Here is a 115,010-nt window from a genome sequence, read left to right as displayed (position 1 = left end):
CGTCGTCGTTTCGGGCGACAGGCATCTGGAACTGACGGACACCGGCCGCAAACGCGCCACCGAGGTGATGCGCAAGCACAGGCTGGCCGAACGCCTGCTTGCCGACGTCATTGGGCTGGACTGGGCCTATGTCCACGACGAGGCCTGCCGCTGGGAGCATGTGATGAGTGAGCGGGTGGAGCGGCGGATCTACGAGATGCTGGACCACCCAACCCAGTCCCCGTACGGCAACCCCATCCCCGGCCTTGCCGCCTTGGGCGGCCAGTCGGGCCCCGGCTTCGCTGACGGGGCCATCAGCCTGGTAGAGGCGATGAAGAGCTACGGGCCTGCCTCCGGTGTGACCATCAGCCGCCTTGCGGAACCCATCCAGGTGGAACCGGAACTGCTGGCACAGTTGGACGAAGGCGGTATCCGGCCCGGCGCTGCCGTGGCGCTGGAACGGGTGGGGGACTACATCTCCGTCCGCGTGGCCGGAATTGAAGGAGCGCTGGAGCTTCCACCCGAGGTGGCCGCCCACGTTTTTGTGGCCGTCGAACAAGGCTGATCCGCAGCCCCACTACCCGGGGCTGGCCCTTTCACGCAAAGATAACGGAATTGTTACCTAGGGTCTTAAGGCCCTATAGTGGAACCAGGCGTTGAAACTTAAGCGTTACCTGATCCGGAGCCGAGCTCTGCCAGCGGGTCAGGTGCACGAGTCGTTACTGGCAGAGGTGGGGGAACCACAACCGGCAGCGGGGGCTGCCTTGGGGTGAAGTCCGTCAGCAGCAAGCCTCTCCAGTGAAGGATTCTTCCGGGAATACCCCTGTGCGGAAGCTTGCCCACGGCGGACCGGGTCTTTGATCTCTCTGACCCGAATCCGACAGCTAACTCCGCAGGCTTTTCCAGAGAGGAACCCTTCTTGACCATGCAGACCCCCCGGGGACGCCGCCGTGCCGCCGGCCCCCCTTCGGCACCGCGGGCTGTTGATGCTGCCGCCGTGGAGCGTCCCCGCGATTTCCATCGCGACGCCCGCCGCCGCCGGGGTCCGTTCCGGCAAATGACGGAGTTTGCCGCTGCCAGCGGCATCGGCCAGAAGGCAGGAATAGCACTGGCCGCCACCGGCCTGGTCCTGACCGTTACCGTGCCTGCCACGAGTCCCGTCATGGCCACGGACGCCGCGGGTAATGCCCCGGTCGCAGCCTCCGCCGTCAGCCCCCAACCGCAGATTTCCGCCGATATCGGTGCCCATGTCGACTTCAGCCGGTCAGCGGTGGTAACCCAGGCCGACCCTGACGGGAAGCTGAAGCAGCTGCTGAGTGCCCAGTCGGCCGGCTCGGTGACGCGTGCCGCATCAGCCGGGACGCTGGCGGCGCCGCTCGCGTCCCTGGCCACCGCTTCCCCCTTCGGTTACCGGGTCAGCCCCATCACCGGAGGCTCAGGCGACTTCCACCGCGGCCAGGATTTCGTGGCGCAGTGCGGGACCTCTGTCCTGGCCGCTGCGACCGGGACGGTGACCTTCGCCGGCTGGCACCAGTTCGGTGGCGGAAACCGGGTGGTCATCGACCACGGAAACGGGCTGGAAACCACGTACAACCACCTGTCGTCCTTCAACGTCAAGGTGGGCCAGACCGTCTCCCGCGGGGACGTTGTGGCACTAAGCGGCACCACTGGCGCGTCCACGGGTTGCCACCTGCACTTCGAGGTCCAGGTCAACGGCGAAGTCGTCGATCCCATGGGCTGGCTGTAACCGAATGATTGTCTACTCTCAGATCGCTGTGACCCGCCGTGACCTGAATGTGACATTGGAACAAAACTGCTGTACCGTCTAAGTCGCGTCAACTTTTCCGAAGTTGACGCTCTTGAGTGGATTGCCTAACTCTGCCACCGCTCAAGGTCCGTTCGCATTTCATCGTCTGGCAGGGGCGGGGGAACCAATTTCGGTCTTCATTCCAAGAAGACCTTGGGGTTAAGTCACAAGCTTCCCAGGAAGCAGCGTGGCCGGGTGACTCCCATCCGAATCCGACAGCTCACCTCGCAGGCATTGGGAGAGGCTACCTTCGTGTCTTCACGCCATCATTCTGCGCGCCACCGTGCGCAAACGGTCCGCACCAACGCCTTGGATGCCGTTTCCAAGGCCGTGAGTGCAAATGCCGGGACCGTAGGCCGCCAGGCTGCCGTTGTGGCAGCCGCATCCGGCCTCATCCTGAGCATGGGCCTGCCGGCCACTGCTGCCGACACCACTGCCGGTGTCTCAGCTTCCACCGAATCCGGTTCGGCCCAGACGGCCCTCGCCGTCACCGCTGCCCCCACCGCCACGGTGTCCTTCGAGCGTCCGGTCGTCAAGACCACTGCTGCTCCAAAGGTGGAGCCGGTACGTCCCCAGTCCACCGAGCCGGCCACCCGCACCGCCGCTGCTGCAGCGGGCCAGGACGCCTCCCCGGTCACCAAGACCGCTGAGACCGTACCCTCCGCGGCGACCTCGGGCATCGCAGCTATCGCCTACACCGGCATCGGCCACTCCTACGTCTGGGGCGGCACCAGCCCCGTCACCGGCTGGGACTGCTCCGGGTTCGTGCAGTGGGTTTACGCCCAGGCCGGCATCAGCATCCCCCGCACCAACGCGTGGAGCATCATGAGCCCCACCTCCGCTCCGCAGCCGGGTGACCTGGTTGTCCAGAACGGTGGCGCGCACGTTGGCATCTACGTCGGCAACGGCATGATGATCAGCGCACTCAACCCCTCCCAGGGGACGCTGCTCCACTCGCCTGCAGCCACCGGTAGCTCCTCGTACTACCACCTCAACAAATAGTTCTTGGGCCTCGCGCTCCAAGGGCTATTTCTTTGCCCAAAGCTTTTTCGCTAGAAACCACATCCCCGTTCGGGATGCGCCGGCGTACCCCCAAGATGCCGGCGCGTCCGACACCCTTTGCCTGCCTACACGCGGTTCGAAGGAAAACGAAAGAGAGAACTGATGACGACTCGTGCTACCGCACGGCACCGCGCCGAGGTCACCAAAACCAACTCGATCGCTGTCATTGCCAAGGCTGTCAGCAACAACGCCGGCGGCATGGGCCGCCAGGCTGCGGTCATTGCCGCCGCTTCCGGCCTGGTCCTGACCAGTGGAATTGCAGCCAACGCGGCCGATGCCAACGTCAAGCGTGACTCCGCTCCGGCATCCACTCTGGAAGTTGAATCCGCCGTCGAGGCGCCGATTTCCGCGGCTTCCACCATTGCCATCAGCTTCGAGAAGCCGGCCGTGACCACCACGCCGGCCCCCGTTGTTGAACCCGAACCCCAGGTTGAGGTGCAGGAAGCTGCCCCGGCTCCGGCCGCTGAGCCCGTTGCCGCTCCCAAGGTCACCGCCAAGGTTGCCACCGCAGCTGCTCCGGCCGCTCCTGCAGCCCCGGCTTCCGCCAGCGGCAAGGGTGCTGCAATCCTCTCCGCCGCCTACGCGCAGCTCGGCGTCATGCAGGACTGCACCATGCTGGTCACCAACTCCCTGGCCGCCGTCGGCATCAACTTCCACGACTGGCCTGCAGGCTACCTGTCCCTGGGCCGCACGGTGAGCGCATCCGAAGCCCAGCCTGGCGACCTCATTTACTACGCTGACGGCGGCGCAGGCATGGCGCACATTGCTGTGTACGCCGGCAACGGCATGGCCGTCCACGGCGGCTACAACGGCAACCAGACCGTGGTCTTCAGCGCGAACGTTGGATCCGGCCCGGTCTTTATCCGCGTCAACTAGGCATCCCAGTGCCGGCCTGATCAACGGCTGGCAGCCACGGCCGAAGGCCCCCGCTTTTGAGGCGGGGGCCTTCGACGTTTAAGCAGTCTTCGCCGGTCGCGATGCTTTGCCTGGTGCCGTCTGCGCCGGGAGGCCTTCCGGGTGGCGATTACCTGATTTTGCACTTCTCTGTTTACTCTTGTGATGTCGATCCATAGCCCGGACATGCCGAGGGCAGCCGGCCCTCGTGCCCCTGACGGGTGCGGCCGTGAAGAGGTAAGTGCATGCGCACTCTCGTTCTGAATGCTGGATATGAACCGCTGGCGGTCATTACTTTCCGCCGGGCGCTGGTGCTTGTGCTCACGGGCAAGGCGAGCGTTGTGGCTGAAGGGGACGACCCCGTGGTGGGGCCCACCGACGTCCTTGGCCGTCCGTCCGTGATTCTCCTCAACAGGTACATCAGGCCCCGATACAACCCCTCTACGGCCGTCAGCCGCAGGGGTGTACTCAGGCGCGACGGCCATAAATGCGCATACTGCGGCAAGGCGGCGCACACCATCGACCATGTTCATCCCAAGTCCCGGGGCGGAGCTGACTCGTGGGAGAACCTGGTGGCCGCCTGCCTGCGCTGCAACAACGTCAAGGGTGACCACACTCCGGCCGAGATGGGTTGGACCCTTCGTTTCGTGCCTGAGCCCCCGCGCGGCACCATTTGGCAGATCAAGGAACTGGAGAAGCCCACCCCCGCATGGGATCCGTTCCTGCTTCCCGAACGTGCTGCCTGACCTTCTGCGCAATCCCAGGGCCGGCTGCTCGGTACCCTGACTGTGGCTAGGCTGGGGGAGTGCAAGAGAACAGCCTGGTTTTTGATGCCCTGATCCTGGCCGGCGGCCGGTCATCGCGGCTGGGCGGCGTACCCAAGCAGTCGCTGGTCTTCGCTGGCCAGACGCTGTTGGAGCGGTCCATTGCTGCCGCAGCCGGTGCCCGCCGAACCGTCATTGTCGGCGACAGTGGTGGTCTCCAGTACTCCGGAGCTGTGCTGTCCGCAGAAACCGGTCACCCCGGCGTCCTGACGTGCCGGGAGGAGCCGCCATTCGCAGGGCCCGCTGCTGCGATAGCGGCCGGCCTGGACACCCTGGAGGCCCATGGCGGAGGGGCACCGTACACCCTGGTGCTCGCCTGCGACATGCCGCTGGCCGCCAAGGCTGTGGCTGTGCTCCGGAATGCACTTTCGCGGTCCGCCCCCAGCCTCCGGGCGGGCGCCGGAGGCGGCGTGATGGCCCGGGCCGAGGACGGAAGGGCACAACCGCTGGCAGCCTTTTACGGCACGGGCGAGTTAAAAAAAGCGTGCGCGGAGCTGGCTGCCCGCGACGCGTTGGTGAACGGCTCCGTCCGGGCTCTCCTTGCTAGTCTGGACGTGCAGCTTGTCACAGTCCCCGCCGGGTCCACCTCCGATGTGGACACCTGGGACGATGCTGCCGCGCTGGGGATTGCCGCCGGGAGCCAGCGTGGAAGCAAGGATCCGAACGCGGGCGGAGCTAACGTGGGAGGCATTTCGTGAAAAGCCAGGACGAAACGCTGGAGGAATGGTGCAGGGCCCTTCTCCAGGCGTACAAGCTTGAAGACGTACAGATAGACGTCAATGCCGTGCTGGCGCTGGCCGGCGTCGCCGCCCATGCCGTTGTCCGGCCGGCTGCTCCGCTGACCACCTTTATTGCCGGTTTCGCCGCGGGCCTCGCTGCCGCTCCGGGCAGGGAGATGGACGCGGCCTCCATGGATGCAGCGCTGGCCGTTGCGCGTTCCCTTGCAGCCGACTACGACGCTGAAGCCGCCGGGACTCCCGGCGAATGACTGCAGAGCCGCAGAGCGAACCGGAGGCACCGCCGGGTGCCGGCCCGGAGGATGCCGGCCCGGCTGAAGATCCCGGAGAGATCGGCCCTCCTGAAGTCGACCCGGGAGAAACCGGCCCTGCTGAAGCTGAATCCGGCACTTCGGAGCCTGGCGACGCCGAACCCGCGCACCCTCCCCACCACCTGGCCCACACATGGGAGGAAGCCCGGCAGGCGGCCTACGATGCTGCCACTCCGATTCCTTCCGGCCCTGTTGCGCTGCGCATCGCCTTGGGCCGAAGACTTGACCAGGACATCGTGGCCCTGCAGGACATGCCGCACTATGCTTCCTCAGCCATGGATGGCTGGGCTGTGAACGGAAGCGGCCCGTGGATTCCGGTGGAGCCGGGCACCCGGTTGGCGCCGCACCAGGCCAGCCCCATTGCCACGGGCGGCCTGGTCCCGGCGGGCGGCAAGGCCGTCCTTCGTACTGAGAGTGCAGTCCTCGGCCGGGACGACGAAGGCCTTCCCGTGGTGATGGTGGGCGGCAAGGCCCGGCCCGGTGAACCCCGGGCCGGCGAGCACATCAGGAAAGCCGGGGAGGAAGCCCTTGAAGGGGACATCCTGGTTAAGGCAGGCGTGGAACTCAACCCGGCACACCTTGCCGTGGCAGCACTGGCCGGCTACGACGAAGTGCAGGTCCAGGGCAAGCCGGTGGTGCGGCTGGTGCTGACCGGCTCCGAGGTGCTGGAACAGGGCACCCCCGCCCCCGGCCAAGTGCGCGACACGTTCGGCCCCCAGCTGCCCGCCGTCGTCGCCATGCTCGGGGGCATCCCCGCGGGGCAGCAGCGGATCGGCGACTCCTACGCCGAATGGCTCGCCGCGCTCGAAGACGTGCTGCCGGAGGTGCCGGACGCGCCCGACCTGCCGGCCGACGTCGTTATTACCACCGGCGGCACTGGGCGCTCGGGCACGGACCACCTCCGACGGGCCGTGGCCGAACTCGGCGGCCGCCTCGTCATCGACGGCATCGCCATGCGGCCCGGCCACCCTGCTGTGCTCGCCGAACTGCCGGACGGCCGCTTTGTCCTGGGCCTTCCCGGCAACCCGCTCGCGGCCATGATGGCCCTTTCCACGGTCGGCGCCCCGTTGCTCGCCGCCCTGGCGCACCGCGACATGCCTGCGGTGCAGGAAGTGCCGTGCGGGACGACGATCGAACCTGACCCGGGGCGGACCCGCCTGATGCCGTTCCGGCTGCTGTACGGGATGGGGTCCCCGGCGCAGCACACGGGCCCTGGAATGATGCGCGGACTGGCCACCGCGGACGGTGTGCTGGTGGTGCCGCCGCACGGAGTGCAGCTGGGTGAGCCGGTGCCGGCTTTCGCGCTGCCATGGGGGCTGCCCATACCGCCGTCCCAGGACGGGGCGGCCAAAGCCAAACCGAGAAGCACCACACGGACCGGCCAAAAGGGCAAAGCGGCACCCAGCGGGCCGGTGGACTGGAGCGCGCTCCTGGGCTGAACTCCGGAGGCACGTCCCGATGGTGCCATGATGGAGTAATGAACAGGCAGGGTGGAACATGGGACGCGTAACCCAGCGCCGCAAGGTGCACAAGTATGTCCTGGACGGGTCGCCGGCTGCCCTGGAGTACCCGGTCCGCCACCGCGAAGACGTCCTGGCCGTGGAGGAACCGCTCGAAATCCGGCTGGGCACGCTTTCCTACTCGGTCACCATGCGCACCCCCGGGGGACGACTTCGACCTCGTGGCCGGGTTCCTGGTGTCCGAGGGCGTCATCTGGGCGCCCGAACAGCTGGTATCGCTGCGGTTCTGCGCCGGCGAGGACGAGAACGGCGTCCAGACTTTCAATGTGGTGGAGGCCCAGCTGCGGCCGGACGTTCCCCTTCCCGATACCGGCCGCAAGGTCTACACGTCCAGCTCCTGCGGCATCTGCGGCACGGATTCCATAGAGGCAGTGCGCAAATCTTCACACTTCAGCCCCAAGGCGGACCCATTGACGGTGGACGCAAAAGTCCTGGCGTCCCTGCCCTCGCTGCTGCGGAAGTCCCAGCGCGTCTTTGACGACACCGGCGGCGTGCACGCGGCGGGCCTTTTCCAGATTGAGGACGACGGCGAGCCACGGCTCCTGTGCCTGCGCGAGGACGTGGGCCGGCACAACGCCGTGGACAAGGTAGTGGGGTGGGCGCTGCGTGAGGGCCTCCTGCCGCTGGGCGGGACGGTCCTCCAGGTGTCCGGCAGGGCATCCTTTGAACTGGTGCAGAAAGCCGCACTTGCAGGGATTCCCGTCCTATCAGCCGTCAGCGCCCCTTCGAGCCTTGCCGTGGAACTGGCCGAGGCCAACGGGCTGACCGTCGCCGGTTTCAGCCGGGGCACCAGCTTCAACGTCTACGCCGGGGACTCCCGGATCCTGCGTCCCGAACCGGCAGTGCCCAGTGCATAGGCTCCCCCGGCGGCCCGGGTCGTCGGGCGGCGGATAACTGTGCCAAGGGGTTGGTTGCCGTGCTGCCAGCGGGTAGATTTGTCCATCGAATGGACTCCATGATCCAGTCTCCAGCCTAAAGAGGACATATATTGCATGACGACCGCACAATCACGGAAGTCCGCCTGGCGCGGTTTGTGCGCGAGCGCATTGCCCCTGCCGTCTACAGCAGGTCGGTCCCGCTTGCCCTGAGCAGCTGGGAAGTCCCCGGCGAGCCCGTCCCGGCGCTTGAGGCGATGCGGCAGGAGTTCCAGCCGCAGGAGCACGGCGCCGCCTGGGGCCGGCCGTGGGGGACCACCTGGCTGCGGCTGCAAGGGGAGGTGCCTGAGTCATGGGGCGGCAGTCCGGATACCTCCCTTGAGGTGGTGGTGGACCTTGGGTTCACCACCGAAGCCCCCGGCTTCCAGTGCGAGGGCATAGCGTGGCGGGCCGACGGCACCATCATCAAGGCCATCTCACCCCGCAACCAGTACATCCCCTTGAAGCTGCTGGGCAGCGGCATGGCGGTGGACTTTTACGTGGAGGCGGCCGCGAACCCGGATATGGCACAGGGCTGGACCTTCGCCGCCACGCCGCTGGGTGACAAAGCGACCGCCGGGGGAGCGCCGCAATACCGGCTGGGAAGCATCGCCATCGCTGAACTCAACCAGTGCGTGTGGGAACTCCAACAGGACGTGTGGACGCTGTCCGGCCTCATGGAACAACTCCCGCTGGAGCTTCCCCGCCGCCACGAGATCCTCCGGGCTTTCGAACGCATGATGGATGTGATGGATCCCGACGATGTTGCCGGGACCGCTGCGGCAGGACGCCAGGCGCTCGCCGAGGTCCTCGCCAGGCCGGCCTACGCGTCAGCGCACCAGCTGGTTGCCACCGGGCATGCGCACATCGATTCTGCCTGGCTGTGGCCGGTCCGGGAGACCGTCCGCAAATGTGCCAGGACCTTTTCCAATGTGGTGGCCCTGATGGACGAAGACCCGAGCTTTGTCTTTTCCTGTTCGTCTGCGCAGCAGCTGGCGTGGATCAAGGAACTGTACCCGGAGCTGTTCAGCAGGATCCGGGAAAAGGTGCGGGCCGGACAGTTTGTCCCGGTGGGCGGCATGTGGGTGGAGTCGGACACCAACATGCCGGGCGGCGAAGCCATGGCCCGGCAGTTCGTCGAGGGCAAGGGCTTCTTCCTGGCCGAGTTTGGCATTGAGTGCCGGGAGGCCTGGCTGCCGGACTCGTTCGGCTACAGCGCGGCCCTGCCCCAGATCGTCAAGGCGGCGGGCAGCACATGGTTCCTGACCCAGAAGATCTCCTGGAACCAGACCAACAGGATGCCGCACCACACGTTCAACTGGGAGGGGATCGACGGCACCCGGCTGTTCACCCACTTCCCGCCAGTGGACACCTACAACTCGGACCTCAGCGGCCGGGACCTGGCGCACGCCGAGCGCAACTACCGGGACCATGGCCACGGCTCCGTGTCGTTGGTGCCGTTTGGCTTTGGCGACGGCGGCGGCGGCCCCACCCGGGAAATGCTCGCGGCTGCTGCCCGCACCGAGGATCTGGAGGGATCGCCCAGGGTCCGGATCGGCTCAGCCGAGAGTTTCTTCCGGCAGGCCGAGGAAGAGTACCAGGCCCTGCCCGTCTGGGTGGGGGAGATGTACCTCGAACTCCACCGCGGCACGTACACCAGCCAGGCCCGCACCAAGAAGGGCAACCGGCGCAGTGAGCACCTGCTGCGAGAGGCGGAGCTGTGGTGTGCCACGGCCGCTGTGCGGAGGCCGGGTGCCTTCGACTACCCGGCCGTCGAACTCCAGCGCCTCTGGCAGTTGGTCCTGCTCCAGCAGTTCCACGACATCCTTCCCGGCAGCTCCATTGCCTGGGTCCACCAGGACGCGGAGCGGAACTACCAGGCCATTGAAACTGCCCTCGAAGGGCTGATCAACCAGGCTGCTGCCGCCATGCTGGGGTCCGGTGACCGGCACTTCCTGCTCAACGCGGCTCCACACGCCAGGGACGGCGTCCCTGCACTGGGAGTGGGGGAGCCCGTGGCGCGCCCGAAACCCGTGCAGGCCACAGAGCACGACGGCGGCTACGTCCTGGACAACGGGATCATCCGTGCCGTGGTTGACGCAGACGGCCTTCTCGCCTCCTTGCGCGACCACGCGAGTGGCCGGGAAGCCATCGCCCCAGGTCAGCGGGGAAACCTGCTGGAGCTGCACCGGGACACCCCCAACGAGTGGGATGCCTGGGATATCGACGAGTTCTACCGGCGCAACGTCACGCCTCTGGTGCGGGCAGAATCGGTCCGCCTTGCCAGGGAAGGCGGCAGCGCCGTCGTGGAAGTGAAGCGGCTGGCGGGCACCTCGCCGCTGACCCAGCGCATGACGCTGGCCCCTGGCAGTCCGTCACTGGAAATCACCACGTCGGTGGACTGGCAGGAGCACGAAAAGCTGCTGAAACTCGGCTTCGCCCTCGATGTCCGGGCAGACCGGTCGGCTGCCGAAACGCAGTTCGGCCACGTCTTCCGGCCCACCCATACCAACACGTCCTGGGAAGCGGCCAAGTTCGAGATCTGTGCCCACCGGTGGATCCATGTGGGCGAACCCGGCTACGGCGTGGCGGTGTCCAACTCATCGACGTACGGCCATGACGTGGCCAGGAGCATCAGGGAATCCGACGGCGGAACCACCACCACGGTGCGTCTCTCCCTGCTCCGGGCGCCGAAGTTCCCCGACCCGGGGGCCGACCGCGGCCGCCATGAGCTCACGGTGGCTGTTCGTCCGGGCGCTGATATCGCGGACGCAGTCCAAGAGGGGTACCGGACCAATCTGGCACCGCGGCTGGTCCGGGGCGCCTCCCCGGTGGAGCCGCTCTTCTCCGTCAGCAATCCGGCGCTGGTCATCGAAGCAGTCAAGCTGGCCCAGGACGGTTCGGGAGACGTGGTGGTCCGCCTTTACGAGTCTTTGGGGCAGCGCTCCGCCGGAACGATCACCGCCAACTTCCCGGTGCGGGACACTGTGCCAACGGATCTCCTGGAACGCGGCACTGAAGCTCCCGGAGTTATGCCGGGCGGGCGCGGCGCAGAGCTCACGCTTCGGCCGTTCCAGCTGGTGACGCTGAGGTTCGCCCGGACGGGAGCCTAAGAGAGCCGGGGAACTCCCGGCCTGCGGAAACAGCCCTTAAAAGGCTGAGTGGGGGCGGTCCCCAACGATCCGCCACCACTCATCCCCCCAATGTGCGCGAAAGCCCCCGGGACGGCCTGCGTTTCAGAATTTATCCCCGTTCGAAAACGCTCAGCGGCCCCGCCTTCACACATTCATGATTGTTTCACATTCTAATGAATTTGTGAAAGCGACCGGTGGTTACGTTTCGGTAGATGTCTTTTGGGGGGCTCTCCGGCGCCCGCTGACCACCCGGGCCAGCCAGATCAGGGCCAGCCCAATAACGAAACAGAGGATCGCCGTGTAATTGATGATGAATTCAATTTGGCCAAGCGAGGGTGGGATCACCGGGAAGAGCAGCGTGAGGGCCACCGCCACTCCACCCAACGCCAGTAAACCGGCGCCGGTGCGCACCAGGACCGGGAGCCGGTCCCTGGCCGCGCGCACCATGGCCGGAACCAGTGCCAAGGCAACGTAGGCGGGATAGGCCCGGCCAGCCGCACCATAGTACTCAACGAGTGCGAAATGACGCGCGTCCTTCGCGGAGACGGCGCTGAGTCCCGCCGAGGAACCGGCGGTGTCCATGGAGAAGAACAAAGCCACCATGACCGCAGACACAAACAAAAGGACCAGCATTCCGGTCCTTCCGGTGATATGCCGGTGGGCGCTGTCGGCGCTGAAGCCCCTGGAAATCCGGATCCCCATGAAGAAGATGACGCCGAAGATCACAAACCGCAGCAGCAGGTTGGCCAGGTTGATCCCGCCCAGCGCCCGGTCTATCACGAGGTAGGGTCCCTGGATGCTCAGCAGGATGGCCAGCGTCATCGAAGCAAAGATGCCGAACAGTGAGCGGTTTTCGCCACGAAGGGTGCTGGGAATGCGGGCCGCCGCAACAAAGGCGCAAATCGCCAGCGTGGTCCACTGAAGCACTTCGATCATCCCAGGTTCTCCCAAATCTTTTCTGCCTGCGCTTGGTCCTGCTCCTGCCGGCGCAGCACTTTCCCCAATGCCTGAAGCCGCTCCCCGGCCAGCGCGGTGAGCTCCCCGTCGGTGAGGCTGTCCAGGGCTGCCTGCCGGCCGCCGGGTGGCCAGCCCGCCTCCTCCTCGGTGATGACCCCGGTGGCGACCAGCCCGCCGGCCGGTCCAACCCCGGCCGCCAGCGCCGTCGCCACGGCGAGCTCGGGGGACAGGCGGTTTGCCGTCAACTGGGCGGAATAGTTTTGCGGAGCCACTCCGGTGGAGGCCGAAACGCGGTGCCGGACCTCGCCGTCGTCTATTGCATCCACCCAGTTCTTCACCGAGGTGGCGTGCGGGGCGGGGCTCAAGGCGGGAGCGGATGCTCCCCTGGCCGCGTCCATGGCCGGCCGCGCCAAAAGCGCACGCAGGAGGTCCGCGGTGGATATCTGGCTGACCAGCTCGCTGCGGGTGGGCGGGCGCGGTGGGCCGGACAGGACGCTGTATGCATCGAAACCAGCCAGCGCGGCAACAGGATTGATGTTGTAGGCGCGGCTGATGCTGACCACAGTGCTCACGGAAACCTTGCCCCGGACCAATTGCTGGGCAAGTGTGGTCCGCTTGATCCCCGAGACCCGGCAGACGTCTGCGGTGCTGGCATCGGGTGCGATGCCTTGCAGCCAGCGCTGGAACGCCTTGGCGGAAAGGGTCATGGAGGACTCTCTGCAGAATGGGTGGTCTGAACGATTTTACCGTGCCGCCGAGGGCAGGGATCATGCGTACCGCGCCGGTGCTGTACAGCCGATTTTGTCCAGGCTGCATCTTCGTCTATAGTTGATCGTCGAGCCCGCTGGTCCGTACACCCCCCAAGTCCGGACCAGCGGGCTCTTCTATGTCCTGCAGCCCCAGCGGCGCCGCGGCCCTGTTTTCGCCGCCTTTGCCGGCCGTCTACGGCTGTCCGGGAAGCGTCGAAAGGACGTATCGATGACTGCAACCCTTGTTGCCAAGGACGTTTCGGGTGGCCATGGCCACCGCACGCTTTTTTCCAGCCTTTCGCTGACGGTGGCCCCCGGTGACGTGGTGGGCGTTGTGGGCGCGAACGGTGCTGGAAAATCCACGCTGCTGCGCCTCCTCGCCGGAGTCGACCAGCCACAGCAGGGCTCGGTAAGCCTTGCTCCCTCCGATGCCTTTGTTGGTTGGCTGCCGCAGGAACATGAGCGGATCGCCGGCGAAACGGTGGCCGCCTACATTGCGCGCCGGACCGGCTGCGCCGAGGCAACGGGTGAGATGGAATCCACCGCCGAGGCTTTGGGCTCGGGGGCTCCGGGAGCGGATGACGCCTACTCCCGTGCCTTCGACCGCTGGATGGCCTCCGGCGCCGCGGACCTGGATGACCGAATCCCCGCCGTGCTTGCAGACCTGGGCCTGGACGCGGGCCCCGACGCGCTGATGACGGGGCTTTCCGGCGGGCAGGCAGCCCGGGTGGCCTTGGCCGCCCTCCTGCTGAGCCGCTTCGACGTGGTGCTGCTCGACGAGCCCACCAATGACCTTGACCTGGCGGGCCTGGCCACCCTCGAAAACTTCGTGACGGGGCTGCGCGGGGGCGTGGTGCTGGTCAGCCATGACCGGGAGTTCCTGGCCCGCTGCGTCACCCGGGTGGTGGAGCTGGACCTGGCGCAGAACAGTGTGGCCGTTTACGACGGCGGCTATGACGCCTTCCTCGAAGAACGCGCGGTGGCGCGGCGGCACGCACGCGAGAAATACGACGAGTTTGCCGCGACCAAGGCGGACCTGGTGTCCCGTGCACGGACGCAGCGTGAGTGGAGCTCGCAGGGTGTCCGGAACGCGATGAAGAAAAGCCCGGACAACGACAAGATCCGGCGTGCGGCCAGCACCGAGTCTTCCGAAAAGCAGGCGCAAAAGGTACGGCAGATGGAATCCCGCATCGCCCGCCTGGACGCGGTGGAGGAGCCCCGGAAGGAATGGCAGCTGCAGTTCAGCATCGGCCAGGCCCCGCGCTCCAGCGCCGTCGTCGCCACCCTCCGCAACGCAGTGGCACGCCAGGGGGAGTTCACGCTGGGGCCGGTGAACCTCCAGCTCAACGGCGGGGAGCGGGTGGGCATCACCGGGCCAAACGGCGCTGGCAAGTCCACCCTCCTGCGCCTGCTGCTGGGAACCCAGGCACCGGACGACGGCGACGCCTCCATGGGTGCCACCGTCGCCGTCGGCGAAATAGACCAGGCTCGGGGACTGCTGGACGGTGCCCAGCCACTGGGCGACGCCGTCGAGGCCGTGCTGGCCGACTGGAACAGCGCGGACGTCCGCACCCTTTTGGCGAAGTTCGGCCTCAAGGCGGACCACACGTCGCGGACCGTGGATTCGCTGTCGCCGGGGGAGCGGACGCGGGCAGCCCTGGCGCTGCTCCAGGCGCGCGGCGTGAACCTGCTGGTGCTGGACGAACCCACCAACCACCTCGACCTGCCGGCCATTGAGCAGCTCGAAGAGGCCCTGGAAAGCTACGACGGAGCGCTGCTGCTGGTCACCCACGACCGCCGGCTGCTCGAAAATGTCCGACTCGACTACCGGTGGCACCTGGAAAACGGCACGGTCCAGGAGCTCCACCACACTGCAAGCCAGGAGAAATAACCATGAGCATGGACCGCGTTGCGTGGAGCTCGCTCTACAACATCAGCACCGCCAAGAGCGGCTCCAAGCCGTTCTCCAAGGAAACCCTGAAGCGGGTGCTGGCCTTCGCTGCTCCCCACAAGGGCAAGCTCATCGCCTTTGTGCTCTCCTCCATCGCAGCGGCCTTCCTGGCCGTCGCCACCCCGGTGCTCGCCGGGCAGGTGGTTGACGCCATCATCGACAAGGCTGCCGCCAGCACGGTGATCTGGCTGGCCGTGCTGATCGCCATCGTGGCCGTGGGCGAAGCGGGAGTGGGGCTGCTGACCCGCTGGCTGTCCTCGACCATCGGCGAAGGCGTCATCGTGGACCTGCGCACCCGGGTGTTCGACCACGTGCAGCGCATGCCCATTGCCTTCTTCACCCGCACCCGGACGGGAGCCTTGGTCAGCCGACTCAACAACGACGTCATTGGAGCGCAGTCCGCCTTCTCCGGCACGCTCTCCGGCGTGGTGAGCAACTCCGTGGCGCTGGCCCTGACCCTAATCGTGATGCTCAACAAGTCCTGGCTGGTCACCGTGCTCGCCATGGTCCTTCTGCCGATCTTCCTGATCCCGGCCCGGCGCATGGGCTCCAAGTTGGCAGACCTGCGCCGCGAAGCTGCCGCACACAACGCCGCCATGGGCACCCAGATGACCGAGCGGTTCTCCGCGCCCGGCGCCACTCTGGTGAAGCTGTTCGGCCGCCCGGATGAGGAATCCCGCGAGTTCGCTGCCCGCGCGGGCCGGGTCCGCGACATCGGCGTCCGCATGGCCATGCTTCAGTTCACGTTCGTCACGGCACTGACCCTGGTCTCCGCGCTCGCACTGGCGCTGGTCTACGGCCTGGGCGGCTGGCTTGCCCTGGTCGGCCAGCTGGCACCCGGCGATGTGGTGGTCCTGGCGCTGCTCCTGACCCGCCTTTACGCCCCACTCACGGCGCTGTCCAACGCCCGGGTGGAAGTCATGAGCGCGCTGGTCAGCTTTGAACGGGTGTTTGAAATCCTGGACCTCAAGCCGCTCATCCAGCAAAAACCGGATGCAGTGGCGGTCCCGGCAGGTCCGGTGTCCGTGGAGTTCGACAATGTCCGCTTTGCCTACCCCTCGGCGGACAAGGTCTCCCTGGCCTCGCTGGAGGAGGTCTCCACCCTGGACACCCGTGGCGGCGAGGAAGTGCTGCACGGCGTCAGCTTCCGGGTGGAGCCGGGACAGACGGTGGCCCTGGTGGGCTCTTCCGGGGCCGGCAAGTCAACCATCGCCCAGCTGCTCTCGCGGCTGTACGACGTCGACTCCGGTGCCGTGCGGCTCGGAGGCACGAGTCCGGGTACAGGCTTGGACGTCCGGGACGCCACCTTCGATTCCCTGCGGGACACCCTGGGAATGGTGACCCAGGACGGCCACCTGTTCCACGAAACCATCGCTTCCAACCTCCGGCTCGCCCGGCCCGACGCCACGGATCATGACATGTGGGACGTCCTGCGGCAGGCACGCCTGGAGACCATGATCAGGTCCTTGCCGGATGGACTGGACACGGTGGTGGGGGAGCGCGGCTACCGGCTTTCCGGCGGCGAACGCCAGCGGCTGACCATCGCCCGGCTCCTGATCGCCCAGCCCCGGGTTGTCATCCTCGATGAGGCCACTGCCGCGCTCGACTCCACGAACGAAGCCGCCGTGCAGGCAGCCCTGGGTGCCGCACTCGAGGGACGTACCGCCGTCGTGATTGCGCACCGGCTCTCCACCGTCCGTGCGGCCGACGCCATCCTGGTGGTGGAAGGCGGCCAAATCGTGGAACGCGGAACCCACACCGAACTGCTGGCGGCGGACGGCCGCTACGCCGAGCTGTACCGGACGCAGTTTGCCGAAGCCACCGCAGTGGCCCACGAGGCTGTCCCCGAGTTCTAGGGCTTCCGGGGTCCGGCGCTGTTTCTCAGACTGCCCGTGCCGCCAGGAGCGGAAGGATGTGGTCCGTCAGCAGCGGGGCAAGGTTCTGGGGGAGGGGCGCGCCCGCCGGCCCGCTGATATCCAGCCAGCGGACCTCGGCGATTTCCGCCGCGGGCGTGGCCTGCCAGGTGCCCGGGGCGAGGAACACGGTGGCTTCGATGTCGGTGGCGGCCTCGTTCGCGGCGTCGGCGATCCAGATGCCCATGAGTTCAAGCTCCTGCGGGCGCACAACGATTCCCACTTCTTCGGCAAGCTCGCGGGCGGCCGCCTGGACGGCGGTTTCGCCCGGCTCGGGCTTCCCTCCCGGGTGCATGAACATCCCGGTTCCGCGTTTCCGCACGGTCAGGAGCCGTCCGGCGTCGTCGAAGACACAGACGGCGGACACCACGATCCGGTCCTTCACTCGGGGATCCTTTCCAGGTGTGAGACCAGCAGCAGGTCCTTGCGCGGGCCGGTGACGTCCCAGCTGTAACTGAAGGCCTCCGGGCCCTGGCGGGAGTAGGAGACGCGGTAGGTGTCGGGGTCGCACCAGTGGGTGTCCAGGCTGGCGTCCGGGGTAAAGCCCATGCGGTGGAACGGCCGGCCGTCGGGGAAGAACACGTCCAGCGCGTCGGGCCGCCCCGCAGGCTTCAGGACGTACTCGCGCGAGGCGGGGCCGGTAAAAGCAGGCCAGCGCATGGTGCCTTCCTCGCGCAGGGCCAGGCCGCCGTCGTCCACTGAAGTGAAAATGACGACGCCGGAAAAGGTTCCCTGGGTGCCATCCGACCTGTCCAGCAGGTCCCGCTCCACCCGCCAGCGGCCTGACTGCCGGGGCGGTGCCGGCTGGCCGGCTGCGTTGCCGGCGGGGCTGCCGAGGAGGTAATCGCGGAGGCTGGGCTCCGGGGAGCTGGAGTTCAAGTGCCCTCGATTGGAATCGAACCAACGACACCGGCTTTAGGAGAGCCGTGCTCTATCCACTGAGCTACGAGGGCGTCGCGTCCGGGAGGTTCGGCGGGGCCGGTCCGTCCGGACACGGTTACAAGCATACAAGGTGCCGGCCCGTACTACGCTCAAGGCATGAGTCCAGCCCCCACTGCCGCTCCCGCCGTCGCTTTCATCCCGAACGTTGCGTCCACCCGGCAGTACATCGGCGCCTGGGCGGTGCTGAGCGTGCTGCAGTACTTCGCAGCTGAGGCAGCCGTGGCAATGGCGTGGGCCGGACCCCGTCCCTACGACCTGCGGACCGGTTACATCAGTGACCTGGGTGCCCTGAGCTGCGGAGTGTTCGACGGACGGGATATCTGCTCACCGTTGAACTGGCTGATGAATGCCTCGTTCGTGGTCCAGGGCCTGGGGCTCCTGCTGGGTGCGGTGCTGCTGACCTCGGGGCTGCTGCGTGTTGCCGCCCGTCCGGGCACACGGGTGGACTGGGGCCGCAGGCAGCCGTGGGTCGCGGCAACCGCGGTCCGGCTGCTCACCGGCGCCGCCGGGGCCGGGACGGTGGTTGTGGGCCTGGTCCCGGAGGACGTCGGCTCGCCATGGCACTATTCAGGCGCCGTCCTGTACTTCGTCACCGGGGGTGCGGCACTGCTGGTGCTCGGCCTGCTCTGGCTGCGGAAGACCGGGCTGGCGTGGTTCCTCCTGGTGTGCGGAAGCGTGTCGCTGGCGGCCACAGCTACCGGCGGGCTCACCCGGATGAGCGTGCCCGAGCCGGGGACGCTGGAGCGGTTGATGGGTTACCCCGTCACGGTGGGGATGGCGGCGGCGGGATTGGTCATTGCGCAGCGGGTGCACCGGCACCGGAAGGAACGGCGGGCGGCGGCGGCCGTCACGACCGTTGGTTAGTGCTCTTTCCGGGTGCGGCTGTTGAGGAATACAGCTGCGGCGCCTGCCAGGAGGCTCAACACCAAAAGCACCCAGCCCGCGATGGTGAGGCCCGAGGCCAAGGCGACCTGGCCGGCGTCGGGACCTGGTGTGCCCATCATGGCGTCGATGGCAACGTTGCCCCACAGCCGGACCACCACGAACAGCATGGGCAGGGCCCACAGCGCCCAGCGCAGCGCCTTCCGGGCCACATTGGTGCCAATGAGCAGCAGCCAGGTGAAGCCGAAGATCAGGGGGAAGAGCGTCCCGGCAGTCTTGTGGACGTAGCTCAGCTGGCCCAGGGCGTCGCCGTTCATGACTCCCTGCAGTCGGCCAACGTAGCCGGCATCGAAGCCGCCCACCAGCGAATCCGGCATGGCCATGTCCTGGGACAGCTGCGTCATTTGGGTCAGGGTCAGCAGGTGCAGGTACCAGAAGAGGAACAGGCTGGCCACCACCCCGGCGATGACAATGAGGTTGCTGTTGCCCTGCGCTTTCTCCGGTGTGCGCGCCGTGGTGGGGTTGACCACCGGTGGCAGGTGATGCTGCGGCACGGACGCGTTGGCGCCGTGCTTCTTGATCCGCTGGGCAGGGGTTTTGGCCATGGCTCCATTATCCCGCCCCATAGACTGAACCCATGACCACCGGCCGACACAGCGCAGCTGTTCTTGACCCCTCCCTGGATGACTACGAACTGGCGGCGGCGCTGGTCCGCGAAGCCGGACAGCTGGCGCTCCTCATGCGCATGGCCGGACTCGAGGCGGAACAAAAAACCTCCGTGTCGGACGTGGTGACAGCGGCGGACCACGCCGCCGAGGCCTACGTGCTGGAGCAGTTGCGGCGCTGCCGGCCCGAAGATGGCATCCTGGGCGAGGAAGGCGCCTCTGTCCAGGGGACCAGCGGCCGTACCTGGGTGATCGACCCCGTGGACGGCACGTACAACTTCCTGCACGGCTCCACCTACTGGTGTTCAGCCATCGCGCTCAAGGACCGCCGCGATGTGCTGTTGGGCGCCGTCTTCCAACCGGAGGAGGACAAGCTGTGGCTCGGCGGCCACGACCGGCCTGCCACCCTGAACGGCGAAGCGCTGACCTCCTTTTCCGATGATGACGGCAAACGCAAGACGACGAGCGTGGCCGAAATCGGTGCAGCCACCTACATCCACCCCACCTGGCTGATGGATCCCATGTGCGCCATGCCGTGGCACGCTGCGGCCACCTCCGCCGCGTCCCTCCGCATGCTTGGATCCGGTTCCTGCGACCTGGGCCGCGTGGCGGACGGGCAGCTGGGGTGCTGGTTCCAGCACAGCTGCCCGGAATGGGACTGGCTGCCGGGCAAGGCGATCGTCCTCGCGGCCGGCGGCGCCGTGGACACTGTCCGCGTCAACGGGCTGGAGTGGTTCGTGGCAGGGGGAACAACGGCAGTCCGCGAGTTGCGTGCGGCCCTTGAGTCAGGCTCGGTGGCTTGAGTACCCTGCACAGACCTGACATCGCCACCCGCCCAAATCCCTATGTGGATAAAAGGCCTGTGATCCACAGGCTGGAAGGCGTTGTCGGTCCCAACGCCTAGACTTGTAGGCACCATGGATATGTTGTTTGACCCGTACTCTGACGGACCGTTCAAGGCCGCTCCTGCCGCCACCGCCCGCACCAGGACGGGACCGGAGGCCGTTGCCACCGCTGCCGGGCCGGGCGGAATGCCGGGCCACGACATGGAGAGCCAGCACCAGTCCGGCGGCTGGCAGCAGTCCGGCCAGGGTGGTGGGAACCGGCACGACGGCGGCCACCATGGCAGCCGCCGTCCCGACGCTGCGCAGCTGCTGGAGGGACTGAACCCGCAGCAGGAAGAGGCGGTCAAGCATGGCGGTTCTGCCCTGCTGATCGTCGCAGGGGCCGGGTCGGGCAAGACGCGCGTGCTCAGTAACAGGATCGCCTACCTGATCGCCACCGGCCGCGCCCACCACGGCGAGATTCTGGCCATCACGTTCACCAACAAGGCCGCGGCGGAGATGCGCGAACGCATCGAGGCGCTGGTGGGCGGCCGCGCCAAGATCATGTGGATCTCCACGTTCCACTCGTCCTGCGTGCGGATCCTCCGGCAGGAAGCGGCGAACGTGGGGTTGAAGTCCAACTTCTCCATCTACGACTCCGCCGACTCCCTGCGGCTGGTCACCCAGGTGTCCAAGGCGCTGGACCTGGACCCCAAGAAATTTGCGCCCAAGGCCATCCAGCACAAGATCTCGGCGTTGAAGAACGAGCTGATCGACGCCGATTCCTTTGCCTCGGAAGCCAATTACAACGACCCCTTCGAACATGCGGTGGCGGACGTCTACAAGGGCTACACCCAGCGCCTGCGGCAGGCCAACGCCATGGACTTCGATGACCTGATCGCCGAGACCGTCTACATGTTCCGGGCCTTCCCGGCGCTGGCTGAGTCCTACCGGCGCCGCTTCCGGCACGTCCTGGTGGACGAGTACCAGGACACCAACCATGCCCAGTACGCGCTGGTGCGCGAGATCGTGGGGGAGGGACCGGGAGCCTCGGAACTTACCGTGGTGGGTGACTCGGACCAGTCCATCTACGCGTTCCGCGGGGCGGACATCCGGAACATCGTGGAATTCGAAAAGGACTACCCGGAAGCGCGCACCATCAAGCTGGAGCAGAACTACCGCTCCACCCAGAACATCCTGAGCGCGGCCAACTCGGTGATCTCGCGCAACCCCAACCGGCCGGAAAAGCGCTTGTGGACTGCCGAGGGTGAGGGCCACAAGATCATCGGCTACGTCGGCGAAAACGAGCACGACGAAGCGCAGTTCATCGCCAAGGAAATCGACCGGCTCCAGGACGAAGAAAACCTGCGCCCGGGCGACGTCGCCATCTTCTACCGGACCAACGCCCAGTCCCGTTCCATTGAAGACGTCCTGGTGCGCGTGGGACTCCCGTACAAGGTGGTGGGCGGCACCCGCTTCTACGAGCGCAAGGAAATCAAGGACGCGCTGGCTTACCTGCGTGTCCTGGTGAACCCGGACGACGACGTCAACCTCCGCCGGGTGCTGAACGAGCCAAAGCGGGGCATCGGAGACCGCGCCGAGGGTGCGGTGGCAGCCTTGGCCGAGCGGGAGCGGACCTCCTTCATGGCCGCGGCCCGCCGTGCAGACCAGGCTCCCGGCATGGCCACCCGTTCAGTCAATGCCGTGCTGGGTTTCGTGAAGATGCTGGACGACCTCGCCGAGGTAGCCGCCGGTTCGGGCGCTGCCGCTGCCCTGGAAGCCGTCCTGGAACAGACCGGCTACCTTGCCGCGCTGCGCTCCAGCACCGATCCGCAGGACGAATCCCGCGTGGAGAACCTGGCCGAGTTGGTGGCTGTGGTGCGCGAGTACGAGCAGGAAAACCCGGAAGGATCCCTGGCCGCGTTCCTGGAGCAGGTGTCCCTGGTGGCGGACGCCGACCAGATCCCGGATGCCCCGGGCGCGGACATCGACGAAGCCGTGGCCGAGGCCAAGCGGCTCGGCGTGGTGACCCTCATGACCCTGCACACTGCCAAGGGCCTGGAATTTCCGGTGGTCTTCCTCACCGGCATGGAGCACGGGCTCTTCCCCCACCAGCGCTCCGCCACTGATCCCAAAGAGCTGGCGGAGGAACGCAGGCTTGCCTACGTGGGCCTCACCCGTGCACGCAAGCGGCTGTACGTCACCCGGTCGGAGGTGCGCAGCATGTGGGGCCAGAGCCAGTACAACCCTGCCAGTCAGTTCCTGGAGGAGATCCCTGCCGAACTCCTGGAATGGAAACGGGAGGGAACCAGCAGGCAGGCCGGTGGCTGGGGCGGCGGCTCCATCGGGTCCGGCCGCTACAGCGGGTCCTTCTGGGGAGCCGGCACGGCCCGCGGCGCTGCGGCGGACTCCTCCGCCGGCTTCAACGCCGACGTTCCAGCGTTCATCGCCAAGAACCGGGTGCAGCCGCAGAAGGAAATCATCACCGTCAGCGTGGGGGACAAGGTCAACCACACCAGCTTCGGCAATGGGACGGTCCTCGCCCTTGAAGGCGCGGGGGACAAGACGGTGGCCAAGGTCAAGTTCGACGTCGGCGAAAAGAGGCTGCTGCTGCGGTACGCGCCGTTGACCAAGCTGGACGCCTGACCCATTCCACCTGGTCCGCCGCTGCCCGGAGGCAGCGGCGGGGCATAATGGAGGCCATGCGACGGACTGTATGGGGAATTCTCGCCGCCCTTTTCCTGATCACTGCCACGGGGTGCAGCGTGACCACAAAGGACCCCTCCTACGTCCCGCCGGCACCGCCCACACCCATGGAACAGCTGGCAAAGGCGCCGCTGGTTGACCCGAAGACGTTCTCCAGCGGCACCGACGTCCTCTCTTTCATCACCTCGGACCGGACCATCGCCTGTTCGCTGACGTCCGCACGGGGGGAGCACGTGAACCTTCCCTATGAGCAGAACCGCTACACCGACTCTGCCAACAACAAGCTGCCTCTTGTCCCCGTGGCGCACTGCGAGCTGGCCACCTACCCGGCGCCCCAGCCAGGCGACATCAAGGATGACTGCGCGGGAACCCACCTTGGCTACCTGGGCGGCGTGGCCCTGCTGTCGCCGGACACCGCCCGCTATGGGGAATGCCGCTCCGGGGTCACAGCCATGGAGGCCGCCTACGGGCCGAAGGGAAGCAAGGCCGGCCCGCTGGCCCAGTTGCCTGTGCTCTCGGACGGGCAGAACCTCGAACGCAACGGCCTTCGCTGCTCCGCCTATAACGGCGGCGTGGCGTGCGGAAACGTCTCCGCCGGCGTCGGTTTCTTCGTTTCCGCCGAACGTTACGAACTGGTCGCGGGACCAGCGAAAGGCAGCGCAACCCCGCAGCCGCAAGACTCAAAATCCCCGTAAATCCGCGGTTTTTCTACGCTCAATAGAATAGTGTGCTTTCTCACATAAGAGGTAGTCTGGGACGGCCTGGTCCCTCCAAAGGACTAGAGTTCCCCATGGAGCATCACGCCGCGTGGCTCGTTTCCAGACAGGCCGCCGGTGCGTGCAATCCGCAGCCCGGTCATCGTCTTTTGATGGTGTCCGACTGTACCGAAACTACTTCGACGTAGAAGGACACTAAACCGTGGACCTGTTTGAATACCAGGCGCGCGATATGTTCGAGGCGCACGGTGTACCCGTGCTTGCCGGCATCGTGGCGTACACCCCAGAAGAAGCAAAGGCAGCTGCTGAGAAGATCGGCGGCGTAACCGTTGTCAAGGCGCAGGTCAAAGCAGGCGGCCGCGGCAAGGCCGGCGGCGTCAAGGTCGCAAAGTCCGCCGACGAGGCGTTTGAACACGCCTCCAACATCCTGGGCATGGACATCAAGGGCCACACCGTCAAAAAGGTGATGATTGCCCAGGGTGCCGACATCGCCGAGGAGTACTACTTCTCCGTCCTGCTGGACCGGGCCAACCGCAACTACCTGGCCATGTGCTCGGTTGAAGGCGGCATGGAAATCGAGCAGCTCGCCGTCGAACGCCCCGAAGCGCTGGCCAAGATCGCCATCGACCCCGCCGTGGGCATCGACCAGGCCAAGGCCGACGAAATCGTCGCAGCCGCCGGCTTCGCCGAGGAACTGCGCGGCAAGGTCGCCGCCGTGATCCTCAAGCTCTGGGATGTCTTCAAGAAGGAAGACGCCACCCTGGTGGAGGTCAACCCGCTGGTCAAGACCGGTGCCGGCGACATCGTGGCACTGGACGGCAAGGTCTCCCTGGACGAGAATGCCGACTTCCGCCACGCCAAGCACGCGCAGCTCGAGGACAAGGACGCTGCCGACCCGCTTGAGGCCAAGGCAAAGGCGCAGGACCTCAACTACGTCAAGCTCGACGGCGAAGTGGGCATCATCGGCAATGGCGCCGGCCTGGTCATGTCCACCCTCGACGTCGTTGCCTACGCCGGCGAGAACCACGGCAACGTCAAGCCCGCCAACTTCCTGGACATCGGCGGCGGAGCCTCGGCCGAGGTCATGGCCGCCGGCCTGGACGTCATCCTGGGTGACGAGCAGGTCAAGTCCGTGTTCGTCAACGTCTTCGGCGGCATCACCGCCTGCGACGCCGTCGCCAAGGGCATCGTCGGTGCACTCGCCGAGCTGGGCAGCGCCGCCAACAAGCCGCTGGTCGTCCGCCTTGACGGCAACAACGTCGAGGAAGGCCGCCGCATCCTCACCGAGGCCAACCACAAGCTGGTTACCCTGGCCGCCACCATGGACGAGGGCGCCGATAAGGCCGCCGAGCTCGCCAACGCAGCTAAGTAAAGGGACGCACCATGTCTATCTATCTGAACAAGGACTCCAAGGTCATCGTCCAGGGCATCACCGGCGGCGAAGGCACCAAGCACACCGCCCTGATGCTCAAGGCCGGCACCAACATCGTTGGCGGCGTGAACGCCCGCAAGGCCGGCACCACGGTCCTGCACGGTGAGAAGGAAATCAACGTCTACGGCACCGTCAAGGAAGCCATGGCAGAAACCGGCGCCGACGTCTCCATCGTGTTCGTGCCGCCTGCATTCACCAAGAACGCCGTCGTTGAGGCCATCGAGGCCGGTATCGGCCTTGTCGTGGTCATCACCGAAGGCGTGCCCGTCCAGGACTCCGCCGAATTCTGGGCCCTCGCCCAGTCCAGGGTGGACGCCGACGGCAACCAGGTCACCCGCATCATCGGCCCGAACTGCCCCGGCATCATCACCCCGGGCGAAGCACTGGTTGGCATCACCCCCGCCAACATCACCGGCAAGGGCCCCATCGGCCTGGTCTCCAAGTCCGGCACGCTGACCTACCAGATGATGTACGAACTGCGCGACCTTGGCTTCTCCACCGCCATCGGCATCGGCGGGGACCCCGTCATCGGCACCACGCACATTGACGCCCTGGCCGCGTTCGAAGCTGACCCCGAGACCAAGGCCATCGTCATGATCGGCGAAATCGGCGGCGACGCTGAAGAGCGTGCAGCGGACTTCATCAAGGCAAACGTCACAAAGCCGGTTGTCGGCTACGTGGCCGGCTTCACCGCCCCCGAAGGTAAGACCATGGGCCACGCAGGCGCCATCGTCTCCGGTTCCGCGGGCACCGCCCAGGCCAAGAAGGAAGCCCTCGAAGCTGCCGGCGTAAAGGTTGGCAAGACGCCTTCCGAAACCGCCAAGCTGCTTCGCGAGGTCTACTCCGCCCTCTAGCAGTACACGACGCGGGGCCACCCAGGCCCGGCCCTTCACAGGGACCGGCACCGGGAGGCCCCGCGTTTGCTGTTTAACGCACACAAGCTGACAAACGGCGACGGCGGGCGGCGGACCGCCGGGTGCGTCGAGTAATGTTGGGAAAGGAAAATCACGGCGCCGTGGGCGCGCAGGCAGGGGAATGACGATGGCAGCAAAGCGACCCACCCTGGTCGACGCCGTCGTGGACAAGGTCCTGGAGCACATCCTCAGCGGAGAGATCAAGGCCGACGACGCCCTGCCGCCCGAGTCGGATATCGCCAAGGAATCCGGGGTCAGCAGGCTGACGGCCCGCGAAGCAATGAACGTCCTCAAGGCGCAGAACGTGGTCTACGTAAAACGCGGGCTCGGTACGTTCGTTAATCCTCCGGAACGCTGGACCGGCCTTGATGCCATTATGCAGGCCGCCTCCAGGGGAGTGGCTTCGGACCAGGTAGCTCTGCGGTTGCTGGAAGTCCGCCGCATGGTGGAGACCGGGGCCGCTGAGCTCGCCGCCTCCCGCCACAGGCCAGCGGACCTCGCCGCGCTCCAGGAAAGCGTGGAGCAGATGGAAGCCGCGCACAGGGCAGGCGACGTGGATGCGCTCACCGTGGCCGACATCGCTTTCCACGACACGGTGCTCCGTGCCTCCGGCAACCCATTCGTACCGGCCCTGCTGGGCCAGTTGTCCACCCTGTTGTATGCCATGCGGCGGGAGACGTCCGCGTTCCCGGATGTACAGCGCCACGCCATCCACCACCACAAGATGGTCCTTGCAGCGATTGCCGCCGGCGATCCCGCCACCGCACGCTCCACCATGGACGCACACATCACCCAGACCTTCGAGGACTACGAGCAGTTCCTTGCCCTCTCCAGCCGCTTCGGGGCCACCGCCGGCTAAAAGCCCCGGCTCCCCCGGCTTCTGTGTTGACGGTCGCATTCTTCTGTGACTACAATCTCAGTCAGACATCAGACATCTGATATCAAGTTCCCCCACACAATGCCGCCAGCCAAAGGAGTCTTTATGCGCGCGCATTCCCTTTTCAAGGGTCCCCAGGCGAAAGTTGGAGGTCTGCGATGACCTCCCGCGCCGCCGCCCCCGCACTCAGCGCCCTGGGCGAGACTACCCTCCGCAAGGTCCGCCGGAGGCTCATGCCCCTGATCGTTCTCCTGTACTTCATCGCCTACCTCGACCGGAACAACGTCGGTTTCGCGAAGCTCGGCATGCAGGGGGACATCGGCCTGACCGAGGCCGCTTACGGCCTGGGCGCCGGCATCTTCTTCCTGGGCTACGCCCTGCTGGAGATCCCGTCCAACGGCGGCATGTACCGCTTCGGCGCCCGCAAGTGGATCGCACGCATCCTGATCAGCTGGGGCATCTTCGCCACGGCCATGTTCCTGGTGAACGGCGAAGCCACCTTCTACGTCATCCGCTTCCTCCTCGGGGCGGCCGAGGCAGGCTTCTTTCCCGCCATCCTCTTCTACCTGACCCTCTGGTTCCCGGCTGCGCAGCGCGTGACCGTGCTGGGTATCTTCATCCTGGCGCAGCCCATCTCCAACGCCCTCGGCGCTCCCGTGTCCGGCATGCTCCTGAACCTGGAAGGCGTAGCGGGCCTGCACGGCTGGCAGTGGCTCTACATCCTCGAGGGCATTCCTGCCATCATCCTGGGCATCATCACGCCCTTCGTCATGACGGACCGGCCAGAGCACGCCAAGTGGCTCAAGCCCGAAGAGCGTGAATGGCTCTCCACCACCATGAGCGCGGAGCTGGCGGACAAGCAGAAGACCGGCAAGCACAACTTCCTCGCCGGCCTGAAGGATCCCCGCACCATCGCCTACTCCGCGTTGTACTTCGGACTGGTCTGCGGCATTTACGGCCTCGGCCTCTGGCTGCCCACCATCGTCAAGGCGCTGGGATCGTTCGACTCGACGCAGGTTGGATTCATCGTCTTCATCCCGTACGCCATCGCGGCCGTCTTCGTCTACTTCTGGAGCAAGCGCTCGGACCGTACCGGCAACCGCGTGTGGCATGCCAGCATGAGCATGGTGCTCGCCGCCGTCGGCCTCCTGGGGGCAGGGTTCCTGCTGCCGGTCAACGCGGTACTCGCCATGGTGTTCCTGACCCTCGCGGCCATGGGCATCTACTCGGCGATCGCGCCGTTCCTGGCCATGCCCTCCGCGGCCCTTACCGGTGCAGCGGCTGCGGCCGGACTGGCAATGGTCAACTCGCTCGGCAACCTGGGCGGATTCGTGGCGCCCTACATCGTGGGCATCCTGAAAGACGCCACCGGGAACAGCCAGACCGGCTTGGTCTTCCTGGCGGCCTGCCTCGCAGTGACCGCCGCCGCCACCTACCTCTACGCACGCAAGCGGCCCGAAGGTGTCTCCGCCCCCGGTGCCACCGTTCCTGCCGCCGAAACCCACTAGGAAACAGCAATGACAACTCAGCACACTTTCCCCGCAGAGCGCACCGCGGTCCTCACCGGCGCGGCATCAGCCCGCGGCATCGGCCGTGCAACCGCCGACCGCCTGGCCAGCGAGGGCTGGTCCATCGCCATCCTTGACATCAATGCCCAGGACGCCCAGGCTGCCGCAGCAGAGATCGGCTCCAGCCGTGCCGTCAAGGCTATCGGCGTGGGCGCGGACGTCTCGGACGAGGCTTCCGTGGACCGCGCCATTACAGAGATCGAGCAGGCGCTTCCGCCCATCGTCGGACTGGTGAACCTTGCAGGAATCAGCTCACCCACCCCGTTCATGGAGACCACCGTGGCGGAATGGGACAAGGTTTTCGCCATCAACATGCGCGGCACGTTCGTGGTGTCGCAGCGGGTACTCAAGGGCATGATCGAACGGGAACTGGGCCGGATCGTCAGCATCTCCTCCATCTCCGCCCAGCGCGGCGGCGGCACCTACTCCAAGGTGGCCTACAGCGCCTCCAAGGCCGGCATTCTCGGATTCACCCGCGCCCTGGCCCGCGAGATGGGCGAGCACAACATCACGGTGAACGCCATCGCCCCGGGCCCGATCGACACCGACATCATGGGCGGGACGCTTAGCGATGAGCGCAAGGCGCAGATGTCGGAGGGGATCATGATGGGCCGGGTGGGAACCCGCGAGGAAGTCGCCGCCCTGATCGCGTTCCTGCTCGGCGAGGACGCCGGCTACATCACCGCCGCCACCTACGACATCAACGGCGGCCTGCAGGTTTCCTGACCCGGCCTTCCTGCAGGATGCATGCTCCCGAAGGTGCCGTGGGGCCCACCGGTCCCACGGCACCTTCGGGGCGCTGCGCCCTTCATCTTCGCGTTCGCGCGCTCTCTTTCGGCTATAGGATTTCTACATGGCAACAAAGAACCAGGCCTCCGGCGGCGTCAGCAGGCAGGTCCTCGCCGACCACGTCTATGAGGCGCTTCTGGTTGCCCTGATGGATGGCAGGCTGGAGGCAGGCACCCCCGTCAGCATCGACGGGATGGCCAGGGAACTGGACGTTTCCCCCACTCCGGTCCGTGAAGCCCTGGCCCGCCTGGAAGCCACGGGGATGGTCCGCAGGATGGCGCTGCGCGGTTACCGCGTGGCTCCGCTGTTCTCCCCGGAGGAGCTGGCAGACCTGATGGACGCGCGGTTGGTGATCGAACCGGCCAACGCCTTCATGGCCTGCAAGCACGGTGACCCGCAGCTGACCAAGCAGTTGGAGCAGGCCATCGAGGACCTTAAGGCAGCCCCGCGGGGCCCGTCCTTCGCCGAGTTCCGGGCCTACTGGGAAGCGGACGAACGTTTCCACCGCCTGATTGCCGAATTCGCCAACAACCAGTTCCTGCTGTCCGCCTACAATGCGCTGGGCGGCCAGGTGCAGCGTTTCCGCTTCTTCGGCGGCCTGGGCGTGACCGACGCCGACTACGCCATCGCCGAGCACACCGAGATCCTCAAAGCGTTTGAGGTCGGCGACGCCGAGCGCGCCCGGCAAACAATGATTGACCACATCGAGGGCGTCAAGCAGCGCTCGCAGCACGACAGCGAAGTGCGCAGCTAGGGTTACCGCGGCCGGGAGCCAGTTGCCCTGACCCGACGTTTTCCCACACCTGCCTGCGTTTGAGCAGGCACAACGAAGAGGCCCTTGACAGAGCCCACAAGCAGCGTAGATCCTATAGGAAATGCGATTCTAAATCTGGAGTGACAATGCCGTACACAGCCGAAAACTGGCCCATCGCCGCAGCCCTGCTGCAGTTCCCGGGAACCAAAGCCGATGGAACCTCCGTGCAGGACGCCCCCGCCGGCGACTGGCAGCGGGTCTTCGAGGAAGTGGCCGACGCCGGCTTCACCAACGCCGACCTTACCGACAGCTGGGTCCGCCCCGGTGATCTTTCCAGCGCCCGCCTGGATGAGCTGAAGTCCGCCGCCACCGCCGCCGGCCTGGGCCTTCCGTCCATCTCCGCCATCCGCCGCAGCGTGATCGAGGAAGGCAACTGGGAAAACAACCTGGCCTACACGCACCGCACGCTGGAGGCCGCAGCACAGCTTGGCTGCGAGGTAGTCTCGATCGGCCTCCACCAGGCCATCACGCCGGAGCAGCAGAAGCAGCTGTGGTTCTGGACCGTTGAAGGCCACAAGGACCCTGTGGGGGACAAGGAAACCTGGAACAACGCCGTCAGCCGCATCCGCGAGGTAGGCAAGCACGCGGCTGAACTTGGGCTCCTGGTGTCCCTCGAGATGTACGAGGACACCTACCTCGGCACCGCGGACTCCTCCGTGCAGTTGGTTCAGGACATCGACCTGCCCAACGTCGGAATCAACCCGGACCTGGGCAACCTGATCCGCCTGCACCGGCCCATCGAGGACTGGCGCGAAGTGATCCATAAGACCCTTCCGTACTCCAACTACTGGCACGTCAAGAACTACATCCGCGATGAGGACCAGGCCCGGGACCACTACGTCGCCATGCCGGCCCCCATGGAATCCGGCCTCATCAGCTACCGCGAGGCCTTCCAGTTCGCCCTTTCCGTCGGCTTCCAGGGCATCATCTGCACGGAGCACTACGGCGGCGACGGCCTGAGCGTAACCGCCGCCAACCAGGACTACCTGCGCCGCCAGGTCCTGCCCAAGCGCGAAGGCTACGCCCTGGGCACCAGCCAGGTGGCGCAGGGCCGGCAGGCTCCGGCAGCCGTTCCGGCACGCTAACTCCCGCACACAACCCAAGCGGTTCAACGAGGAATCATGACAAAGATATTTGACGATCCAGCGCAGTTCGCAGACGACGCCCTCGATGGCTTCGTCGCCGCCAACCGCCAGTACGTGGCACGCGTGGACGGCGGTGTTGTCCGCTCCACCGAATCACCGGAGGGCCAGGTGGCACTGGTGATCGGTGGCGGCTCCGGCCACTACCCGGCCTTCGCCGGCCTGGTGGGTGCCGGGCTTGCTGCCGGCAGCGCCTGTGGAAACATGTTCGCTTCCCCCTCCGCGGGGCAGGTCTACCGGGTGGCCAAGGCATCCCAGTCCGGCGGCGGCGTCCTGCTCAGCTACGGCAACTACGCCGGCGACGTCCTCCACTTTGGCCAGGCACAGGACAAGCTGAACGCCGAGGGCATCGAGACCCGGACCGTGCTGGTCACCGATGACATCGCCAGCGCTCCACTCGAAGAGATCGGCAAGCGCCGCGGCATTGCCGGCGACCTTACGGTCTTCAAGGTGGCCGGGGCGGCAGCAGAAGCAGGCCTGGACCTGGACGAGGTGGAGCGCCTCGCCATCAAGGCCAACCACCACACCCGCTCGCTCGGCGTGGCCTTCGCCGGCTGCACCCTGCCCGGGGCAGCCGAGCCCCTGTTCACCGTGCCGGAAGGCATGATGTCCGTCGGGCTCGGCATCCACGGTGAGCCGGGCATTTCCGAGCAGCCGCTGCCCACCGCCAGCGAACTAGCACAGCTGTTGGTGGATGGACTCCTGAAGGACAAGCCGGACGCGGCCGGCACCAGGGTGGTACCCATCCTCAACGGCCTCGGGACGGTCAAGTACGACGAACTGTTCCTGCTGTTCGGCAGGATTGAGGCACTGCTGGCCGGTGCCGGACTGGAGATTGTGGAGCCTGAATGCGGCGAGCTGGTCACCAGCCTGGATATGTCCGGCCTGTCCCTGACGCTGTTCTGGCTGGACGAGGAACTCGAAAAGTTCTGGGCCGCGCCTGCTGACACCCCGGCCTTCCGCAAAGGGAACCTGGCTCCGCGCCGGGCCCGTTCCGTCGAGTCGCTGGCGGAGGCCGAAACCACTCCGGCGCTGGCGGCCACTCCCGCCTCGACTGCCCTGGCCGCCACGGCGGTGGACGCGCTGAAGGAGGTGCGCGCCGTCGTCGTCGAACACGAAGAGGCACTCGGGAAACTGGACGCCATCGCCGGGGACGGGGACCACGGCATCGGCATGCGCCGCGGCGTGGACGCCGCCGTCGCCGCCGCCGAGAAGTCACATGCTGCCGGCGCCGGCCTTGAGGAACTCCTCGCCGCGGCCGGGGAGCAGTGGGCCGAGCGCGCGGGCGGCACCTCCGGGGCCCTCTGGGGCGCGGCCGTCGCCGCCGTCGGCAGGACCCTGGGCAGCAAGGACTCCTATTCCGCGGCAGACGCAGCGGCGGCCGTGAACGCCCTCCGCGACGCCATCGTCGACCTGGGCAAGGCGGAAGCGGGGGACAAGACCATGGTGGACGCGCTGCTTCCGTTCGCTGACACCTTCAGCAAGGCAATTGACGACGGCGGCAGCCTGGCCGGAAGCCTTCGTGCGGCAGCGGACGCGGCGGCAAAGGCCGCTGACGCGACTGCCGACCTTAGCCCGAAGAAAGGCCGGGCCCGCCCGTTGGCGGAAAAGAGCCTTGGCCACCCGGACCCCGGGGCAGTGTCCTTCGGCCTCATCGCCAGCAGGGTGGCCGACTATGCCGCCACCATCGAAAGCTCCTAAGGAGAACATCATGACTGAGAACACCCAGCCAGGCTGGCGCATCGTCGTCGGCAACGACGAAGCCGGCGTTGAATACAAGAACGCCCTGCGCGAACTGCTGGAGGCGGACCCCCGCGTTGCCTCCGTGGAGGACGTGGGCGTCGGCGCCGACGATGCCACCGCGTACCCGCACCTGGCCGTCGCCGCCGCCCGCAAGGTGGCCGCCGGGGAAGCGGACCGCGCCCTGCTGATCTGCGGAACCGGCCTGGGCGTCGCCATCTCGGCCAACAAGGTACCGGGCATCCGGGCCGTCACTGCCCACGACAGCTACTCCGTGGAACGCTCCGTGCTTTCCAACAACGCCCAGGTGCTGACCATGGGCCAGCGCGTCATCGGCCTTGAACTCGCCAAGAAGCTGGTGGGCGAGTGGCTCAACTACCGCTTCGATGAAAACTCCGCATCCGCGGCAAAAGTAGACGCCATCTCCTCCTACGAGGACGCGTCGGAAGGACTTGAGGACAAATGAGCACTCGCAACATCGCCGTCGTCGGCTCAGGCTACATGGGCGGCGGCATCGCCCAGGTCCTGGCACTCGCCGGAGCCCGCGTCGCGCTCGCTGACGTCTCCGCCGAGATCGCCCAGGGCAACTACGAGCGGCTGCTGAAGGAATCCGACGAATTCGTCGCAGCAGGCCTCTTCCCGGCCAACGCCACGGATCTGCTCAAGGAAAACCTCTGGGCAGCCAAGGACATCGAAGAAGCAGTGGCCGGCGCCGAGTACATCGAGGAGGCCGTGCCGGAAGTCCTGGAGATCAAGCACGCCACCCTGGCCCGGATCAGCGCCGCCGCCCGCCCCGACGCCATCATCGGCTCCAACACTTCCACCATCTCCATCGCCAAACTGGCAGAGGTCGTGGAGAATCCGGAGCGGTTCCTGGGCGTCCACTTCTCCAACCCGGCACCGTTCATCCCCGGCGTGGAAGTCATCCCGCATGAGGGAACCTCCGAAGCCACTGTGCAGGCGGCGCGCACCATCGTGGGCGAGACCGGCAAGGAAACCGCCACGGTCAAGGACGTCACCGGTTTCGTGCTGAACCGGCTCCAGTACGCCCTCTTCCACGAGGCCGCGCAGGTGGTGGAGGAAGGCATTGCCACCGCCGAGGACGTGGACACCCTGGTGCGCACCACCTTCGGTTTCCGCCTTCCGTTCTTCGGCCCCTTTGCCATCGCGGACATGGCAGGCCTGGACGTCTACGCCTTCTGCTACAAGTCGCTGCAGACCGGCTTCCCGGAGCGGTTCGCCACCCCGAAGATCCTCCAGGAAAAGGTCGACGCCGGCCAGCTTGGCACCAAGACCGGCTCCGGCTTCCTTGACGTCCCCGCCGACCGCACGGCAGCCCTGGTTGCCTACCGGAACAAGGCATACGTCGCCATGCAAAAGCTCATCGAGGACCTGGGCCCCGCCCCGCTGTCCTAGCCAGACCACTGCACGGTAAAGGCGCCGCCCCAAGCGGCGCCTTTACCGCGACCGAAACCTGCCTCACCGGAAGGAACAATCCATGACAGCATTTCCCGCAGACCGCACGGTGATCGTCACCGGGGCAGTCTCAGAGCGCGGCATCGGCCGGGCCACCGCAGACTACCTTGCCGAACGTGGCTGGAACATCGGCGTGATCGACCTCGATGACGCTGCCTGCAAGGCAGTCGCCAAGGAGTTGGCGGAAAAGCACGGCGTCAAAGCCCACGGGGCCGGCGCCAATATCGGCGACGAGGCTTCGGTACGGGCCGCCATCGACGAGATCGAGGCAGAACTGCCCCAGCTCGTGGCCCTTGCCAACATCGCCGGCGTCAGCTCTCCGGTTCCCTACCTTGAACTCGACGGCGCCGAGTGGGACCGCGTGGTCAACATCAACATGAACGGTGTCCACTACGCCACCCGCCGGGCAGCTGAATCCATGGTGAAGAACCGGCTGGGGCGGATCGTGAACATCTCCTCGGTCTCCGCCCAGCGCGGCGGCGGAACCTTCAGCAAGACCCCGTACTCCGTGGCCAAGGCCGGCGTGATCGGCCTGACCCGCGCCACCGCCCGCGAACTGGGCGAGTACGACATCACCGTCAACGCCATCTCACCCGGTCCCATCGACACCGACATCATGGGCGGTACCCTCAGCGAGGAACGCAAGGATGAGCTCGTCAAGGATCTGGTGGTGAACCGGGTGGGCACCACTCGAGACGTCGCCGCAGCCATCTCATTCCTGATCGGCGAGGATGCCGGCTATATCTCCGGCCAGACGCTAAACGTCGACGGCGGCCTGTACATGCACTGACGGCACCCCTACCAAGGTGCCACCGCAAGACCCGCGGGCCGCCGGCCCGCGGACAACACCAACCCACCACTCGAAGGAGAGTGTTGTGTCCGAAACCACCGCAACATCCAAGGAACTTCTGGCCCGCCCGGTCCTGAAGTCCGCGATCTTCAAGGCGGCCCGCCGGCTCATGCCGATGCTGGTCATCCTGTATGTCGTTTCGTTCCTGGACCGCACCAACGTCGGCTTCGCAGAGGCCGCGCTGGGAGCGGACAAGGGGGTGTCCGCCGCGGCCTTCGCCCTGGGCGCAGGCATCTTCTTCATCGGCTACGCGATCTTCGAGATCCCCAGCAACCTGCTGCTCAAGAAGGTCGGCGCCAAGATCTGGCTGGCACGCATCGCCATCACGTGGGGCATCGTTTCGGCATGCTTCGCTTTTGTGCAGGGCGAGACGTCGTTCGTGATCCTGCGTTTCCTCCTCGGCGTGACCGAAGCAGGGCTGTTCCCCGGCGTGATCATGTACCTCGCCGAGTGGTTCCCCAACAAGGTGCGCGTTCAGATGTTCGCCATCTTTTACCTGGCACAGCCGTTCTCCCAGATGATCGGCAACCCGCTGTCCGGCTGGCTGATCAACATCGGCGACCAGGTGCCCGGCCTGCGCGGCTGGCAGGTCATGTTCTTCGTCGAAGGCCTCCTGGCCGTCCTTGCCGGCATCGCGGCGTTCTTCTTCCTGATCAACGGTCCGGAGAAGGCCAAGTTCCTCAACAAGGAAGAGAAGTACGCGCTGAAGGAAGTCATGGCGCTTGAAGACACCATCAAGGACGAAACCGGGCCCCGCGGCATCCTGGCCGCCATGCGCAACGGCCGCGTCTGGTACTTCACCGCCATCTACTTCTGCCTGCAGATCGCCGTCTACGGCGTGACGTTCTTCCTGCCGCAGCAGGTGTCCTCCCTGACCGGGCAGAAGGTTGGACTGGCCGTCGGCCTGCTGATCGCGGTCCCGTGGTTCTTCGGCATCTTCTCCTGCTACTTCATCGGAAAAGCCGCAGATACCGTGGCCAAGCGCCGCAAGTTCGGCACCATCCTGTTCATCTCAACAGGCCTGTGCATCTTCGGGTCGGCCTGGGCAGGCACCAACCACCAGCCGGTCATCGGCATGATCTTCATTACCCTGGCGGTGTGCAGCTTCCTGGCCGTTGGCCCGGTGGTCTGGTCCTATCCGACCGCGTTCCTCGCCGGATCGGCCGCCGCAGCCGGCATCGGCCTGATCAACTCCCTTGGCAACCTGGGCGGCTTCGTGGCCCCGATCCTGCGGACCGCGGTCAACGAGGCCACGCAATCGCCCACCGGATCCATGGGCGTCTACGCCCTGGGCGTCCTGCCCTTCGTGGCCGCTGCGATGATGTTCGCCACCAAGCGGTTCAAGAACAAGGCCGACGACCTGCTCGACTGAGCACGTCACCCTCTCGACAAAGGAAAGCCATGAGCACCTCCGGCAGCAGCACAGGCAACGGCACCCTCTACATCGGTGTCAGCACCAAAATGTACCTGGGCTACCAGGCAAGCCTGCGCTGGCTGTCGGAGGTCCGCTCTGTTGTCGACGACAGGCCCGGACTGGGCACGAATTCCGCCAAGGATTTCGCGGTCCGGGTCTTCGTCATCCCATCCTTTCCGGTCCTGGAGCCTGCCGCGCGGATCCTGGCCGGCTCGCCCGTGCTGCTGGGAGCGCAGAACTGCGCCTGGGGCGACGGGCCCCTGACCGGGGAAGTCAGTCCCGGAATGCTGGCCGAACTGGGCGTTTCGCTCGTCGAAATCGGCCACGCGGAACGTCGCAAACTCTTTGCCGAGGATGATGCCGTGGTGGCACGCAAGGTGCGCGCCGCCGTCGGCCATTCCCTCACCCCGCTGCTCTGCATCGGCGAGGCGGACAAGCTCGACGCCGGCGCTGCCGCCGCCTTCTGCGTGCAGCAGGTCCGCGCCGCCACGGACGGCGACCCCGCCCTGCTCAGCAGCCTGCTCCTGGCGTACGAGCCGGTCTGGGCCATCGGTGCGCAGGAACCCGCCCCGCCGGAGCACGTCAACGCCGTCCTGGCCCACATCCGTGCCGAGCTGGGCCGGGACTGCCCCCTTATATACGGCGGCAGCGCCGGCCCGGGCCTGCTTCCACTGTTGCCCGCGGCGGATGGACTCTTCCTGGGCCGCTTCGCGCACGACGCCGCCAACCTGGGCCGCGTACTGGACGAAGCCCTCGCTCTTGCCCAGACCCGCGGCTCAGACGCGCGCGCCTGCCAGTAATTCCTCAAGCCGCTCGTAGCCTTCAGACATTCCGCCCTCCATGCCCGACTGCGCCATGCCGTCGCGCGCCTCCTGGCTGGGGTACACCGAGTGCCCCCGCAGCCGGGTCCGTCCATTGCCCAGGTCTTCAAACGTCATGAACTCCAGGCTGACGATGTCCGGGTAACCGCCGAACTCAAACGTCTGCAGGGCGAACTCGTTCTCGCGCACCGTATGGAAGATGCCACGGAACTCGTACGGCACCCCGTCAGGCCCGGTGTGGATGTACCGGTAACTCCCGCCGGTGCGGAAATCGTAGTGGTCGATATCCATCTTCATGCCCCGGGGACCCAGCCACTGGACGATCAGGTCCGGCTCTTTGTGGGCGCGGAACACGTCCGCCACCGGGAAATCGAACTCGCGCTCGTATTCGATGAAGGGGACGCCCTCAGGAACGCTGAGTTTCAGGGAATTGCTCATCATGACTCCTTGGAGGATTGGCTGCCGCTGCCTGCGGCATGTGTTCTCAGCACGGCGTCGAGGTTGCGGAACTGCCCTTCGCGGACCAACCGGTATTGATCGATCCACGCAGTCAGCGCCTCAAGCCGTGCGGGGTTCAGGTGTACGGGACGGCGCTGGGCATCCCTGCTCCGGGTCACCAGTTGTGCCTGCTCGAGTACCTGGATGTGCTTCGAGACTGCCTGCTTGGAAATCTCGAACGGTTCCGCCAATTCGTTGACCGTAGCGGGACCCCTGCTCAGCCGGGCGATGATGCTGCGGCGGACGGGGTCGGCCAGGGCAAGGAAAGCCACGTCCAGAGCCACGTCGTCGGAGATCATGCCGGCCTCTCGAATCATATTCAACCTCTTTGTTTATCAACCTTCCGGTTGATTAAAGAATAAGCCTGCCACGAAAGTTGTGCAAGGGGTGATCTTGTTTGAGCCGCTGCAACTTTGTTAGTATGTCAGTACAAATAATAAAGGGAGGGCTTCATGCCACTGGTACGCATCGACGTCAATGAAGGGCGGACCGCCGAGGACCTGCAGCGGCTGAGTCGTGGTATCCACGACGCGATCCTCGCCGAGTACGGCATTCCGGAACGGGATTACTTCCATATCCTCACTGAGCATCCCCAGGGGCAGATCTTCGCCCAGGATGCGGGACTGGGCTTTGAGCGGACCGGGGGAGTTGTGATGATCCAGATCTTCACCCAGGGGGGCCGCTCACAGGAGGCCAAACAGCGCTTGTTCTCTGCCGTGGCCGAGAAGCTTGCCGCGGCAGGGGTTGCAGGCGAAGACGTCTTCATTGGCTACGTGGAAAACACTGCCGGCGACTGGTCCTTCGGCTTCGGCCGGGCGCAGTACGTGACCGGCGAATTGGCCGTTCCCAAGAAGTAGCCCCCGCGCCCATCTGTTGGGAGATGGGCGGCTCCAACTTCGGTTGTAAGTATGTCATTACAAACCTTTGACAGGACATTCAATCTAGGGCAAAGTAGTGCCTGTGGCCCACACCACGGCCTGCCAGTCCCGGAACTCCTGCCCCTCAAAGGATTCGAGTTCCACACCAGAAAGGTCCACGATTCACGTGACCCACGAGCTTCTTACGATCGGGCGCATCAGCGTTGATATCTACCCGAACGACATCGGGGTTGGCCTGGAGGACGTTAATTCCTTCGGCAAATACCTTGGCGGTTCACCGTCGAACGTCGCTGTTGCCGCTGCCCGCCATGGCCGCCGGACCGGCGTCATCACCCGCACCGGGGACGACCCGTTTGGCGAGTACCTGCACCGTGAACTGCGTAAGTTCAACGTGGACGACACCTTCGTTACGCCCATAGAGGACTGGCCGACTGCGGTGACCTTCTGCGCGATCAAGCCGGCAACGGACGAGTTCCCGCTGTACTTCTACGGACGGTTCCCCACCGCGCCGGATCTGCAGATCAGGACCGAAGAGCTGGACCTGGACGCCATCCGCAACGCCGGAATTTTCTGGTCCACTGTCACCGGGCTGTGCCAGGAGCCTTCCCGCTCCGCGCATCTTGCCGCTCATGAGGCCCGTCCCCGTACGGGCCTGGCCGAGGGGCAGTTCACCGTCCTGGACCTGGACTACCGGCCGATGTTCTGGGCCTCCGAGGAAGAGGCCCGTGCCGAGGTGGCAAAGATCCTGCCGCACGTCACTGTGGCCATCGGCAATGACAAGGAATGCGCGGTCGCCGTGGGCGAGGGAACCCCTGATGAGCAGGCGGACCGGCTGCTGGCCGCCGGCGTGGAGATCGCCGTCGTCAAACTCGGCCCCGAAGGCGTGATGGCCAAGACCAGCACCGAGCGCGTGGTTTCCGCCCCCGTCCCCGTCGAGACGCTGAACGGCCTGGGCGCCGGCGACTCGTTCGGCGGCGCCTTCTGCCACGGGCTGTTGGCCGGCTGGCCGCTGGCGCAGGTCCTGGACTACGCCAACGCTGCCGGCGCGATCGTCGCCTCCCGCCTGTCCTGCGCCGATGCGATGCCGACGCCGGACGAGGTCACCTCGCTGCTGGCCGAACGCGGCCGCCCGGTTCCCGGCACCACTGCCGCACAGCTCGCCACCGAAGGAGCAGCACTGTGACCCTCACTCCTGTCACCCCTGACACTGCCGTGGACGATGATCCGCGGCGCTACGAACACCTGAGCACCATCCGCCTGGAAGACCCCCAGGCCGTGTCCCGCGCCGCGAAGGCCCGGCGCCGGCACCCCGGCCTGAAAGCCGGGCGGCAGAACTTCATCGTCGCCGCCGACCACCCGGCACGCGGCGCCCTGGCCGTCGGCAGCGATCCGGTTGCCATGGCCGACCGCCGCCAGCTGCTGGACCGTTTGCAGATCGCACTGGCCAACCCGGCCGTTGATGGCGTCCTGGCCTCCCCGGACATCATGGACGACCTGCTGCTGCTCGGCGCCCTGGACGGCAAACTCGTGTTCGGCTCCATGAACCGCGGCGGCCTGTCCGGGCTGGTCAACGAATTCGATGACCGCTTCACCGGCCACACCGCCGCCGCCCTGCAGGAACTCGGCGCTGACGGCGGCAAGATGCTCACCCGCATCTGCCTGGGCGACCCCGACACCGTGGCCACCCTCGAAGCGACCGCCAGGGCCATCGACTCGCTGGCGGAGCGGAAGCTGATCGCCATGGTGGAGCCCTTCCTGTCGGTCCGCGAGAACGGCCGGGTCCGCAACGACCTGTCTCCCAACGCCGTGATCAAGTCGATCGCCATCGCCGAAGGCCTGGGCTCCACCAGCGCCTACACCTGGATGAAGCTTCCCGTGGTGGCGGAGATGGAACGCGTCATGGCGGCCACCACTATGCCCACCGTGCTGCTGGGCGGTGACCCCGACGGGTCCCAGGACGAGGTCTTCGCCACCTGGGGTGCCGCGCTGGCACTGCCCGGCGTCCGGGGACTCACCGTGGGCCGGACCCTGCTCTACCCTGCCGACGGCGACGTCGCGGGCGCCGTCGCGGCGGCCGCCTCGCTCCTGCACCACACCACAGAACTCCCGGAGAACTAGCAATGGGCACAACAACAGGAACGTGCAGAATGACGGTGGCGCAGGCCGTCGTCGAATACCTTTCGAAGCAGTACACCGTGGACTCGGTGGGCGGCGTGGAGTACCGTGAGCGGCTCATTCCGGGCACGTTCGGGATCTTCGGGCACGGCAACGTGGCCGGTGTGGGCCAGGCGCTGAAGCAGTACCAGCAGCAGGATCCCGCCCTGATGCCGTACTACCAGGGCCGGAACGAGCAGGCACAGGTCCACCAGGCCGTCGGGTACGCCCGGCACACCCGTCGCCGCCAGACCTACGCCATCAGCACCTCCATCGGACCGGGTTCGTCAAACCTGCTGACCGGTGCCGCGCTGGCCACCACCAACCGGTTGCCGGTCCTCCTGCTGCCGAGCGACACGTTCGCCACCCGCGCCGCTGACCCCGTGCTGCAGCAGCTGGAACAGCCGTACGCCTACGACCTCACCGTCAACGACGCGTTCCGGCCGCTGTCCAAGTTCTTCGACCGCGTGAACCGGCCGGAGCAGCTGTTTTCCGCGTTCCACCATGGCCTGCGCGTGCTTACCGACCCGGCCGAGACCGGCGCGGTGACGATTTCGCTGCCGCAGGACGTCCAGGCTGAGGCCTTCGACGTCCCCGCGGAGTTCCTCGCCGAACGCGAGTGGCGGATCCGCCGCCCCGACGCCGACGACGAGGACATCGCCCGTGCCGCGGCAGCCATCCGCGCCGCGAAGCGTCCGCTGATCATCGCCGGCGGCGGCGTCCTCTACGCCTACGCCAACGACGAACTCGCCAAACTGGCCGAGCTGACCGGGATCCCGGTGGGGAACACGCAGGCCGGCGTCGGCGTCCTGCCGTGGGACCACAAGTTTTCCTTGGGTGCCATCGGCTCCACCGGCACGACGGCGGCCAACGCCATCGCTGCCGAGGCGGACCTGATCATCGGCATCGGCACCCGGTACGAGGACTTCACCACCGCGTCCCGGACCGCGTTCCAGAACCCGGATGTGCGCTTCGTGAACATCAACGTCGCCCCCATCGACGCGTACAAGCACGGCACACACCTGCCGATTGTTGCCGACGCCCGGAAGGCCCTGGTCAAGCTCAACGCCGCCCTGGGCGGCTACCGGGTCGGCGCGGACCTGGAGCAGAAGATCGCGTCGGAGAAGAAGCGCTGGAACGCCACCGTGGACGAGGCCTTCGACACGAGGTTTACCCCGCTGCCGGCCCAGAACGAGATCATCGGCGCCACCAACCGGGCCATGGACGCACGCGACGTGGTCATCTGCGCCGCTGGGTCCCTGCCCGGGGACCTGCACAAGATGTGGCGGGTCCGGGACCCGTTCGGCTACCACGTGGAATACGCCTACTCCTGCATGGGCTACGAAATCCCCGGCGGCCTGGGCGTCAAGCGCGCAGTGATCGCCGAGGCGGCAAGTACGACGGCGGCAGGCGCCTCAGGCGATCAGGTGCGGGACGTCGTCGTGATGGTGGGGGACGGCTCCTACCTGATGATGCACACCGAACTGGTCACCGCCGTCGCCGAGCGCATCAAGCTGATCGTGGTCCTGATCCAGAACCACGGCTACGCCTCCATCGGCTCGCTTTCTGAATCCCTCGGCTCCCAGCGGTTCGGCACCCAGTACCGGGCCCTGGACGAGGAACAGCACAGCTTCGATGAGGGCGAGACCCTCCCCGTTGACCTGGCCCTGAACGCCGAGTCCCTGGGCGTGAAGGTCATTAGGATCGAACCGGGGGAGAAGGTCATCGCCGAGCTCGAGCAGGCCATCCGGGACGCCAAGGCCGCCCCCGAAAACAGTGGGCCGATCCTGATCCACGTCGAATCCGACCCCCTCCTCGACGCACCCTCCTCCGAGTCCTGGTGGGATGTCCCCGTCTCCCAGGTCTCCGAACTGGACTCCACCAAGCAGGCGTTCCAGACCTACGTCGACCACAAGTCACGCCAGCGCAAGCTGCTCGGCTGACCCCGCACTTCCATCCCCTTCGAACTACTCAAGGAAGAGTCCCATGACTGCCACCACCACTGAGACCATCACCATCAACCACTTCATCAACGGCGCCGAGACCGCCGGCGAGGGCGACCGCACCACGAATGTGTACAACCCGGCCACCGGGGCCGTGACCGGCGAGCTGCGCCTGGCCAACCGGGCCGACCTGGACACCGCCGTCGCTGCCGCCCGCAAGGCCGCCGATACCTGGGGCGACATCTCCCTGGCCAAGCGCACCGCCGTGCTGTTCAAGTTCCGCGAACTCGTAGCCGCCCACGTGGACGACCTCGCCCAGCTGGTCACGGCCGAGCACGGCAAGGTCCTCTCAGACGCCAAGGGCGAGATCGGCCGCGGCCTGGAGGTCGTGGAGTTCGCCTGTGGCGTCCCCACCCTGCTCAAGGGCGACTACTCGGACCAGGTCTCCACCGGCATCGACGTCTTCTCCTTCCGCGAACCGCTGGGCGTCGTCGCGGGGATCACGCCGTTCAACTTCCCCGTCATGGTGCCGCTGTGGATGGCACCCATGGCCATTGCCACCGGTAACGCGTTCATCCTCAAGCCCTCCGAACGCGACCCTTCCGCTTCCCTGCTGCTCGCCAAGCTCTGGAAGGAAGCTGGCCTGCCCGACGGCGTGTTCCAGGTCCTGCACGGCGACAAGGAAACCGTCGACGGGCTGCTCACCCACCCGGACGTGGACGGCATCTCCTTCGTTGGTTCCACCCCGATCGCCCAGTACGTCCACGAAACCGCCACCAAGCACGGCAAGCGGGTCCAGGCCCTGGGCGGGGCGAAGAACCACGCCATTATCCTGCCCGACGCCGACCTGGACAACGCCGCCGACCACCTCGCCGCTGCCGCTTTCGGCTCCGCCGGTGAACGCTGCATGGCCATCTCCGTCGCCGTCGCCGTCGGTGACGCCGCGGACCTGCTGGTCAAGAAAGTCGAAGAACGCGCCTTGGCCGTGAAGGTCAACAACGGCACCGAACCCGACGCCGAAATGGGCCCGGTCATCACCCCCGCCTCCAAGGAACGCATCGTACGGATCGTCACCGAGGCCGAAACCGCCGGCGCCGCCATGGTCGTTGACGGCCGCGACCTGGTGGTCCCCGGCCACGAAGACGGCTTCTGGGTAGGCCCCACCGTGCTCGACCACGTCAAGACCGAAATGAGCGCCTACACCGAGGAAATCTTCGGCCCCGTCCTCGTGGTGGTCCGCGTGGACACCCTTGAGGACGGCATCACGCTCATCAACGCCAACCCCTACGGCAACGGCACTGCCATCTTCACCTCCTCCGGTGCCGCAGCCCGCAAGTTCCAGCGTTCGGTGACTGTGGGCATGATCGGCATCAACGTGCCCCTCCCGGTGCCGGTGGCCTACCACTCCTTCGGCGGCTGGAAGGCCTCCCTCTTCGGCGACAAGCACATTTACGGACCCGAAGGCGTATCCTTCTACACCCGCGGCAAGGTGGTCACCTCCCGCTGGCCCGAAACCCACCACGCCTCCGGCGCCTCCTACAACTTCCCCTCCAACTAAACCCCCGTCGATTGCTCCATAAACGCCGTTTTGAGCGCCCAAAAGGGCAGTTACGGAGCAATCGATGCAAAGAGAGAGACAACGCTGTCATGACTGAGAACAAGCTGATCATCGGCACGGCGCCGGACTCCTGGGGCGTCTGGTTCGCGGACGATCCCAAACAGACCCCGTGGGAACGCTTCCTCGACGAGGTGGCCGAGTCCGGCTACAAGTGGATCGAACTGGGCCCCTACGGCTACCTGCCAACGGACCCCACCCGGCTGGCGGAGGAACTCAAGGCCCGTGACCTGAAGGTCACTGCCGGCACCGTGTTTACGGCCTTCCACCGCGGCCTTGACCAGTGGGAAACCGCCTGGGAGCCGGCCCGCAAGGTGGCCGAGCTGACGGCCGCCATGGGCGGCGAGCACATCGTGGTCATCCCGGCCATGTGGCGCGACGACGTCACCGGCGAAGCCGTGGAAAGCGGCACGTTGAGCGAAAAGGCCTGGAGCGATCTCTTCGACGGCCACAACCGCCTGGGCAAGACCCTGCTGGAGGACTTCGGCCTGAAGCAGCAGTTCCACTCCCACGCCGACTCCCACGTCGGCGCGCAGGAGGACATCGAAACGCTGCTGGCAGCCACCGACCCGAAGTACCTGAACCTCTGCCTGGACACTGGACACGCCGAATACTGCGGCGCCTCCAGCCTGGAACTGATCAAGAACTACCCGGACCGCATCGGCTACCTGCACCTGAAGCAGATCAACCCGGACATCCTCAAGAAGGTCAACGAGGAAAACATGACGTGGGCCGCCGCAAACCTGGCCGGCGTCATGACCGAACCGCCCAACGGCCTGCCGGACCTGCGCGCGGTGATTGAAGCCGTGGAAGCCCTGGACCGGCCCATCTTCGGCATTGTGGAGCAGGACATGTACCCCGTGGCCTTCGACGTTCCCATGCCGATCGCCAAGCGCACCCGCAACTACCTGCTGTCCTGCGGCTCCCGCACCGCCGTCAGCTAACCCCGCCACAAACCCCAAAGGACAGAACAATGACTGAAAACCTTCGCGTGGCCGTCATCGGCGCAGGCCGCATGGGCGCCGACCACATCCAGCGCCTCAACAAGCGCATCCACGGCGCCGAAGTTGCCGCCGTCGTGGACGTGGACCTCGCACGCGCCCAGGCCGCCATCGAAGGCATCCCCGGCGCCGTTGCGCTCGCAGACGCCGAGGAAGCCCTCAACAACGGCGACGTCAATGCCGTCCTGATCGCCACCCCGGGCTTCCTGCACGAGGGCATCCTGCTCAAGGCCCTCGCCAGGGACATCCCCATCCTTTGTGAAAAGCCCCTCACCCCCGACGCCGAATCCTCCTGGAAGATCGTGGAGGCCGAGGTGGCGCTGGGCCACAAGCGGATCCAGGTGGGCTTCATGCGCCGCTTCGACGCCGAATATGCCACCTTGGGCTCGATCATCCGCAACCACGAACTGGGCGAACTGCTGATGCTGCACCACCAGCACCGCAACCCGAGCACCCCGGAGGGCTTCACCAACGAGATGCTCATCAACGACTCCGTGGTCCACGAGTTCGACGCCATCCGGTTCTTCACCGGCGAGGAAATCACCAGCATCCAGGTCCGTCTGGGCAAGGCCACCCGGAACGCCCCGAACGGCCAGCACGACCCCCAGCACGTCCTGCTCGAGACCGAGTCCGGTGTCCTGGCCGACGTCGAAATCTACGTCAACGCCAAGTTCGGCTACGAGGTGGCCACCCAGGCATCCTTCGAAGACGGCATCGTCAGCATCGGCGGCGACAAGGGCCCCTACACCCGCAGCTCGGGCCGCTGGGGCGGCAACGTCACCCCCGGCTTCGAGGAGCGCTTCGGTGCGGCGTACGACGTCGAAATCCAGTCATGGGTGGACGCGGCACTTAAGGGCGAAATCGGCGGCCCCTCCGCCTGGGACGGATACGCCACCGCGGCATGCTGCGAGGCAGGCGTCGAGGCGCAGAAGAACGGCGAAAAGGTCGCCGTGAAGCTGGCCCCCAAGCCCGACCTCTACAAGTAGGACCGGAAAGGGGGGCGGAGCCATCCGTCCCCTTTCGTGTCTCCACCCTTCCTGATCCACAATGGAGTGTTTACGTGAAAATCGCACTTGACCCCACCCCGTTCCACCACTCGCACCGCTTGCTGGAGTTCCCCAAGGTGGTGGCGGACCTTGGCTACAAGTACATGCAGCTGACCCCGCACGCGGACTTCATCCCGTTCTACAACCACCCCAAAGCGGACGACGAACTGGTGGGCCAGCTCAAGAAGGCCTGCAGGGACGCCGGGATTGAGATCGCCTCCGTCCTGCCCGTGCTGCGTTGGTCCGGACCGGACGAGGACGCCCGCGAGGCAGCTGTTCGCTACTGGAAGCGCGCCATCCAGATCGCCGTGGACCTGGGCGTCAGCACCATGAACACCGAGTTCAGCGGCCGCCCGGAAAAGGCCGAGGAGTCCGAGCGCGCGTTCTACCGTTCCATGGAGGAACTGCTGCCGCTCATCGAGCGTGAGGGCATCGACCTGCTGATCGACCCCCACCCTGACGATTTCGTGGAGGAAGGCCTGGCCGCCATCCGCGTGATCCGTGGGGTGAACTCGAAGAACGTGGGCATGGTTTACGTTGCGTCGCACAGCTTCCACATGAAGAACTCGCCGCTGGACATCATGCGGGCAGCAGGGGACAAGCTGCGCCTGGTCCATGTGGCCGACACTATGGACCACCACGCCTCCCACGGGCTGCGCTACATCACCAACCCGCCGGGCAATCCGGTCCGCGTCCACCAGCACCTGAAGATCGGTGACGGTGATGTGAACTGGGACGAGTTCTTCGGCGGCCTGAAGGAAATCGGCTTCCTGGACAGGGAGGACACCGTGATGGTGTCCAGCGTCTTCGCGGAGGACGAGAATGCCGAGGACGTTTCCCGCTACCAGCTTGAAACCATGAAACAGTACGTCCAGAAGGTAAGCGTATGAGTTCGCCTGCTACCGGCCGTGCCGCCGTGAAGCGGCCCGTCAACCACAAGCGGGCCCTGCGGACCGTCACCATTATTTCCACCTTCGGCGGCCTGCTGTTCGGCTACGACACCGGCGTGATCAACGGCGCGCTGCCGTACATGCAGGAGGACCTGGGCCTGACCCCGCTCACCGAAGGGCTGGTCACCTCGTCCCTGCTGTTCGGTGCCGCCTTCGGCGCCCTGTTCGGTGGACGCCTGGCTGACCGCAACGGACGGCGCAGGATGATTATGGTGCTGGCCGTCATCTTCCTGGTGGGCACACTGGGCTGCACGTTCTCGCCCAACACCGAAGTGATGATTGCTGCCCGGTTTGTCCTGGGGCTTGCCGTGGGCGGAGCGTCGGTAACCGTTCCCGTCTACCTGGCCGAGGTCTCGCCGAGCAACCGGCGCGGCCGGATCGTCACCCAGAACGAACTCATGATCGTCACCGGGCAACTGCTGGCGTTCATCTTCAACGCCTACCTGGGCAATTCCTTCGGTGAATCCCACGGAATCTGGCGCTGGATGCTGGTCATCGCCACCCTGCCGGCCATCGCCCTGTGGATCGGGATGAACTTCATGCCCGAGAGCCCGCGCTGGCTTGCCTCCATCGGGAGCTTTGGCGAAACGCTCAGCGTGCTGCAGCGCATCCGGTCCCAGGAAGAGGCGCGCAAGGAATTCGAGGAAGTCAAGGCCATGGCCGTGGAGGACTACAAGTCCAAGATGGGTTCGTGGAAGGACCTGGGCATCCCGTGGCTGCGCCGGATCTTCGTGGTGGGCCTGGGCCTTGCGGTGATCCAGCAGATCACCGGTGTTAACTCGATTATGTACTACGGCACCCAGATCCTCTCGCAGTCCGGTTTCGGACGCGAAGCTGCCTTGACGGCCAACATCGCCAACGGCGTCATCTCCGTCCTGGCCACGTTCGTGGGGATCTGGCTGCTGGGCAAGGTGGGGCGGCGCAGGATGCTGATCATCGGCCAGGTGGGAACCACCACGGCGCTGCTGCTGATCGGCTTTTTCTCACTGATCCTGCCGGAAGGCTCTGCCCGCGGTTTCGTCATCCTGGCGCTCACCGTCACGTTCCTGGCTTTCCAGCAGGGCGCCATCTCGCCGGTGACCTGGCTGATGCTTTCGGAAATCTTCCCGCTGAAGATCCGCGGCCTGGGGATGGGTGCCTCCGCCTTCCTGCTGTGGATCGTGAACTTCCTGATCGGTTTCGGGTTCCCGCAGCTGCTGGCCGCCATCGGTATCTCCAACACGTTCTTTGTGTTCGCTGTTCTTGGCGTTGGTGCCATTGCCTTCGCCGCGAAATATGTTCCCGAGACCAAGGACAAGAGCCTTGAGGACCTGGAGCACTACTTCAAGAACGTGGCCGGCAGCAAAGCTGAGGCGGCCGCGGCAAAGGCTTCCTGACGGACCAGAACCACCCGTTCAACAGCAGCGCCCCCTTGAGCATCGTCAAGGGGGCGCTGCTGTTCCTGCACTGCTGCCTTACGTGCGGGCATGCAGCCGCGGCAGGGCATCCACCAGCGGTGCCAGCTCCGGAATGGCCATGGCTTCATCGAGGGCACGTTCGAGGGTGGCGTCGTGGACCGGCCGCGCTTCCGCGAGCAAACTGTTGCCGCTGGCCGTCAGCTCGGTGTAAATACCGCGGCGGTCGTCGTCGCACAGGATCCGGGTGAGCAGGCCGCGGTCCTCCAGCCGGTTCACCAGACGTGTGGTGGCGCTGGGGCTCAGCGCCGTGGCGCGCGCCAACTGCTGCATCCGCATGTGCCACCCGTCCTGCCGGCTCAGCGCGTCCAGTACGGTGTACTCCACCACGGACAGCTTTGACTTCGCCTGGAGCGCGCGTTCCAGTTCGCCTTCGATGAGCCCGTGCAGGGCCGCCAGGGTACGCCAGCCCTGGGCGCGGACCTCTACGGCGTCGTCCTTGATGCCCATGCTTGCTCCTTACGTGATGGCCGGTAAGGCCACCACTTGCCGAAGTTGAATATAGTTGCTTGCGCGGCATAGTTGCATGTGCAACAATAAATCCCGCGCCTGCAACTATCTTAGGCGCTGCCCCTCCGCGGGGACAACCACACCTACAGCTCAAAGGAGCATTCGCATGCCTGTTGGCTTGATGGCACTCGCCCTGGGCGGATTTGGCATTGGACTGACCGAATTCGTCATCGCCGGGCTCCTCCCGCAGGTCGCTGCGGACTTTGGCGTCAGCGAGGCCTCGGCCGGCTGGTTCATCTCCGGCTACGCACTCTCCGTGGTCGTCGGAGCACTGGGCCTGACCGCGGCCGTGACCCGCTTCCAGCGCAAACCCGTGCTGGCCGCCCTGCTGGTCCTCTTCATTGCCGGCAACCTGCTCTCCGCCACGGCGGACGGTTACTGGGCGATGATGCTGGGCCGCGTCATCGCAGCCCTTTCCCACGGCGCCTTCTTCGGAATCGGGGCCGTGGTGGCGGCGGGGATGGTTCCGCCCAGCAAGAAGGCCGGGGCCATTGCGCTCATGTTCACCGGCCTCACGGCGGCCAATGTCCTGGGCGTGCCCTTTGGAACGCTGCTGGGCCAGGCGGCAGGCTGGCGTGCCACGTTCTGGGCCATCACCGTGATCGGCGTGGCAGCGCTCGCCGGCATCCTGGCGCTCGTCCCCAAATCGGCCGGTGCCACGGAAGAATCGGCCAGCCTCCGCACTGAACTGCGTGCCTTCCGCTCCGGACAGGTATGGCTGTCCATCGTGGTGACCATCCTCGGCTTCGGTGGCATGTTCGGGGCATTCACCTACATCGCCTACACCCTCACCGAAGTATCCGGCTTCAGCGCTTCCACCGTGCCCTGGCTGCTCATCGTCTTCGGCGTGGGCCTCTTCGCGGGCAACACCCTGGGCGGCAAGGCCGCCGACCGCAACGTGGACCGGACGCTGCTCGTGGTGCTCGCCGCGCTGACCGTGGTCCTGGTGGCGTTCGCCCTGACGGCCGCCAACCCCGTCCTCACTGTCATTTCCCTGGTGCTGATGGGCGGCTTCGGCTTTGCCACGGTGCCGGGCCTGCAGATGCGGGTTATGGAGTACGCCTCCGGTGCTCCCACCCTCGCCTCCGGTGCCAACATCGGCGCTTTCAACGTGGGCAACGCCCTGGGTGCCTGGCTGGGCGGGGTCACCATCACCGCTGGCCTCGGTTACACCTCGCCCATCTGGGGCGGTGCCGGCATCACCGTGGCCGGCCTTGCCGTTATGGCCTTCGCTGCTGCAGGTGCCAGGCGGAGCGACCGGCGCGGACAGGTCCAGGTCCAGGCAGCGGAGGAGCTGGTCAGCCGCTAGGCGGTGGGATCCGACGAGCGGCGCACCATCAGGGCCGGCTCGAGCTTCCGGGTCAGGGCAGGCCCGCCCGCACCCGCGATCCGGTCCAGCATGGTTTGCGCCGCCACCCGGCCGAGTTCACCGGCATGCTGGTCAATGGACGTCAGGCCGATGAGGGGCGAGGCTCCCACCTCGATGTTGTCGCAGCCAACGATTGCCACATCCCCCGGGACGGACAGCCCGCGGTCCGCGAGCGCTTCCATGATGCCGATGGCGGTCAGGTCGTTGTGCGCAAAGACCGCCGTGGGGAGGGTGGCGCCGGAGTCCAGGAACTGCTCCATGACGGCCCGGCCGCCGCGCTCGGTCATGTCACTGTGGACCAGCTGCGGCTCCAGCCCAAACTGCTGCATGGCGTGCAGGTACCCGTTGCGGCGGTCCTTATAGGGGAGCCAATCCGAAATGTCGAAGTGCGCGATCCGCCGGTGCCCCAGCTGGTACAGGTGCTCCACGGCGAGTGCTCCGGAACGGAAGTCGTCGGTGAAAACGGAATCAACGCCGTCGACCTCCATCTCACGGGTGATGACGACGGCGGGCGTCCCGCGCAGCGCCGCCGCCAGTTCCGCCGAAGTGCCGGTGTAGCCGGCCAGCAGCACCCCATCGACGCGCAGGTCCACAAAGGACCGGACGGCCTCCAGCTCCGTCCCCGGATCAGCGGAGCCGACGGCGACCATCACCTGCTTGCCGCTGTCCGCCAGTCCTTCGGTGATGCCGTCGTAAATGTCGGCGAAGACCGAGTTGTGCAGGTCGAGGAAGAGGACGCCCAGGGTGTTGGTCCGGCGGCTGGCCAGTCGGCTGGCCAGCCTGTTGGGGGAGTAGCCCAGGGCCGCGGCTGCTTCCAGCACAGCCGTCCGCCTGGCGGGGGAGACCTTGGGGGAATCCCGCATGACCAGGGACACCAAGGCGCGGCTCACTCCGGCGCCCCGTGCCACATCCTCCATGGTCACGGACCGCGGCGCAGGAGATGTCTGTTTCACAAGACTCCACTATGCCAGCCTGCCGCCCCTGGCGGGCGAGGTTCCTTACGCGCCGAAGGGCAGCCGGGGGTCGATGTTCTGGCTTTCCCAGGTCTGGCGTACCCAGCCGTGGTGCGGGTCGTCGCTGATCAGCCACTCGCGGACCGGGCCGGGGCCGGCCATCACGTTCAGGTAGTAAAGGTCGTACCCCGGTGCGGCCATGGCCGGGCCGTGCCAGCCGTAGGGGACCAGGACAACGTCGCCGGTACGGACTTCCGCCGCCACGTCGATGGGGCGTTCGTCGGAGGCGTAGACGCGCTGGTAGCCGATGGCGTCGGCGTCGGCAGGTGCGCCGGAGCCGGAAGCAACCTGTGTCTCGAAGTAGTAGATCTCCTCAAGGGAGGTCTCGCCGTCCTTCTCCTCGTCGTGCTTGTGCGGCGGGTAGGAGGACCAGTTCCCGGCGGGGGTAAGGACCTCGCACACGATGAAACGGTCCGCTTCCAGCGCTGCCGGTGTGCCGAAGTTGTGGACCTGGCGCGAACAGTTGCCCGCGCCGCGGAGTTCCACCGGGGTTTCGGCGGCGGGAACCAGGCGGGTGGGGTACGAGGCGTTGGCCGGCGCCGTCGCCACCGCAACCCGCCCGCCGTCGGAAGAGCTGACGGTCACGGCGCGCCCGGTGCCTGAGTAGAGCACGTCGGTGGGCCCGGCGAACACGGAGGCGCGGCCCGCCAGCGGGTAGTCCGTGCCCTCGACGGTCGCCATGAAGGACCCGCTGAGGGGGACCACGATGCGTTCCTCGTCCGCGGCCGGGAGTTCGACGGCGGCGCCCGCCGGCAGCGTGGCGACCTTCAGGCCGGTGTGCGCCCAGCCGTCCACGGTGAGGGAGGAATCGGAGGTTCCGATCGAGACGTCCCACTTGCCGTCGGCGGCGGTGCCCAGGGGGTAGACCCAGTTGGTCATGGAGTTGGCTCCTTGGATTATCGCTGTACGAGTGTCATTTCAAAGCTGTAGGAATCGGCCCGGTACACGTGGTGGCCCGTTTCAACCCGGCGGCCGGTATCGTCCACGGCGGTGCGTTCCATGGTGACCAGTGCCGATCCCGGCTCGGTGTCCAGCATGGAAGCCTGGTATTCGTCCGCCGTTTTGGCGCCAATGCGTTGGTTGGCCAGCCGGAAGTTCACGCCGCCCCGGCGCAGGATGGAGTAGAGGCCCTCGGCGCCCAGCATGGCCTCATCCATGGCGGCGATGTCGTCGCGCACCCAGTTCTCCATGAGGGCCAGGGGCTTGCCGCCCACCTTGCGGAGCCTGGTGAAGTGGTACACCTTGGAACCTGCGGGCAGCTGCAGGGTGGTAATGGTGGCGTCGTCGGCCTCCAGGTGGGAGAAGCTGAGGACCTCGGTGGTGGGCTTCTTGCCATTGTTGGTGAGGTCGTCGTAGAGGCTGGACAGTTCCAGCGGACGGCGAACCTGGCTGGAAACCACCTGCGTTCCCACGCCGCGCTTGCGCACCAGGAGACCGGAGCGGACCAGTTCGTCCATGGCCTTGCGCATGGTGGGCCGGGAAAGGTTGAGCTGGGCGGCGAGGTCGATTTCGTTGTCCAGCCTGCTTCCCGGTTCCAGGGCCCCGCTGTAGATCGCCGCCTCGATGCCCTGGACCACCTGGTGGTACAAAGGCACCGGGGAGGAGCGGTCGATGCTGAGTCCCAGGTTGTTCGCCACGGTGCGTTCCCTCGTCTTCGATCCCTGCGCCTTTGTCCGGTAAGGACAGCCGCGCCTGTAGGCACTTTGCCGCTATATGTTCGCTTGATAGGACATACTTTCTTCCTTGATCGTAGCAGGCGTGCAGGCCGGGTCAAGGGTGGCGGTGCAGAGGCGCTGTACTGAGCGGGGGAAAGTTAATGTTCTGACATTAAGACTTTCCATTGACCCGGCCGGTTAGAGCGCTCTAATGTTGGTGGCACGCATCACATTCCTGACCGGTCCTTCCGGTCCCCGAGAGAATCTGAGAGGCAACAATGCTGTTGCAGAAACAAACCACGGGAGCATCAGGCGCCCGGCGCCGCGGATACCTCGCCCGGCTCACTGTGATCTCCACCTTGGGCGGCCTGCTCTTTGGGTATGACACCGGCGTCATCTCCGGCGCCCTGCTGTACATGAACGACTCCCTTAACATGACCGCCGTCGAGGAAGCCACGGTGGTGAGCGCACTGCTGTTCCCCGGTGCCGCCGTCGGCGCCCTCACCGGCGGCCGCATGGCTGACAAACTGGGCCGCCGAGGGTCCCTGCTGGTCTGCGCCCTCTTGTTCCTGCTCGGCGCCATCGGTTGTGCCCTTGCCCCGACCGTCCCCTTCATGATTGCCGCCCGCATCGTCCTCGGCCTGGGAGTGGGCGCCGCCGCCGTCACCTGCCCCCTCTACCTGGCGGAAATGGCACCCGCCCATCTCCGTGGCCGCATGGTGACCATCAATGAGCTCATGATCGTGACCGGCCAGATGCTCGCCTTTGCCATCAACGCCCTCCTGGATGCCCTGATCCACGACAACGAGGTCTGGCGCGGCATGCTCGGCATCGCCTCGGTCCCGGCCCTGGCGCTGCTCGCCGGCATGATGATGCTTCCCGAGTCGCCCCGCTGGTACGCCATCCGCGGCCGCCTGGAAGACAGCCGCCGGGTCCTGGACCTCAGCCGCAGCCCGCAGGAGGCGGCTGCGGAATTCGAGGAGATCGCCGCTGCGGCCCGCACCGCAAAGGAAGAACGCGGCCACGCCCTGCGGGACCTGAAGAACAACCCCTGGATGCGCCGGCTGCTCTGGATCGGCGTCGGCCTGGCCATCGTGCAGCAGGCCACCGGCATCAACACCGTGAACTACTACGCTCCCACCATCCTGGAAAAGAGCGGCCTGGGCGTCAGCGCTTCGCTCGTGGCCACCATCGGCGTCGGCGTCACGTCCGTGCTGATGACCATCCTGGGCATCTGGCTGCTCGGCTTCGTGGGACGCCGCCGCATGCTGGTGATCGGTTTCTCCGGAGTGGTGGGCTCGCAGGCACTACTGGCCATCGTGTTCCTGCTTCCACAGTCGGACCTGGCGAGCTACACCATCCTGGCCGCCATGATGCTGTTCGTTGCCTTCGTCCAGTGCTTCATCGGAACCTGCGTCTGGCTCCTGCTCTCGGAGATGTTCCCGCTGGCCATCCGCGGCTTCGCCATGGGCATCGCCGTCTTCGCACTGTGGACCGTGAACGCGGCCATCTCCTTCCTGTTCCCCATCGTGGTCAACGCCCTGGGCTCCACGGGCACCTTCGGCCTGTTCGTCCTGGTCAACCTCGCCTCCCTGGCCTTCGTCATCAAGTTCGTTCCCGAGACCAAAGGCCACTCGCTCGAGGACCTCGAGGCGCACTTCCGGGACGGTGAAGTGCCCGCGAAGATCTCCGCCTAGCAGCACGCTCCGCCGCACGACCCAGCAAGCACTGCGGGGTCGGACCAAGCCCTTCCCGGCATCAACCGGGCGGGCAACGGTCCGGCCCCGCTTTCGCGTTGGTTCGCCTAGGCTGGCTCCATGACGTGGACCACCAGGCAGCAGCCGTGAATTTCGCCGGAAGCCTGGGGCCGCGCCCGCGCAACCTCGAAGTCCAGGACCTGGCCAGCTTTGACAGCCTGGTGGCTGGCGGCGCCGTCAACCTGCACGGCTGGCACGCGCAGTCGCTGGACCTGCGGGGCCGGTCGGCGGCCCTGAAAAACGTCAGCGTCGAAGGCGCCATGTTCCTGGGCTGCATCTTCGACGACGGCATGGAAGCCAACCTCCGCAGCCGCGGCGCCCTGATCTTCCCGAGGCTTGAAGGCGTCCCCTTCGACCCGTACCGCGCTTCGCTGTATTCCCCGGCGGAACTCTATTCAGGGCTGGCAACCTCGCCGTACGAGGAGTTGCCGGACGCCCGCATCTACCACTGGAGCATTCAGCCGGGCCAGCGGCACCGCGTGGACTCAACCCTTGCCTCCGCCCTGCACGACCATGCGATCGGGGACGCGCTGGATGAGTTGACCCGCTCCGGGTCCTGGACCCGCCGCTCCATCGTCGGGGTCATGGGCGGACACGCGGCGCCGCGCGGCAGCCAGGAATTTGCGGAAGCAGCGCGGCTGGGCAGGCTGCTCGCCCTCGGAGGGTATTCGGTGGCCACGGGCGGCGGGCCGGGCGCCATGGAGGCGGCCAACCTGGGGGCGTACCTGAGCCAGGCGTCCGACGGCCACGTGCAGGCGGCGCTGGCCACGCTCGCCGCTGTTCCCGGGTTCCGTCCCTCGGTGTCGGCGTGGGCGCGCGCGGCCGCCGCCGTCGTCGAACACCATCCGGGCGGCACGCCGTCGATCGGCATTCCCACCTGGTTTTATGGGCACGAGCCGCCCAACTACTTCGCCACGCACATCGCCAAATACTTCGCCAACGCCATCCGCGAGGCCATCCTGCTGGAACTGTGCCACGGCGGAATCGTCTTCCTCCCGGGCGCTGCAGGCACAGTCCAGGAGATCTTCCAGGACGCCTGCGAAAACTACTATGGCGCCCGCGAAAAGGTGGCGCCCATGGTGCTGGTGGGGCGGCACCATTGGGAGCAGGAGTACCCGGCCTGGCCCATGCTGTGCAGTTTGGCGGCCGGTCGGGCAATGGCGGACTGCATCTACTTGGTGGACACCGTGGAAGAAGCAGTGGAGGTCCTCCGGGAGCGCTGAGGACCGCCGGAAGACCCCCACGAAAAGCCCTTGCCGGCTGCTAGCCCACCGCCGTGCCGAAGAGCAGGCCCAGCAGGTACGTGATGCCTGCCGCGCCCAGGCCGATGGCCAGCTGGCGCAGGCCACGGGTCAACGGGGACGTGCCGGAGAGCAGGCCGACGGCGGCACCGGTGGCCAGGAGGGCGAGGCCCACCAGGGCCCCGGCCACCACCAGCGCGGTGACGCCGGTCAGGCCGAACAGGAACGGCAGGATGGGAACGATGGCACCGGAGGCGAAGAAGCAGAAGCTGGACAGCGCCGCGCCCCAGGCCGTGCCCACAGCCTCATGCTGGTCCTCTTCCTCCGCGAGTTCCGGCTGCAGGGACAGGCTGGGATCGCAGTCGCAGGACAGCTGGCCCGTCCGCTCCGCCACCCGGTGCTCGGCCGCCTCCCGGGACATCCCACGGGCCAGGTACACCAGGAGCAGTTCGTTGTTTTCGAGGTCCAGCTTGGGCGCCGCCGCCAGGGTGATCTGGGTTGGACGGGTGGCGGCCAGCAGTTCGCGCTGGGACCGTACGGAGATGAATTCACCGGCGCCCATCGACATGGCCCCGGCCAGGAGCCCGGCAATGCCGCTGAGCAGCACAACGCTGCTGGCCACGCCGGACGCGGCCATGCCCATCACCAGGGAGAGGTTGCTGACCAGGCCGTCATTCGCGCCGAACACAGCAGCGCGGAAGGTACCGGCCAGGCGGTTGCGGCCGCGGGTTGCCAGGCCACGCACCACTTCCTCGTGGATCTGCTCATCGGCAGCCATGGCGGGGGTGGCGTTGGGGTCCTTGGCGTAGGGGGAGCGGCCCTCGGCACGCTGGGCAAGGGCCAGCACGAACACTGAACCGAAGTGCCGGGCCAGGAACCCCAGGAACCGGCTTCGTCCGGACGCCCTCCTGGGTTTGCCTGCGTGCTCCCCGAGCAGTGCCAGCCAGTGGGCTTCGTGCCGGCCTTCCGCCTCGGCCAGGGCCAGGAGGATGGCGCGCTCTTCCCCCTCGCGGTTTTGTGCCAGGTCACGGTAGACGGCAGCTTCGGCGCGTTCGTCAGCCAGGTACTGGCGCCACCGTTTGATGTTCGACGGCGAGGGCTGGGGTTGCACGGTGGGGGAGGCCTCCTGCGGCGTGGCATGGGAATCGGATTGGGCGTGCTGCGACACTGGTACTCCTGGCTTGGAAAGGGCATGATCTCGCGCCTTTGCCCTGCCAGCGTACTGCGTATTTCCGCGGTTTTTTGGCTGGCAAACCTCGCTGGGAAGTTTCGGCTTGCCTCAAAACCCGGGCCCCGGGTGCCGGCGTTTCCGGAGTATCCGGAGGGCAGCAGCGGCTATTGACCCGTCCGCCCGGCCGGTGTTGTGATGAAGGTGTGGCGCAGGCTGCGCCCTACCTGAAGAGCACGTCAGGCGAAGATACGGAGGTTGAATGATGAGCACCACCGGACAGCACCCGGACATGCCGCACCTGGAGGCCGTAGAAGCGGATCCCGCCTACGATTACGCCGAGGATGCACCGGTAGACGATGCGGACTGGGACGCGGAGGACGCGTTGATCGACGAGGAGGAGCCGGTAGTCCAGGCACCGCCGATCGTCATCGACGCCGAGGACCGCCCGGTCCCGCTGGATGACGACGAGCCCCGCGACACCGAGGGGTAGCGGCACCGACTAAAAGGGCTTACGACGGCGGCACCTCCTTCGCGGAAAAGCGAAAGGAGGTGCCGCCGTCGTACTTTATTTTCTTGCCTGCTCCGCTGCCTTTTAGGTCAGCGGCCGGCGAGGACTTCCTCGGGGGCGTCTTCGGGTTCCTGCCCTGAAACCCGGCGCTGCCACGCCTGCATGACGGCGGGGTCTGTGGGCCGCGTGAGCAGTGAAGCCACAATATAGACAACGGCTGAAGCGATCAGGCCGTAGTAGATGGGTTCGTTGGCGTAGACGCCGTCCAGCGGGGCCTTGGCATTGATTTCCAGGATGATCATGGTCCCCAGGGTCACTACGGAACCGACTGCCATGGAGGCGGCGGCTGCCAGGCCGGTGCCGCGCTTCCACACCAAACCACCCAGGATGGCCACCAGGAGGCCGCCCACAAGGATGTCATAAGCGATGGTCAGGGCCGCAACGACGTCCTTGGTGATGATGGCGATGACAATTGCGACGATGCCCAGGGCAAGGACCCAGGCGCGGTTGGCCTTGACGTCATGCTCCGGGTTCTCGGTGTCGCCGGTGTTGACCGTCTTGCCGAACCAGCCGGCCACGAACGGCAGGACGTCGGCGCGGGCAACAGTGGCGGCGGCGATGAGGGCGCCGGACGCGGTGGACATCATGGCGGCGACGGCAGCAGCCAGTACCAGGCCGCCGATGCCGACCGGGAGCAGGTTCTGAGCAACCTCGGCGTAGACATCGTCCTTGGCGGCGATCTTGATATCGGACAGGGCCACGTTGGCGGCCATCCCGATCAGCGCCCCGGCCACGCCGGAGAGGATGCAGTAGATGCCGGCGGTGGCGCCGCCCCAACGCGCCACCTTGGGCGTTTTGGCCGTAAACACGCGCTGCCAGATGTCCTGGCCGATCAGCAGGCCCAGGGTATAGACGACGAAATACGTGATGATCGTCTGGACGCCGATGCCGTCCATCTGGAAGAAGCTGGCGTCCACCCGGCTGCGGATCCCGTCGAGGCCCCCGGCGGCGTTCAGGGTGAACGGAAGCATGAGGAAGAAGATGCCCACGGTCTTGATGACGAACTGGACTTGGTCCGCCAGCGTGATGGACCACATGCCGCCGACGGTGGAGTACACCAGCACGATGGCGCCGCCGATGGCGATGGCCAGCGCGCGGTCCAGGCCGAACAGCACCACGAAGATGGTGGCGTAGGCGCCGGTGGAGGTGGCGCAAAGCATCAGGGTGTAGGCGAGCATGACGATGCCCGAGGCTTCTGTTGCCTTGCTGCCGTAGCGGAGCGTCAGCATCTGGGACACCGTGTAGATCTTCAGCTTCTGGATGGTTCCTGCGAAGAGCAGGCTCAGCAGCAGGACGCCCGCGCCGATGGCCACCACCAGCCACATGCCCGAGATGCCGAACTTGTAGCCGAGGCCCACACCACCCACGGTGGACGCTCCGCCCAGGACGACGGCGGCCATGGTCCCGGTGTAGAGGAACGGGCCCAGGCGGCGGCCGGCGACCAGGAAGTCGCTGTTGTTCCTGGTCCGGGACTTGCCCCACCAGCCGAAGGCCAGCATTGCGAGGAGGTACACCACCACGATGGCGATGTTGATGGCACTTGCATCCATAGGTGGCTCCTTGGAGCTGTTGGGCGCCGGGTGTGGGACCGGGGCGACGGCGCCCGGAACCGCCGCGGACGAACGGAAACGGCTCCTGGTATTGCCCTATAGGCAACCGGAGTTTCCAAAGACTAGAGTGTGACGGCCGCGACAGTCAAGGGCCGGGGCGGCTCGCTCCCGCCCGTGTGGCAGGGGCGCGTCAAAAAAAGCGGCGCCCACTAGTATGGCTCCAGAGTGGGGCCGGGCTGCCGGCCATGAAAGGTTCGAAGATGAAGGCACTGCCAGTTGAGCCGAGCAACGTCCCGGTTGCCATCGGCTCCAGGATCCGGGCCGCCCGGCAGTCCCAGCGGCTCACCATCGAGCAGGTGGCCGACGCCACCGGGCTGACCAAGGGCTTCCTGAGCCGGGTGGAGCGGGACCTGACCTCACCCTCGGTCGCCTCCCTGGTGACTTTGTGCCAGGTGCTGTCCATCTCCATTGGCGATCTTTTTATTGCCCCGGAAACCCACCTGACCAAGCGCAATGAGGGTCCGCGGATCTCGCTCGGCGGGCAGGGCATCGTGGAGCGCCTGCTGACAGCCCGGTCCGAACGCCGGGTCCAGATCATCCAGGCGGTCATCGAACCGCACGGCCGGGGCGAATCCGAGCTCTATGCCGTGGACTGCGACGTGGACGTCCTGCATGTCGTCAAGGGGTCCATCAAGCTGATCCTCACCAACGAGGAATACGACCTCGATACTGGGGACACGGTCACCTTCCCGGGCCGCGAACCCCACACGTGGGTCAACCCCACGGACAAGCCGGTCGAGGTGCTCTGGGTCCTGGTCCCCGCGGCCAGCCGGTAATTCTTCTGGCCGTACATTCCTGCCCAGTTACCTATGGTGGTCCTTATGGGAGCCGCTGGTTTGCGCGGGATGCACTTCCGCGGAGCGCTTTTGGTGCGGGTGTAAGTGGGGATGAAGTGCCACATCTTCCACGGCGGCCACGGGCAGGGACGGATGACCGGGGAACCTCACGGTGCGGTGCCGGATAAACCCGATGCCGTGGCCGTGGCCGCAGGCCAGGTGCGGCTGCGGGGGAGGTGTGCGAAGCCAGAGCCCGTAGTGGCCGGCGGCGCTGGCGCAGGTCAGTCGGCCGTTGTTCAAGACTGCTGTGAGGAGGCCTTCGTCGCAGCTGGGCAGAACGAAGATGCCGCGCCGGGGTTGGGTGGCACCCAGCCCGGTGAGCCGTAAGAGTTCACGTCGCGGGAACCCTGCGTCCAGGAGTTGGGCGGAGCGGGCCACGCCGCCACACTTGAGCAGGTAATCGAGGATGTCCACCACGTCATTGGAGGCCGCGTAGGGCAACGTCTGGAACAGGATGTTGACCCTATGTGCATAACCCGGCGGCCCGCTCTGTGCGTTCCTGCCCAGTTACTCCAAGGCGCTCATGGAGGGCTGAGGCGAAATGCTGGAACCCCCGCGAGGTAGTCGGGTACACCTCCGGGCCTGGGTGAGTAACAGGGCGGGAATGCACGGGCAGCTCATTTGGTAAACAACTGATGCTCAGAGGAAAACCCGGGTGTATGATGGCAGTCACAGAAGACCCTCAACTCCTCGAAGGAGAGGCCTCCATTGGAAGAGCTGCGCATTGAAGCCAACGGCAACCTTGGCCCCATCGATTCATCCCGGATTCCCCGCTACGCCGGAGCTGCCACGTACGCCCGCCTTCCACGCCTGGACCAGGTGGAAAAGGCAGACGTCACGGTAGTCGGTGTCCCCTTCGACTCGGGTGTTTCCTACCGCCCCGGTGCCCGCTTCGGGGCCAACCACGTCCGCGAGGCCAGCCGCCTGCTTCGCCCCTACAACCCGGCCTGGGATGTCAGCCCCTTTGAGAACATCCAGGTGGCCGACGCCGGGGACATGGCGGTCAACCCCTTCAACATCAACGAAGCGATCGAGACCATCCAGCAGAACGCGCTGGACCTCACGGCTGCCGCGAGCAGGCTGCTGACCCTGGGCGGGGACCACACCATCGCCCTGCCGCTGCTGCGCGCCGCCGCCGAGCGCGCGGGCGGACCGATCGCCATGCTGCACTTCGATGCCCACCTGGACACCTGGGACACCTACTTCGGCGCCGAATACACCCACGGCACACCCTTCCGCCGGGCAGTTGAGGAGGGCATCCTGGACACCGAGGCCATCAGCCACATCGGCACCCGCGGCCCCCTGTATGGCAAGAAGGATCTCGACGACGACCATCGCTTTGGGTTCGGCATCGTCACCTCCGCGGACGTCTACTACCAGGGCGTGCTGGAGACGGTGGCCAAGGTCCGGGACCGGATCGGAAACCGTCCGCTCTACATCTCGGTGGACATTGACGTCCTGGACCCGGCCCACGCCCCGGGCACGGGAACGCCGGAGGCCGGCGGCATTACCAGCCGCGAGCTCCTGGAGATCATCCGGGGCTTCCGCGGGATGAACCTGGTGGGTGCCGACGTCGTGGAAGTCTCTCCTGCCTATGACCACGCCGAGATCACCGGCGTCGCCGCCAGCCATGTGGCGTATGAGCTGGTGACCCTCATGGCCGACAACGCCACCCCTGGAAGCCGCTTCGGAACAGAATCCGGCTATGCGGCGCAGGCTCTGGGCAGTGAAACGCGCCGCCCCGCCGGTTTCGCCGCCGCCGTCAAGGAATAGGGCCGTGACTGCATTGGACGCGCCCGTCCCCGAGCGGGGGAGCAGCGTTCGCAATGGCGGGGACCTCGTTGTCGAGACCCTCGAAGCGCTGGGGGCCAAGACCGTCTTCGGCATCCCGGGCCAGCACGCCCTGGGGCTCTTCGACGCCATGGGCCGCGGCAACCTGCACTTTGTCTCCTCCAGGGTGGAGAACAACAGTGCGTTCGCCGCGGACGGGTACTCCCGCGCCACCGGGGAAGTGGGCGTGCTGTTCCTCTCCACCGGTCCGGGGGCGCTGACCTCGCTGGCCGGACTCCAGGAGGCCTACGCCACGGGCGTGCCCATGGTGGTGGTGGCAAGCCAGATTCCACTCGAAGGCCTGGGCGCGCGGCGCAAGGGCATGCTGCACCAGCTCGATGACCAGAAGGCGTCTGCCGCCAATGTCACCAAGAGCCAGCGGCTGATCCAGCATGCCTCCGGCATTCCCTCCGCCATCCAGGACGCCTGGACCGAGGCCATCTCCTCGCCCCAGGGTCCGGTGTGGCTGGAGATTCCACAAAACGTGCTGCTGGATCCGATCATGGTCCCGCCGGTCGAGGACGCCTTGGCCGAAGCCGCGGACAACCCGCCGCGGATCGAATTGGTGCGGGAAGCTGTGAAGTGGCTGCAAACAGCCAAACGGCCTGCCATCATCGCCGGCGGCGGAACGCGCCGCGGCAAAGCCGAGAAGTCCCTGCTCTCAATGGCCGAAAAACTGCGGGCACCGGTAATCTGCACCCCCGGCGGCAACGGCGCGTTCCCGTGGACCCATGAGCTGTCCCTGCAGTCCTGGATCGAGGACCGCTACATGACCGATGTCCTCGAAGACGCAGATGTCCTGCTGGTGATTGGGTCATCCCTGGGCGAGGTCACCTCCAACTACTTCACCTTTGAGCCAGGCGGCAGGATCATCCAGATCGACGCCGAACCAAGGGTTTTGGAGTCTAACCGGCCGGGCCTGGGCATCCGCGCCGATGCCGGCCAGGCACTGGCGGCACTGGACGAGGCGCTTGATGAGGCACTGGAGCCAGGCAAGACGGCGACGCCGGATTGGCACGGCAGCACCCCTGAAGACCTGGTGAGGGAATCCCTCGCCAAGGTCCGCGCCCGGCTGGAAGCGCAGGACCTGGCAAAGGAACTGAAGTTCATGGCCGACATCCGCGAAGCGGTGCCCGCGGACATGCAGACGTTCTGGGACATGACCATTGCCGCGTACTGGGGCTGGTCCTGCTGGGACGCGCGGCAAGGGCAGTTCCATTCAGCCCAGGGCGCCGGCGGGCTTGGTTTCGCGTTCCCCGGTGCCATCGGTGCAGCCGTGGGACTGGAGACGCTTGGCAAGCCCGCTGGTTCTGCTCGCGTACTCGCTGTCTCCGGCGACGGGTCGTCCATGTATTCCATTGCGGAACTTGCCACGGCGAAACAGCACAATGTTCCGGTCACCTGGCTGATCGTGGACGACGGCGGCTACGGCATCCTGCGCGAATACATGGTGGGCGCGTTCGGCAAGGCCACCGCCACCGAGCTCGCCCGGCCCGACTTCGTGAAGCTCGCGGAATCCTTCGGCGTGCCGGCCACCCGGGTGGCCCCGGAGGAAGTGGGGGACGCGCTCAGGGCGGGATTCGCTTCTGACGGGCCCAACGTCGTCGTAGTTGAAACCCTCCTGAAAATATTCGGCCCCACCCACCTGGCGACTTAAGCATCCGTTCATCCACAACCGCTCCCTCACTTTCCGGGCACCGTCCAGCGAAAGTGGGGGAGTGCCTGTTTAACCGGAACCAACAACAACTTCGTTTCCCTAAGCAACCATTTCCTGATACAGTTGCTTGCAGCAACTAATTCTTTAGGGAGCATCATGTCTGTCGCACCGGCCACCGCAGCCGATCTCGTCGGCCACATCTTTGACCTCCAGCGCGCCCTGCGCTGCGTGACCATGGTCAACGTGAAGGGCCAGGACACGGGCATCGCCCTCCAGGGCGTGCTCAAGTTCATCGGCGAAGGGGAAACCCGCGCGGCACACCTGGCCGAGCGCCTGGGCGTCAGCCCGCCGGTGCTCAGCCGGCACATCGCGGAACTCGCCGACGCGGGCCTGGTGGTCAGGACGCCGGACCCGGACGATGGCAGGGCCCAACTGCTTGCCCTGTCACCACGTGGCAAGGAGAAGCTCGCGGAGCTCATCAAACACCGGGCAGAGACGCTGCAGGGCTATCTTTCCGACTGGAACGAGGACGATGCCGTGGCGACGGCCGCAATGCTGAACAAGCTGACAGCTTCACTGAAGAATTCCATCCGGGCAAGGGCGGCCGGAACCACCACCGAACACGATAAGCAGGAGTCCATCAATGGCTAACGTCACCGCCGCCGCGGACCAGGAGCAGGAGCGCCAGCGCCAGCGCTCCGTTAAACAGGAGTCGCGGCAATCCAAGCGCCACGAGCCCGGCGCACCCATGAACCACCGGCAAATCATGGAGGCCCTGACCGGCCTGCTCGCTGCGTTCTTCACCGCGATCCTGAGCAGCACCATCGTTGCCAACGCGCTGCCCACCATCATGTCCGAACTCAAGGGCACGCAGACGGATTTCGCGTGGGTCATCACGGCCGCGCTGCTGGCCAACGCGGCCACCACCCCCATCTGGGGCAAGCTCGCTGACCTCTTCGACAAGAAGATCCTGGTCCAGCTGAGCATCGTGATCTTCGTTGCCGGCTCGGTCATGGCCGGCTTCTCCGAAAGCATCCCGTTCCTCCTCACGGCCCGCGTGATCCAGGGCATTGCCATGGGCGGCCTCACCGCGCTGGCGCAGGCGATCATCGGCTCCATCATTCCGCCCCGTGAACGCGGCAAGTACTCCGGCTACATGGGCGCCGTGATGGCTGTCGGTACTGCCGGCGGCCCGCTGCTGGGCGGCTTCATCGTGGACAGCTCCCTCGGCTGGCGCTGGACCTTCTTCGTCTGCGTGCCGCTGGCCGTCGTCGCCCTGATCCTGCTCCAGATCACGCTGAAGATCCCGCACGTCAAGCGTCCTGCCAAGATCGACTGGCTCGGTGCCATCCTGCTGACCTCCGGCGTCAGCCTGCTCCTGATCTGGGTTTCCTTCGCCGGCAAGGCCGACTACTACGACTGGTGGTCCTGGCAGTCCGCCGTCATGGTGGGCGGCGGCGTCCTGCTGCTTGCTTTGCTGGTGCTGGTTGAGTCCAAGGTGTCCGCACCGATCATCCCGCTGAAGATCATCTCCGAGCGCACCACCGCACTGGCCATCGTGGCGTCCGTGGCTGTCGGCATCGCCATGTTCGGTTCCTCCACCTTCCTGGGCCAGTACTACCAGGTGGCCCGCGGCGCAACGCCCACCGAGGCCGGCCTGCTGACCCTCCCCATGATCGCCGGCAACCTCATCGGTTCGGTCGTCTCGGGCCAACTGATCAGCCGCTACGGCAAGTGGAAGCGCTTCCTGGTCGGCGGTACCATCCTGCTGATCGGCGGCCTGGCGCTCGCCGGAACCATGGACCACACCACCGAACTGTGGCAGACCGGCCTCTACACCGGCATCTTCGGCATCGGCCTGGGCATGCTCATGCAGAACCTGGTCCTCGCCGTCCAGAACACCGTCCAGGCCAAGGACATCGGCTCCGCCAGCGCCTCCGTTGCCTTCTTCCGCTCCGTAGGCGGTGCCATCGGCGTGTCCGTCCTGGGCGCCGTCATGGCCAACCACGTCAAGGACCTGGCCACCGACGGACTCGCCAAGCTGGGCATCCAGCCCGGCGGCAACAGCGGTGCCACGCTGGACCTCAAGGACCTGCCCGCACCGATCGCCGACATCATGCGCGCCGCCTACGGTGACGCCACGGCCGGCATCTTCATGATCTCCGCCGTCGTCAGCGTGGTTGCACTCATCGCCGTGATCTTCATCAACGAAGTCCCGCTGCGCAAGACCGTTGACATCACGCCCAAAGCCACCCTGCAGGCCAACGCCGCCGGTGAAGCAGGCATGACCGCCATGACGGGGCAGCTGCCCATGGTTTCCGGCAGCGCCGCGGACGGGGACATCCCCTCCGGAGCCGGAGTGGCGGCCCGCAGCGCTGCCCGTGCAGCTGCTCCGGACGCGCCGGCCAAGAGGTACGACGGCGGTGCTTCCGCTGCCGCAGCAGCCTCCGGACGGGTGGCCACGGAGGACTTTGAGGATGTCTTCGCACGGAGCTTCCGCTCGGAGGAGCTGGACCTGCGGTCCGCGGACAACGTGGACAAGGCTGCCGACGCCATCGCCAGCGCCGCCGCCACCCTCCAGAAACTGCAGGACACCCAGCACCTGCTGGCCCGCCAACAGGCCGCACTGGGCAACATGCTGCTGGACATCCAGGAACAGCACCGTTCCCAGCAGGACGTTGCTTCCAAACAGGCCGCCACTGCCGCAGAGCTCAGCAGGCTGCAGCGCAAGCTCCTGAAGGAACGCAAGATCCAGGCAGCGGCCGCCTTGTACCTGGCCGGGCACGGCAGGCACAGCGCCGCCGCACCCGCCACTGCCGCATCCTCTGCCGCTTCCGAGGCGGACCGGGAACAGGAGCAGGGACAAGGACAGTAGCGGTTCAGGGCTGTAGCTGGGACAGCAGCCCGTCAGCTGCCATTCCTGGTCCGCCCGGTTGAAGCCACGGGCTACACCAAAGCCGCAGCCCGCACCCGGAAAACCTCCGGGTGCGGGCTGCGGTTTTCCTGCATGCGGCGCCCGCCCGGGACGCCCTTGGCCCACACACCCCTTCACAGCGCATCGCAGAGAGGAAAAGATGCCGCCAAAGGGCCTCATTGTCTGTGGCCAACACTAGAGTTGGGTCCATGCTCCTCACCCTCATACGGCGCTACTCCAAGCCGTATTTGCCGTACATCCTGGCTGTCGTCATTTTCCAGCTCGCCTCCACCATCGCTGCGCTGTACCTGCCCAGCCTGAACGCCCAAATCATCGACGAAGGCGTGGCGCGCGGAGACACCGATTTCATCTGGCGCACCGGCGCGGTGATGCTCCTGGTGGCCTTCGCCCAGGTCGCTGCTGCCATCGCCGGCGTCTACTTCGGCTCCAGGACGGCAATGGCCGTGGGACGGGACCTGCGCCGCGCGGTGTTCGGCAAGGTCACCAGCTTCTCCGCCAGGGATGTCAGCGCGTTCGGCGCGCCCACACTGATAACCCGCGGCACCAATGACGTCCAGCAGGTGCAGATGCTGCTGCTGATGGGGCTGAACTTCATGGTGGCCACCCCCATCATGTGCATTGGCGGCATCATCATGGCGCTGCGCGAGGACATCAGCCTGTCCTGGCTGGTCTGGGTCTCCGTCCCGCTGCTGGCCGTAGTGGTGGGATACCTGGTGGTCCGGCTCATGCCGCTGTTCCGGTCCATGCAGCGGAAGATCGACCAGATCAACGCAGTACTGCGTGAGCAGATCATCGGTATCCGCGTGGTCCGGGCCTTCGTGCGTGAGCCGTATGAAACGGACCGCTTCGGCGGCGCCAACAGGGAACTCACGGACGTTTCGCTCCGCATCGGTGCCCTGTTCGTCCTGATGTTCCCGGCCATCAGCATGATCCTTCACCTGTCCACCGCGGCAGTGCTCTGGTTTGGCGGGCAGCGGGTGGACGCCGGCGCCATGCAGGTGGGTTCGCTCACCGCGTTCCTGCAGTATCTGCTGCAGATCCTGATGGCTGTCATGATGGGCACCTTCATGGCCATGATGATCCCGCGCGCCTCCGTCTGCGCGGACCGCATTGGCGAGGTACTGGCCGTCGAACCCTCCATCCACGACCCCCGGAATCCGCAGGCCCCGGACTCACTCACCGGCGTAGTTGAGTACCGGAACGTTACTTTCGCCTATCCGGGCGCCGAGTCTCCGGTGCTGAGCAACATCAGCTTCACCGCCCGTCCCGGGCAGACCATCGCCATCATCGGGTCCACAGGCGCCGGGAAGACCTCTTTGTTGTCCCTCCTGCCGCGGCTCTACGACCCCGTCGAAGGGCAGGTGCTGCTGGACGGTGTCCCGGTGGACCGGCTGGACCGTGCCGAGATCACAAAACGCGTTGCCCTGGTGCCGCAGCGTCCCTATCTGTTCTCCGGCACCATCGAACACAACCTTCGGTTCGGCAAGACCGAGGCAACGGACCAGGAACTCTGGGATGCCCTCCGGGTAGCGCAGGGGGAGTCCTTTGTCCGGGAGAAGAAGAACGGGCTGGACTCGAGGATTTCGCAGGGCGGCACCAATGTCTCAGGCGGCCAGCGCCAGCGCCTGTGCATTGCCCGGGCCCTGGTCACCAAACCCCGGGTCTACCTCTTTGACGATTCATTCTCCGCCTTGGACGTGGCCACTGATGCCCGGCTCCGCGCCGCTCTCAAAGGCACCACCAAGGACGCCACCGTCATCATCGTGGCCCAGCGGATCTCCACCATCACCGGGGCGGACCAGATCCTGGTGCTGGACAATGGACGCATCGTGGACCGGGGCACACACGAGGAACTCCTCGAAACTTCGCCCACTTACCAGGAAATTGTCGAATCCCAGCTGAGCGTGGAGGAAGTGGCATGAGCCCCCGCAGGAAGGATTCCATTGCCGTGGAAGAGACACGTCCGGCCACCACGGCAGCTGCGGACGCCGGGAACCCAGAAGACGAATTCCTCGAGGAGGAGTTCACCCCATCGGAAGCCGACGGGGACATGTTCGGCGGCATGCCCGCCAAGAAAGCCGAGCACTTCTGGCCCTCAGCCAAGCGGCTCATGGGCCTGTTGAAGCCCGAGGCCCTGGGCATCTACGCCGTGGTGGGCCTGGTGGTCATCTCCGTGGTCCTGAACGTCATCGCCCCCAAGATCCTCGGGCAGGCCATGGACGTGATCTTTGCCGGCGTGGTAGGGAAGCAGCTGCCCGCCGGGGTCAGCAAGGAGCAGTTCGTGGCCGGCCTGCGCCAGCAGGGCCAGGACAACTTCGCCGACATGGTGTCCCGCATGGAGCTGGTCCCCGGCACCGGCATCAACTTCGACAAGCTCACCATGCTTATCGCCATCGTCCTGGTCATGTACTTCGTGGCGAACATCTTCATGTGGCTGCAGGGCTACGTGCTGAACCGCATCGTCATGAAGGTCATCCGCCGCCTCCGCAATGACACCGAGGACAAGCTGAACCGGCTGCCGCTGAACTACTTCGACACCCGGCAGCGCGGCGACGTCCTCTCCCGGGTAACCAACGACGTCGACAACATCCAGCAGGCACTCCAGCAGGCTTTTGCGCAGCTGGTCAACTCCGTGCTCACCGTGCTGGGCATCGTGATCATGATGTTCATCGTCTCCTGGCAGCTCGCCCTGATTGCCCTGATCGCGCTCCCGTTGTCCGGTGTGGCTGCCGGCTTGATCGGGGCCCGGAGCCAGAAGCTCTTCGCCGCCCAGTGGAAGAACACCGGGTCCCTGAACGGCCAGATCGAGGAGTCCTTCTCCGGGCACGACCTGGTCCGTGTCTTCGGCCGCGATGCGGACATGCTGGCGCGTTTCGAGGAACGCAACGAGGCACTCTACAGGGCCAGCTTCGGCGCGCAGTTCGTCTCCGGGATCATCTTCCCCGTCATGCAGTTCGTCTCCTACCTCAGCTACGTGGGCATTGCCGTGGTGGGCGGCCTCCGCGTGGCGTCCGGCGCCATGTCCCTGGGGGACGCCACGGCGTTCATCCAGTACTCCCGCGAGTTCACCCAGCCCTTGGGCCAGATGGCGGGCATGGCCAACATGCTCCAGTCCGGCGTGGCGTCCTCGGAGCGGGTTTTCGAGTTCCTTGACGCCGAGGAACAGGATGCCGAAACCGCCACCGAACACCTGCCGGCCAAGACCGATGGGCACGTGGACTTCAAGGACGTGACCTTCAGCTACACCCCGGACAAGCCGCTCATCGAGAACCTGTCCTTCACGGCGGAGCCCGGAAACACGGTGGCGATCGTCGGACCCACGGGAGCCGGCAAGACCACCCTGGTGAACCTGGTGATGCGCTTCTACGAGCTCAACTCGGGCTCCATCATGCTGGACGGCGTGGACATCACCCATCTCAGCCGCTCGGAGCTGCGCTCCAAGGTGGGCATGGTGCTGCAGGACGCGTGGCTCTTCGGCGGGTCCATCTACGAAAACATCCGCTACGGCAACCTCGACGCCACAGAGGAGCAGGTCATGGCAGCTGCCAAGGCTACCTTCGTGGACCGCTTCGTCAGGGCACTGCCGGAGGGCTACGACACCGTGATCGATGAAGAAGGCAACAACGTCAGCGCCGGCGAGAAGCAGCTGATCACCATCGCCCGCGCCTTCGTTGCCAACCCGTCGCTGCTGATCCTGGACGAGGCCACCAGCTCCGTGGACACCCGCACCGAACTGCTGGTGCAGAAGGCCATGGCCGCGCTGCGCTCGGACCGGACCAGCTTCGTGATTGCGCACCGGCTTTCCACCATTCGCGATGCCGATACGATCCTGGTCATGGAGAACGGACGAATCGTGGAACAGGGCAGCCACCAGGTGCTGCTCGCTAACGGCGGCGCCTACCACCGCCTGTACATGTCGCAGTTCGCAGGTGCGGACGCCGGGGAAGTGCCGGCGGATGATTCGACGGCGGTGCACAGCTGAGCGCGCACGGCGGCCAGCGCATCGAGGTCCTGGTACCGATGCGCTGGGGCGACATGGACGCCTACGGCCACATCAACAACGTACAGATCGTCAGGATGCTGGAGGAAGCGCGGATCGGGGCCTTCGGCCCACCGCGGGGTGCCGGCCGTCCGGGCATCGACCCCCCGGTGTCACTATTCAACGACGTTCCAGAGGGCACGCTGGCCTTGATTGTGGACCACAAGATCCGCTACGTCAGGACTTTGGAGTACCGCAACGTTCCGGCCGTGGTGCAGGTCTGGATCGGCGCGGTCAAGGGAGCCAGTTTTGACATCCATTACGTGCTCCAGGACCCCGTCACCGGGGAGGACTGCGTGAAGGCCAGCAGCCACCTGGCCTTTGTGGATGAGGCGACGGGTCGGGTGCAACGGCTCACGCAGGAGCAAAAAGAGCGCATGGCCCCCTATAGGCACTAAGACTCTGGCCGCGACCACACAGCAAACATTGAACTGGGAACACCTGACTGGAACCCCGAAAACACAGTGAAAGGAAGCCTGATGGCCCTGAACAAGAAGGCACTGAACAAGAAGGCGGCGGACAAGAGCCGGATGGGCAAGACCCGCGCAGCACGGAAGAAGAAGACCTGGAAAGAGATGTCCACGGGCAGCAAGGTTGGCACCATTCTCACCGCGATCGTGCAGGTGTCACTGCTGGTTGCCGCCCAGCGCGACATTTCGCGCAGGCCCGCTGAGCTGATCAACGGGCCAAAGGCCGCGTGGCGGGCAGCGTCCTTCGTCAACTTCATCGGACCGATGGGCTACTTCATCTTCGGAAGAAAAGGGTCCTTGAGCGGAAAATAGCCGCTGCTGCGCTTCGGCAGTCCACCCGGCGTGAAGCGGGGGTCCAGCCTGACCCTGTAAATTTGAGGGCATGACCCCCACCGCCACCGCTGCCATGACCCGCGCCCTCGGCATCTCCAGGGAGATCGAGGACGCGGCCTGGTTTGTACTGGGGCCAGGGCTCCAAGGGAGGGCGTCGCCCCTGGACGGGCGGACCAGGACGTGGTCTGCTCCTGCTGCCGCCGAGCTGCTCGACCGCCTGGAACGGGGCATCGCGGATTCCAAGGCGCCGATGATGACCAACCTCCGCGAAAACCTGGAGGGGGCCACGCGCGGGGCCAAGCAGCTGGCCGTCGAGCTGCTCTTCCTGCAGTCCCTTCCGCTGGCCCACGAGGTGAAGTCACTGAAGGTCAAGCGAGCCCGGGTGGCGGAGGCTGCGGGCTGGCTCGAGCCGCCGCTGGAACTTCCCGAGGAGCTGTACGCCGGGATGACGGATCATGGCGTGATCCGTGACCGCACCGCAGAATTCAACTGGACCATCTGGGACCACCTGAAGTGGCTGTGCCGGTTCGTCCGGAACGTTGCCCAGCGGCCGGCCAGCGTGGTGCAGGCGGCCATCAAGGACCCTGTGCAGTTCCACCGCCTCGCTGCCTCCACCCCTGATGACCAGCCGGCCATCCGCCGCAGCATCGAATTCCTGGCCTGGCCCAGCTACTTTGAACCGGTGGTGGCAGACGTGGAGCGGCAGGAAATCAGGGATGCGTTCGCCTCACTCGTGGGCGGCGCCAAGGGCGACACCGAAGAGGACATCACGGCTGATATCCACCGCATCCGCCTGCACCTGGACGAGCAGGCCGGCCAGCGCATCGACTGGTACTCCCGCCAGCTGGTCAGCCAGTGGCGCAAGGTTGGTGACCCGGGGCGGCGCGCCTGGCTGCTCAGGACGCACAGCGACAATGCCGAGCTGCTCACCGCCTGGCACGGCGACGAGAAGGTGACCCTCGACGTCGAACATCTCCGTACCCTCGAACCTGGTGTCAGCGCCGGCGTGGTGCAGCACGCGGTGGACGAGGACTACAAGCACCTTGGCTACGTGGAACGCGAGGACACCAAGACAGCCGTATTCGCCTTCCTTACCGTCATGAAGCCTGGCGACCTGGTGCTCTACCAGCACGCGGGGACGGTGCGGCTGGGCGGCGTGCTGGGGGAACCCGAATACAACGACGACAACCGCCGGCTGCGGCGCAAGGTGCGGTGGTTCGACGACGGGCACACCACCACCAGCCTGCCCCGGCACGTCCAGCGGCAGCTGGCCACCCCCGGCATCGTGGTGGACACCACCCGGGTGGTGCAGGCGCTCCAGGCGCTGCTGCCTGCCGAGGCCGAAACCGAGCCCGACGGCGACACTGAAGGCGCCGCCGTCGTCCTCCCTGTCCAGGAGGGCTTCCGGCCGCTGACGCAGGAATTTGCCGCCTCCCTGCACATGGAGCTGGAACCGTTGCAGGAGATCGCAGACCTGCTGGAGGAGAACCGGCAGCTGGTTCTCTACGGCCCGCCCGGCACCGGCAAGACCTACCTGGCCAAGCACCTGGCCGCGGAACTGGCTGACGACACCACGGACGAACGGGTCAAGCTGGTCCAGTTCCACCCGTCCTACGCCTACGAGGACTTTTTCGAGGGCTACCGGCCGGACAAGACCGACGACGGGCAGGTGTCCTTCAAGCTGGTGGCCGGCCCGCTGCGGCGCCTGGCAGAAGAAGCCGCCAAGCCCGGGAACGGGAAGAAGCCGTACTTCCTGATCATCGACGAGATGAACCGCGCCAACCTGGCCAAGGTGTTCGGCGAGCTGTACTTCCTGCTGGAATACCGGGACGACCGGATCTACCTGCAGTACAGCCCCAACGAGCCGTTCACACTGCCGGACAACCTCTACATCATCGGCACCATGAACACGGCGGACAGGTCCATCGCCATGATGGATGCCGCCATCCGCCGCCGGTTCTCCTTCATCGAGCTGCACCCGCAGACGGAACCGGTCAAGGGTTCCCTGCTCCGGTTCCTGCAGGCCAGGCAGCTTGACCCGGCCCCGGCGCTGCTGCTGGACGCGCTGAACGGGGCCATTGATGAGTGGGACCGGGACCTGATGATCGGGCCGTCCTATTTCATGAAGCCGGCAGCCCAGACCCCTGCCGGGCTGCGCAGGATCTGGAAGTACGAGCTGATGCCGCTGCTCGAGGAGCACTACCACGGCCAACTCACGCGCGCCCAACTGGAGGAACGTTTCGGGCTGGACCAGCTGCTGGGACGCATTGCAGCGCGCTGATCCCCGGGTGCTCGGCACTTCAACCGGCCCCGTCCGGCACCTGGTCCTGGACGAGCTGTCCGGCGGCCTGGTGGAACGGCTGGACGCACCAAGCGCTTCCTTCCTGAACTCCAGCGGCCTGGCCAAGGCTTCCCCCATGGGGATGGGGCTGTACCGGATCGAGCCGGTGGGCAAGGTGGGCTCGGTGCGGACACCGACGCTCCAGCTGGACGTCCGGCCCAAGGACCGGCTGGGATTGAGCCGGCTCCTGTTCCTGCTGGGCTATGCGGGGGAGCAGGGCTTTCGGCCGGACCTGGTGGCAGCGGAGGAGGAGCGGGACCTGTGGAGTGCGCTGGCGGAATCGCTGGCCCAGCTGGCTGAACGGGCGCTGGGCCGCGGCGTGCTGCAGGGCTACCTCACGGTGGACGAGTCCCTGCGGACCGTGAAGGGGCGGATCCGGATTTCGGACCAGATCTCCCGCCGGCCCGGCATGCTGGTTCCGCTGGAGGTCTCCTACGACGAGTTCACCGAGGACATCACCGAAAACAGGATCCTGCGCGCCGCGCTTGAGCGGATGGGACAGGTGCCGGGGGTGCGGCCCGAGGTGCTGGGCCGGCTGCGCCAACTGAAGGGAAAGCTCGACGCCGTCACCCGCCTTCCAGCCGGCGCTCCAGTCCCGCCGTGGAAGTCCACCAGGTTGAACCTGCGGTACCACGCTGTGCTCCGCCTGGCCGAACTGATCCTGCGCAACGCGTCCGCCGAAGCCGGCGAGGGCAGGCAACAGACGGCATCGTTCGTGGTGGACATGGCGCAGGTTTTCGAGGATTTCGTGGGAACCGCGCTGCGCAGCGCGATGGCCGCGTATCCGGGCGAACTGCGGCTGCGGTACAACGCCCTCCTGAGCGAGGCGGTGCGCGATTCCGACCGGCTGTCCGTGCGCCCTGGCGCGGTTCATCTTCTGGGCGGGCGGCCGGTGGTGGCCTACAACGCCAAGTACCGGGCGGCGTCGGATGCCGGTGCCTCCCTGACGGCCGACCATTACCAGATGCTGGCCCACTGCACAGCGCTGGCCGTTCCCACCGCCTGGCTGGTCTACGCCGGCAGGGGCGAGGTGAAACTCCGCCGCATCCTGAACACCGACATCGACATCGTGGAGTTTCCCCTGGACCTCAGCCAGCCGCCGTCGGCCATCCTCGCCTCAATCCAGGAACTCGCCCGCCAGTCGTGGGGCGAAGTAGCCCGGCAGGCCCGGAACGGCTGACGCACTCCGGCCGCCCGCCGCCGTCGTTCCTTTCATACCGGCACGCGGAAGGTGAACGTTGTTCCCTCGCCCAAGGTGCTCTCCACGCCGATGGTGCCGCCGTGCGCCTCGACGATCGCCTTGCTGATGGGCAGCCCCAGCCCGACGCCGGGAATGGCAGTGCGCCGCACGCTGCTGGTGCGGAAGAACTTGGCGAACACCTCGGAGGCGTCCTCCGGGGTCATGCCCATGCCGGTGTCCGTGACGCTGCAGGCCATGTGCCCGTCCTCCTGGGCCACCGACACCACCACCTTGCCGCCGTTCGGGGAGTACTTGATGGCGTTGGACACCAGGTTGTCCAGGACCTGCGCTATCCGGGCGCTGTCCACATAGGCTTCCAGCCGTTCCGGGGCGTCGGCCTGCAGTTCGACGCCCGCCGCGGCCGCCCGGGGCATCGCCGAGGACACGCTGCTGCGGACGAGCTCGGCCACATCCACGGGGTGGGGCGTGACGATCAGCTGGCCGTCCCGGCTGGACAACAGGTCCGACACGAGGGTCAGGAGCCGTTCGGAATTGCGGCGGATGATTTCCAACATGTCGCGCTGCGGATCATCCGGTTCATCGGCGAGCAGGATTTCCACGTAACCCAGGATGGAGGTGAGCGGGGTGCGGAATTCATGGGAGACGCTTGAGACGAAGTCGTCCTTGGCGGTGAGCGCGTTCACCAGGTCCGTGACGTCACTGAAAACGATCACCGAGCCGGTGAAGTTGCCGTCCGAGTCCTTCATGGCGCGAGCCGTGGTCACCAGTGCCCGCTGGTCCTGCCCCTCACCGAGCCACACCAGGTAATCGGTGAAGGTCTCACCCAGGACTGCGCGGCGTACTGGACGCTCCTGGACGGGGATCAGCGTCTTCCGGTCCGCCCCGTAGACCAGCAGCTGCGACTCGTTGGGATCGGCAATGTTCCTTGGCCGTGCCAGCTCGTGGTTGGCGCGCTGCTTGCGGTTCATGAGGATGTCGTGGCCATCGGCGTCAACGGCCAGGACACCGAGGTGCACGGTGTCAAGGATGGTGTTCAGCAGCGATTCCTGGCGTTTGCTGCTGCGCAGGTTGGCCTGCAGTTGCTCGTCCTTCTCCTCGAGCTGCTTCTGTTGGCGCATCATGCTCAGGGTCAGGACACTCACCGACACTCCGATGCCCAGCATCATGACGGGCAACAGCAGGGAGCGGGCAAAGTCCTGAGGGGTGTAGTCGCCTTTCACGAGCAGCGGCACCCAAATTATGGCCAGCGGTCCCAGGAAGGACAGCCACAGGGCCGTCCGCGGGTAGTACCCGGAGGCGCAGAGCCAGATGACCGGGAAAACCGCCAGCAGGCTGATGCCCGTGAGGCTTTCCTGGCCGCCTTCCCTGCCAGCGGCGATGGAGACGAAGTCCAGCACCGGGATGGCCAGGAAGCTGGTGTAGGGCAACCGTTCCCAAGGAATGGCGTAGCAAAGCGCCATGATGGCCAGCTGCGAGACGAGGAACGTGACGAACAGGGGGTTGTTCATGGTCACCGGGAAGAACGCCCACATCAGCAGGGCGGTCAGGATAGTGGTCACGAACAACGGCATCTGGCTCATCGCCACCCGGTCGGTCAGCCGGTATTCATGAAAGGGCCGTTTGAAAAACCGCAGCGCTCCCGTGGACCAGGCCGTGGGGTTGCTCATGGCGCGGAGGACGCGGACGTCGGGCTGTGCGAGACCATACCAGCAGGATATCCGCAGCCAGCTATACTTCTGACGTTGGCACTGAGGGGGCTCTATGAGTGAGGCACGTGTGGGTCTGGTCATCGAGGATGACCATGACATTCGGGAACTGGTTCGCACTGTGCTGACCCAGGCTGGATTTGACGTCACTGTCGCCAGCGGCGGCGCCGAGGGCGTCCTGATGGCCAAGAGCCTGAATCCTGATGTGATTACCCTGGACCTGGGTTTGCCGGACATCGACGGCTTTGAGGTTTCCCGGCAGATCCGCGAGTTTTCGGACGCTTATATCGTCATGCTGACGGCGCGTGCCGAGGAACTGGACACCCTTATTGGGCTGGAATCCGGTGCGGATGACTACCTCACCAAGCCTTTCCGTCCGCGGGAACTGCGGGCGCGGGTTGCCGCCATGATGCGCCGGCCGCGGTCCGTTCCCGACCCCGGCGAGGTTGCGGTTGATGCTTCCCCGGACGGCGCTGCACACCCGGAGCGTGGGAATTTCAGCCACAACGGCCTGGAGCTCAGCTACGCCTCACGGACTGTCAGCGTAGACGGCAAGGAGATGAACCTGACCCGCACGGAGTTCGAACTGCTGTACGCGCTCCTGGAGGCGGGCCGGACTGTCCGGACAAAGTCCGACCTGGTGCGGCGGCTCCGCGACGAGGATTACGACGTCGGCAGCTACATCAGCGAGGCCGACGAGCGTTCCGTGGAGGTCCACATGGGGAACCTGCGCAAGAAGCTGGGTGACTCGCCGCAGCAGCCGCGGTGGCTGCAGACCGTCCGCGGGGTTGGTTACCGTTTGGCGCCGGGGCAGCACTGAGCCTGCAGCCGGTGCATGGTTTGCCTGCTGCACTGGGTGATGGGCCGCAGGTACGTGGCGGCGAGCCTGGGCAACACCACGGCCATGTCGGCGTGGCGGGCCTCAGCCCGGATTTCGTTCTCCAGTTCCAGGGCCAGACCGGCCAGGCGTTCGGCGCCCACCATTTGGCTTGATGTTTTCAGGCTCAGGACCGCGTCCATGGAGCCCTCCAGGTCGCCGGTGGTCAGGGCCAGCCGCAGCTTGCCCAGCCGTTGGGGGAGGTACTCGATGAAATTCCCGACGAAGACCCGGCTGTAGCCTTCTTCCTCTTCGAGTTCATCCCGCAGCCGGTCCAGGACCGACTGGTCCACCAGCGGCCTGGGGGCATCATCTGACGTGCTCATGACACTCCTTTCTGCTGGTTTTGGGTACTGCGGAAAACGGGGGGTTCAGGCGGGGGACCTTGTTCTGTTTCAGGTTAGGACCGTTCGCGCGACCTCGCAGAAGACTCGGCAAGAATTGTGGTTTTCTTGATGGGACTGCGGATTTCTGCCAATAGGATCGAGGCCGGTGCTTTCTGCATTGACGTCATCAGCGGCCGTAGCCGCCTTTCAATCTGGGGATAGATTGCCGTGTTCCGAACACTAAGGACCTTATTTGTCGCGCTCATAATCGGCGCTGGACTGGCTTTGTCCATCGTCCAGCCCGCCGGCGCAGCCACTTCACCGCAAATCACGCTCACGCCGGCTTCCGGTCCGGCCGGTTCGGCCGTCACTGTTACCGGCACCGGGTTCAAGGCCTCCACCACAGGTACCGTGATTCTGGGTTCCACAACTTTCGCGTTCCAGACCACCTCAACGGGTGCCTTCAGTACCGGCATCACCATTCCGGCCACGTCCACCGGGAACCTGACCATCACCGCGAAGACCTCGTCCATCAAGGCCTCGGCCACGTTCGTGGTTGAAGCAGCCCCCGCTCCTGCTCCTGCACCCGCGCCGCAACCGCCCGCGATCAGTACGGCGGCCTTGCGCTTTGGGGTGGCAACCCCGGGCGGACCCCTGGCCGGCACTGAGTTGGACGACGTGGCCAACCTTGCAGGGGAAATCCCTTCCGTGGTGATGAGCTACACGGATTTCCGTCAGGCCCCGCCTGTTTCCGAGTTGGATGCAGTCCGCTTGCGAGGAGCCACACCTCTGGTCACCTGGGAGCCCTGGGCATGGGGAGGCGGGGCAGACCAGCCCGCCTACGCCCTGGCCCGGATCACCGCAGGGGACTTCGACGCCTACATCACTCAGTGGGGCCAGTCCCTTGCTACCTGTGGCAAGCCGGTCATGCTGCGCTTTGCCCATGAAATGAACGGCAACTGGTATCCGTGGGCTGAAGGCGTCAACGGCAACCAGGCGGGAGAATACGTGGCCGCCTGGCGGCATGTGCACGATGTTGTTGCCGCGACGGGCGCCAGCAACGTCCAATGGGTCTGGTCGCCGAACGTGCCCTACTGGGGCTCGACTGACCTGGCCGGTCTGTACCCCGGCGCCGGCTACACGGACATTGTGGCCTTGGACGGCTATAACTGGGGCACCTCGCAAACCTGGAGCAGCTGGGTTTCACCGGTGGATCTCTTTGCCCCCGGCATTTCCCAGCTTCGCACCCTGGCGCCCGGCAAGCCCGTCCTGATCGCCGAGACCGCGTCCAGTGAGCTGGGCGGTTCGAAAGCCGCCTGGAACACGGACCTGGTGTCCTACCTGGCGGCCCAGCCTGACGTGATGGGCTTTGTCTGGTTCCACATGCAGAAGGAGACTGACTGGCGGATCAACAGCAGTGACTCGTCGGTTTCGGCGTTCAAGTCCGCCCTGTTGGCCCGGAGAAGTTAGGGGATAGGGGATAGCTGCTCTAAAACTGTCAGTGGCGGGCCGCCCGATCGAGGCAACCCGCCTATCCTGCCCGTCGGGGATCAAGGCCAGTGGCGGCAGCAGCTAAAGATCCGCTCAAGATCCTTCTGTCAGGCGCCGGCTTCGAGGAAATGCACCAACTGGGACTCCAGGGCTGAACGATTCTTCAGTTCGCACTCCCAGACGGTCAACACCTCCCAGCCGGCGTCTTCCAGTTGGCGGCGTTGGCCGGCGTCGCGCTCGCGGGTCCGGGCACGCTTCGCAGCCCAGAACTCGGCGTTGGCTTTCGGCGCGTGCAAACCCACCCTGCAGTCGTGGAAATGCCAGAAGCAGCCGTTCACGAAGATCACCTTGTGCCGTCCGGCGAACACCAGGTCCGGGTTGCCTGGCAGCTTACTGCCGCCGGATGTGCCGTGCAGCCGGTATCGGTAGCCCTTGGCGTGCAGGATCCGGCGCACCAGCAGTTCGGGCTTGGTGTTCTTGCCGCGGATCCGGGACATGTTCCAGCTGCGCTGCTCAGGGGTGAGCTTGTCCGCAGTCGACGTGTCCGCGCTGGAAGTATCCGGCATCTCTCCAGTTTAGGAGTGCCTAGATCTCCCGTTCCGGCTGTTCGCCGAACACGAAGTGGCGGCCGCTGACGGATTTCGGCTCGATCTCCACGTAAAAGTCCTTCAGGGTGGGAACCCAGGTCTTCAGTCCAAGTTCCTCGATCGCCGCAAGCTCAGCCGAGTTGCTGAGGACCCGTGCCGTCCCGCGGAGAATCACGGACCACGCCTCCTGCGACAGGATGCCGTCGGTTTCGAACAGCACCTTGGAGTTGATGGTCAGCTGCGCGAGCTTGTTCCCGGGAGCGGTGCGCAGATAGACCTTCCGGTTCGAGGTCACATAGTTCACAGGAAAGATGTCCGGTTCTCCGGCGACGGAGACCACCAGCCGGCCGTGCTGGGTCGCCGCCAGAAGCCGCCACGACTGCTCATCATCGAGTTCCAGGACGGGATTGCCGTCCGCGTGTTCAAACATCATTCCGCCATTCTTCTACCTCAAGTAGAAATGCGCCAGAGGCTTTGTGCCTACGCTTCCTGCGTGTTTGTGACACCTTCGTCACATGCTGAACAGTCCTGGAACAAGTCTGGGACCGCGTTGTCTTTCGGTGTGGATGGCCTCGCAGCAGGGCCATCAAGGGCTGAATGCAAAGTGGAGCGCCGGGGTGTTGGCCACCAGCGCGCTGGGCGGAGGACGCGCTCGACGGCGGCCCCGAGTACATTCCTTCGCTCGCCTTGTCCCGGACAAGACTGGCGAACTGGTGTTGCCAGCCCAAAAGTAGGTTTTACAGCTAGGGAGCCGGTGCACTTGGGTGCGCCGGCTTCCTTTATGACTTCTTCTGTTGCATTCCGGATGGTAAACAGAGCATCGGGGCCCTGTGGCTGTGGATAAGTTTGATCATCAAAATGTGACGTGGGCTACCCTTAACTCACTTTCCGGAGCAAGCCGTCTTGAAACTACTGGGGGAACAGCGGCCCATGACAACGCAGAACTTCCTTTCGTCCCGCAACTTCATCAGGTCCCGGACCATTCGGTCCGGCGGCGTGCGCTCCACCGGGGCAGCGCTGGTTGTTGGTCTTGCCTTGGCTCTCTCCGGCTGCAACCCCGGGGGCTCGCCTGGCCCGGGCGGCACTTCTTCTCCGGTGGCAGCCGAAACCCCTACTTCCAGCGCCACCGCCACTCCCACTCCCACACCGAGTGCCGTCTACAAACCGGCTGACGCATCCGGCCCCGCCCAAAACGTCCCCGTTCCTGTGCTTCCGGAGGTGGCGAAGACGGAGACGAAGGAGGGGCTCGAGGCGTTTACGCGGTACTGGTACTCGGCGCTGAGTTACGCATACGAGACAGGGGACATTTCTGCGCTTGAGTCAGCCTCGGATTCAGCGTGCGCAAGCTGCAAGAAGGTGAAGCATGAGGTTACCGACTGGCATGCAAGTGGCCGATGGCTGGAGGGTGGGCGTGTCACTGTAGATGCCGTCGACAGCAACTTCGTTCAGTCTCAACCATCCACTTACCAAGCTATCGCGCAGGTCCAGCAGGAGGCTATTGCCTATCACTTACCGGATGGAAGCGTGAAGGGTCGCGTTGCCGCGCTCCCGACGACCCCGGACATTGTCGTGGCGGCATACATCGGTAAGGTTTGGAAGGCTCAAACGGTCGAGCACATGGTCAAGTAATGAGGACACTTGACGGGTTCATTCGTCCAATAACTGCACTTGTGGCGGCCTTGTTACTTCTTTCCACTCCGTCTCCAGCTGCAGCTGAAGACGAGTCCCCAGCAATAGGGTCGGGATGGGGCGGTAATGGCGCCACCGTGGCGGGCAGTTGGCGACCTAATCCGTCGACAGGTGTCTTTGAGCAGGATGAGGGCGGCACGTCTGTAGCTGATCCGTACCAGTACAAATACGAATACCAATGCGACCTAGACGGAGGAGAGTTCGCCACCCCATGTCTTGGCAGAGAGCTTACGTGTAAGGGCGGTCCTGAGGGCGAGGACGGAATCCCGGTAGTCTGGTATCGAGCTCCTGCAGGGATCACCAATCCAACTTGGACCTATCACTCTGGTCCCACATGTTTCTACGATCCGAAGCCCGAGGACCTCCTGCCCAGGATCGCGGCAGATATCCAACGGCAGTTCCAGAACCTTCCGGTAAACGCCGGGAAAGTCTCGGCCCAGCCCAGCCCCAACACTCTCCGCGGCGCAGAAACGAACTTCTACGCGGAAGCCGTGGAACAGCAGTTCGACATCACCATGTTCGGCCAGAAGGTCCATGTGGTGGCAACGCCTGTGCAGTACACGTGGAACTACGGTGACGGCACCATCTTCGGACCTCAACCGTCGATGGGAGGCCCTTTGCCCCAAGACCGTTGGGGGGAGAAGACCCGGACCAGCCACGCATATCCATCCACGGGGGATTTTCAGGTGGTTCTAACAACGTCCTTCCAAGGAATGTACTCGGTGAACTCAGGCCCGCCGTTGCCAATTCCCGGCCAGGGCCAGTTCAGTGCGCCGCCCCAAGGGATCAGCGTGTGGCGCTCGCTCACCCGCAACTACGCGGACGACTGCAACGCCAATTCGCAGGGCCAGGGTTGCCCGGGTGCTGGAGCCCGCTAAGTCGAACCGGGTTGTGATCCCCGTCTCAGCAGGCAATGCACCGGAATAGTTGCACGCGCCCCACAGTTGGCAAAGACAGTCCGTCTTCAGCCTTCGAAAGGAACTGCGCATGCTGTTTTCCCCACTCACCCTCGGCGAACTTGAACTTCCCAACCGCCTGGTGATGGCACCCCTTACCCGTCTCCGCGCGGGTGAAAAGGGCATCCCGGGTCCGCTCCTCGCCGAGCACTACCGTCAGCGCGCGTCGCTGGGCCTCATCGTGAGTGAAGGCACCTACCCCACCCCTGCAGGGCAGGCCTACCCCGGCCAGCCCGGGATCGTCACGCCGGAACAGGTCGCCGGGTGGAAGAAGGTTACCGACGCCGTCCACGCTGAGGGCGGTCGCATGTTCGCCCAGATCATGCATGGCGGCCGGGTTTCCCATTCCGACATCACCGGTGGCCTGCCCATCGTGGGCCCCAGTGCTGTAGCCATCGAAGGCGTTGTCCGGACGCCAGCCGGCAAGCAGCCGTACCCGGTGCCGCACGCGCTGACCACCGACGAGCTCCCCCTGGTTATCCAGGAAATCGTCACTGCCTCGCTGAACGCCATCGAAGCAGGATTTGACGGCGTGGAACTGCACTCCGCGAACGGATACCTCCTGCACGAATTCCTGGCACCGAACTCCAACGTCCGCACGGACAGCTATGGGGGATCCCCGGAGAACCGTGCCCGCTTTGTGATTGAGACCGTCAACGCCGTGGTGGCAGCCCTCGGCGCGAACCGCGTGGGCCTGCGTATTTCCCCCGAGCACAATGTCCAGGGCATCGCCGAGACGGACGCCGCTGATGTCCGCGCTACCTATGAGGTTCTCGTTGACAGCATCGCGCCGCTCAACCTGGCGTACCTGAGCATCCTGCACCACGAACCCACCGGTGAGCTTGTCCAGGACCTCCGCGCTCGCTTCGGCGGCACCTTCCTGGTTAACACCGGTTTCGGCGTCATCACCACCCGGGACGAAGCCGTGAACCTGGTAGCCGAGGGCCACGCCGACGCCGTAGTTGTGGGCCGGCCCGCCATCGCCAACCCAGATCTTGCCCGCCGCTGGAAGGAAAGCCTTCCGCTCAACGAGCCCGATCCGTCCACGTTCTACGCAGAGGGCGCCATCGGTTACACGGACTACCCGGCGTACCAGGGCTAAGGCACCTGACCGGCCAGCCCGGACAAAACGACGACGGCGGCGCCCAACGTGGGTGCCGCCGTCGTTGGCTGTCTGGGGTGCTGGTCCCGGGCAGCGACGCCGGGCGGCCATCCGACGACCCCCGGCTGACGATTTATGTGGCCCGCCGGACTCCATCGGAAGCCGGCGGTGATCAGATGCTACTCCAACGAATGGACTCTTACCAGAGCAAGTTTCCGCACCCGGCAGACCGCCTAGAGTACTGCCTCCCTGCCTGTACCTTCCCTCATAAGCAGGCGCCCGTCCTCGATGGATACCAGCACGCTTTTGGGCCTGCCGCTGACCTTGGTGATGGCCTTCAGTCCCCGGTTGGTGACCTCCACCCCCACCTGCGCGCCCTTGGCCGGCAGCTCCACCGATACTTCCGAAGCGATGCCGAGCAGGGGATTGGTGGAGACAGCCAAATCCCGGTGCACCTGCTTGCCGTTGACAGTCACGGTGATGTTGGCCTCGTCGAACCCCTCCTGGAAAACAACAAGCAGTTCCCGCATGGTGGCCTCTTCCTCGAGCGTCGGCGCCAGTAACGGCATGTCCACTACAGCACTTCGCAGGCCTCAACGGAATAGCCTCCCAACCCTGCGCTATCCACATGGAGCCAGCGCCCGGTGGAGCCCGGCAGCCCAGTAAGGCAAGATGTTCTGGTGACCCAACTGCCTGCAGCTTCCCCTGTTTCCGCTCCCGCCCGCGCGTCAGGGGATGACGCGGTTTATGCCCAGATCGCTACTGAGCTGGGGGTCAAGGCATGGCAGGTGAAGGCGGCGGTTGGCCTGCTCGACGGCGGCTCGACAGTTCCGTTCATCGCCCGGTACCGCAAGGAAGCCACTGGGACGCTGGATGACACTCAACTGCGAGACCTCGAAGAGCGGCTCCGCTACCTCCGCGAACTCGAGGACCGCCGCCGTGCAGTCCTTGATGCCATCGAGGCGCAGGGCCAGCTGAGTCCGGAACTGCGCAAGTCGATCCTGGCTGCTGATACCAAGTCGAGGCTTGAGGACATCTACCTGCCGTTCAAGTCCAAGCGCCGCACCAAAGCCCAGGTGGCGCGGGAGGCCGGGTTGGAGCCCCTCGCGGACACGCTGCTGAAACGGCCGGACCTGGATCCGGAACGTGAGGCCGCAAAGTACTTCAGCCAAGAGCATGCCATCGGTGACGCCGCTGCAGCGCTCGCGGGTGCCCGTGCCATTCTGGTGGAGCGCGTGGCCCAGGACCCCGACCTTGCCGCAAAGCTGCGGGACCGAATGTGGACGCAGGGCCGGATGGTGTCGCGGGTCAAGAAGGGCAAGGAGGCCGAAGGCCAGAAGTTCGCGGACTACTTCGCGTTCGCCCAGGCGCCGGAACGGATGCCGTCGCACCGGGTGCTGGCACTATTCCGTGGAGAGAAGGACGGCATCCTTGAGCTGGACCTCGCCGAAGCAGATCCCGCGGACGACGCCGCCCTCACCGCTGCCCGCGCCCGGTACGAGTCCGCGGTGGCCAGGTTCCTCGGAGCCGCCGACCGCGGCCGTCCCGCCGACGCGTGGCTGATGCAGACCGCCCAGGTCGCATGGCGCTCCCGCGTACTGGCCCACCTCACCTCTGACCTCCGCGCAAGGTTGTTCGCGGCAGCGGAAGACGAAGCGGTCCGGGTGTTCGCTGCCAACCTTCGTGACGTGCTGCTTGCCGCCCCGGCTGGAAACCGCGCCACTTTGGGGCTCGATCCTGGACTGCGGACCGGTGTGAAAGTTGCCGTAGTGGACGGCACCGGCAAGGTGGTGGCCACCGACACTGTCTACCCGCACGCTCCGGCACGGAAGTGGGATGACGCCTTGGCCACCCTGGTGCGTTTGGCGCGGCAACACGCCGTCGAACTCGTGGCCATCGGCAACGGGACGGCGTCACGCGAGACGGACAAACTGGCCGCGGAACTGATCAAGCAGCTGCCGGAGGTGGACCGGAAACCGCAGAAACTCGTGGTGTCCGAGGCCGGCGCCTCCGTTTACTCTGCATCTGCGCTCGCCGCCGCCGAACTTCCCGGCATGGACGTCTCGCTGCGCGGCGCCGTTTCCATTGCCCGCCGCCTGCAGGATCCGCTCGCTGAACTCGTCAAGATCGACCCCAAGTCCATCGGCGTGGGCCAATACCAGCATGACGTCACGGCATCGAAGCTCGACCGGAGCCTTGACGCGGTGGTGGAGGACTGCGTGAACGCCGTCGGCGTCGACGTAAATACGGCCTCACCCGCGCTGCTGAGCCGGGTTGCCGGGGTCGGGCCCCTGTTGAGCGAGAATATCGTGGCCTACCGGAATGAACATGGGCCCTTCAACAAACGGGCGGACCTCAAGAAAGTCCCGCGGCTGGGCGCCAAGGCGTTCGAACAATGCGCGGGCTTCCTCAGGATCACCGGGGGAGCGGAGCCGCTCGATGCGTCAAGCGTGCACCCGGAGGCATACAGCGTAGCGCGGAAGATCCTTGTGGCTGCAGGATCGGCCCCGGCGTCGTCGCTGGACCCGCAAAAGTTCGTTGACGAGACCTTCGGCTTGCCCACGGTAAAGGACATCCTTGCGGAGCTGGATAAACCGGGGCGCGATCCACGTCCCGCCTTTACCACTGCCACCTTCTCGGAGGGGGTTGAAAAGATCTCGGACCTGGTGCCGGGCATGGTTCTGGAAGGAACCGTGACCAACGTTGCTGCGTTCGGGGCGTTCGTGGATGTGGGGGTTCACCAGGACGGGTTGATCCATGTTTCCGCCCTGGCCAACCGCTTTGTGTCCGACCCGCGCGAGGTGGTGAAACCCGGCCAGGTGGTGCGCGTGAAGGTTCTCGAGGCTGACCCGGAGCGGAAACGAATTTCACTGACGTTGAGGCTCGACGACGAACCCGCCGGCGGCGGCGCAGGTACCGGGCGGCGTGCGGGACAGCCCAGCGGGGGACAGATTAGTGCGGGCCAGCCCAGTGGGGGACAGCCCGGTGGGGGACAGGTTGGGCAGGGCAGCCGCGGAGGTGCTGGCGGCCAAAAGGGCGACCGCACGGGACGCCCGGACCGGCAACAGCAAGGCAACGCCTCCCCTCGGACGGGCGGCGTTGGTAACCGTTCGACGCCAAAACCCCAGCCCGTGAATACCGCCATGGCCGAGGCGCTGCGCAAGGCCGGGTTGGGCAAGTAGTTTCCGGGGACTTTTGGCAGGAGCAGCTTTTCTGCAAGGGTGGGGTATGACCTATTTCCTGGAGTACACCGTTCCTGCCGCCCCCGGCGATACCGAGTTCGAGTTCCCCCACGATGAGATCAATTCCGGCACCACCGTCCCCCTGACCCAGACGGACGCCGAAGTGGTGCACACACCGGATCTTCCGGCCCGCACCGGAATAATCGGCGCAACGGTGCCGGAGGCGAAGCTCGAGGCTGAGCAGTTGATCACCCACAGCCGGGCATCGGAAGCGTCCTTGTACTTCGACCCGTCCAACTCGCTGCAGGCAGGAGTGGGCACCCTGGTGAGCACGTTCACCGAGGGCCGGGGCTGGCAGGACGCCGAGGATGCGCAGGACGTGCAGGGCGCAACGTTCTAACGGCCAGTCCCCAAGTTCAAACCGTCAGTGCCCAGAAAGCGGGGCCTTCCGAATCGTGTCCTGACTCCCGGCGAGTAGAGGACTGACTCGGGCGGTTCACTCACGCTGATGCCGGCAGCCGCAATCAGTCCATCGCTGAGCCGGTACACTTCCGCGCCAAAGAGAGGCCACTGGTGATGGCTGTTCGGAACGTACACGGTTCTGCCGCGGAAGCGGCCGTGCATGCCAAATCTCGCAGTCAGGAAGATCGAAAGAGGATCGCTGGCTGCGGTCTGCAGCTTGGGGACGACGCCGAAGTGGCTTCGGGCAGCGCCGCCGCCAAACCGGTGGACAGAATAGCCGACCGGTAATTCACCCTTGTTGCCGGCAGCAGCCGGGTGGTTGCCATGCTGCCGCTCGCCTTCTCTGCCGGGAAAGGCCGGCCATTGCGTGATGCGCGACCACACGTAGGGGATGCCAGCCGCCCGCGTTGTGATGACGACCGGGAGCCGGTTTGCGTCCAGGCTTAGGAACACCACTCCACGGGTTCCGTCCGGCTCCCTCGAGTAGAGCCGGACGTTGACTTCGTTGAAGCTTCCCAGGTAGGGAATGCCGGGACCGTGTCCAAGTCCGGCTTCCACCATGCGAAACCCGATAAGACCTACCCAGGAACTGCCGTCGAACACGTCCGGCTGCACCCCGGCAGGCATGAACGTGGCCGCCAATGCCTCAGGAATTCGCCAGTGAAGGAATACGGCGTCAAGCCAGCGCTGGTCGGAGAAGACCGGGGCTGGTAGTTCTGGCGGCCGCGGCCACAATTGTCCAGGGCTCAAATTCTCCGTCAAAGTTTTCTCCTCCTCCCCCCAGTCCACTTGCTGACGCTCGCAGTCGGGCAGGGCCGGTTCACCTAGTTCAAGGGGCGTGTGTCCTCCGGAAGCTGGCCGCCTGCAAGGAGCGCGGCGGCCGTGTCAGCAAGGGCTGTCAGGGCAACTCGCTGTGTCCACGGACCGTACGAAATGCGGGCAACGCCCAATTCCTCCAGCCTGGCCGGCGGCATGGAGCCGGGGACGTTGATGACGGAAATCTTGTTCCAGCCAATGCCCTGCACCAGCGCTGTAACCGTTGGCTCGTCCAGGAGCCCCGGTACGAAGACCGTGGTGGCACCTACATCCAGATATGCCCTGCCGCGCTCGATGGCATCCGCAATTACCTCTACAGGTTCACGGTCCTTGCCCCTGAGAAACGCATCGGTCCGCGCGTTCAGGACGAAGTCGATTCCCTCTGCAGCGCCGGCATGAACCACGGCCGCCATCTGGTTTACGGCGTCCGTAAGTGGCCGCATTTGGTCCTCAATATTGGCCCCGACGATCCCGACGCCAATTGCCTTGCGGGTCGTCTCGCCCGGATTGCCGTAACCGGCTTCAAGATCGGCGCTGACCGGCAGGTGCGTGCCTGCGGTTATCCGGCCCACAAAGTTGATCATCTCGTCGACGGGAATCTTCTCGCCGTCCTCGTAGCCCAGCGTCGCAGCGATGGAGTGGCTTGCCGTTGCGAGGGCACTGGTTCCCGGCACGTCGGTGATGACCTTCGCCGTGATGACGTCCCACACGTTGACCACTTGCAGGATCTCCGGGGCCCGGTGGAGACGGAGCAGTTCGGAGGCTTTGGCGCCGCTGGTTTCAGTCATGGCTGAAGCCTAACGGACAGCTGTTTCGCATCATTCACTCCCTCGGGTGGGGTGGTGGGGGTGGTTTGAAGTAGTGGTTTTGTTGGGGTGTTTGGGTGGGGTCGATGTGGGGTGGGGGTATGAAGGTGGGTGTGTTGTGGGTGGTGGTGATTTTCCATTGTTCTTTGTGGATGAGGTGGTGGTGGTGGCTGCAGAGCAGGACGCCGTTGTTGGTGGTGGTTGGTCCGCCGTGTGACCAGTAGGTGATGTGGTGGGCTTCGCACCAGGGGGCGGGGATGGTGCAGTTGGGGAAGGCGCAGCCTTGGTCGCGGGCGGTGAGGGCGGTGCGTTGGGCTGGGGTGAAGAGTCTGGTTTTGCGGCCGAGGTCGAGGATTTCGCCGTTTGTGCCGAGCAGGGCGGGGATGATGTCGGCGTCGCAGGCGATTTTGCGGATGGTGGTGGCGGCGACGGGCCCGGTGAAGGCGAAGGTCCCTGTCCCGGCCCGTGGCCCGGTCCCGGTGCCCGTGGGTGTCACTGTCCTGGTTTCCGCGGTGTGGTCTTGTCCTGTGGGTGTGGGGGTGTTGGCGGGGAAGAGGTCGTGGTAGTTGATGGTGGCGATGATTTGGGGTCGGTTGCCGCCGGTGGTGGGCAGGGTGTTGGTGGCGAGGGCGGTTTTGGCGGCGGTGATGATGCCGTCGAGTTGTTTTTGGGCGCGGGTGCGCCGGTCCAGGTCCGGCAGGGCGGTGTGCGCGGTTCCGTTGGCCGCCTCCGGGGTGTCTGTGGTGCGGTCGCCGGTTCCCTGACTGTTTCCGGTGTTGGTGTCTGTGTTGGGGGTGGTGGTGCGGGGGTTGGTGGCGGTGTTCATGACAGTGAGGAGGTGTTCGTATTGGTCGGTGGTGGCGAAGATTTCGACGCGGTGCAGGCCGTGGCGGGGTTTGCGGATGAAGGCGCCTTGGGTGTGGCGGAGGGCTTCTTCGGTGGGTTCGGTGCCGTCGGCGTCGATGGTGTCGGTCCAGCGTTGGGCCAGGCGGGTGAGGAAGTCGGGGTCGGTGGTGGCGGCGGCCTTGGTGAGGTGGCGTTCGATGGTTGCCAGGGTGTCGGTGGTGGTGTGGTGCTGGAGCCGGTCCAGGGTGGCGGTGATGATGGTCGCGGCGTGCGAGGACACCGCAGGCCCCTGAACGGCCACGGCGGTGAGCCCGGCCTCGGTGCTCACCGCCTCGCCGGCTTCTGGCTCGGTAGTGCCCAGCTCGGTGCCGGGTTCGGTGGTGAGGGTGAGGGCGGCGGCCAGGTGCGGCCGGGTTGATGGGAGTGGTTCGCCGGTGAGGCTGGTGGCGGGCAGGACCTGGTGGGCGAGGGTGAGGCGGCGGCGGGCTTCGCGGATGGGGATTTGCAGGCGCAGGCGGAGGAACTCTGCGGTGTTCCGGCACCCGTCATCGGCCGGGGACACCATGATGCTGCGCCCGTGCCGGGAGGGTGGGCCGGGCCAGTTGGTGTCGGTCTCGCTGACAGTTGCCGGGGTGGTGTTCAGGGTTTCGACACCGTTGGCGTCACACCCGGTGACCCAGCGGGGGTTTCGCGCCGCTGCCAGGCTTGCGCGGCCTGCCCGGGTCTTTGCCGCGGCGGCGTCGCTGATGGCCCGGGTGCGGGTCCGGTCCACGGCTCCGGCACCCACGAGTTGCAGGTATTCCACGCTTCGGGCCAGCCCCTCGGCCCGGGCGGCAAAATTGGCGGCCTCTTCATAGGTGGCCGTTGCCAGAATTCCCGGGGCGGCCAGGGCAGCGGCTGCCAGCTGTGAGGCCAGCCCGTCCAGTATGTCTTGCTGACCGGGTCCGGAGGCTGGTGGTTGTGACGGGACCTCACTGGGGACGGGGTGAAGGTGGGCCGGGCGAGGCAGCCAGCTGCCGGCGTCGTACGCCCTTCCCAAGATGCTCCCCGATGGCCTCCATAACCCAACTCTGCCAGCCACCACTGACATTAAAGAGCCCCCAAAACCCCCTATGTGGAAAACCCGAAACAGGGCTTTAGCCTGCGGTGGCGGCGGAGTCGGAACGCGCGGGCGATGCATCCTTTTGCCACGGCCAGCGCCCCGTGATCTCCAGCTCCAGCGAGAAGCTCAGGAACGTCCGGATCAGCACGATGACGGCCAGCACCCCGACGCTGACGAACGTCGGGGTTACGGCAACGGTGCGGATGATGTCGGCGGCAACCAGCAGTTCAAGCCCCAACAGGATGGACCGGCCCAGCAGCTGCCGGTAGGACCGGTAGAAACTTAGTTTCGGGGCCGCCGGCGGAAGTTTCCTCGGCTGGTGGCCCCGCATTGCCAGCGGGAGTGAGACCAACGCGCCAACCACCATGACCGCAACCCCTGCGAAGTCGACCAGCTGCCCAACTGTTTCGATGATCTGCCGAAATTCCATGCCCTGCCTCAACTCGGGCCAGGCGCCCCCTCGGCCAGCCTGGCAGTGATCAGGGGACGGCGGACCCAGTCACGGATGGCGCACGCCGTTCCCCGCTATAACATCCCTGTACCCTTCCCTGAAAGTGGGAAACGTGAAGGCAAACCCGGTGCTGCGGAGGAGCTGGTTAGCGCAGCGCTTGTTGCCCCCGCGGGCAGGACCGGCGTCGCCCACACTGGGAGAAGGAAGGCCCAGCTCGGTTGCCAGGAAACGCAGGACGGTCCCAAGATCTGCCGGTTCGTTGTCCACGCCTACATACACGGGCGCAACCGCAGCATTTATGGTGGCCAAGTGCACCAGGGCTGCTGCGGCGTCGTCGCGGTGGATCCTGTTGGTGTAGCGCACGTCTTCAGGGATGACAGCTGAGCCCGACTTCACCTGGTCGATCAGCCGTGTCCGTCCCGGCCCGTAAATGCCTCCCAGCCGGAGCGAGATGGCCGCAGTGCCGGTTCCGGCAAGCCTTGCTTCCAGGAGTTGCTCGGCTTCCACCAGCACGCGCCCGGAAAAACAGCCGGGGTTGGGCGGTGTGGTTTCGTCCACCCAGCCGCCGCCCGCATCGCCGTAGACCGCCGTCGAGGAGACGAAGATGATCCGCTGGGGGGTCACTCCATCCCGCTCTACTGCATCCAGGACGTTTGCCACTCCGCGTACATACGCGGAACGGTATGCCTCCTCCGTGGGGGAGTCGGCAGCCACGGCAATGACGACGGCGGAGGTGTCCGCCGGGACCGGCGGCAGGTCCGCAGACGTCAGGTCAGCCGTGGTCCCTTCGATGGCTGCCGGAAGTTTTGCGGGGGAGCGGCGCCACCCAACGACGCGATGGCCCAGTGCGGCAAACCGCAGCCCCGCCTCGGTGCCCAGGTCACCGCAGCCTGCCAGGAGAACCGTCATGGCCTACGGAGCCTCCACCGGGAAGAACACCCGGGGGTCCTGCAACAGTGCCGGGTACGTGAATGCGGAACGTTCAATGATTTCTGTGACCTCGAAGTTCCTGCCAAAGCGGCCGTCAGCAAGGGTGATGGGCCGGCCCACTACCTGTCCCACCGCGAACCTAGCCCCGTTCTCGAAGGGAACCGCCACCGGCGTCTTCCCGGGAAGGGTGCGGAAGGCTTCCTCCTGCGCCAGCCTCTTGCGGGTGGGTTTCTTCGCCTGGGGCTTGGGCGGGGCCTTCTTAGGCGCGCGGGAGGGCCGGCGGGAGCCGTCGTCCACGTAGACGGGGGAGTAGCCGTCCTCCCCGGCGGACACCGCGGCAGCTGCGCTGCGGTTCACCGGTGGAAGGGCCACCGTGGCGAGCGACTGCGGGTCGACGTCGTCGTGCGGTTCCCGCAGGATCCACAGGACGTCGCCTTCCGGCTCCTCCGGCAGGAACTCGTGCCGGGGCTCGGGCCAGACGTAGTCCATGTCCGGAATGGCATCCGGGAAAACTGGGGTGTAGAACTTCGGTTCCTTGTGCACCAGTTTGGAACGGTGGCTGAGGTGGAATTCGGGGTCGCCGAGCCAAGGCGGCATGACAATCTTGGCGGCATAATCCGGATGGGCCGCCTGCGGCGCGAATTCGGCGATGTTCGCGCGGGTGTTGTCCGGGTGGCCGCGCTCAATCCATTCATCCACCATCGCCAGCCCGTACATGGTGAGCGCGGGCACGTGGCCCATCCACATCCTGATGGCCGGGTGGGTCTGCCAGCCGTAGCCCGGAATCACCAGTGCGCGGAGTGTTTGCAGCGCTTCAACCCGCTGCTTGCCCAGCCGCGCGGTGTCCAGGGCTGCAGCGCTTTGGCGGAAGTCAGGGTACGGGAGAAAGGTTTGCATCCATTCAGTCTGACGGTCCCCGGCGGAAGTGCCAATTGCTGTGCCTGCCGCCACCACGCGAAGGCGTTCCTGTCCAAATAATGGACGCCTGCATACGGCTTTCAGGTTGAACCACTATGATCACCGCAACCACCCCCGCATTTTGGAAGCTCTCTCATGACATTTACACCTGACAAAGCCGTCACCCCTGTCCGCACTTCCCTGCCCCGCTACGGGCAAATGCTCGGTCCGGAAGCCCAGGGCATCCTGGTTCTCGACGAGTTCATCATTGATCCCGCAGCGGCGCGCAAGGACCAGCACCGCTTCCGTGACGGCATGGCCGCCGTTGCCAGGACGGTCCGCCGCATAGCCGCACTCCGCGTGGTGATCGCGTTGGTAGCCATCGCCAATCTGCCCCTGTTTCTTCTTAGCAGCGGCTGGTGGATCTACGCGGTTTCACTCACGCTGGTGGTTGCAGTACACGCCGCAGTGACCCTGCTCAACCGGCACGAGCCGCGGCTCAAGCAGCGGTCCGCCTTGGAGCTGCACATGCACCGCGAACGCAGCGCCAACTACCGCAACCTGCGCGATGCGGTGAAGTACATGATCGACACTCCCAGCCGTATGAACGAACACCTTTACCTGGAACTGCTCGCCGTCAAGCGGGTTGCCCTGAACCTGGCGCACGGCACCGTGGCGCTGCTGGACACCAGCGACGACTCCGCCTGGAAGGTGCGGATCGTCCGCGAGCTGCCCGCGGGCTGACCGCCCGCCCGGTGCCCCACTGCGGCAGCGGCTGAGGAATTAAAAGAACGACGCCGGCACGTCCCTTGTGGGGGCGTGCCGGCGTCGTTCTTTGGTCAACGGAATTTGTCTATCGCCGACCTGTCTGTGTTTGCCTTGGGAAAGGCGGTGCGGCCGAAAGCCGCGGTTGGTGCCGCGTCCGCTACTGGGCGGGAAGCTGGATGACCTGTCCCTCGAACACCAGGTTCGGGTCCGCAATCGTGTCCAGGTTGGCGTCCGCCAGGTGCTGCCAGCCGCCCTGGATGCCCAGCTTTTCGGCGACGCTGCTCAGTGTGTCTCCGGCCTGCAGGGTGTAGGTCTCGCCGCTGAGGGCAACGGAAGTTGCGTGCCGCGGCGCGGGTGCCTGCTGGACGGGAACGCTCTGCACGGGGGCGCCCTGGACCTGCATGGCCTGGACGGGCGCGCTCTGGACAGGCGCACTCTGGACGGGCGCGCTCTGGACAGGCGCACCCTGAACGGGTGCGCTTTGAACAGGGGCTCCGCCGCCACCACTCAGGCCGAGCTGTGACGAGCAGGACGGCCACGCGCCCCAACCCTGGGAGGCCTGGACCCGCTCGGCTACCGCGATCTGCTGTTCCCGGCTGGCATTTTGCGCGGAACCGGTTCCGCCGTATGCAGCCCAGGTGCTGGGGGTGAACTGAAGGCCGCCGGAGAAGCCGTTGCCCGTGTTGATGGACCAGTTGCCGCCGCTTTCGCACTGCGCGAGCGCGTCCCAGGTGGACGTGGGGGTAGCTGCGTTGGCCGCCGTGGCTGAAAGGGCCAAACCTGCCGCGGAGACGGCGGCCAGGGTGACTCCGCGGCGTGCGGCAGTACGGAATTTGGTGTTTTTCATGATGGTGATGCTCCTGAAGGCCACCAGCGCTGGTTCCGTCCCCGGATGTCGTCGCGCCACTGCCCGCCCCTGACAAATAGAGGTCACTGACGGTGTCTGCCGCTGGGCAGTTCTGGTGGAGGCAGCACCGGGCGATCAAAGAGCCCGCCTAGCGGGCATGCGTTTCACGCTAGGGCATCGACCGGCCGTTATCAAATCGAGATTTTCCCGGGAGTGTTGCGCGGGGTCCGAAACAGCTGCGGCGGATGCGCAGAGAGGCGCATCGACGCCTGGGGCAGGCGCTAAGCCGTGAGGGGCATTATCCTGACCCGATGGACAACTTTGCCGGCGGCAGCACCCTGCCCGAAACTGAAGCGGATCTCGCGGAACCAGCGGTCCCTGCCAAGCCCCTCCCGGTGGCCGAACTGCACCTGCACATTGAGGGCACGCTGCAGCCCGAGCTCATCTTTACCCTGGCTGAGCGTAACGGCATCACCCTGCCGTACTCCGGGTTGGATGAACTGCGCGAGAAGTACGAGTTCACTGACCTGCAGTCCTTCCTGGACCTCTACTATGCCAACATGGCGGTGCTGCGGACCGAGCAGGACTTCGCGGACATGACCAGGGCCTACCTGGAGCGCGCCGCTGCCGCCGGGGTCAGGCACGCCGAAATCATGATGGACCCGCAGGCACATCTTTCCCGGGGCATTCCCCTCGAAGCGTGCGTCAAGGGCGTGGCGTCGGTGCTGGCAACCTCGGAGGAGGAGTACGGGATCTCCACCATCCTGATAGCGGCCTTCCTGCGCGACCTGCCCGAGGACTCGGCACTGGAAGTCCTGGGCCGGCTGCTGGCCATGAATGCCCCCATCGACGCGATCGGCCTGGATTCGGCCGAAGTGGGAAACCCGCCGTCCAAGTTCGAGCGGCTGTACGCGAAGGCGCGCGAAGCAGGCCTGCGGTTGACGGCGCATGCGGGGGAGGAGGGCCCGGCGTCGTACATCTACGAAGCCCTGGACATCCTGGGGGTGGAACGGATCGACCACGGCATCCGCTGCATGGACGACCCTGACCTCGTGGAGCGGCTCGTGGACGCACGGATTCCCCTGACTGTCTGCCCCTTGTCCAACGTCCGGCTCCGCGCCGTGGACACATTGGCGGACCATCCTCTGCCCGCCATGCTCGCCGCTGGCCTGAATGTCTCGGTCAACTCGGACGATCCCGCGTACTTTGGCGGCTATGTGGATGACAACTTCGCGCAGTTGACCGCCGTGTTCGAGCTCTCCGACTTCGACAAGGCACGGCTGGCCGCGAACTCCATTCACTCCTCCTTCGCTTCGGAGGAGCGAAAGGCGGAACTGCTGGCTGAACTCAACGGCAGGGAAGTGTCCGACTGACCCCCGCTGTGTCGGGCGCAACAGCCGGGCTTTCTGCCCGGTAAACTAGGTGCCGCAGGCGTGTCCTGGGGAGTGCAAGGCAGCACCCGTGTCAGCGCTTGAGGGTTATGCAGACAGCCCTTACCCGAGACCTCCGCCTCACTTGCGGCACCATCCGCTTCACAGTCGGTCACGACACGCAGAGTTAACCAATTAAAGTCGCGCGATTTGATGGGCAGTTGGCAAGATGCCTAAGACCGATCGCTTTTATATAAGGGGAATCATGGCCAAGTCCACCGCAGAAAACACCTACCTTCGGCTCAAGACCGTGCTGGATGTCCTGACCGAAGGTGTGTGGTCCGGCGATGCACTGAATGCTGGCCAGGTCCTGGCGGAAGCAACCGCCCGCGTGCCGTTCAACGAGCATGAGGCCGAACTCCTCAGCGGTGGCATCCCGCGGGGCCACAAGACCCTTACCTCGGCCACCGCCAAGCTGGTCAAGGCCGGCTGGCTGATCAAGGGCCGCTCGGGCTGGACCATCACCGAAGACGGCATGCGCGCCACCGTCGCCTTCCCGGACGCGGATTCCTTCGCAGCAGCGCTCGACGCCGGCACTCCTTTCCCTGCCGACACTCCCGTTCCCACGGCTCCCGAAGGCTTTGTCCGTCCGGTTTCCGCCGCTGCGGCAACGCTGCAGGTTCCGGCCAAGGAGGAAGCCCCGAAGAAGACCGCCAAGAAGGCTCCCGCGAAGAAGGCAGCCTCTGCTGTGGGCAAGGCGGCCAAGGCACTCGAAGACGCCGTGGAGCCCGTGGTGAAGGCCGTCCGTAAGGGCAAGTCTGCTGCCAAGGACAAGACGGAAACTGCTGCCCCTGCTGAAACCCACGCGGCCGCCGGTGCAGCCGAGCCGTTTGAAGGACCGGACGTCGAGACGCTGCCGCAGCCCGAGGCCGTGGCCGTGGTTGGCGACTTCAACACCATCCTGGGTGCGCCCGAGGACTGGGCACCGCAGTACGACGAAGCGCAGATGGAGTTCGACTTCCTGGACCAGCTGTGGAAGAAGAGCGCCGAGCTTCCCGCCGGTTACTACACCTTCAAGATCGCCCTGAACCGTTCATGGGATGAAAACTACGGCGCCTTCGGTGTGTTCGACGGCCCCAACCACGAACTGCACCACGCCGGCGGAACGGTGACGATCCGCTACAACCACGCCACCCGCGACATCACCATCAACTAAGCGTTGAGTGCCCAGCCGGGCAGCAGTTAGTGTCGTTCTTGACACCCATAACGGCACCTGGCGCTACCTGGTTGGGCAGGCCGATGTTCCCTTAGGAGGCCCGGTATGGGCAGGCATGAACGCACGCAGAACGGACCGACGCAGGAAACGGTGCGGTTGGAGGCGCGGGTGTTCGGCATGGTCCAGGGAGTGGGGTTCCGCTACTGGACCATGGGTAAAGCCGAGGAGTTGGGGCTGGCCGGCCAGGTGAAGAACCTCGACGACGGCTCGGTTTCCGTGATTGCCGAAGGCATAACGACCCGGGTACAGGACCTCCTGGACTGGTTGAACTCCGGCCGGACTCCCGGGCAGGTGGAACGGGTGGACGGTTCCATGTCCGAGGCCAGTGGAAAATTCCGCGGCTTCGGGGTGGGCTGACAGCGCCACAAGCTCCGGGCAGCCTGGCCACTTCCACGCCTGTTGCCCCGGCCAGCACGTGGCCGCCGCCGCATCCGGCCGGATCCGCCCACCCCGTACCGCTACTTCCGCGGGCTGAGGCCGATGAAGGCTCCGAGCTCCTCCAGCGCAGCAGGCTTGTGCGGCATGTAGCTGGTGAGTTCGGGGGAACGGATGATGACGGCGCGCCACTGGCCACGGGATACCGCCACGTTGATGCGGTTCCGGTTCAGCAGGAACTCTGCGCCGCGAGGAGCCTCGGCCACCGCCGAACACGCCATGGAAACCAGCACCACGGGAGCTTCCTGGCCCTGGAACTTGTCCACAGTCCCCACCCGGACGCCCGGCAGCCCTGCCGCCGCCAGATGCTTGCGGATCAGGTGGACCTGGGCGTTGTAGGCGGCCACAACCAACAGGTCCTGCTGCTCCAGCGGGCGGGCTTCACTGCCGGCGCCGGCAATCCACTTCAGGCCGAGATGCTGATGGACCTGCCGCACCACCTCCTCCGCTTCTTCCTCTGACGCTGTGGTGTTGCCGGAGTGGTCGACGAAGACGGTCGCAACCCCGGGTGCCACCCCCTCCAGTTCGCGGTAGGACGCAGCGGGAGCCGAGGTCAGCTTTCCCTCGTAGCTGAGATTGGATACGGCGTGGCAGAGCTCCGGATGTATGCGCCAGGTGTCGGCAAGGAAATAGCCCTGGCTGGCGGGAAGGGTGGCGTGCCCGGCGGCAAGCCAGCCAAGCGCTGATTCATCCACTGGTTCCGGATGAGCGCCCTGCGAGACCTGCGGGAGCTGTTGGGGGTCGCCCAGCAGAAGCAGCCGCTTGCCAGCGCGGGACACGGCTAGCGTGTTGGCCAACGAGAACTGGCCGGCCTCGTCAATCACCAGGAGATCAAGGGAGCCGGCGGGAACCTCCTTGCCTGTCATGGTCCACGCGGTGCCGCCCACCAAACAACCGCCGGGGGACGAGAGCAATCGCGCCACATCGCCTTCAGCCGTGAGGTGCCAGGGAACGTCATGAGGGGAAGCCAGCTTCTTGGCTACCACCTGGGGGTCGACTCCGCCGGTCTCGATGGCCCGGCACAACAGGTTTTCCACCACGTTGTGGGACTGGGCCACGACTCCGATCTTCCATCCCTGGGCGACGAGCCCGCCAATCACGCGGGCGCCAACGAAGGTCTTCCCCGTCCCCGGAGGCCCCTGCACCGCCAGGTAGGAGCGGTCCAGGTCCCGCAGGGATTCAGAAATGGCACCCGCGTAATCCGCCACACCATCGCCGCCGTGCCGCACCTCCGAAGGCCCCCGGCCGGAGCGGAACCGCGGCGGAAGCTTGCGCAGGATATCCAGTCCCGGCTGCGCGGGGAGGGACGGAACCGAAGAGCCGACGGCGCGGGCCAGGTCCGTGATGGCGGCTTCGATGCTGTCCGTGCCGATGGGCTTGTCCTCCGTCAGGGCCACGGGCACGTGCCCGTAGGCACCAACTTTTCCGGACTCGCGCTCTGCGATGGTGATCAGGGTGTGCCCAGGACTGTCGGGCGCGGGTTCCAGCTCATGGATCCTGGTTCCGAAGGTGTAGGCCCTGGTGCCGGGAAGCGCATCAGGGGCGAGCATTCCATCCGGTCCCGGGTGTTCGTACAGCCGGCACCACTTGGAATCGGCGCGGAAATCGGAGCCTTCCGTCATGGTGCCGCGCAGCTTGAGGAGCCGGGTGCGCATCCGTTCCCTTGGCTTGGCCAGGGCCCAGTCCGATACGACTTCCGCAGAATCCACCACGAAGACGTTTCGTTGGTCCGACCAGTTATCCATTGGTGCCTCGACCCGGTCGAAGTGCTGCCACCAGAATTGCTTGCGTTCGCGGCGGTGGTATCCGGTGGCGGCTGCCACCATGGCAATGGCACGCTCGTCATCGGTCCAGGGACGGTTGTCGGGCAGGCCCGCCAGGTACTCGCGCAGCCTTCCCTCCTCCGGGGTTTCCATGGCAGCCGCCGCACCGTCGTCGGCATCTGCGGCAACGCCCGGCAGCTCGGCCGGACCGGCCGCAGGACCAGCCCCACCCTTGTCCAGCCCACCTGCACCAAGCCCGCCCGACACGCCGCCGCGTTCCAGGGAAACATTGTCGTTTCGTCCGAGTTGGAGCAGCCAGTCCCGCAGCCGCAGGGTGGAGAGGCAGTCGTACTGGTTGTAGTCGGAGATGGACGCCAGGATGGCATCAGCTTCCTCCTGGCGTCCAGCATCGCGGGCCGCACAGTAGGCGGCGTAGGCAACGACGGAGGCGCCGGCGTCCTTGACGTCCCCGGACCGCAGGTTGTCCCCCATGTAGAGCGGTTCCAGCTTTTTGATGGAATACGATGCCTCCGATATACGGATGGAATGCCGCACGGTGGCGTAGAGGTCAACCAGCAACCCCTGCCGCAGCCACTCATCCACGGTTTCCTCCCCGGCCTGGTGGGCGAGGGAAAGATTCCGGAGCGCCGTCTTTTCGTACGGGGCGTAGTGGTAAACGTGCATGTCCGGGTAGGCAGCGCGGCGCTTCTCCACGTAGTCCAGGAAGTCGAGGAAGGCGCGGCGTTCGCCGGAGCGGGAATGCGCCCAAAACGGACGGAACACTGGAGCGTCATCGGCCCCTGCCGGCGGGGCCTCGATGACGCCGAAGAGGTATTCAATGCCCCAGGCGCCGGTGGCAGGATCCTGCCACAGGGGGTCGCCCTCGAAGTCGAAGAAGATGTCCCCGGCGCTGGGGGAGGGAAGCGACGCGATCGAGTTCTCTGGAAGAACAGTGTAGGAGACGCTGTGCGCCTGGCCTTCCTTGAAGAAGGTGCGGGATCCCGCGGGGCGGTCCAGGCCCAGCTGCATCCGGGCCTGGGCGCGGAGCCGGACCACGGAGTTCTTTGCCACCACGGCGGGCATTGCCGCCAGTTCGTCGATGGTGGTGATGTTGGCTTCATGGAGTTTCCGCCGCTGGACCACTGACATGCCGGCCACCATCAGCAGGTCCCTGTGGAGCTTGACCTGCTCGGCGCAGTAGTCGCAGCGTCCGCAGTGCATGAGGCCGGGCTGCTGCCACTGTACGGGGGCATCGCCGGCGCGGTGGCGGGCTGTGAGCTGGCGGAAGCGCCGGCGTCGTTCCCTGAAGACGGGCAGCAGGTCCGGCAGGGAATGGCTGCTGCGCAGCCAGTCGTTTCCCACCCGGGTGCCCAGCACGAGGGTGACCACCGGCGAGGGCTCCAGTCCCATGCCCAGGAGCTGGTCGCCGTAGGCGGCAAGCTGAAGGAGTTCTCCTACCTTGGCGTGCCGGGCGAGCTTGGTGTCCCAGACCTCGTAACGCCCAGGGTTCCCGGTGCCGGCGGCCTCGTTGACCAGGAAGTCCGCGTAGCCAAGGAATTCGCCGTCGAAGAAGGTGGCCTGGAACACCACGTCCGCTCCGGACCGGAGGGCCAGCTCCGTTTCCGCGTGCTTTGCCTGCAGCTCACCGCGCAGGTTCTGACCACGCTCCAGCGAGTAGACGCCGGAGCCGCGGCTGGCGTCCCACTCGCCGTACTTCTCGACCAGGCTGGCAAGCACGGTCTGCTCGTGCCGGTCGCCCAGCTCACCGGCGCGCTTCTGCATCTCGTCAACGGGGAACTCTGCCTTGGGGGCCCGGCCCAGCTTTTCGTCCAGGACCCGGAGCGTGCGGTACTCACACTCGGCGGCAGCCACCAGGTCGCTGGCCGAAAAGACCAGGTCCGGTTGCGCACTGGAGCCGGCTTGAACACCGGCAGCGTCGAGCAGAAACACAGGGCCTCCCCAACATGTATCGGCCCGGGGACAGTTCCCCTGGCCTGGAACCAAACGTAGCAAGAGGGGCTGACAAACAGCGCAACGCGGTTGGGGCGGGTGCTCAGCCCTCGGCCGCGGCTGCCCTCACCTGGGCCTTGTCATGCTCTGCGTGGGCGTTGTGCAGCAGTTCCATGAACTCGGTCTCGTTGCGGACCAGCCGCTTGTACTTTTCGGGGAGCTTGCGGATCTGGGCCTCTTCCCGGCACATTCTGGCGAAGATCTTGTCGCGTTCGGCCATGTCCGTCTCGTAATTGAGGTCCAGGTATTCGGTGGCGTGCCGCCGCGCCCCGGACACCGCGTTCTTGGCCTTGCCCTTGGGGCTGAAGATGGACGCCAGGATGGTGACCAGCAGGACGCCCAGGATCACGCCCAGGGAGACGCCGGTGCTGACTTCGACCACATTGACGTGCTCGCCGTCGTTGATGATCGGCAGCGTGTTCTCGTGCAGGGCGTGCAGGATGAGCTTCACGCCGATGAAGCCCAGGATGACCGCGAGTCCATAGGAAAGGAAGATCAGCCGGTCCAGCAGGCCGTCGATCAGGAAGAACAGCTGGCGCAGGCCCATCAGGGAGAACGCGGTGGCGGTGAAGACGATAAACACGTTCTGGGTCAGGCCGAAGATCGCCGGGATGGAGTCCAGGGCGAACAGGATGTCCGTGCCGCCGATGGCCACCATCACCAGCAGCATCGGGGTGAGGACCCGTTTGCCGTTCTCCATGGTGAACAGCTTGTCGCCGTCGTAGTGCTGCGACGCCGGCAGTAACTTCCTGGCGAGCCGGACCACCAGGCCTTCGGAGTCGTCGTCATGGCTGTCCGGCTTGAGCAGGTTGCCGGCGGTGACCAGCAGGATGAGGCCAAAGATGTAAAACACCCAGGCGAAACTGTTAATCAGTGCCGCCCCCAGGAAAATGAACGCCGTACGGGCGATCAGGGAGAACACGATGCCGAACAGCAGCACCTTTTGCTGGTCCGCCCGCGGCACCTTGAAGCTGGCCATGATGATGAGGAAAACGAAGAGGTTGTCCACTGACAACGCCTTCTCGGTGACGTAGCCGGCGAAGTACTCGGTGCCCATGTCGGGGCCGCCGAACAACAGCACCCCCAACCCGAACAGCACCGCGATACCCACGTAAATCGCGGACCAGGTGGCGGATTCCTTGATGGTGGGGGTGTGCGCCTTCCGGACATGGAAGAAGAAGTCGAAGGCCAGCAGGCCCACGATTCCGGCGATGGTCAGGGTCCATGCAAACGCAGGTACTTCCACGAGGGGGGCCTTTCGTCGGAGGTCCCCTAAGCCTACCTAAGCGGGCTTCAGAAGCTGGTTCTCCACCACAGCGGAACGGGACAGCGTCTTGTACCCTTCCTGCTCGAAGAGAACGGTAATGACGTCGTCCTCATGCCGCATTACCAGGCCCGGGCCCCATTCCTTGTGGACCACGGCCGACTGCAACGGGAACGGCTCGTCCTCGGCGGCGGAAGCCCGCCCGCCGCCGTCGGACACTGCACCTTGCCGGTTCTCGTGCGGCAGGTCCCGTTTCTCCGCAGCCACGGGAGGGGCAGCAGCGGCGGCCGCACAGCCGTCGCAGTTGCCGCAGGGCTCCGGCAGGTCCTCGCCGAAGTAGCCCAGCAGGAACTGGCGGCGGCAGCCGTCCGTCTCGGCGTAGGCACGCATCATGGTCAGCCGGGACTGGTCCATCCGCTGGCGGGCTTCGGCGAGTTCGACGGCGTCGCTCACCAGGGTGGGCAGCTTGGCTTTGGAGGTCAGCCGGACGCCGCGCTTGCCGACAGCCACGGCACCAATCTCTTCCAGCTGGTTCACGAGGCCGGTGACACGGCGGGGTTTGAAGCCTGTCAGCTCCGCGAGGGAGGACTTTGGCGTGGCGGCGTGGGCGGCCTTGAGAGCCTTCAACATGGCAAGGAGCGAATCCGGATCGGGGGAGTGGGTACCGAAGAATTTCCGCAGCCCCAGATCTTCCGAGCGGTAATGCAGCACGGCCGAGGCGGGTTCGCGGTCCCTGCCCGACCGCCCGATTTCCTGGTAGTAGGAGTCAAGCGATTCGGGAATGTCGGCGTGGACCACGAAGCGGACGTTGGGCTTGTCGATGCCCATCCCAAAGGCAGTGGTGGCCACCACCACGTCCAACTTGTCGTCCAGGAACAATTCGTGGATGTGTTCCCGGTCCCCGGCCGAACGGCCCGCGTGGTAGGCCTCCGCACGGAGCCCTTCCCTGGCCAGCTTGGCCGCGTACTTCTCCGTGTCCTTGCGGGTGGCGGCGTAAAGGAGGCCCTGCCCCTTCCTGGCCAGGTCCGTCACCTGTTCAAGCACGGCCTTGCGCTTGCCCTTGTCTTCGTGGTGCCGGACCACGTCAAGGCTGATGTTGGGCCGGTCGAACCCGCGCACCAGCACCAGGGGCTTCTTCATCCCGAGACGCTCCACGATCTCGTCCCGGACAGGTGGCGAGGCGGTAGCTGTCAGCGCGGCCACGGGCGGGTTGCCCAGCTGCTCCCGGACATTTCCCAGCGCGAGGTAGTCCGGGCGGAAGTCGTGGCCCCAGGAAGAAACACAGTGTGCCTCGTCCACCACGAACAGGGAGATGTCCAGGGCTTTGATCCGGTCCACGGTTGACTGCTTGGCCAGCTGTTCCGGGGCAAGGAACACGAACACGGCCTTGCCGTCCTCAGCGGCCTGCCATGAGGCCTCGACGTGGGCGTCGCTGTGCGAGGAGTTGATGGCCACGGCGGCATCCGGCCCGAGGTCCTGGGAGAGCCCGTCCAGCTGGTCCTCCTGCAGGGCAATCAGCGGGGAAACCACGACGGCGGGCCGTCCTGTTTGTTGATGCAGGTGCAGTGCTGCCACCTGGTAGATGGCGGACTTGCCATAGCCAGTAGGCATGACGGCCAGGACGTCCCGGCCGTCCACGAGGGCGGCCATGCCGGCCAGTTGGCCGTCCCGGAGGTGGGGCAGCGAGAAGGATGATTCAGCAAGGGCCCGGAGGGCAGGCTTATCGGACATGAAACGGGGCTCCGCACGCGAAAAATCGAAGGCCACTGGCTTCAGCCGTAGGAACAACCCTACGCCAGCCCCCCGCCGCCGTCGCAAAGCCGGCCGGCCCGCACCCCTGCCGCAAGGGCTGGCCCGGGGCCGCCTAAGCGCTGCCGCGCGGGCAACGCTTATGGCGGGTGAGGGCGTCCATGCGCTTCCCCGAAAGTTACGTGTCGATGGTGGACATGTTCGGGTAGCGGGCACCGGCAGTGGCCCCGGCGGGCGCCAGCTGTTCCAGCAACTGGAGATCCTCCACACCGAGCTCGAGGTCCACGGCGCCCAGGTTCTCGCGCAGCCGTTCACGCTTCTTGGTGCCGGGGATCGGAACCACGTGCTCTCCCTGCGCCAGCAGCCAGGCGAGCGCCAGCTGGCCCGGGGTGCAGCCTTTCCGGTCGGCCAGCTCCTTGACCCGGTCCACGAGCTCCAGGTTCCGGGTGAAGTTCTCGCCCTGGAAGCGGGGGGAGTGCCTGCGGAAGTCGTCCTCGGCAAAGTCGTCCACGCTGCGGATCTGCCCCGTGAGGAAGCCGCGGCCCAGTGGGCTGTAGGGAACGAACCCAATGCCAAGCTCGGCGAGCACCGGGAAGACCTTGGTTTCCGGCTCACGCTCCCACAGCGAATACTCGGTTTGCAGCGCGGTGATCGGATGCACTGCATGGGCCCGCCGGATGGTGTCGGCGGAGGCTTCGGACAGGCCCAGGTGACGAACCTTTCCGGCCTGGACCAACTCCGCCATGGCGCCCACGGTGTCCTCGATGGGAACGGTCTTGTCCACCCGGTGCTGGTAGTAGAGATCGATGTGCTCCACCCCGAGGCGCTGGAGGCTGGCATCGCAGGCGGAGCGGACGTATTCGGGGCGGCCGTTGATGCCCACCCACGAGCCGTCCCCGCGGCGTTCATTGCCGAATTTCGTGGCCAGCACGACGTCCCCGCGGCGGCCGGCAATGGCCCGGCCCACCAGCTTTTCATTGGTGAAGGGGCCGTACATGTCTGCCGTGTCCAGCAGGGATCCGCCGGCGTCCAGGAACTCGTGGATGGTGGCGGTCGATTCCTGCTCATCGCCGTCGCCGTAGAACTCGCTCATGCCCATGCAGCCGAGGCCAAGGGCGGAGACTGTCAGTTGTCCAATAGTGCGCGTTTTCATGCTGTTCTCCTCAACGGTAGAACTTGCCTGGGAACCGGCCGGCTTTCATGCCCGGAGCCGGGGTGGTGCAGCGTACGCGACTATAGGCGCTTCCCCTGTGAACACTTTTGTAAACAAGGGGCTTCTTACCCCTAGACCGCTTTGGGGGCCGTGCCTAGACTGGGCGAATCCCCACCCGGGAACCTGTACCTGACCATGCCATACATCAGGAAAGCACCAATCGGCCAGGGCTGTTCCCCACACGGGATGTCCCACCTACCCAGATCATGGCCGTCCCACCGGGCGCCTGACTATAGGAGCGATAGATGACAGGGAACAAAGCCGTTGCCTACAAAGAAGCGGGCAAGGTTGAAGTAATTGACATTGACTACCCAACGTTCGAGCTCAAGGACGGTCCCGGGGTCAATCCCGCAAACGTGGGCCGCCCGGTCAACCACGGGGTGATCCTCAAAACGGTGGCCACCAATATCTGCGGTTCAGACCAGCACATGGTCCGCGGCCGCACCACGGCGCCGCCAAACCTCGTGCTGGGCCACGAGATTACCGGCGAAGTGGTGGAAGTGGGCCGGGACGTCGAGTTCATCAAGGTGGGCGATCTCTGCTCTGTGCCGTTCAACATTGCCTGCGGCCGCTGCCGCAACTGCAAGGAGCGCAAGACCGGTATCTGCCTCAACGTCAATCCCGCCCGGCCAGGCGCTGCCTACGGCTACGTGGACATGGGCGGATGGGTTGGCGGCCAGGCGAACTATGTGCTGGTGCCATATGCCGACTGGAACCTGCTGAAGTTCCCGGACAAGGACCGTGCAATGGAGAAGATCATGGACCTGGCCATGCTCTCCGACATTTTCCCCACAGGGTTCCACGGTGCCACCACCGCAGGTGTGGGAGTCGGCTCCACCGTGTACATCGCCGGGGCAGGCCCGGTGGGCCTCGCAGCGGCCACGAGCGCACATCTGCTGGGTGCCGCCGTCGTGATTGTTGGCGACATGAACGAAGAGCGCCTGGCGCGGGCGCGCAGTTTCGGTTGCGAAACGGTGGACCTGACCCAGGGCGAGCCGAAGGACCAGATCGAGCAGATCCTCGGTGTGCCGGAGGTGGACTGCGCCGTTGACGCCGTTGGCTTCGAAGCCCGCGGACACGGCAAGGGAGCGCAGGAAGCACCGGCAACGGTGCTGAACACCCTGATGGACATCACCGCGGCAGGCGGCGCGCTGGGCATCCCCGGCCTCTACGTCACCGGCGATCCGGGCGGCATCGACGAGGCAGCCCAGAAGGGGTCCCTGAGCCTGAGCCTTGGCACCGGCTGGGCAAAGTCGCTGAGCTTCACCACCGGCCAGTGCCCGGTGATGAAGTACAACCGGCAGCTGATGATGGCCATCCTGAATGACAAGGTCAGCATCGCCAAGAACGTCAACGCCAAGGCGATCCCGCTGGAGGAGGCACCGAAGGGCTACGCGGAGTTCGACGCCGGCGCAGCCACCAAGTACGTCCTCAATCCGAACGGCTACCTGAGCTGACGCGGCGGCGGACCGCGGTGCCGCCAGGAAACCATCGCTTGCGGAAATAGGTGCTGCCCGTGCCGGGTTAGGCTTTGCACGGGCAGCACACCCTTGCAAACGAAGGAGTTCCCTTGAATGACATCACCGTCCGCCACAATCCTGAGCGCGAGCGCTTCGAGCTTCTCGACGCCGGTAACGTTATTGGCAAGGCAGCGTACAAGGAGCACGACGGCGGGGAGTCGCCGCAGCGGATTTTCTACCACACGGTGGTCAACGAGGAATACGGCGGGCAGGGCCTGGCAGGCCGGCTCGCCACCGCCGCCCTTGACAGCACCGTCGAGTCGGGCAGCGCGATCGTACCCGTCTGCCCCTTCATCAAGAAGTTCCTGGCCAAGCACCCGGAATACCTGGGCAGCGTGGTAGCTGTTACCCCTGCCCACCTGGAGTTCCTGGAGTCTGCCTTGGCTGCGCGAACCCGCGGCTAGAACGCGTTCTTAACCGATTCACTTCGCGGTCGCCCCAATTTGTGTCCGAACCGCTCACGGGCAGTTCGAGCGGATGTGCCGAGGGCGGCACCGATAACCTCCCAGGAGTCTCCGTTCGCGCGGGCCGCCTTGACGGCGGCGTCCAGCTCGGCCTCGGCCTTTTCGGCCAACGTCCGGGCAGCGGTGATCCGGCGGAAGTCCGCGGCGTCCCTATTTACGTGAGGCGCCGGGTTAAGGCGAAGAAGCGTGCCATCCACCCGCAGCGGCGCGGCCAGATGCTCCACGTGCAGGATGTAATCTTCCGCGGGCCCGCGCTGAATGAAGAGGGTGAGGACCGTCTTACCCTCGCCATCATCAAAATCCACTTTCCCGTAGCTCTCACGCGGGCCAACAGGCCACGCCCGCGGCCTCAACCGCGCTCCAGGCCCGGACTGCGTCGGCTCATGGCTGTCCTCGCCGTGCCGGGAGTCGGGGTCTTGTGCTTCACGAGGCGTCATACCGGTCGCCCTCCTTCCGCATGTCCAGCCACTGCGCCTCGACGCTGACTCGTCGGGGCGTAGCAACGGCCCTCAACCCGGGTGCGATGCTGCTTCATAGTCGATTCCCCATCCACTTGATTACTCTGGTGTTCGCAGCGGCATGCGGGAGCCGCTCCAGTCCAGATATCAGTACAAGCCACGGCGGGTTGAAGCGCACCAGTACCCGGTACTCGAACTTCGCTGCCAAGAGGTAGGCGGCCATGCAGGTGTGCTGTGGGGATGGGCAGGAATGTCCGCGGCCTCAAGCTCATATGGGATGCAGGGCTTCATTGTCGAGGCGCAAAACTACCTGTAAGCGGAGATTCCCAGGCGCCGGAGACTTGGTGCGCGCAGAGTAATCCGCGCGTCGGAAAGGATTAGGCGCGGCACAGCGCGGTGCCGGAAACACCTGCAGGCCTTCAGGAAGCTCCCAACCTCCGGTGATTTAATCGCAACGTCAGCGCGGCTCAACCCCGTGCTGACGTTGTGCGTGATCACCGAGGCGGGACAGGAGCCCTTGTATGTCCGTGCACCCCATGGTGCCCAAACCGGGCCGCGAGGATCAGCCGCCCCGCAAGCCCATGTCAGGCACGCCGGCCCCCGGCGAGGCAGGTCCGGGCAGGGCGCAGGGCAAGCGTCGGCTGCTGGTCCTTGCCCTCGTCGTGGTCCTGGTCATCGTGGGCACTATCGCGCTGGCCGTGGTCCGGTCGGAGCCGCCGTCGGGTGCGGTGGTTCCCACCCAGCCGGCCGTGCCCGCGGCGCCGGTGGCGGCAGCCCCGCCGTCGTTGCAGGACAGCGTCGACGACATCCTCAGTGAAGCGGACGAATACCGGATCGGGCTGGCGCTCGCGGACGTGTCCGGGGGCGCAGCACGGACGTTCGGCGACCAGGACACGTTCACGGCAGCCAGCACGGCGAAGATCCTCACAGCCGCGGCGTACTACCACCTGGTGGAGCAGGGGCAGGCCAGCCTGGACGAACCCATGGGCGACTATGACGCGGCATTCCAGCTCAAGGCCATGGTCAAAGACAGCAACAACGATTCCTGGCTGCTGCTGATGGAGGCCGTGGGTTACCCGCAGCTGATCACGTACGCGGACTCGATCGGCATCACGTACGACCCCGAACAAAACCTCCTGACTGCCGCGGACATGGCCCTGGTCCTGAAGAAGCTCTACGCGGGGGAACTCCTGGACAAGGACAACACGGATCAGCTGCTCAGCTTCATGCAGGACACCAACAATGAGGACCTCATTCCCGCCGGATCGCGGACGGGGGTGGACGTCCACCACAAGTACGGCGAAGTGTCCGGCGAACTCCACGACGCCGCCCTGCTGAGCTACCGCGGGTCCACCTTCGCCTTGGTGATCTACACGGAGAACCCCGAAGGCGTGCCCGATGACGGCCAGGCGGAGGTGATCCGCGACCTGACCCGGGCGGTGGAGGACGCGCTGTTCCCCGTAGGCCTGACCAGCAAGTAGCGAACGCCACACCCCGCTGCGTGGCCGCCGAATCGTCCCCTGCCCCCGCTGTAAGCCAGACTGTTACCGTGAGCAACAAACCCCGGACTGCCTTGGCCGTCGCCGGCCTCAGCCTGGGCACGGCACTGAACCCGCTGAACTCATCGATGATCGCCGTCGCCCTGGTGGTGCTTCGCGCCGACTTCGGGCTCGACGTCGCTGCTGTGACCTGGGTAATCACCTCCTTCTACCTGGCCTCCGCCGCCGGTCAGCCGGTCATGGGCAGGCTGGCCGACCGGTTCGGGCCGCGGCGGATGTTCCTCCTGGGCATGGGGCTGGTGGCCATCACCTGCGCGCTGGCTCCGCTGGCCCCGAACTTCGCCTTGCTCTGCGTGGCGCGGGCGGTCATGGCACTGGGCACGGCCACGGCGTATCCCAGCGCCGTGGTTATGGTCGGGGCGCTCGCGCACCAGGCCAAGGTGGACACCGCGCGTCCGCTGGGCCGGCTGCAGATGGCGAACACGTCGGCAGCTGCGGTGGGTCCCGTCGTCGGCGGTTTGCTGGTGGGCCTCGCGGGCTGGCAGTGGCTGTTCCTGATCAATGTTCCGCTGTGTCTGGCGGCCCTGCTGATCGTCCGGAAGGCCGCACCGCCGGACACGGTCCGGGAGCGGGGCAGCGTGGCAGAGCTCGTCCGGGACTCGGACGTCCCGGGCATCGCCGCGTTCATCGGCGCCCTGCTGCTGGTCATGATGGCCGCGCTGAACGTGGCGCCGGACTACCGCTGGCTGATGCTGGCCGCCGGAACCGTCATCGCAGCACTGTTCGCCTGGCGGGAACTGCGCTTCGCCAAGCCCTTCCTGGATTTGCGGCTGCTGGCCCGGAACCGTCCGCTGATGCTGGTGTACCTTGCTTTCGCCGTGTTCAGCAGCGTCTACTACTTCGTCTTTTTCGGCCTGCCGCAGCTGCTGCAGGAGGCCGGCGGCTACGATCCCGGCGTCGTGGGCCTGCTGATGCTGCCCCTGGCGGGCATGTCCGTGATCGCCACCCCGTGGGCAGTCTCGGCGATGGGAAGGTTCGGTGTGCGGCGCGTGCTGCTGGCCGGCGTCGTTCTTTTGACCGTGGTGGCGGCACTGATGTGGCTGCTGACCGGCACGCTGGCCATCCCCGTGGTGGCGGTCCTGACCGCGTTGATGGGCGTCCCGTACGGGACCGTGAGCATCGCCTCCAACCAGGGCATGTTCGTTTCCACCCGGCCACAGGACCGCGGCGTCGCTGCCGGCATCTACCAGACCTGCCGCTACGTCGGCGCGATCACCGCCACCGTGATGATCGGGGTCTTCGCGTCCGGCGGGGTGCACCAGGACAGCTGGATGCGGATGGTGCTGGCCATGCTGGTCCTCTGTGCTGTGACCTTGGGGATTTCCGTGTTTTGGCGGCAGCAAAAGGCGTAGCCCACCCCTAGGAAGTGCTCGGGGGAGCGTGCCATGCTGGCCCCATGGGAAACATGATGGCTCTGGGCAACGCCGAATCCTCCGTCCAGGCGTACGTCAGCGAACCAGCCGGGACTCTTAAGGGCGGGCTGGTGGTGGTCCACGAAGTGTGGGGGCTGGTGGGCCACACCAAGGATGTGGCGGACCGCTTTGCGGCGGAAGGCTACCTGGCAGTCGCCCCGGACCTGCTGTCCGGAGCCGGCGGCACCGCCGACCTCACAGGGGAGCTGCAGCAGGCGGCGTTCGATCCCGAACAGCGCAGCAACGCCCAGCCGCGCCTGCGGAAGCACATGGCGCCCATGCGCTCGCCGGACTATGCCAAGCACGCCGTCGCCGCCCTGCATGCCTGCTTCGACCACCTGGAAGGCGTTCCAGGACTGGCGGGCCGGGTGGCCGCAACGGGCTTTTGCCTGGGCGGGACATACACGTTCTCACTTGCCGTTGCCGAACCCCGGCTGCGCGCCGCCATCCCTTTCTATGGCCACGCCGAGTTCAAGGACACCGAGCTGCGCGCCATCAACTGCCCCGTCCTGGCCTTTTACGGCGAACAGGACACGGCCCTCATGGAGGAGCTGCCCGGGCTCAAGTCACAGATGCGGAAAGCCGGGGTGGACTTCGAAGCGGTGGTGTATCCGGGCACCGGCCACGCCTTCTTCAACGACACCAACAGGTACACCTACAACGCGGAAGCAGCCGCCGACTCCTGGGCCCGGACGCTCGCCTTCCTTGAGCGGAGCCTGGGGACCTAAGAGCGGCGGCAGCCACTCACGGGCAGTAATGCGCCTCACGGTCGTACTGGACGGAGCCCCGCACCTGATGGGAATCCTCCCGTTCCCAGCACTGCCGGGTGCCGTCCGGGCTTGTGAAGGTGCTTTGCTCCCGGTAATGCTGGCCCATCTCGAACACCTGTCCGTCGCGGACCAGGATGTGGGTGTGCGTCTGGGTGCTGATGGTCGCAGAGGTGCTCCCGTCATTGGAGGTCAGGGTGTCCGTGTAGTTGCTGGAGGACGAGGTGGACTCGTTGCCGCTGGGCGTTGAGACGTGGTTGCTGACCACAATGCCTGAACTGCAGGTCCGGACCTCGCTGTAGGGCGTGCACTCATTGAACTTGCTGACGTCCGCTCCGTTGCTGCTTGCGGCCTGCGCCGGGGCTGCGAAGGCCGCAGCCCCGAGGGCCAAGGCAGTGCCAATGACGGTGGTGCGTTTCGTGAGCATAGCGATGTGTCCTTTCGGGGTAAGGGACACGTGCCCTGTGCCCCGAATGCACAACGGAAACAGCCCCCAGCCGCTCCTGGCCCCTTCAGCCAGCCGCCCCTTAACTGTGGCCGGTCCCCATCCCTGCCCGTAGGGCCATTGGTCCCGGACGGGACGACGACGGCGCACACCGCCGTCGTACCTCCTCAGCGGATCAGCCGGGCTCCTCGGTGACCGGGGTGACGCGGATCCGGGCGATCCGCAACCGGTCCATGCCGAGGACCGTCAGGACGTACCCGGCGATCTGGACCCTGTCACCGGCGGCGGGCAAGCGTCCAAGGCGGTCCAGCATGAACCCGGCCACTGTCTCATAGTGGCCCTCGGGCAGGGCGATTCCGGACGCCGCCGTGAACTCCTGGAGGATCAGGCCGCCGTCCACGTCGATGGTGCCGTTGGCCATGCGGACGCGGTCCTCGTGCTCGGCGCCGGTGTCGTACTCGTCGTAGATCTCGCCCACCAGTTCCTCCACCAGGTCTTCGAGCGTGACCACACCGTCCGTGCCGCCGTATTCATCCACCACCAGTGCGATGTGCTGGTTGGCCTTGCGCATCCGGGACAGTGACGGCAGGACGCGGTTGGTGCCGGGCATGGCAAGGATTTCCCGGACGATGTCCCGCACCGGGCGCCGGTCCTGCGCCTCGTCCCCGGGCATGAGGTCGCGGATGTGCACAAAGCCCAGGATATCGTCGGGGCTCCTTCCGATGACTGGAAACCGTGAATAGGGGCCGTCCCGGACCATGCTGCGGGCATCCGTGATGGTCATGGCGCCGTCGATGAAGGTGGCCTCCGTGCGGGGGCGCATCACCTCCTGCAGAGTCCTGTCCCCAGCGCCAAACACGTCGGCAAGGATGTGCCGGCTGCTCTCCTCGAGCATCTCGTTCTCCGCCACCATGTCCCACAGTTCCTCGGACGTGACGCTGGGCCGCCTCGCGTGCGGATCCCCACCCAGGAGCCGGACCACGGCATCGGTGGACTCCGACAGCAGCCAGATGACGGGCCGCATGGCGTGCGAGAGGGCAATCAGCGGCGGGGCCAGGACCCTGGTGAAGGCGACGGGGCTTTGCAGCGCCAGCCTCTTGGGTGCCAGTTCGCCCAGCACAAGGGAAAGGTAGGCCACCAGCAGGGTCATGCCGATGAAGGACACGGGCGCGGCCGCAGCACCCAGCCCGATGGTTTCGAGGAGGGGCACGACGTCGGGCGCGATCGCCGAGGCGCCGTAGGCCGCCGAGAAGAACCCGGACAGGGTCACCCCGATCTGGACTGTTGAGAGGAACCGGTTGGGGTTGCGGGCCAGGGCGGCAGTGCGCGCACCGGTGTCGCCGGACTTCTCGATGCGGCGCACCTGGCTTTCACGCAGGGAAACAAGAGCCATCTCAGCCGCCGCGAAGACTCCGCCCAGCAGCACGAAACCGAGAACCAACGCAATATTGACCAGGGCGCCGCTGTCCATGACAGAACATTACCCACCCGCCGACTGATTGGCGCCTGACGGCCGCCTGCTCAGGAGGCGGCAGCGCGCGGACGGAGCCGAAGAGCCTGCATTCCGCCGTCCACTGCCAGGTCCACTCCGGTGGTGGACCCGGAGAGCGGGCTGGCAAGGTAAACCACGGCTGCCGCTACTTCCTCAGGGGAGACCAACCGGCCGTGCGGCTGGCGTGCCTCCAGCGCTGCCCGCTCCGCCGCAGGATCCGGTGCGGTGGAGAGGAGCCTGCCAATCCAGGGAGTGTCAGCAGTCCCCGGGTTCACGCAGTTGACCCTGATGCCTTCCTGCAGGTGGTCGGCGGCCATGGCCAGGGTAAGTGACAACACTGCACCCTTGGTTGCGCTGTACAGGGCACGCTGGGGGAGCCCGGCGGTGGCGGCGACCGAGCATGTGTTGACGATGGCCGCGTGGGCGGACCGTCGCAAGTACGGCAGCGCAGCCCTTGAAACCCGGACCATGCCCAGCACGTTGACGTCGAACACCCGGTGCCACTCGGCGTCGTCATTTGCCTCGATGGTGCCCTGCGCACCCACCCCGGCATTGTTGGCCACGACGTCGATC

General features: G+C 65.9%; 102 protein-coding genes, 1 tRNA gene, 1 pseudogene and 2 riboswitches (2 of these 106 cut by a window edge). Of the genes and pseudogenes, 69 read left to right on the top strand and 35 right to left on the bottom strand.

Annotated features, from left to right (window positions below; translation table 11 throughout):
* The 10 genes and pseudogenes from QF031_RS16240 to QF031_RS16195 all read left to right on the top strand — a co-directional run.
* Window positions 1-544, top strand: partial view of a metal-dependent transcriptional regulator gene (locus tag QF031_RS16240; RefSeq protein ID WP_307430426.1) — the 3' portion only. The gene continues 158 nt to the left of window position 1, outside the view; the window shows 544 of its 702 coding nt (coding positions 159-702); the start codon falls outside the window, past its left edge; it ends in the stop codon at window positions 542-544.
* A gap of 111 nt (window positions 545-655) precedes the next feature.
* Window positions 656-894: riboswitch (cyclic di-AMP (ydaO/yuaA leader) on the top strand.
* A gap of 10 nt (window positions 895-904) precedes the next feature.
* Window positions 905-1,726, top strand: a complete 822-nt coding sequence (locus tag QF031_RS16235) for a M23 family metallopeptidase (RefSeq protein WP_307433417.1) — start codon at window positions 905-907, stop codon at window positions 1,724-1,726.
* 128 nt (window positions 1,727-1,854) lie between these two features.
* A riboswitch (cyclic di-AMP (ydaO/yuaA leader) is annotated at window positions 1,855-2,034 on the top strand.
* Between the two features lie 124 nt (window positions 2,035-2,158).
* On the top strand, window positions 2,159-2,788 hold the full coding sequence (locus QF031_RS16230; protein WP_307430422.1) for a C40 family peptidase: 630 nt from the start codon (window positions 2,159-2,161) through the stop codon (window positions 2,786-2,788).
* A gap of 162 nt (window positions 2,789-2,950) precedes the next feature.
* Window positions 2,951-3,724 (top strand): NlpC/P60 family protein, encoded by a 774-nt coding sequence (locus QF031_RS16225; RefSeq protein WP_307430420.1) that lies wholly within the window; start codon window positions 2,951-2,953, stop codon window positions 3,722-3,724.
* A 263-nt stretch (window positions 3,725-3,987) separates the two neighbouring features.
* Window positions 3,988-4,488 carry an HNH endonuclease gene (locus QF031_RS16220; RefSeq protein WP_307430418.1) on the top strand — a complete coding sequence of 167 codons (501 nt, stop codon included), beginning with the start codon at window positions 3,988-3,990 and terminating at the stop codon, window positions 4,486-4,488.
* A gap of 59 nt (window positions 4,489-4,547) precedes the next feature.
* Window positions 4,548-5,264 (top strand): molybdenum cofactor guanylyltransferase, encoded by a 717-nt coding sequence (gene mobA / locus QF031_RS16215; protein ID WP_307430416.1) that lies wholly within the window; start codon window positions 4,548-4,550, stop codon window positions 5,262-5,264.
* Window positions 5,261-5,554, top strand: coding sequence for a DUF6457 domain-containing protein (locus QF031_RS16210; protein ID WP_307430412.1), 294 nt, complete (start codon window positions 5,261-5,263; stop codon window positions 5,552-5,554). Before mobA ends, QF031_RS16210 begins: the two co-directional genes overlap by 4 nt.
* Window positions 5,551-7,053, top strand: a complete 1,503-nt coding sequence (locus QF031_RS16205) for a molybdopterin molybdotransferase MoeA (protein ID WP_307430410.1) — start codon at window positions 5,551-5,553, stop codon at window positions 7,051-7,053. Before QF031_RS16210 ends, QF031_RS16205 begins: the two co-directional genes overlap by 4 nt.
* A gap of 58 nt (window positions 7,054-7,111) precedes the next feature.
* A pseudogene (gene fdhD / locus QF031_RS16200) lies at window positions 7,112-7,991 on the top strand (formate dehydrogenase accessory sulfurtransferase FdhD).
* Between the two features lie 131 nt (window positions 7,992-8,122).
* Window positions 8,123-11,161 (top strand): alpha-mannosidase, encoded by a 3,039-nt coding sequence (locus QF031_RS16195; RefSeq protein ID WP_307430407.1) that lies wholly within the window; start codon window positions 8,123-8,125, stop codon window positions 11,159-11,161.
* 219 nt (window positions 11,162-11,380) lie between these two features.
* Here QF031_RS16195 and QF031_RS16190 read toward each other — a convergent pair whose 3' ends face one another.
* Both QF031_RS16190 and QF031_RS16185 read right to left on the bottom strand, forming a co-directional pair.
* A complete protein-coding gene (locus tag QF031_RS16190) occupies window positions 11,381-12,118 on the bottom strand; it encodes a hypothetical protein (protein ID WP_307430404.1) in 738 nt (245 codons plus the stop codon).
* The gene (locus QF031_RS16185) at window positions 12,115-12,846 is read right to left on the bottom strand and encodes a hypothetical protein (protein WP_307430401.1); all 732 of its coding nucleotides are present in this window, start codon (window positions 12,844-12,846) and stop codon (window positions 12,115-12,117) included. Before QF031_RS16185 ends, QF031_RS16190 begins: the two co-directional genes overlap by 4 nt.
* Before the next feature lie 271 nt (window positions 12,847-13,117).
* On the opposite strand from QF031_RS16185, the gene QF031_RS16180 reads away from it, so the two are divergent.
* Together QF031_RS16180 and QF031_RS16175 are read left to right on the top strand one after the other, a co-directional pair.
* Window positions 13,118-14,779 (top strand): ABC-F family ATP-binding cassette domain-containing protein, encoded by a 1,662-nt coding sequence (locus QF031_RS16180; protein ID WP_307430398.1) that lies wholly within the window; start codon window positions 13,118-13,120, stop codon window positions 14,777-14,779.
* A 2-nt stretch (window positions 14,780-14,781) separates the two neighbouring features.
* Window positions 14,782-16,695: an ABC transporter ATP-binding protein gene (locus tag QF031_RS16175; protein WP_307430395.1), complete on the top strand. Its 1,914-nt coding sequence runs from the start codon at window positions 14,782-14,784 to the stop codon at window positions 16,693-16,695.
* A 25-nt stretch (window positions 16,696-16,720) separates the two neighbouring features.
* Here the strand turns inward: QF031_RS16175 and QF031_RS16170 are convergent, their stop codons facing one another.
* From QF031_RS16170 to QF031_RS16160, 3 genes are all read right to left on the bottom strand, one after another.
* Complete coding sequence (locus QF031_RS16170) at window positions 16,721-17,137, bottom strand: NUDIX hydrolase (RefSeq protein WP_307430392.1); 417 nt, start codon at window positions 17,135-17,137, stop codon at window positions 16,721-16,723.
* Window positions 17,134-17,631 carry a DUF6314 family protein gene (locus QF031_RS16165; RefSeq protein ID WP_307430390.1) on the bottom strand — a complete coding sequence of 166 codons (498 nt, stop codon included), beginning with the start codon at window positions 17,629-17,631 and terminating at the stop codon, window positions 17,134-17,136. The genes QF031_RS16170 and QF031_RS16165 overlap by 4 nt, the downstream gene beginning before the upstream one ends.
* Window position 17,632: 1 nt before the next feature.
* Window positions 17,633-17,705 (bottom strand) — tRNA-Arg (locus QF031_RS16160).
* Between the two features lie 85 nt (window positions 17,706-17,790).
* Here QF031_RS16160 and QF031_RS16155 point away from each other — a divergent pair.
* The gene (locus tag QF031_RS16155; protein WP_307430387.1) at window positions 17,791-18,558 is read left to right on the top strand and encodes a DUF998 domain-containing protein; all 768 of its coding nucleotides are present in this window, start codon (window positions 17,791-17,793) and stop codon (window positions 18,556-18,558) included.
* Here QF031_RS16155 and QF031_RS16150 read toward each other — a convergent pair.
* A complete protein-coding gene (locus QF031_RS16150; protein ID WP_307430383.1) occupies window positions 18,555-19,181 on the bottom strand; it encodes a hypothetical protein in 627 nt (208 codons plus the stop codon). The two genes, QF031_RS16155 and QF031_RS16150, sit on opposite strands and share 4 nt — an antisense overlap.
* Window positions 19,182-19,213: 32 nt before the next feature.
* Here QF031_RS16150 and QF031_RS16145 point away from each other — a divergent pair, with 32 nt between their 5' ends.
* The 16 genes from QF031_RS16145 to QF031_RS16070 all read left to right on the top strand — a co-directional run bounded on the left by QF031_RS16145 (window position 19,214) and on the right by QF031_RS16070 (window position 37,303).
* Window positions 19,214-20,044 (top strand): inositol monophosphatase family protein, encoded by an 831-nt coding sequence (locus QF031_RS16145; protein ID WP_307430380.1) that lies wholly within the window; start codon window positions 19,214-19,216, stop codon window positions 20,042-20,044.
* A 114-nt stretch (window positions 20,045-20,158) separates the two neighbouring features.
* The gene (gene pcrA, locus QF031_RS16140) at window positions 20,159-22,711 is read left to right on the top strand and encodes a DNA helicase PcrA (RefSeq protein WP_307430378.1); all 2,553 of its coding nucleotides are present in this window, start codon (window positions 20,159-20,161) and stop codon (window positions 22,709-22,711) included.
* A 47-nt stretch (window positions 22,712-22,758) separates the two neighbouring features.
* On the top strand, window positions 22,759-23,466 hold the full coding sequence (locus tag QF031_RS16135) for a hypothetical protein (RefSeq protein ID WP_307430375.1): 708 nt from the start codon (window positions 22,759-22,761) through the stop codon (window positions 23,464-23,466).
* A gap of 223 nt (window positions 23,467-23,689) precedes the next feature.
* A complete protein-coding gene (gene sucC, locus QF031_RS16130) occupies window positions 23,690-24,859 on the top strand; it encodes an ADP-forming succinate--CoA ligase subunit beta (protein WP_307430372.1) in 1,170 nt (389 codons plus the stop codon).
* A gap of 11 nt (window positions 24,860-24,870) precedes the next feature.
* On the top strand, window positions 24,871-25,773 hold the full coding sequence (gene sucD, locus QF031_RS16125; protein ID WP_307430369.1) for a succinate--CoA ligase subunit alpha: 903 nt from the start codon (window positions 24,871-24,873) through the stop codon (window positions 25,771-25,773).
* A gap of 187 nt (window positions 25,774-25,960) precedes the next feature.
* Window positions 25,961-26,692 (top strand): FadR/GntR family transcriptional regulator, encoded by a 732-nt coding sequence (locus QF031_RS16120; RefSeq protein ID WP_307430367.1) that lies wholly within the window; start codon window positions 25,961-25,963, stop codon window positions 26,690-26,692.
* A 176-nt stretch (window positions 26,693-26,868) separates the two neighbouring features.
* Window positions 26,869-28,218: an MFS transporter gene (locus QF031_RS16115; protein ID WP_307430364.1), complete on the top strand. Its 1,350-nt coding sequence runs from the start codon at window positions 26,869-26,871 to the stop codon at window positions 28,216-28,218.
* A 9-nt stretch (window positions 28,219-28,227) separates the two neighbouring features.
* Window positions 28,228-29,004: an SDR family NAD(P)-dependent oxidoreductase gene (locus tag QF031_RS16110; protein WP_307430361.1), complete on the top strand. Its 777-nt coding sequence runs from the start codon at window positions 28,228-28,230 to the stop codon at window positions 29,002-29,004.
* A gap of 127 nt (window positions 29,005-29,131) precedes the next feature.
* Window positions 29,132-29,821 (top strand): GntR family transcriptional regulator, encoded by a 690-nt coding sequence (locus QF031_RS16105; protein WP_307430357.1) that lies wholly within the window; start codon window positions 29,132-29,134, stop codon window positions 29,819-29,821.
* A gap of 146 nt (window positions 29,822-29,967) precedes the next feature.
* Window positions 29,968-30,966: a sugar phosphate isomerase/epimerase family protein gene (locus QF031_RS16100; protein WP_307430353.1), complete on the top strand. Its 999-nt coding sequence runs from the start codon at window positions 29,968-29,970 to the stop codon at window positions 30,964-30,966.
* 36 nt (window positions 30,967-31,002) lie between these two features.
* The gene (gene dhaL, locus QF031_RS16095; RefSeq protein WP_307430350.1) at window positions 31,003-32,724 is read left to right on the top strand and encodes a dihydroxyacetone kinase subunit DhaL; all 1,722 of its coding nucleotides are present in this window, start codon (window positions 31,003-31,005) and stop codon (window positions 32,722-32,724) included.
* A gap of 10 nt (window positions 32,725-32,734) precedes the next feature.
* On the top strand, window positions 32,735-33,229 hold the full coding sequence (locus tag QF031_RS16090; RefSeq protein ID WP_307430347.1) for a ribose-5-phosphate isomerase: 495 nt from the start codon (window positions 32,735-32,737) through the stop codon (window positions 33,227-33,229).
* The gene (locus QF031_RS16085; RefSeq protein ID WP_307430344.1) at window positions 33,226-34,179 is read left to right on the top strand and encodes a 3-hydroxyacyl-CoA dehydrogenase family protein; all 954 of its coding nucleotides are present in this window, start codon (window positions 33,226-33,228) and stop codon (window positions 34,177-34,179) included. The genes QF031_RS16090 and QF031_RS16085 overlap by 4 nt, the downstream gene beginning before the upstream one ends.
* Window positions 34,180-34,261: 82 nt before the next feature.
* Window positions 34,262-35,029, top strand: coding sequence for an SDR family NAD(P)-dependent oxidoreductase (locus tag QF031_RS16080; RefSeq protein WP_307430340.1), 768 nt, complete (start codon window positions 34,262-34,264; stop codon window positions 35,027-35,029).
* A gap of 85 nt (window positions 35,030-35,114) precedes the next feature.
* Window positions 35,115-36,461 (top strand): MFS transporter, encoded by a 1,347-nt coding sequence (locus tag QF031_RS16075; protein ID WP_142120077.1) that lies wholly within the window; start codon window positions 35,115-35,117, stop codon window positions 36,459-36,461.
* 29 nt (window positions 36,462-36,490) lie between these two features.
* Window positions 36,491-37,303 carry a triose-phosphate isomerase family protein gene (locus QF031_RS16070; RefSeq protein WP_307430335.1) on the top strand — a complete coding sequence of 271 codons (813 nt, stop codon included), beginning with the start codon at window positions 36,491-36,493 and terminating at the stop codon, window positions 37,301-37,303.
* On the opposite strand, the gene QF031_RS16065 is transcribed toward QF031_RS16070, so the two are convergent.
* Both QF031_RS16065 and QF031_RS16060 read right to left on the bottom strand, forming a co-directional pair.
* On the bottom strand, window positions 37,280-37,762 hold the full coding sequence (locus QF031_RS16065) for an SRPBCC family protein (RefSeq protein WP_307430332.1): 483 nt from the start codon (window positions 37,760-37,762) through the stop codon (window positions 37,280-37,282). The two genes, QF031_RS16070 and QF031_RS16065, sit on opposite strands and share 24 nt — an antisense overlap.
* Window positions 37,762-38,121 carry an ArsR/SmtB family transcription factor gene (locus QF031_RS16060; RefSeq protein WP_307433414.1) on the bottom strand — a complete coding sequence of 120 codons (360 nt, stop codon included), beginning with the start codon at window positions 38,119-38,121 and terminating at the stop codon, window positions 37,762-37,764. Before QF031_RS16060 ends, QF031_RS16065 begins: the two co-directional genes overlap by 1 nt.
* Before the next feature lie 153 nt (window positions 38,122-38,274).
* Here QF031_RS16060 and QF031_RS16055 point away from each other — a divergent pair, with 153 nt between their 5' ends.
* From QF031_RS16055 to QF031_RS16015, 9 genes are all read left to right on the top strand, one after another.
* On the top strand, window positions 38,275-38,679 hold the full coding sequence (locus QF031_RS16055) for a tautomerase family protein (protein WP_307430329.1): 405 nt from the start codon (window positions 38,275-38,277) through the stop codon (window positions 38,677-38,679).
* 187 nt (window positions 38,680-38,866) lie between these two features.
* Window positions 38,867-39,883, top strand: a complete 1,017-nt coding sequence (iolC, locus tag QF031_RS16050) for a 5-dehydro-2-deoxygluconokinase (protein ID WP_307430327.1) — start codon at window positions 38,867-38,869, stop codon at window positions 39,881-39,883.
* Window positions 39,880-40,818, top strand: coding sequence for a Cgl0159 family (beta/alpha)8-fold protein (locus QF031_RS16045; protein ID WP_307430324.1), 939 nt, complete (start codon window positions 39,880-39,882; stop codon window positions 40,816-40,818). Before iolC ends, QF031_RS16045 begins: the two co-directional genes overlap by 4 nt.
* Window positions 40,819-40,847: 29 nt before the next feature.
* Window positions 40,848-42,797 carry a 3D-(3,5/4)-trihydroxycyclohexane-1,2-dione acylhydrolase (decyclizing) gene (iolD, locus tag QF031_RS16040; RefSeq protein ID WP_307430321.1) on the top strand — a complete coding sequence of 650 codons (1,950 nt, stop codon included), beginning with the start codon at window positions 40,848-40,850 and terminating at the stop codon, window positions 42,795-42,797.
* A gap of 43 nt (window positions 42,798-42,840) precedes the next feature.
* Window positions 42,841-44,355: a CoA-acylating methylmalonate-semialdehyde dehydrogenase gene (locus QF031_RS16035; protein WP_307430318.1), complete on the top strand. Its 1,515-nt coding sequence runs from the start codon at window positions 42,841-42,843 to the stop codon at window positions 44,353-44,355.
* 89 nt (window positions 44,356-44,444) lie between these two features.
* Window positions 44,445-45,356, top strand: coding sequence for a sugar phosphate isomerase/epimerase family protein (locus QF031_RS16030; RefSeq protein WP_307430315.1), 912 nt, complete (start codon window positions 44,445-44,447; stop codon window positions 45,354-45,356).
* Between the two features lie 29 nt (window positions 45,357-45,385).
* A complete protein-coding gene (locus QF031_RS16025) occupies window positions 45,386-46,399 on the top strand; it encodes a Gfo/Idh/MocA family protein (RefSeq protein WP_307430312.1) in 1,014 nt (337 codons plus the stop codon).
* A 74-nt stretch (window positions 46,400-46,473) separates the two neighbouring features.
* Complete coding sequence (locus tag QF031_RS16020) at window positions 46,474-47,349, top strand: sugar phosphate isomerase/epimerase family protein (protein WP_307430310.1); 876 nt, start codon at window positions 46,474-46,476, stop codon at window positions 47,347-47,349.
* Window positions 47,346-48,785, top strand: coding sequence for a sugar porter family MFS transporter (locus QF031_RS16015; RefSeq protein ID WP_307430307.1), 1,440 nt, complete (start codon window positions 47,346-47,348; stop codon window positions 48,783-48,785). Before QF031_RS16020 ends, QF031_RS16015 begins: the two co-directional genes overlap by 4 nt.
* 78 nt (window positions 48,786-48,863) lie before the next feature.
* Here QF031_RS16015 and QF031_RS16010 read toward each other — a convergent pair whose 3' ends face one another.
* Window positions 48,864-49,313 (bottom strand): MarR family winged helix-turn-helix transcriptional regulator, encoded by a 450-nt coding sequence (locus tag QF031_RS16010; protein ID WP_307430304.1) that lies wholly within the window; start codon window positions 49,311-49,313, stop codon window positions 48,864-48,866.
* Window positions 49,314-49,479: 166 nt separating this feature from the next.
* Between QF031_RS16010 and QF031_RS16005 the strand changes: the two genes are divergently transcribed.
* Entirely contained in the window at window positions 49,480-50,682 is a 1,203-nt protein-coding gene (locus QF031_RS16005) for an MFS transporter (protein WP_307430302.1), read from the top strand.
* On the opposite strand, the gene QF031_RS16000 is transcribed toward QF031_RS16005, so the two are convergent.
* Genes QF031_RS16000 through QF031_RS15990 form a run of 3 tightly spaced genes read right to left on the bottom strand, consistent with a single transcriptional unit; the run spans window position 50,679 to window position 53,392 of the window.
* Entirely contained in the window at window positions 50,679-51,695 is a 1,017-nt protein-coding gene (locus tag QF031_RS16000; RefSeq protein WP_307430299.1) for a LacI family DNA-binding transcriptional regulator, read from the bottom strand. The genes QF031_RS16005 and QF031_RS16000 overlap by 4 nt on opposite strands.
* A 45-nt stretch (window positions 51,696-51,740) precedes the next feature.
* Window positions 51,741-52,634, bottom strand: a complete 894-nt coding sequence (gene iolB / locus QF031_RS15995; RefSeq protein WP_307430296.1) for a 5-deoxy-glucuronate isomerase — start codon at window positions 52,632-52,634, stop codon at window positions 51,741-51,743.
* Between the two features lie 17 nt (window positions 52,635-52,651).
* Window positions 52,652-53,392, bottom strand: a complete 741-nt coding sequence (locus tag QF031_RS15990; RefSeq protein WP_307430294.1) for a GntR family transcriptional regulator — start codon at window positions 53,390-53,392, stop codon at window positions 52,652-52,654.
* A gap of 296 nt (window positions 53,393-53,688) precedes the next feature.
* Here QF031_RS15990 and QF031_RS15985 point away from each other — a divergent pair, with 296 nt between their 5' ends.
* A complete protein-coding gene (locus QF031_RS15985) occupies window positions 53,689-55,107 on the top strand; it encodes a sugar porter family MFS transporter (protein WP_307430292.1) in 1,419 nt (472 codons plus the stop codon).
* 146 nt (window positions 55,108-55,253) lie between these two features.
* Complete coding sequence (locus QF031_RS15980) at window positions 55,254-56,390, top strand: LOG family protein (RefSeq protein WP_307433412.1); 1,137 nt, start codon at window positions 55,254-55,256, stop codon at window positions 56,388-56,390.
* 40 nt (window positions 56,391-56,430) lie between these two features.
* Here the strand turns inward: QF031_RS15980 and QF031_RS15975 are convergent, their stop codons facing one another.
* Complete coding sequence (locus QF031_RS15975; protein ID WP_307430289.1) at window positions 56,431-57,576, bottom strand: VIT1/CCC1 transporter family protein; 1,146 nt, start codon at window positions 57,574-57,576, stop codon at window positions 56,431-56,433.
* Between the two features lie 265 nt (window positions 57,577-57,841).
* Here QF031_RS15975 and QF031_RS15970 point away from each other — a divergent pair, with 265 nt between their 5' ends.
* Window positions 57,842-58,069 (top strand): hypothetical protein, encoded by a 228-nt coding sequence (locus QF031_RS15970; RefSeq protein WP_307430286.1) that lies wholly within the window; start codon window positions 57,842-57,844, stop codon window positions 58,067-58,069.
* A gap of 107 nt (window positions 58,070-58,176) precedes the next feature.
* Here QF031_RS15970 and QF031_RS15965 read toward each other — a convergent pair whose 3' ends face one another.
* A complete protein-coding gene (locus tag QF031_RS15965) occupies window positions 58,177-59,697 on the bottom strand; it encodes a sodium:solute symporter (RefSeq protein ID WP_307430281.1) in 1,521 nt (506 codons plus the stop codon).
* Between the two features lie 260 nt (window positions 59,698-59,957).
* Here QF031_RS15965 and QF031_RS15960 point away from each other — a divergent pair, with 260 nt between their 5' ends.
* Window positions 59,958-60,533, top strand: a complete 576-nt coding sequence (locus tag QF031_RS15960; RefSeq protein WP_307430278.1) for a helix-turn-helix domain-containing protein — start codon at window positions 59,958-59,960, stop codon at window positions 60,531-60,533.
* Window positions 60,534-60,560: 27 nt separating this feature from the next.
* Here QF031_RS15960 and QF031_RS15955 read toward each other — a convergent pair whose 3' ends face one another.
* The gene (locus tag QF031_RS15955) at window positions 60,561-61,034 is read right to left on the bottom strand and encodes a hypothetical protein (RefSeq protein ID WP_307430271.1); all 474 of its coding nucleotides are present in this window, start codon (window positions 61,032-61,034) and stop codon (window positions 60,561-60,563) included.
* A 267-nt stretch (window positions 61,035-61,301) separates the two neighbouring features.
* Between QF031_RS15955 and speB the strand changes: the two genes are divergently transcribed.
* The 10 genes from speB (at window position 61,302) to QF031_RS15905 (ending at window position 75,378) form a co-directional block, all read left to right on the top strand.
* Window positions 61,302-62,366, top strand: a complete 1,065-nt coding sequence (gene speB / locus QF031_RS15950) for an agmatinase (RefSeq protein WP_307430268.1) — start codon at window positions 61,302-61,304, stop codon at window positions 62,364-62,366.
* A gap of 4 nt (window positions 62,367-62,370) precedes the next feature.
* The gene (locus QF031_RS15945; RefSeq protein ID WP_307430265.1) at window positions 62,371-64,080 is read left to right on the top strand and encodes a thiamine pyrophosphate-binding protein; all 1,710 of its coding nucleotides are present in this window, start codon (window positions 62,371-62,373) and stop codon (window positions 64,078-64,080) included.
* 156 nt (window positions 64,081-64,236) lie between these two features.
* Window positions 64,237-64,731 carry a MarR family winged helix-turn-helix transcriptional regulator gene (locus tag QF031_RS15940; protein ID WP_307430262.1) on the top strand — a complete coding sequence of 165 codons (495 nt, stop codon included), beginning with the start codon at window positions 64,237-64,239 and terminating at the stop codon, window positions 64,729-64,731.
* A gap of 97 nt (window positions 64,732-64,828) precedes the next feature.
* The gene (locus tag QF031_RS15935) at window positions 64,829-66,955 is read left to right on the top strand and encodes an MDR family MFS transporter (RefSeq protein ID WP_370874572.1); all 2,127 of its coding nucleotides are present in this window, start codon (window positions 64,829-64,831) and stop codon (window positions 66,953-66,955) included.
* Between the two features lie 248 nt (window positions 66,956-67,203).
* Window positions 67,204-68,937 carry an ABC transporter ATP-binding protein gene (locus QF031_RS15930; RefSeq protein ID WP_307430256.1) on the top strand — a complete coding sequence of 578 codons (1,734 nt, stop codon included), beginning with the start codon at window positions 67,204-67,206 and terminating at the stop codon, window positions 68,935-68,937.
* A complete protein-coding gene (locus tag QF031_RS15925; protein ID WP_307430252.1) occupies window positions 68,934-70,997 on the top strand; it encodes an ABC transporter ATP-binding protein in 2,064 nt (687 codons plus the stop codon). The genes QF031_RS15930 and QF031_RS15925 overlap by 4 nt, the downstream gene beginning before the upstream one ends.
* A gap of 38 nt (window positions 70,998-71,035) precedes the next feature.
* Complete coding sequence (locus QF031_RS15920) at window positions 71,036-71,452, top strand: acyl-CoA thioesterase (protein WP_307430250.1); 417 nt, start codon at window positions 71,036-71,038, stop codon at window positions 71,450-71,452.
* Between the two features lie 81 nt (window positions 71,453-71,533).
* A complete protein-coding gene (locus QF031_RS15915; RefSeq protein ID WP_370874520.1) occupies window positions 71,534-71,836 on the top strand; it encodes a PLD nuclease N-terminal domain-containing protein in 303 nt (100 codons plus the stop codon).
* Between the two features lie 70 nt (window positions 71,837-71,906).
* Window positions 71,907-74,138 carry an McrB family protein gene (locus QF031_RS15910; RefSeq protein WP_307430247.1) on the top strand — a complete coding sequence of 744 codons (2,232 nt, stop codon included), beginning with the start codon at window positions 71,907-71,909 and terminating at the stop codon, window positions 74,136-74,138.
* Window positions 74,125-75,378, top strand: coding sequence for a 5-methylcytosine restriction system specificity protein McrC (locus QF031_RS15905; protein ID WP_370874519.1), 1,254 nt, complete (start codon window positions 74,125-74,127; stop codon window positions 75,376-75,378). The genes QF031_RS15910 and QF031_RS15905 overlap by 14 nt, the downstream gene beginning before the upstream one ends.
* A gap of 32 nt (window positions 75,379-75,410) precedes the next feature.
* Here QF031_RS15905 and QF031_RS15900 read toward each other — a convergent pair whose 3' ends face one another.
* Window positions 75,411-77,066, bottom strand: coding sequence for a sensor histidine kinase (locus QF031_RS15900; protein WP_307430245.1), 1,656 nt, complete (start codon window positions 77,064-77,066; stop codon window positions 75,411-75,413).
* 94 nt (window positions 77,067-77,160) lie between these two features.
* Between QF031_RS15900 and QF031_RS15895 the strand changes: the two genes are divergently transcribed.
* Window positions 77,161-77,925: a response regulator transcription factor gene (locus QF031_RS15895; RefSeq protein ID WP_307430242.1), complete on the top strand. Its 765-nt coding sequence runs from the start codon at window positions 77,161-77,163 to the stop codon at window positions 77,923-77,925.
* Here the strand turns inward: QF031_RS15895 and QF031_RS15890 are convergent.
* Window positions 77,898-78,308, bottom strand: coding sequence for an Hpt domain-containing protein (locus QF031_RS15890; RefSeq protein WP_307430239.1), 411 nt, complete (start codon window positions 78,306-78,308; stop codon window positions 77,898-77,900). The two genes, QF031_RS15895 and QF031_RS15890, sit on opposite strands and share 28 nt — an antisense overlap.
* A 279-nt stretch (window positions 78,309-78,587) precedes the next feature.
* Between QF031_RS15890 and QF031_RS15885 the strand changes: the two genes are divergently transcribed.
* Window positions 78,588-79,778, top strand: coding sequence for a glycosyl hydrolase (locus tag QF031_RS15885; protein ID WP_370874571.1), 1,191 nt, complete (start codon window positions 78,588-78,590; stop codon window positions 79,776-79,778).
* 128 nt (window positions 79,779-79,906) lie between these two features.
* On the opposite strand, the gene QF031_RS15880 is transcribed toward QF031_RS15885, so the two are convergent.
* Both QF031_RS15880 and QF031_RS15875 read right to left on the bottom strand, forming a co-directional pair.
* Window positions 79,907-80,365, bottom strand: coding sequence for a very short patch repair endonuclease (locus QF031_RS15880; protein WP_307430231.1), 459 nt, complete (start codon window positions 80,363-80,365; stop codon window positions 79,907-79,909).
* Between the two features lie 19 nt (window positions 80,366-80,384).
* Window positions 80,385-80,819: a pyridoxamine 5'-phosphate oxidase family protein gene (locus tag QF031_RS15875; RefSeq protein ID WP_142130942.1), complete on the bottom strand. Its 435-nt coding sequence runs from the start codon at window positions 80,817-80,819 to the stop codon at window positions 80,385-80,387.
* Window positions 80,820-81,316: 497 nt separating this feature from the next.
* Between QF031_RS15875 and QF031_RS15870 the strand changes: the two genes are divergently transcribed.
* The 3 genes from QF031_RS15870 to QF031_RS15860 all read left to right on the top strand — a co-directional run bounded on the left by QF031_RS15870 (window position 81,317) and on the right by QF031_RS15860 (window position 84,133).
* On the top strand, window positions 81,317-82,015 hold the full coding sequence (locus QF031_RS15870; RefSeq protein WP_307430228.1) for a DUF6318 family protein: 699 nt from the start codon (window positions 81,317-81,319) through the stop codon (window positions 82,013-82,015).
* Window positions 82,016-82,566: 551 nt separating this feature from the next.
* Complete coding sequence (locus tag QF031_RS15865; RefSeq protein WP_307430223.1) at window positions 82,567-82,953, top strand: PKD domain-containing protein; 387 nt, start codon at window positions 82,567-82,569, stop codon at window positions 82,951-82,953.
* 109 nt (window positions 82,954-83,062) lie between these two features.
* Window positions 83,063-84,133 (top strand): alkene reductase, encoded by a 1,071-nt coding sequence (locus tag QF031_RS15860; RefSeq protein WP_307430220.1) that lies wholly within the window; start codon window positions 83,063-83,065, stop codon window positions 84,131-84,133.
* Window positions 84,134-84,366: 233 nt separating this feature from the next.
* On the opposite strand, the gene QF031_RS15855 is transcribed toward QF031_RS15860, so the two are convergent.
* Window positions 84,367-84,702 (bottom strand): hypothetical protein, encoded by a 336-nt coding sequence (locus QF031_RS15855; protein WP_307433406.1) that lies wholly within the window; start codon window positions 84,700-84,702, stop codon window positions 84,367-84,369.
* Between the two features lie 111 nt (window positions 84,703-84,813).
* Here QF031_RS15855 and QF031_RS15850 point away from each other — a divergent pair, with 111 nt between their 5' ends.
* Both QF031_RS15850 and QF031_RS15845 read left to right on the top strand, forming a co-directional pair.
* Window positions 84,814-87,315 carry a Tex family protein gene (locus QF031_RS15850; RefSeq protein WP_307430217.1) on the top strand — a complete coding sequence of 834 codons (2,502 nt, stop codon included), beginning with the start codon at window positions 84,814-84,816 and terminating at the stop codon, window positions 87,313-87,315.
* A gap of 46 nt (window positions 87,316-87,361) precedes the next feature.
* Window positions 87,362-87,715, top strand: coding sequence for a hypothetical protein (locus QF031_RS15845; protein ID WP_307430214.1), 354 nt, complete (start codon window positions 87,362-87,364; stop codon window positions 87,713-87,715).
* Here QF031_RS15845 and QF031_RS15840 read toward each other — a convergent pair.
* The 6 genes from QF031_RS15840 to QF031_RS15815 all read right to left on the bottom strand — a co-directional run bounded on the left by QF031_RS15840 (window position 87,712) and on the right by QF031_RS15815 (window position 93,625).
* Window positions 87,712-88,539, bottom strand: a complete 828-nt coding sequence (locus QF031_RS15840; protein ID WP_307430212.1) for a YqjF family protein — start codon at window positions 88,537-88,539, stop codon at window positions 87,712-87,714. The genes QF031_RS15845 and QF031_RS15840 overlap by 4 nt on opposite strands.
* A 62-nt stretch (window positions 88,540-88,601) precedes the next feature.
* On the bottom strand, window positions 88,602-89,381 hold the full coding sequence (locus tag QF031_RS15835) for an isocitrate lyase/PEP mutase family protein (protein ID WP_307430208.1): 780 nt from the start codon (window positions 89,379-89,381) through the stop codon (window positions 88,602-88,604).
* 34 nt (window positions 89,382-89,415) lie between these two features.
* Window positions 89,416-91,284: an HNH endonuclease signature motif containing protein gene (locus QF031_RS15830; protein ID WP_307430205.1), complete on the bottom strand. Its 1,869-nt coding sequence runs from the start codon at window positions 91,282-91,284 to the stop codon at window positions 89,416-89,418.
* A gap of 97 nt (window positions 91,285-91,381) precedes the next feature.
* Entirely contained in the window at window positions 91,382-91,777 is a 396-nt protein-coding gene (locus QF031_RS15825; RefSeq protein ID WP_307430202.1) for a DUF1622 domain-containing protein, read from the bottom strand.
* A 69-nt stretch (window positions 91,778-91,846) separates the two neighbouring features.
* Window positions 91,847-92,707 (bottom strand): SDR family oxidoreductase, encoded by an 861-nt coding sequence (locus QF031_RS15820; RefSeq protein WP_307430198.1) that lies wholly within the window; start codon window positions 92,705-92,707, stop codon window positions 91,847-91,849.
* A 3-nt stretch (window positions 92,708-92,710) separates the two neighbouring features.
* Complete coding sequence (locus QF031_RS15815) at window positions 92,711-93,625, bottom strand: MSMEG_6728 family protein (RefSeq protein ID WP_307430195.1); 915 nt, start codon at window positions 93,623-93,625, stop codon at window positions 92,711-92,713.
* 156 nt (window positions 93,626-93,781) lie between these two features.
* On the opposite strand from QF031_RS15815, the gene QF031_RS15810 reads away from it, so the two are divergent.
* The gene (locus QF031_RS15810) at window positions 93,782-94,369 is read left to right on the top strand and encodes a hypothetical protein (RefSeq protein ID WP_307430192.1); all 588 of its coding nucleotides are present in this window, start codon (window positions 93,782-93,784) and stop codon (window positions 94,367-94,369) included.
* A gap of 181 nt (window positions 94,370-94,550) precedes the next feature.
* Here QF031_RS15810 and QF031_RS15805 read toward each other — a convergent pair whose 3' ends face one another.
* Window positions 94,551-95,240: a LysM peptidoglycan-binding domain-containing protein gene (locus QF031_RS15805; RefSeq protein WP_307430189.1), complete on the bottom strand. Its 690-nt coding sequence runs from the start codon at window positions 95,238-95,240 to the stop codon at window positions 94,551-94,553.
* Between the two features lie 311 nt (window positions 95,241-95,551).
* Between QF031_RS15805 and QF031_RS15800 the strand changes: the two genes are divergently transcribed.
* From QF031_RS15800 to QF031_RS15790, 3 genes are all read left to right on the top strand, one after another.
* Window positions 95,552-96,613 (top strand): adenosine deaminase, encoded by a 1,062-nt coding sequence (locus QF031_RS15800; RefSeq protein WP_307430186.1) that lies wholly within the window; start codon window positions 95,552-95,554, stop codon window positions 96,611-96,613.
* Between the two features lie 262 nt (window positions 96,614-96,875).
* On the top strand, window positions 96,876-97,826 hold the full coding sequence (locus tag QF031_RS15795; RefSeq protein WP_307430183.1) for a pullulanase X25 domain-containing protein: 951 nt from the start codon (window positions 96,876-96,878) through the stop codon (window positions 97,824-97,826).
* Between the two features lie 105 nt (window positions 97,827-97,931).
* Window positions 97,932-98,243, top strand: coding sequence for an acylphosphatase (locus QF031_RS15790; protein ID WP_307430179.1), 312 nt, complete (start codon window positions 97,932-97,934; stop codon window positions 98,241-98,243).
* Between the two features lie 101 nt (window positions 98,244-98,344).
* On the opposite strand, the gene QF031_RS15785 is transcribed toward QF031_RS15790, so the two are convergent.
* The 4 genes from QF031_RS15785 to QF031_RS15770 form a co-directional block, all read right to left on the bottom strand.
* Window positions 98,345-102,034, bottom strand: coding sequence for a TM0106 family RecB-like putative nuclease (locus tag QF031_RS15785; protein ID WP_307430176.1), 3,690 nt, complete (start codon window positions 102,032-102,034; stop codon window positions 98,345-98,347).
* A 103-nt stretch (window positions 102,035-102,137) separates the two neighbouring features.
* On the bottom strand, window positions 102,138-103,340 hold the full coding sequence (locus QF031_RS15780; RefSeq protein ID WP_307430172.1) for a TerC family protein: 1,203 nt from the start codon (window positions 103,338-103,340) through the stop codon (window positions 102,138-102,140).
* Between the two features lie 36 nt (window positions 103,341-103,376).
* Window positions 103,377-105,089 carry a RecQ family ATP-dependent DNA helicase gene (locus tag QF031_RS15775; protein WP_307430168.1) on the bottom strand — a complete coding sequence of 571 codons (1,713 nt, stop codon included), beginning with the start codon at window positions 105,087-105,089 and terminating at the stop codon, window positions 103,377-103,379.
* 196 nt (window positions 105,090-105,285) lie between these two features.
* Window positions 105,286-106,260, bottom strand: a complete 975-nt coding sequence (locus QF031_RS15770) for an aldo/keto reductase (protein ID WP_307430165.1) — start codon at window positions 106,258-106,260, stop codon at window positions 105,286-105,288.
* A 305-nt stretch (window positions 106,261-106,565) separates the two neighbouring features.
* Between QF031_RS15770 and fdhA the strand changes: the two genes are divergently transcribed.
* Together fdhA and QF031_RS15760 are read left to right on the top strand one after the other, a co-directional pair.
* Entirely contained in the window at window positions 106,566-107,777 is a 1,212-nt protein-coding gene (fdhA, locus tag QF031_RS15765; protein WP_307430161.1) for a formaldehyde dehydrogenase, glutathione-independent, read from the top strand.
* A 113-nt stretch (window positions 107,778-107,890) separates the two neighbouring features.
* Window positions 107,891-108,244 (top strand): GNAT family N-acetyltransferase, encoded by a 354-nt coding sequence (locus tag QF031_RS15760; protein WP_307430158.1) that lies wholly within the window; start codon window positions 107,891-107,893, stop codon window positions 108,242-108,244.
* On the opposite strand, the gene QF031_RS15755 is transcribed toward QF031_RS15760, so the two are convergent.
* Window positions 108,241-108,741, bottom strand: a complete 501-nt coding sequence (locus QF031_RS15755) for a hypothetical protein (protein ID WP_307430155.1) — start codon at window positions 108,739-108,741, stop codon at window positions 108,241-108,243. The two genes, QF031_RS15760 and QF031_RS15755, sit on opposite strands and share 4 nt — an antisense overlap.
* 542 nt (window positions 108,742-109,283) lie before the next feature.
* Between QF031_RS15755 and QF031_RS15750 the strand changes: the two genes are divergently transcribed.
* The 3 genes from QF031_RS15750 to QF031_RS15740 all read left to right on the top strand — a co-directional run bounded on the left by QF031_RS15750 (window position 109,284) and on the right by QF031_RS15740 (window position 112,461).
* Entirely contained in the window at window positions 109,284-110,243 is a 960-nt protein-coding gene (locus QF031_RS15750; RefSeq protein ID WP_307430153.1) for a serine hydrolase, read from the top strand.
* 68 nt (window positions 110,244-110,311) lie between these two features.
* Window positions 110,312-111,673: an MFS transporter gene (locus tag QF031_RS15745; protein ID WP_307430150.1), complete on the top strand. Its 1,362-nt coding sequence runs from the start codon at window positions 110,312-110,314 to the stop codon at window positions 111,671-111,673.
* 44 nt (window positions 111,674-111,717) lie between these two features.
* Window positions 111,718-112,461, top strand: a complete 744-nt coding sequence (locus tag QF031_RS15740; protein ID WP_307430148.1) for a dienelactone hydrolase family protein — start codon at window positions 111,718-111,720, stop codon at window positions 112,459-112,461.
* Window positions 112,462-112,477: 16 nt separating this feature from the next.
* Here QF031_RS15740 and QF031_RS15735 read toward each other — a convergent pair whose 3' ends face one another.
* From QF031_RS15735 to QF031_RS15725, 3 genes are all read right to left on the bottom strand, one after another.
* A complete protein-coding gene (locus tag QF031_RS15735) occupies window positions 112,478-112,927 on the bottom strand; it encodes a hypothetical protein (RefSeq protein ID WP_307430145.1) in 450 nt (149 codons plus the stop codon).
* Window positions 112,928-113,120: 193 nt separating this feature from the next.
* Complete coding sequence (locus QF031_RS15730; RefSeq protein WP_307430142.1) at window positions 113,121-114,416, bottom strand: hemolysin family protein; 1,296 nt, start codon at window positions 114,414-114,416, stop codon at window positions 113,121-113,123.
* 50 nt (window positions 114,417-114,466) lie between these two features.
* Window positions 114,467-115,010, bottom strand: partial view of an SDR family NAD(P)-dependent oxidoreductase gene (locus QF031_RS15725; protein ID WP_307430139.1) — the 3' portion only. The gene runs 215 nt beyond the window's last position; the window shows 544 of its 759 coding nt (coding positions 216-759); its start codon lies off the right edge, out of view; the stop codon is at window positions 114,467-114,469.

It is taken from the genome of Pseudarthrobacter defluvii, from assembly GCF_030816725.1.
Classification (GTDB): domain Bacteria; phylum Actinomycetota; class Actinomycetes; order Actinomycetales; family Micrococcaceae; genus Arthrobacter; species Arthrobacter defluvii_A.
Note: the sequence above shows the minus strand (reverse complement) of the source record. Positions and strands in the feature narration are given on the sequence as shown.

Bases quoted from the DNA above. Each gene is read 5' to 3' on its own strand.
- QF031_RS15960 (WP_307430278.1), top strand. From the start codon at position 59,958: ATGAAGGCACTGCCAGTTGAGCCGAGCAACGTCCCGGTTGCCATCGGC.
- QF031_RS15805 (WP_307430189.1), bottom strand. From the start codon at position 95,240: ATGAAAAACACCAAATTCCGTACTGCCGCACGCCGCGGAGTCACCCTG.
- QF031_RS15900 (WP_307430245.1), bottom strand. From the start codon at position 77,066: ATGAGCAACCCCACGGCCTGGTCCACGGGAGCGCTGCGGTTTTTCAAA.
- QF031_RS15845 (WP_307430214.1), top strand. From the start codon at position 87,362: ATGACCTATTTCCTGGAGTACACCGTTCCTGCCGCCCCCGGCGATACC.
- QF031_RS15895 (WP_307430242.1), top strand. From the start codon at position 77,161: ATGAGTGAGGCACGTGTGGGTCTGGTCATCGAGGATGACCATGACATT.
- QF031_RS15925 (WP_307430252.1), top strand. From the start codon at position 68,934: ATGAGCCCCCGCAGGAAGGATTCCATTGCCGTGGAAGAGACACGTCCG.
- dhaL (WP_307430350.1), top strand. From the start codon at position 31,003: ATGACAAAGATATTTGACGATCCAGCGCAGTTCGCAGACGACGCCCTC.
- QF031_RS16145 (WP_307430380.1), top strand. From the start codon at position 19,214: ATGACCACCGGCCGACACAGCGCAGCTGTTCTTGACCCCTCCCTGGAT.
- QF031_RS16110 (WP_307430361.1), top strand. From the start codon at position 28,228: ATGACAACTCAGCACACTTTCCCCGCAGAGCGCACCGCGGTCCTCACC.
- QF031_RS15825 (WP_307430202.1), bottom strand. From the start codon at position 91,777: ATGGAATTTCGGCAGATCATCGAAACAGTTGGGCAGCTGGTCGACTTC.
- QF031_RS15985 (WP_307430292.1), top strand. From the start codon at position 53,689: ATGCTGTTGCAGAAACAAACCACGGGAGCATCAGGCGCCCGGCGCCGC.
- QF031_RS16030 (WP_307430315.1), top strand. From the start codon at position 44,445: ATGACTGAGAACAAGCTGATCATCGGCACGGCGCCGGACTCCTGGGGC.
- QF031_RS16190 (WP_307430404.1), bottom strand. From the start codon at position 12,118: ATGATCGAAGTGCTTCAGTGGACCACGCTGGCGATTTGCGCCTTTGTT.
- QF031_RS15910 (WP_307430247.1), top strand. From the start codon at position 71,907: ATGACCCCCACCGCCACCGCTGCCATGACCCGCGCCCTCGGCATCTCC.
- QF031_RS15915 (WP_370874520.1), top strand. From the start codon at position 71,534: ATGGCCCTGAACAAGAAGGCACTGAACAAGAAGGCGGCGGACAAGAGC.
- QF031_RS16055 (WP_307430329.1), top strand. From the start codon at position 38,275: ATGCCACTGGTACGCATCGACGTCAATGAAGGGCGGACCGCCGAGGAC.
- sucD (WP_307430369.1), top strand. From the start codon at position 24,871: ATGTCTATCTATCTGAACAAGGACTCCAAGGTCATCGTCCAGGGCATC.
- QF031_RS15815 (WP_307430195.1), bottom strand. From the start codon at position 93,625: ATGCAAACCTTTCTCCCGTACCCTGACTTCCGCCAAAGCGCTGCAGCC.
- QF031_RS15970 (WP_307430286.1), top strand. From the start codon at position 57,842: ATGAGCACCACCGGACAGCACCCGGACATGCCGCACCTGGAGGCCGTA.
- QF031_RS16025 (WP_307430312.1), top strand. From the start codon at position 45,386: ATGACTGAAAACCTTCGCGTGGCCGTCATCGGCGCAGGCCGCATGGGC.
- QF031_RS15875 (WP_142130942.1), bottom strand. From the start codon at position 80,819: ATGATGTTTGAACACGCGGACGGCAATCCCGTCCTGGAACTCGATGAT.
- QF031_RS15735 (WP_307430145.1), bottom strand. From the start codon at position 112,927: ATGCTCACGAAACGCACCACCGTCATTGGCACTGCCTTGGCCCTCGGG.
- QF031_RS16085 (WP_307430344.1), top strand. From the start codon at position 33,226: ATGAGCACTCGCAACATCGCCGTCGTCGGCTCAGGCTACATGGGCGGC.
- QF031_RS15855 (WP_307433406.1), bottom strand. From the start codon at position 84,702: ATGCCGTTACTGGCGCCGACGCTCGAGGAAGAGGCCACCATGCGGGAA.
- QF031_RS15870 (WP_307430228.1), top strand. From the start codon at position 81,317: ATGACAACGCAGAACTTCCTTTCGTCCCGCAACTTCATCAGGTCCCGG.
- QF031_RS15930 (WP_307430256.1), top strand. From the start codon at position 67,204: ATGCTCCTCACCCTCATACGGCGCTACTCCAAGCCGTATTTGCCGTAC.
- iolB (WP_307430296.1), bottom strand. From the start codon at position 52,634: ATGACCAACTGGGTCTACCCCCTGGGCACCGCCGCCGACGGCAAGTGG.
- QF031_RS16220 (WP_307430418.1), top strand. From the start codon at position 3,988: ATGCGCACTCTCGTTCTGAATGCTGGATATGAACCGCTGGCGGTCATT.
- QF031_RS16105 (WP_307430357.1), top strand. From the start codon at position 29,132: ATGGCAACAAAGAACCAGGCCTCCGGCGGCGTCAGCAGGCAGGTCCTC.
- QF031_RS16005 (WP_307430302.1), top strand. From the start codon at position 49,480: ATGCCTGTTGGCTTGATGGCACTCGCCCTGGGCGGATTTGGCATTGGA.
- QF031_RS16185 (WP_307430401.1), bottom strand. From the start codon at position 12,846: ATGACCCTTTCCGCCAAGGCGTTCCAGCGCTGGCTGCAAGGCATCGCA.
- QF031_RS15755 (WP_307430155.1), bottom strand. From the start codon at position 108,741: ATGACGCCTCGTGAAGCACAAGACCCCGACTCCCGGCACGGCGAGGAC.
- QF031_RS15730 (WP_307430142.1), bottom strand. From the start codon at position 114,416: ATGGACAGCGGCGCCCTGGTCAATATTGCGTTGGTTCTCGGTTTCGTG.
- QF031_RS15775 (WP_307430168.1), bottom strand. From the start codon at position 105,089: ATGTCCGATAAGCCTGCCCTCCGGGCCCTTGCTGAATCATCCTTCTCG.
- QF031_RS15940 (WP_307430262.1), top strand. From the start codon at position 64,237: ATGTCTGTCGCACCGGCCACCGCAGCCGATCTCGTCGGCCACATCTTT.
- QF031_RS15860 (WP_307430220.1), top strand. From the start codon at position 83,063: ATGCTGTTTTCCCCACTCACCCTCGGCGAACTTGAACTTCCCAACCGC.
- QF031_RS15795 (WP_307430183.1), top strand. From the start codon at position 96,876: ATGGCCAAGTCCACCGCAGAAAACACCTACCTTCGGCTCAAGACCGTG.
- QF031_RS15890 (WP_307430239.1), bottom strand. From the start codon at position 78,308: ATGAGCACGTCAGATGATGCCCCCAGGCCGCTGGTGGACCAGTCGGTC.
- QF031_RS16100 (WP_307430353.1), top strand. From the start codon at position 29,968: ATGCCGTACACAGCCGAAAACTGGCCCATCGCCGCAGCCCTGCTGCAG.
- QF031_RS15920 (WP_307430250.1), top strand. From the start codon at position 71,036: ATGCGCTGGGGCGACATGGACGCCTACGGCCACATCAACAACGTACAG.
- QF031_RS16155 (WP_307430387.1), top strand. From the start codon at position 17,791: ATGAGTCCAGCCCCCACTGCCGCTCCCGCCGTCGCTTTCATCCCGAAC.
- QF031_RS15880 (WP_307430231.1), bottom strand. From the start codon at position 80,365: ATGCCGGATACTTCCAGCGCGGACACGTCGACTGCGGACAAGCTCACC.
- QF031_RS16090 (WP_307430347.1), top strand. From the start codon at position 32,735: ATGACTGAGAACACCCAGCCAGGCTGGCGCATCGTCGTCGGCAACGAC.
- QF031_RS16070 (WP_307430335.1), top strand. From the start codon at position 36,491: ATGAGCACCTCCGGCAGCAGCACAGGCAACGGCACCCTCTACATCGGT.
- QF031_RS16120 (WP_307430367.1), top strand. From the start codon at position 25,961: ATGGCAGCAAAGCGACCCACCCTGGTCGACGCCGTCGTGGACAAGGTC.
- pcrA (WP_307430378.1), top strand. From the start codon at position 20,159: ATGGATATGTTGTTTGACCCGTACTCTGACGGACCGTTCAAGGCCGCT.
- QF031_RS16015 (WP_307430307.1), top strand. From the start codon at position 47,346: ATGAGTTCGCCTGCTACCGGCCGTGCCGCCGTGAAGCGGCCCGTCAAC.
- QF031_RS16135 (WP_307430375.1), top strand. From the start codon at position 22,759: ATGGAGGCCATGCGACGGACTGTATGGGGAATTCTCGCCGCCCTTTTC.
- iolD (WP_307430321.1), top strand. From the start codon at position 40,848: ATGACGGTGGCGCAGGCCGTCGTCGAATACCTTTCGAAGCAGTACACC.
- QF031_RS16180 (WP_307430398.1), top strand. From the start codon at position 13,118: ATGACTGCAACCCTTGTTGCCAAGGACGTTTCGGGTGGCCATGGCCAC.
- QF031_RS16175 (WP_307430395.1), top strand. From the start codon at position 14,782: ATGAGCATGGACCGCGTTGCGTGGAGCTCGCTCTACAACATCAGCACC.
- QF031_RS16065 (WP_307430332.1), bottom strand. From the start codon at position 37,762: ATGAGCAATTCCCTGAAACTCAGCGTTCCTGAGGGCGTCCCCTTCATC.
- fdhA (WP_307430161.1), top strand. From the start codon at position 106,566: ATGACAGGGAACAAAGCCGTTGCCTACAAAGAAGCGGGCAAGGTTGAA.
- QF031_RS15810 (WP_307430192.1), top strand. From the start codon at position 93,782: ATGACATTTACACCTGACAAAGCCGTCACCCCTGTCCGCACTTCCCTG.
- QF031_RS16235 (WP_307433417.1), top strand. From the start codon at position 905: ATGCAGACCCCCCGGGGACGCCGCCGTGCCGCCGGCCCCCCTTCGGCA.
- QF031_RS16035 (WP_307430318.1), top strand. From the start codon at position 42,841: ATGACTGCCACCACCACTGAGACCATCACCATCAACCACTTCATCAAC.
- QF031_RS16080 (WP_307430340.1), top strand. From the start codon at position 34,262: ATGACAGCATTTCCCGCAGACCGCACGGTGATCGTCACCGGGGCAGTC.
- QF031_RS15740 (WP_307430148.1), top strand. From the start codon at position 111,718: ATGGGAAACATGATGGCTCTGGGCAACGCCGAATCCTCCGTCCAGGCG.
- QF031_RS15800 (WP_307430186.1), top strand. From the start codon at position 95,552: ATGGACAACTTTGCCGGCGGCAGCACCCTGCCCGAAACTGAAGCGGAT.
- QF031_RS15835 (WP_307430208.1), bottom strand. From the start codon at position 89,381: ATGACTGAAACCAGCGGCGCCAAAGCCTCCGAACTGCTCCGTCTCCAC.
- QF031_RS15820 (WP_307430198.1), bottom strand. From the start codon at position 92,707: ATGACGGTTCTCCTGGCAGGCTGCGGTGACCTGGGCACCGAGGCGGGG.
- QF031_RS15935 (WP_370874572.1), top strand. From the start codon at position 64,829: ATGAACCACCGGCAAATCATGGAGGCCCTGACCGGCCTGCTCGCTGCG.
- QF031_RS15770 (WP_307430165.1), bottom strand. From the start codon at position 106,260: ATGAAAACGCGCACTATTGGACAACTGACAGTCTCCGCCCTTGGCCTC.
- QF031_RS16060 (WP_307433414.1), bottom strand. From the start codon at position 38,121: ATGATCTCCGACGACGTGGCTCTGGACGTGGCTTTCCTTGCCCTGGCC.
- QF031_RS15790 (WP_307430179.1), top strand. From the start codon at position 97,932: ATGGGCAGGCATGAACGCACGCAGAACGGACCGACGCAGGAAACGGTG.
- QF031_RS15965 (WP_307430281.1), bottom strand. From the start codon at position 59,697: ATGGATGCAAGTGCCATCAACATCGCCATCGTGGTGGTGTACCTCCTC.
- QF031_RS16205 (WP_307430410.1), top strand. From the start codon at position 5,551: ATGACTGCAGAGCCGCAGAGCGAACCGGAGGCACCGCCGGGTGCCGGC.
- QF031_RS16225 (WP_307430420.1), top strand. From the start codon at position 2,951: ATGACGACTCGTGCTACCGCACGGCACCGCGCCGAGGTCACCAAAACC.
- QF031_RS16115 (WP_307430364.1), top strand. From the start codon at position 26,869: ATGACCTCCCGCGCCGCCGCCCCCGCACTCAGCGCCCTGGGCGAGACT.
- QF031_RS15750 (WP_307430153.1), top strand. From the start codon at position 109,284: ATGTCCGTGCACCCCATGGTGCCCAAACCGGGCCGCGAGGATCAGCCG.
- QF031_RS16150 (WP_307430383.1), bottom strand. From the start codon at position 19,181: ATGGCCAAAACCCCTGCCCAGCGGATCAAGAAGCACGGCGCCAACGCG.
- QF031_RS16010 (WP_307430304.1), bottom strand. From the start codon at position 49,313: ATGGGCATCAAGGACGACGCCGTAGAGGTCCGCGCCCAGGGCTGGCGT.